The organism is Chitinophaga tropicalis (assembly GCF_009758205.1).
GTDB lineage: Bacteria > Bacteroidota > Bacteroidia > Chitinophagales > Chitinophagaceae > Chitinophaga > Chitinophaga tropicalis.
Window position 1 is genome coordinate 57,672 of sequence record NZ_WRXN01000016.1, and the last position, 102,242, is coordinate 159,913.

General features: G+C 46.2%; 69 protein-coding genes. 9 read left to right on the forward strand and 60 right to left on the reverse strand.

What is annotated here, in order from left to right; all coding sequences use genetic code 11:
• Nucleotides 1–214: 214 nt before the first annotated feature.
• From GO493_RS26320 to GO493_RS26355, 8 genes are all read right to left on the reverse strand, one after another.
• Nucleotides 215–1,441 carry a beta-ketoacyl-[acyl-carrier-protein] synthase family protein gene (locus GO493_RS26320; RefSeq protein WP_157309226.1) on the reverse strand — a complete coding sequence of 409 codons (1,227 nt, stop codon included), beginning with the start codon at nt 1,439–1,441 and terminating at the stop codon, nt 215–217.
• Between the two features lie 59 nt (nt 1,442–1,500).
• Nucleotides 1,501–2,229, reverse strand: a complete 729-nt coding sequence (fabG, locus tag GO493_RS26325) for a 3-oxoacyl-ACP reductase FabG (RefSeq protein ID WP_157309227.1) — start codon at nt 2,227–2,229, stop codon at nt 1,501–1,503.
• A 23-nt stretch (nt 2,230–2,252) separates the two neighbouring features.
• A complete protein-coding gene (locus GO493_RS26330) occupies nt 2,253–3,791 on the reverse strand; it encodes an HAL/PAL/TAL family ammonia-lyase (RefSeq protein ID WP_157309228.1) in 1,539 nt (512 codons plus the stop codon).
• A 121-nt stretch (nt 3,792–3,912) separates the two neighbouring features.
• Complete coding sequence (locus GO493_RS26335; RefSeq protein ID WP_157309229.1) at nt 3,913–5,214, reverse strand: hemolysin family protein; 1,302 nt, start codon at nt 5,212–5,214, stop codon at nt 3,913–3,915.
• Between the two features lie 24 nt (nt 5,215–5,238).
• Nucleotides 5,239–5,970, reverse strand: coding sequence for a ZIP family metal transporter (locus tag GO493_RS26340; RefSeq protein ID WP_157309230.1), 732 nt, complete (start codon nt 5,968–5,970; stop codon nt 5,239–5,241).
• A complete protein-coding gene (locus GO493_RS26345) occupies nt 5,967–6,545 on the reverse strand; it encodes a phosphatase PAP2 family protein (RefSeq protein WP_157309231.1) in 579 nt (192 codons plus the stop codon). The genes GO493_RS26340 and GO493_RS26345 overlap by 4 nt, the downstream gene beginning before the upstream one ends.
• 2 nt (nt 6,546–6,547) lie before the next feature.
• A complete protein-coding gene (locus GO493_RS26350; protein ID WP_232539105.1) occupies nt 6,548–7,318 on the reverse strand; it encodes a class I SAM-dependent methyltransferase in 771 nt (256 codons plus the stop codon).
• Between the two features lie 22 nt (nt 7,319–7,340).
• Nucleotides 7,341–9,359 carry an LTA synthase family protein gene (locus GO493_RS26355; RefSeq protein ID WP_157309232.1) on the reverse strand — a complete coding sequence of 673 codons (2,019 nt, stop codon included), beginning with the start codon at nt 9,357–9,359 and terminating at the stop codon, nt 7,341–7,343.
• A 244-nt stretch (nt 9,360–9,603) separates the two neighbouring features.
• Here GO493_RS26355 and glmM point away from each other — a divergent pair, with 244 nt between their 5' ends.
• Together glmM and GO493_RS26365 are read left to right on the forward strand one after the other, a co-directional pair.
• Nucleotides 9,604–10,986 (forward strand): phosphoglucosamine mutase, encoded by a 1,383-nt coding sequence (gene glmM / locus GO493_RS26360; protein ID WP_317165469.1) that lies wholly within the window; start codon nt 9,604–9,606, stop codon nt 10,984–10,986.
• 194 nt (nt 10,987–11,180) lie between these two features.
• On the forward strand, nt 11,181–12,308 hold the full coding sequence (locus GO493_RS26365) for a cysteine desulfurase family protein (protein WP_157309234.1): 1,128 nt from the start codon (nt 11,181–11,183) through the stop codon (nt 12,306–12,308).
• 137 nt (nt 12,309–12,445) lie between these two features.
• Here the strand turns inward: GO493_RS26365 and GO493_RS26370 are convergent, their stop codons facing one another.
• The 4 genes from GO493_RS26370 to GO493_RS26385 all read right to left on the reverse strand — a co-directional run bounded on the left by GO493_RS26370 (nt 12,446) and on the right by GO493_RS26385 (nt 15,977).
• Nucleotides 12,446–13,156 carry a LytR/AlgR family response regulator transcription factor gene (locus GO493_RS26370; protein WP_157309235.1) on the reverse strand — a complete coding sequence of 237 codons (711 nt, stop codon included), beginning with the start codon at nt 13,154–13,156 and terminating at the stop codon, nt 12,446–12,448.
• Entirely contained in the window at nt 13,134–14,396 is a 1,263-nt protein-coding gene (locus GO493_RS26375; protein ID WP_157309236.1) for a sensor histidine kinase, read from the reverse strand. Before GO493_RS26375 ends, GO493_RS26370 begins: the two co-directional genes overlap by 23 nt.
• Before the next feature lie 176 nt (nt 14,397–14,572).
• The gene (locus GO493_RS26380; RefSeq protein WP_157309237.1) at nt 14,573–14,953 is read right to left on the reverse strand and encodes a DUF4907 domain-containing protein; all 381 of its coding nucleotides are present in this window, start codon (nt 14,951–14,953) and stop codon (nt 14,573–14,575) included.
• On the reverse strand, nt 14,946–15,977 hold the full coding sequence (locus tag GO493_RS26385) for a Kelch repeat-containing protein (RefSeq protein ID WP_157309238.1): 1,032 nt from the start codon (nt 15,975–15,977) through the stop codon (nt 14,946–14,948). The genes GO493_RS26380 and GO493_RS26385 overlap by 8 nt, the downstream gene beginning before the upstream one ends.
• Before the next feature lie 251 nt (nt 15,978–16,228).
• Between GO493_RS26385 and GO493_RS26390 the strand changes: the two genes are divergently transcribed.
• Nucleotides 16,229–17,575: a DUF4270 family protein gene (locus GO493_RS26390; RefSeq protein ID WP_157309239.1), complete on the forward strand. Its 1,347-nt coding sequence runs from the start codon at nt 16,229–16,231 to the stop codon at nt 17,573–17,575.
• A gap of 20 nt (nt 17,576–17,595) precedes the next feature.
• Complete coding sequence (locus GO493_RS26395) at nt 17,596–18,828, forward strand: hypothetical protein (RefSeq protein WP_157309240.1); 1,233 nt, start codon at nt 17,596–17,598, stop codon at nt 18,826–18,828.
• Between the two features lie 241 nt (nt 18,829–19,069).
• On the opposite strand, the gene GO493_RS26400 is transcribed toward GO493_RS26395, so the two are convergent.
• Complete coding sequence (locus tag GO493_RS26400; protein ID WP_157309241.1) at nt 19,070–20,425, reverse strand: GH1 family beta-glucosidase; 1,356 nt, start codon at nt 20,423–20,425, stop codon at nt 19,070–19,072.
• Nucleotides 20,426–20,578: 153 nt separating this feature from the next.
• Here GO493_RS26400 and GO493_RS26405 point away from each other — a divergent pair, with 153 nt between their 5' ends.
• Nucleotides 20,579–21,631, forward strand: a complete 1,053-nt coding sequence (locus GO493_RS26405; protein WP_157309242.1) for a formylglycine-generating enzyme family protein — start codon at nt 20,579–20,581, stop codon at nt 21,629–21,631.
• A 68-nt stretch (nt 21,632–21,699) separates the two neighbouring features.
• Here the strand turns inward: GO493_RS26405 and GO493_RS26410 are convergent, their stop codons facing one another.
• The 47 genes from GO493_RS26410 to GO493_RS26645 form a co-directional block, all read right to left on the reverse strand.
• On the reverse strand, nt 21,700–23,202 hold the full coding sequence (locus GO493_RS26410) for a M56 family metallopeptidase (protein WP_157309243.1): 1,503 nt from the start codon (nt 23,200–23,202) through the stop codon (nt 21,700–21,702).
• Between the two features lie 5 nt (nt 23,203–23,207).
• Nucleotides 23,208–23,564, reverse strand: coding sequence for a BlaI/MecI/CopY family transcriptional regulator (locus GO493_RS26415; protein ID WP_157309244.1), 357 nt, complete (start codon nt 23,562–23,564; stop codon nt 23,208–23,210).
• A 412-nt stretch (nt 23,565–23,976) separates the two neighbouring features.
• On the reverse strand, nt 23,977–25,119 hold the full coding sequence (locus tag GO493_RS26420; protein ID WP_157309245.1) for a TlpA disulfide reductase family protein: 1,143 nt from the start codon (nt 25,117–25,119) through the stop codon (nt 23,977–23,979).
• 157 nt (nt 25,120–25,276) lie between these two features.
• Nucleotides 25,277–26,362 (reverse strand): TlpA disulfide reductase family protein, encoded by a 1,086-nt coding sequence (locus GO493_RS26425; protein ID WP_198315835.1) that lies wholly within the window; start codon nt 26,360–26,362, stop codon nt 25,277–25,279.
• Nucleotides 26,363–26,443: 81 nt separating this feature from the next.
• Entirely contained in the window at nt 26,444–27,052 is a 609-nt protein-coding gene (gene hisIE, locus GO493_RS26430) for a bifunctional phosphoribosyl-AMP cyclohydrolase/phosphoribosyl-ATP diphosphatase HisIE (RefSeq protein ID WP_157309246.1), read from the reverse strand.
• A gap of 51 nt (nt 27,053–27,103) precedes the next feature.
• On the reverse strand, nt 27,104–27,859 hold the full coding sequence (gene hisF / locus GO493_RS26435; RefSeq protein ID WP_157309247.1) for an imidazole glycerol phosphate synthase subunit HisF: 756 nt from the start codon (nt 27,857–27,859) through the stop codon (nt 27,104–27,106).
• Between the two features lie 5 nt (nt 27,860–27,864).
• Nucleotides 27,865–29,022, reverse strand: coding sequence for a 1-(5-phosphoribosyl)-5-[(5-phosphoribosylamino)methylideneamino]imidazole-4-carboxamide isomerase (gene hisA, locus GO493_RS26440; RefSeq protein WP_157309248.1), 1,158 nt, complete (start codon nt 29,020–29,022; stop codon nt 27,865–27,867).
• A gap of 6 nt (nt 29,023–29,028) precedes the next feature.
• Nucleotides 29,029–29,622 carry an imidazole glycerol phosphate synthase subunit HisH gene (hisH, locus tag GO493_RS26445; RefSeq protein ID WP_157309249.1) on the reverse strand — a complete coding sequence of 198 codons (594 nt, stop codon included), beginning with the start codon at nt 29,620–29,622 and terminating at the stop codon, nt 29,029–29,031.
• A gap of 6 nt (nt 29,623–29,628) precedes the next feature.
• Nucleotides 29,629–30,399, reverse strand: a complete 771-nt coding sequence (trpA, locus tag GO493_RS26450; RefSeq protein WP_157309250.1) for a tryptophan synthase subunit alpha — start codon at nt 30,397–30,399, stop codon at nt 29,629–29,631.
• A 9-nt stretch (nt 30,400–30,408) separates the two neighbouring features.
• Nucleotides 30,409–31,635 carry a tryptophan synthase subunit beta gene (gene trpB, locus GO493_RS26455; RefSeq protein WP_157309251.1) on the reverse strand — a complete coding sequence of 409 codons (1,227 nt, stop codon included), beginning with the start codon at nt 31,633–31,635 and terminating at the stop codon, nt 30,409–30,411.
• Nucleotides 31,636–31,642: 7 nt separating this feature from the next.
• Nucleotides 31,643–32,278, reverse strand: a complete 636-nt coding sequence (locus GO493_RS26460) for a phosphoribosylanthranilate isomerase (RefSeq protein ID WP_157309252.1) — start codon at nt 32,276–32,278, stop codon at nt 31,643–31,645.
• Nucleotides 32,275–33,078 carry an indole-3-glycerol phosphate synthase TrpC gene (trpC, locus tag GO493_RS26465; protein ID WP_157309253.1) on the reverse strand — a complete coding sequence of 268 codons (804 nt, stop codon included), beginning with the start codon at nt 33,076–33,078 and terminating at the stop codon, nt 32,275–32,277. Before trpC ends, GO493_RS26460 begins: the two co-directional genes overlap by 4 nt.
• Nucleotides 33,075–34,070 carry an anthranilate phosphoribosyltransferase gene (gene trpD, locus GO493_RS26470; protein ID WP_157309254.1) on the reverse strand — a complete coding sequence of 332 codons (996 nt, stop codon included), beginning with the start codon at nt 34,068–34,070 and terminating at the stop codon, nt 33,075–33,077. Before trpD ends, trpC begins: the two co-directional genes overlap by 4 nt.
• A 44-nt stretch (nt 34,071–34,114) precedes the next feature.
• Nucleotides 34,115–34,684, reverse strand: coding sequence for an anthranilate synthase component II (locus GO493_RS26475; RefSeq protein ID WP_157309255.1), 570 nt, complete (start codon nt 34,682–34,684; stop codon nt 34,115–34,117).
• A 1-nt stretch (nt 34,685) separates the two neighbouring features.
• On the reverse strand, nt 34,686–36,098 hold the full coding sequence (locus GO493_RS26480; protein ID WP_157309256.1) for an anthranilate synthase component I family protein: 1,413 nt from the start codon (nt 36,096–36,098) through the stop codon (nt 34,686–34,688).
• A gap of 238 nt (nt 36,099–36,336) precedes the next feature.
• Nucleotides 36,337–37,473 carry a bifunctional histidinol-phosphatase/imidazoleglycerol-phosphate dehydratase HisB gene (gene hisB / locus GO493_RS26485; protein WP_157309257.1) on the reverse strand — a complete coding sequence of 379 codons (1,137 nt, stop codon included), beginning with the start codon at nt 37,471–37,473 and terminating at the stop codon, nt 36,337–36,339.
• Complete coding sequence (locus GO493_RS26490) at nt 37,473–37,679, reverse strand: hypothetical protein (RefSeq protein ID WP_157309258.1); 207 nt, start codon at nt 37,677–37,679, stop codon at nt 37,473–37,475. The genes hisB and GO493_RS26490 overlap by 1 nt, the downstream gene beginning before the upstream one ends.
• A 9-nt stretch (nt 37,680–37,688) precedes the next feature.
• Nucleotides 37,689–38,741, reverse strand: a complete 1,053-nt coding sequence (gene hisC, locus GO493_RS26495) for a histidinol-phosphate transaminase (RefSeq protein ID WP_157309259.1) — start codon at nt 38,739–38,741, stop codon at nt 37,689–37,691.
• A gap of 13 nt (nt 38,742–38,754) precedes the next feature.
• Nucleotides 38,755–40,044, reverse strand: a complete 1,290-nt coding sequence (hisD, locus tag GO493_RS26500) for a histidinol dehydrogenase (protein WP_157309260.1) — start codon at nt 40,042–40,044, stop codon at nt 38,755–38,757.
• Nucleotides 40,045–40,062: 18 nt separating this feature from the next.
• Nucleotides 40,063–40,917: an ATP phosphoribosyltransferase gene (gene hisG, locus GO493_RS26505; protein WP_157309261.1), complete on the reverse strand. Its 855-nt coding sequence runs from the start codon at nt 40,915–40,917 to the stop codon at nt 40,063–40,065.
• A gap of 251 nt (nt 40,918–41,168) precedes the next feature.
• Nucleotides 41,169–43,427 (reverse strand): beta-glucosidase BglX, encoded by a 2,259-nt coding sequence (bglX, locus tag GO493_RS26510; protein ID WP_157309262.1) that lies wholly within the window; start codon nt 43,425–43,427, stop codon nt 41,169–41,171.
• Between the two features lie 71 nt (nt 43,428–43,498).
• Nucleotides 43,499–45,955 carry a pectinesterase family protein gene (locus tag GO493_RS31160; RefSeq protein WP_232539109.1) on the reverse strand — a complete coding sequence of 819 codons (2,457 nt, stop codon included), beginning with the start codon at nt 45,953–45,955 and terminating at the stop codon, nt 43,499–43,501.
• Nucleotides 45,956–46,084: 129 nt separating this feature from the next.
• Nucleotides 46,085–46,972: an EamA family transporter gene (locus GO493_RS26525; protein ID WP_157309263.1), complete on the reverse strand. Its 888-nt coding sequence runs from the start codon at nt 46,970–46,972 to the stop codon at nt 46,085–46,087.
• 233 nt (nt 46,973–47,205) lie between these two features.
• Nucleotides 47,206–47,715, reverse strand: a complete 510-nt coding sequence (locus GO493_RS26530) for a hypothetical protein (protein ID WP_157309264.1) — start codon at nt 47,713–47,715, stop codon at nt 47,206–47,208.
• On the reverse strand, nt 47,708–48,247 hold the full coding sequence (locus GO493_RS26535) for a Panacea domain-containing protein (protein WP_157309265.1): 540 nt from the start codon (nt 48,245–48,247) through the stop codon (nt 47,708–47,710). Before GO493_RS26535 ends, GO493_RS26530 begins: the two co-directional genes overlap by 8 nt.
• Before the next feature lie 19 nt (nt 48,248–48,266).
• Complete coding sequence (locus tag GO493_RS26540) at nt 48,267–48,554, reverse strand: hypothetical protein (RefSeq protein ID WP_157309266.1); 288 nt, start codon at nt 48,552–48,554, stop codon at nt 48,267–48,269.
• Nucleotides 48,555–48,603: 49 nt separating this feature from the next.
• Nucleotides 48,604–48,789 carry a hypothetical protein gene (locus GO493_RS26545; RefSeq protein ID WP_157309267.1) on the reverse strand — a complete coding sequence of 62 codons (186 nt, stop codon included), beginning with the start codon at nt 48,787–48,789 and terminating at the stop codon, nt 48,604–48,606.
• A 150-nt stretch (nt 48,790–48,939) separates the two neighbouring features.
• Nucleotides 48,940–51,708: a family 78 glycoside hydrolase catalytic domain gene (locus tag GO493_RS26550; protein ID WP_157309268.1), complete on the reverse strand. Its 2,769-nt coding sequence runs from the start codon at nt 51,706–51,708 to the stop codon at nt 48,940–48,942.
• The gene (locus GO493_RS26555) at nt 51,705–54,077 is read right to left on the reverse strand and encodes a glycoside hydrolase family 2 TIM barrel-domain containing protein (protein WP_157309269.1); all 2,373 of its coding nucleotides are present in this window, start codon (nt 54,075–54,077) and stop codon (nt 51,705–51,707) included. The genes GO493_RS26550 and GO493_RS26555 overlap by 4 nt, the downstream gene beginning before the upstream one ends.
• Nucleotides 54,074–58,372 (reverse strand): glycosyl hydrolase, encoded by a 4,299-nt coding sequence (locus GO493_RS26560; RefSeq protein ID WP_157309270.1) that lies wholly within the window; start codon nt 58,370–58,372, stop codon nt 54,074–54,076. Before GO493_RS26560 ends, GO493_RS26555 begins: the two co-directional genes overlap by 4 nt.
• Nucleotides 58,369–59,259 carry a sugar phosphate isomerase/epimerase family protein gene (locus GO493_RS26565; protein ID WP_232539111.1) on the reverse strand — a complete coding sequence of 297 codons (891 nt, stop codon included), beginning with the start codon at nt 59,257–59,259 and terminating at the stop codon, nt 58,369–58,371. Before GO493_RS26565 ends, GO493_RS26560 begins: the two co-directional genes overlap by 4 nt.
• On the reverse strand, nt 59,256–63,020 hold the full coding sequence (locus GO493_RS26570) for a family 78 glycoside hydrolase catalytic domain (protein WP_317165470.1): 3,765 nt from the start codon (nt 63,018–63,020) through the stop codon (nt 59,256–59,258). The genes GO493_RS26565 and GO493_RS26570 overlap by 4 nt, the downstream gene beginning before the upstream one ends.
• The gene (locus tag GO493_RS26575; RefSeq protein ID WP_157309272.1) at nt 63,017–64,828 is read right to left on the reverse strand and encodes a sialidase family protein; all 1,812 of its coding nucleotides are present in this window, start codon (nt 64,826–64,828) and stop codon (nt 63,017–63,019) included. Before GO493_RS26575 ends, GO493_RS26570 begins: the two co-directional genes overlap by 4 nt.
• Nucleotides 64,829–64,833: 5 nt before the next feature.
• Complete coding sequence (locus tag GO493_RS26580; protein ID WP_157309273.1) at nt 64,834–65,718, reverse strand: glycoside hydrolase family 43 protein; 885 nt, start codon at nt 65,716–65,718, stop codon at nt 64,834–64,836.
• Between the two features lie 3 nt (nt 65,719–65,721).
• A complete protein-coding gene (locus GO493_RS26585; protein ID WP_157309274.1) occupies nt 65,722–67,101 on the reverse strand; it encodes a glycoside hydrolase family 140 protein in 1,380 nt (459 codons plus the stop codon).
• An 8-nt stretch (nt 67,102–67,109) separates the two neighbouring features.
• Nucleotides 67,110–70,169, reverse strand: a complete 3,060-nt coding sequence (locus GO493_RS26590; protein WP_198315836.1) for a DUF6298 domain-containing protein — start codon at nt 70,167–70,169, stop codon at nt 67,110–67,112.
• Nucleotides 70,159–72,267 (reverse strand): DUF3826 domain-containing protein, encoded by a 2,109-nt coding sequence (locus GO493_RS26595; protein ID WP_157309275.1) that lies wholly within the window; start codon nt 72,265–72,267, stop codon nt 70,159–70,161. Before GO493_RS26595 ends, GO493_RS26590 begins: the two co-directional genes overlap by 11 nt.
• 70 nt (nt 72,268–72,337) lie before the next feature.
• Nucleotides 72,338–74,101, reverse strand: a complete 1,764-nt coding sequence (locus GO493_RS26600; protein WP_157309276.1) for a RagB/SusD family nutrient uptake outer membrane protein — start codon at nt 74,099–74,101, stop codon at nt 72,338–72,340.
• 11 nt (nt 74,102–74,112) lie between these two features.
• Nucleotides 74,113–77,295 (reverse strand): SusC/RagA family TonB-linked outer membrane protein, encoded by a 3,183-nt coding sequence (locus GO493_RS26605; RefSeq protein WP_157309277.1) that lies wholly within the window; start codon nt 77,293–77,295, stop codon nt 74,113–74,115.
• 514 nt (nt 77,296–77,809) lie between these two features.
• The gene (locus GO493_RS26610) at nt 77,810–80,743 is read right to left on the reverse strand and encodes an Ig-like domain-containing protein (protein WP_157309278.1); all 2,934 of its coding nucleotides are present in this window, start codon (nt 80,741–80,743) and stop codon (nt 77,810–77,812) included.
• A 217-nt stretch (nt 80,744–80,960) separates the two neighbouring features.
• The gene (locus GO493_RS26615; RefSeq protein ID WP_157309279.1) at nt 80,961–83,807 is read right to left on the reverse strand and encodes an ATP-binding protein; all 2,847 of its coding nucleotides are present in this window, start codon (nt 83,805–83,807) and stop codon (nt 80,961–80,963) included.
• A gap of 2 nt (nt 83,808–83,809) precedes the next feature.
• Nucleotides 83,810–84,820 carry a hypothetical protein gene (locus tag GO493_RS26620; protein ID WP_157309280.1) on the reverse strand — a complete coding sequence of 337 codons (1,011 nt, stop codon included), beginning with the start codon at nt 84,818–84,820 and terminating at the stop codon, nt 83,810–83,812.
• A gap of 10 nt (nt 84,821–84,830) precedes the next feature.
• Entirely contained in the window at nt 84,831–85,913 is a 1,083-nt protein-coding gene (locus GO493_RS26625) for a trypsin-like peptidase domain-containing protein (RefSeq protein WP_157309281.1), read from the reverse strand.
• 16 nt (nt 85,914–85,929) lie between these two features.
• Nucleotides 85,930–87,990, reverse strand: coding sequence for a DNA/RNA non-specific endonuclease (locus GO493_RS26630; protein WP_157309282.1), 2,061 nt, complete (start codon nt 87,988–87,990; stop codon nt 85,930–85,932).
• Between the two features lie 266 nt (nt 87,991–88,256).
• Nucleotides 88,257–89,405 (reverse strand): FecR family protein, encoded by a 1,149-nt coding sequence (locus tag GO493_RS26635; protein WP_157309283.1) that lies wholly within the window; start codon nt 89,403–89,405, stop codon nt 88,257–88,259.
• Between the two features lie 22 nt (nt 89,406–89,427).
• A complete protein-coding gene (locus GO493_RS26640; RefSeq protein WP_157309284.1) occupies nt 89,428–90,063 on the reverse strand; it encodes an RNA polymerase sigma factor in 636 nt (211 codons plus the stop codon).
• Between the two features lie 323 nt (nt 90,064–90,386).
• Complete coding sequence (locus tag GO493_RS26645; RefSeq protein WP_157309285.1) at nt 90,387–91,361, reverse strand: AraC family transcriptional regulator; 975 nt, start codon at nt 91,359–91,361, stop codon at nt 90,387–90,389.
• 431 nt (nt 91,362–91,792) lie between these two features.
• Here GO493_RS26645 and GO493_RS26650 point away from each other — a divergent pair, with 431 nt between their 5' ends.
• From GO493_RS26650 to GO493_RS26665, 4 genes are all read left to right on the forward strand, one after another.
• Nucleotides 91,793–95,095, forward strand: a complete 3,303-nt coding sequence (locus tag GO493_RS26650; protein WP_198315837.1) for a SusC/RagA family TonB-linked outer membrane protein — start codon at nt 91,793–91,795, stop codon at nt 95,093–95,095.
• Nucleotides 95,096–95,105: 10 nt separating this feature from the next.
• The gene (locus GO493_RS26655) at nt 95,106–96,578 is read left to right on the forward strand and encodes a RagB/SusD family nutrient uptake outer membrane protein (protein ID WP_157309287.1); all 1,473 of its coding nucleotides are present in this window, start codon (nt 95,106–95,108) and stop codon (nt 96,576–96,578) included.
• A gap of 56 nt (nt 96,579–96,634) precedes the next feature.
• On the forward strand, nt 96,635–99,277 hold the full coding sequence (locus GO493_RS26660) for a glycosyl hydrolase 2 galactose-binding domain-containing protein (RefSeq protein WP_198315838.1): 2,643 nt from the start codon (nt 96,635–96,637) through the stop codon (nt 99,275–99,277).
• A gap of 75 nt (nt 99,278–99,352) precedes the next feature.
• On the forward strand, nt 99,353–101,953 hold the full coding sequence (locus GO493_RS26665; protein ID WP_157309289.1) for an alpha/beta hydrolase family protein: 2,601 nt from the start codon (nt 99,353–99,355) through the stop codon (nt 101,951–101,953).
• Nucleotides 101,954–102,242: the final 289 nt, after the last annotated feature.

A 102,242-nucleotide genomic window follows, 5' to 3' on the forward strand; every position in this document is an offset into this window, starting at 1 on the left:
AGGATATAGGTTGAGCTAATTGGTTAAAATGTAGTAATAAGTGTTCGCTGGGTTTTGTCCCTCCGTATAATACCGGACTGATGTATCCTTCCTTAATGCTGCATATTGTAGTCCTTCCATTAATAAATGCTTCAATTTCGTCCCCTCAAAGTTATAAATATCCGGCCAAAATGTACAAATTGCCTTTTTTCGGGTATAACATTGTGACAGCCAACTATTTACCATTCCATTTCCGGACTATCAGAGAAGAATTGGTTCCTCCAAAGCCAAAAGAATTAGACAAAAATATATTAAACTCTTTATTAATAGTACTGTTGGTTATATTTAAATTTGCTGCGGCTCCGTCCGGGTTTTCCAGGTTGATATTGGGGGCTATAAAACCGTTCTGCATCATCAGCATGGAGTAAACAATTTCACTGGCGCCCGCCATCCAGCACTCATGCCCTGTCATCGATTTGGTAGAGCTGATATATGGCTTTGAGCCGCCAAACACCAGGTCCAGCGCCGCCGCCTCACTGGCGTCGCCCGCAGGGGTACTGGTAGCATGGGCGTTGATGTATTCAATGTCCTGGGGTTGTAATCCCGCATCCTGCAGGGCTATCTGCAGGGAACGCGCAGGACCGTCTATTGTCGGATTTGAAATATGTGCTCCGTTGGAAGAGAACCCATACCCTATCACTTCACCCAGAATAGTAGCTCCCCTGCGTTGTGCAGATTCCAGGCTTTCCAGTATCACAGTAGCAGCGCCACCACTGGGCACCAACCCGTCACGGTCACGGTCAAACGGGCGGCTTGCCTTGGCCGGCTCGTCCTCCCTCACAGAAAAAGCAGCAATAGCATCAAAGTTGCCCATAGAATAGATGTTGATCTCCTGGGCGCCACCACAGATCACACAATCCTGCATACCATTCCTGATAAACATATATCCCAGCCCAATGGAATGGGAACCACTGGCACATGCAGCGCTGACGCTGAAGTTAATACCGCGCAGCTTGAAGATAGTGGCCAGGTTCATATTCACGGTAGAGTTCATGGTCTGGAACACAGAGCCTGAACCTACCAGCATGGTGTCCTTTTTCTCCCGCATAATATCAGTCGCCTCTATCACAGGTTTGGAAGAGCTGTCGTTACCAAACAGCAAACCCACTTCGGTCTTCTCTATATAGTCAGGATCAATACGGGCCTGTGCCAGGGCCTCACGGGTACTCATAAACGCAAATTCCGCCTGCTCAGGCATCATCAGCCTTGCACGGCGGTCAAGCACTCCTTTCAGATCAGGACGGTCCACATACCCCGTCAGCCCGGAACGGTATCCGAATGCTTTTCTCTCAGGGTCCAGTATAATGCCGGACTTTCCTTTGTATAATGAATCACGTACCTCCTCCAGGTTCTTACCAATACAGGAATATATTCCCAACCCTGTGATCACTACTCTGTTCATATGGTTCTTTTTGTACAGCGGTTAACAGACAGTACCTCATTCATTAACCGCATTTGAAATCATGTATATAATCCCCCGTTAATAGACAGTACCTCTCCCGTAATATAAGAGGATGCTTTGGATGCAAAGAAAGCTACAGCTTCTGCAACCTCTTCCGGCGTCCCGAAACGGTTCATCGGTACCAGGGCAGCCAGCTCCTTTTCATTCAGTTCTGCCGTCATATCGGTTTTAATATACCCGGGGGCTATAGCGTTCACTGTTACGCCACGTTTGGCAACTTCCTGCGCCAGGGCCTTTGTAGCGCCAATTACACCCGCTTTTGCAGCAGAATAATTGGTTTGTCCCGGCAACCCTTTCAGACCTGACAGGGACACTATATTTACGATCCTGCCATGCCTCTTCATCAGCATACTGTTAATCACCTGCTTGGTTACATAGAAAAACCCGTCAAGGCTGCTACCCAGCACGTTCCTCCATTGAGTACTGTTCATCCAGAACAGCAGGTTATCTTCACGTATACCGGCATTATTAACAAGCACCTCTACGTATTTCTCTTTATTACCTTCTACCCAGCCGCCAAGTACGGTCGTCACCTCCTGCTCATTTCCCACATCAAACTGCAGCAGCTCCCCGTCGCTACCCTTGGCCCTTACTGCTTCCAGCGTTTCATTGGCAGCAGCAACATTGCCTTTGTAGTTGATCAGTACATAGTAGCCCAGCTCCGCCATCTTTATGCATATCGCCCTTCCTATTCCCCTGGAGCCGCCTGTTATTAAAGCACATTTCATTCTTTAAGTTGTTTTATTTTGAGTTACCAAACAATCTCAGGGTCATTCTGCAGCAGGTATTCCTTTATTTTTTTAGCATCCTTATACCTGGGACTATCTTCAATAAATTTAGGGAAAATTGCCCTTACTTCCTGGTAGATCCTGTGTGAGAACGAAGAGAGCCTGCTCTGGCAATTCAGGTAATCTACCGCCTGCAGCATGGTCATCACCTGTATGGCCAGTACCTCAAAGGCATTCTCAATAACACGGTTCGCCATCAGGGCGGCATTACAACCCATGCTTACAATGTCCTGGTTATCATTATTGTTCGGGATACTATGCACATACATCGGGAAAGACAGCGTCTGGTTCTCCGCTACAGTAGAAGTAGCAGTGAACTGTATCCCCTGCATGCCAAAGTTGAGGCCAAGTTTCCCCAGGTTCATGAACGGCGGGAACTTATGGTTCAGCTTTTCGTTCATCAGGTAGTTTAATTGTCTTTCCGACAACATAGAAAGCTTGGTGATAGCTATCTTGATCTTGTCCATTTCCAGGGAGATATAGTCCCCATGGAAATTTCCACCATGGTAAACATTCTCCTGGTGATGGTCCACCACCGGGTTATCACTCACAGAATTCAGCTCCTGCAGCACTATCTTCTCTGCATGCATCAGGGTGTCATACACAGGGCCCAATACCTGCGGTACGCAGCGGAGTGAATAATATTCCTGTACTTTATCTTTAAAGATCTCCTCTTCCAGCTCCTTGTAGAAATGGTCCGGACGATGCCTTACCATCTTACTGTCTTTCAGTATATTACGCATAGCGGCAGCCACTTTACGCTGCCCCTCATGCTTCTTTACATTATTCAGCTCATGTGAAAGGTGATCGTCAAACGCTTCCACTATCTCATTGACCATGGAAGAGAGTATACAGCTCCAGCCCAGCAGCTTTTTAGCCTCTATCACATTCACCAGCCCTATACCCGTCATGGCAGAAGTACCGTTTATCACGGCCAGACCTTCACGTACATGCACGCCCATAGGCTTAATGCCCAGCCGGGCATATACTTCTGCTGTAGGGCGCAGCTCCCCTTCATATACCACTTCCCCTTCTCCTATCAGGTTAAGCGCCAGGTGAGCCAGCTGCACCAGGTCTCCGCTCGCACCTACTCCTCCATGTTCATATACACAGGGATATACATTCTTGTTGATCAGGTCTTTTAACAACACCACCACCTCAGGATGTACCCCCGAATGCGCCTGCATGAAACTGCTCAGACGCGCAATCATCAACCCCTTTATTAACACAGGCGGCATGTATTTGCCCGCTCCGGAACTATGGCTGCGGATAAGGTTATACTGCAACTGGTGTGTATCGCTTTCACTGATGCGGTATTGTGCCATCGGACCAAAGCCCGTATTGATCCCATAGATCAGTTTTTTGGCAGAAAACGTTTTCAGAAATTCGAAGTTTTCCTTTACCTGCTGTAAAGCGCTTTCTTCCAAAACCAACTCTTCCCCGTCAAAGATCAAACGGTACACTTCATCCAGTGAAAGCTCCTTACTTCCTAAAACAACCATTATTTTAAATTAAATTAATTGATTATGTAAAAAAGTGCTCAAAAATAGCAATTTTCCCTAGTGTTGTGGTTTGATTTTTTTAGGGATCAATTCATGTGACAGTAATGTTGGCCTGATGGGATCAACCTTCTTCTACATCCACTTCGGGGGCCTCTACCAGCACTTTATCTATACGATGAGCGTCCATATCAACTATTTCAAAGGTAAATCCCCTCCACTCAAACTTCTCCCCTATCTTGGGAATATGCTCCTGGTGGTGCAGGATAAAGCCGGCCATAGTATCAAACTCCTGCTCAAATTCTGCCATCCAGTCTTCCTTGTCAAACTTGCTGAGGAAATCATAAAACGGTATTTGCCCATCTACAAGATAAGAACCATCTTCCCTGCGCACAATCTCATAATCATCGTCCTGGCCGGTCTCCGGCATGTCCCCCACAATAGCTTCCAGGATATCGTTCAGGGTTATCATACCCAGGAAAGTACCGTATTCATCTACAATAAACGCAGCATGGCTCTGGGTTTCTTTAAATTTCTCCAGCACCTGGTAAGCAGAGTTGTTCTCAGGTACAAAAAGAGGTTTTTTCATGATGGTAGCCAGCACATAGTTATTACTGGCCGCCGCCATATAGAGGTCCTTAATGGAAATAATACCTTCAATACTGTCTATCTGCCCGTCACATACAGGATATACCGAGTGAGGGCTTTCAAATATCTTACTGCGCACGATCTCTTTCGGATCATTCACGTCCAGCCATACAATATCCGTACGGTGGGTCATCAGCGACGTGATGTTCCTGTCCCCCAGGTGAAACACCCTTTCAATGATCTCCTGCTCTGTTTCCTCAATAGCGCCTGAAGTAGTGCCCTCATTGATCAGCGCCTTGATCTCCTCTTCCGTAATATTACCTTCTGCCGGCTTCAGGTTAAACAGCCGCATAATAAGGCTCGTAGAGATACTGAGCAGCCAGATAAAAGGCGAAGTGACAACAGACACAAATTTCATAGGACCGGCCATCTCCTTGGCTATAGACTCCGGACGGAGCATACCAAGACGCTTAGGCACCAGTTCCCCTAAAACAAGCGTAAAATATGTAACCGACACTACAATAATGGTAATAGCAATACCATTACTGTACAGCGCCAGGGAAGGGAATTCTGTTGAAATATAAGCTATCAGGTGCGGCCGCAGGCTTACACCACATAAAATGCCGATTAAAATACTGATGAGCGTGATACCTACCTGGACAGTAGAAAGAAACCTGTCCGGATTGTTTGCCAGCTTGAGCGCTGCTTTTGCCTTTTCATCCCCTTTATTGGCCAGGTATTCCAGCCTCGCTTTACGTGCGTACTCCATGGCAACCTCAGACATTGAGAATATGCCATTAAGCAAAATAAGGATGAGGATAATGACGACGACTTCCATGATATAAAGGCTAAAAATAAAGAATTATTCAAATATTAGTGTAAGAAATGCTAAAAGCAGTCCACCCAGTATTGCAATGATCTTACGGTAGCTCAATTCATGGTGTTTGGTGCCACTTTCAAAGAAAATAGTTGTGGAAATATGCAGGAAAGCGCCTATTACCAACGCTACAATATACGTGATAATATTCGTTACATATACGGAATAACTGCCTGATACCGCGGCCAGTATAGCCGCCAGGGGCGTCACAAGAGAGAAGATGAACAGGGTACGCCACAGGGAAGCCCTTTTCTGACCACCATGTATCATCACCGTAATAAGGGTAAAAGCTTCCGGCAGCTTATGGGCAGCTACGCCAATCACCAAAGAAGACATGGCGGCATGGTCCTTAAACTGGAAGCCCAGCGGAATACCCTCCATAAAAGCATGGATAGAAAGCCCGAATAACAGGGGCGTCATATGCACATGGTCATGGTCCCCCCTTGGCAGGTGCGTATGGCCATGCTCCGCCCCGTGGGAAAGCGTTTGCAAAGCCACCTGCAGGAAAAACCCTATCACAATGTAAATACCGGCCTGGTGCCCCAGCTCATGATATACCTCCGGTATCAGGTGCATCACCGTGATCCCGAACAGGCAGGCGCCGGTAAAAGCCAGCAGGTAAATAGGCAGGTTAGGATGTATCTTCCTGACCACCATGGGAATAAGGCCGCCGCCAAGCGTGGCCAGCAATACTATTAATAAGAAGATCCAGTTCATGTTGCCAGTTCAGGTTCCAGTCGGATACGACGTTGAAAGAATCCGCCGCTGAGCATCCCTATAAAGATGCCAAGAATAGCGCCACCCAGTACGTCCAGCGGATAATGTACCCCTACATATACCTGGGCATACCCAATGGCAAAAGCCCAGAGGAAGAAAAGAGAGGCATATCCTTTTGACAGCTGCCTGAAAGTGAGAAAACAAAAAGTTGCCAGCGCAAAGTGATTAGTAGCGTGAGATGATGTAAAGCTGCCGCTCCTCGGACAGTACGATACCAGCACCCGTACAAATTGCTGCATCAGCGGGTCCCGGCAGGGCCTCAGCCTTCCTACGGCCTCCTTGATATACAGGCTGGACTGGTCCGCCAGTCCGAATGTGATCAGGAAGAATGCTATCCACCAGAAACCCCTCCAGCCAAAGTTCATAACAATGAATACCAGCAGGAAAAGATAAAGAGGCGCCCAGAAGTAAGGCTCCCTCAGCCAGGGAATGATCGCGTCCAGCAACGGGTGCGTCCACTGATTATTGATACGGAAAAATAATTTCAGGTCCAGGCGAAGCAGGTTTTCCAGCATGACTAAGGTTTTGTAGCTATAATGATCAACCTCGGAGAATGATGTTCATCATAGTTATTAAAATGATAGTCTCCAAAGATATCTGTTATCTGCAAACCCTGGCGGGCAAACATATCTTCAAAGTCCTGTTTGGTGAAAGCACAGACACTCTCCGTATAAGAAGCGCGCTGCATCCTCGAACGGTCAAGGATATTGATCTCCTTCAGGAATTTCCCGTCCTCCGCCTCCCGGTGAATGTCAAATACCACATCTCCCATTTCCTTCACTTCTTCATATACCAGGTGCTCTCCTACGTAGGTGCTGTTCAGGTAGTCCAGCACCAGCCGGCCACCAGGCCTGAGAGCATTCTTAAGCGTTCTCAGCGCATTGTCATTCTCCCTGGCCGTTTCAAAATACCCGAAACTGGTAAAGAAGTTAAAGACCAGGTCAAAATAATTGACCCTGAAAGGCAGGCGCATATCGTGCTGAAAGAAGCTGAGACGCGGGTTCTCCAGTTTTTTGGCAATATTGATACTGCGTATGGAAAGATCTATACCGGTAACAGTAAAACCCTTTTCCGCCAGGTAACGGGCATGCCGGCCAGTGCCACAGGCCACGTCCAGCATAGTTGCATCTGCCGGCGGACGCAGGTACTCCAGGAGCTTGTCTATAAAAGACACAGCTTCCTTACTGTCCCTGTTACTATATAACAGATCATAATAAGGGGAGTTGAACCAATCTTTAAACCAGTGTTTTTGTACTTCCACGGCTATCTCATTATAAGCTTCCATCATTTATCTAAAACGCTCCAAAGCTCTACTTTTTATTGTTAAACATCAAATATCGGGTGCTTTCGTAAAATGCGCGCGTTAAATTATCGAGTTTTTTCGCAGTATCAGGCTGCTGAGCCTTTACATCCTTTAAAGGATCTCCTTTCAGATCATAAAGGGCAGCGCTCTGCGTCTTCTCATTGATCTCATACTGATAACGCTCTCCTATAACTGACATGTACGCCTGCAGATTCTTCGTATAGATACTGAAAGCATAACGGTCTGCCGCATTCGTAGAATCCAGCATGTCCTGCCCCAGGGTATAATTCTTCACCGGCATTCCCACCAGTTTGGCCATTGTAGGATAAACATCCACCAGGCTGACCGGATAGCTGATCTCAGCAGGCTTTATAAAACCGGGACTGTAAATAAAACAGGTAGTATGTACTCCCCCGCTGGCCAGCTCATACTCAGGAACAGGCATGAAATGGTACGGATTAAGGGTACAGTTATGGTCCCCAAACATGATAAAGACAGTATTTTCAAGATAACCGCTTTTCCGGGCCAGGTCTACCAGGTGGCCCACGTTATAGTCTTCATAACGCAGCGCATTGAACTGGTCTACAGATACAAAACCGGCCTTTTTAAATTTCACCATGTCCAGGTCTTTCTCCGTCACCTTCCTGAAATCGCCCGCACCACTGGAGGTTGTATAGGGCGGGTGATTATCAGCCAGTTGCAGGAAAGCTATAAAAGGCTGCTTACGCTGATGCGCATCCCTGAATATCTCATCAGCCTCCGTTATCAGGTCATAATCCGATACTCCCCATACATCTGCCTTCGGCGCTTTATAATAACCTTCTTCATATATCTTCACACCCTCCACATTGTTTGTGAATACAGCGCGGATATTGGCCCAGTTGGTATTACCGCCCAGCAGGTAGAATTTCTCATATCCCTTGAACTGGTCCATAATAACACGCTGGTCCACCATCTGCGGATGACGGGAAGCCGTTTTCGCAGAAGTGATGTCCGGCAGGCCGGTGGTCACCCCATATACTGTCCTGGCTGTACTGATGGCAGGCACAAAGAAATTGCGGAAAAGGATGCCGCTGTCTGCCAGCCGTTTCATATTAGGCGTAGCCTGCATAGGGTTACCGTACATACTGGTAACGGAAGCCCCGGTAGACTCCAGCATCACCAGGATAACGTTCATCTTCTTTCCCGGGTCAGCACCCGTGATTTGCCTCACAAAGTTCAGCTTCTCCGCATCAGGATTTTCCACACCCAGGTACTTTGCCATTACAGGATAATACTTCTTCGTCTTATCAAGATCATACGTATCTTTCTGAACAGAAAGGTTAGACACAAAATACAGTACAGGATTGAGCGCAAGACTGGTTATCCCGTTATCGCGGGTAAACATGGCCTGGCTCCAGCGCAGCGGGAAATATGCCACATTCGCATAAATACCTGCCGCAAAAACGATCACCGTTCCTGCCAGCCAGCCAATATAACGGCCGGGCGTCAGCAGCACAGCCTTCTCTTTCGCCATACGGCGGTAAGTCCGGCTGTAAAGACGGTACATCAGGAAAAGGAACAGCCCCACCGCGGCAACAGTGCGCAGTATCGGGTAGGTCTGCCATAACATCCTGGCATTGTCCGCCCTCTCCCCGTCCAGGAAGAAACGGAACACAGAAGGGTCCATACGTATGCCCAGGTAGGCAAAATGCCCCAGGTCAAATATATAGTGCCATATCAGCAGGAAATAAACTATAAAAAGATAGATAAACGTAAAAAGCCGGATAAATGGCTTGGTAAAGAAGGCATTACGCCATATTACGGCAAACAACAGCAAGGGTATGACCAGGATCAGGGCCAGCCGCATGTCAAATCTCAGACCCAGCCCCCAGGCTTTAACAACGGGCGCATTACCAGCAACGGTTGTCTGAAAAAAGAAAAAGAAGAAGATCAGGCGGAACAGGACCATCAGCAGAAATAGGGATAGGGCCTGGACAATCACATAACGAATATACTTTGGTATATTCTTCCATAAATATTTCATGTAGAGCGTAGCTGTTTTATGATTGAATGCGAGCAGATTATTTAACAATAATTTAAACGCGGATGCAAATATACCAAATTCCCCTTCCCCCCAAGGGAGAAGTGAGGCTTAAAATCCCATTAAAAGGGACAGAAGGTATTTTTACCCTTCCTGCCGCTCTATATACACAAGAAGCTGGAAATATGGAATTTGTCTTTTGGGATTTGGAATTTTATATTTGCCCTTCCTTTTAAAATTGAAATTCGTGGCACTGATCAAATCGATTTCTGGTATTCGCGGAACTATCGGGGGCAAACCTGGTGAAGGACTCTCTCCTCTTGATGTAGTTAGGTATACGGCAGCATACGGGACATGGTTAATAAAGCAATCAGACAACAAAAAGGTAGTTATAGGACGGGACGGACGCATCTCAGGAGAAATGGTAAGGCAGCTCGTAGTAGCAACGCTGAACGGTCTTGGCCTGGATGTAATAGACCTGGGCCTGTCCACCACCCCCACTGTTGAAGTAGCTGTAAAACTGGAAAACGCTGCAGGCGGGATCATCCTGACTGCCAGCCACAATCCGAAGGAATGGAACGCCCTGAAACTGTTAAACAGCGAAGGAGAGTTCATTTCCGGCGAAGATGGCGCGGAAGTACTGGACCTGGCCGCCCGTGAAGACTTTACATTTGCTGATGTAAATAAGCTGGGCAGCTACAGGGAAGATAACAGCTACCTGCAGAAGCATATTGACATGGTAGTAAATTACCCTTTGGTAGACGTTGCAGCCATTAAAGAGCGCAATTTCAAAGTAGTGGTAGACGCTGTGAACTCCACAGGCGCCATCTTTGTACCCGCACTCCTCAAAGCACTGGGCGTCGAAGAAGTGACCGTACTGTTTGACGAGGTGAACGGCCGCTTCAGCCACAATCCTGAGCCATTGCCGGAAAACCTCACCGCCCTGAGCAATGAAGTGAATAAAAGCGCTGCAGACCTGGGTATAGCTGTAGATCCGGATGTTGACCGCCTCTGCTTTGTATGCGAAGACGGTAATATGTTCGGTGAAGAATATACACTGGTGGCTGTAGCCGACTACATATTAAAGACCCGCAAAGGCAATACCGTCTCCAACCTTTCCTCCACACAGGCGCTGAAAGACGTTACCCTTAAAAACGGTGGCGAATATCACCCTTCTGCCGTTGGTGAAGTGAATGTCGTACGCAAAATGAAAGAAGTGAACGCAGTGATAGGTGGTGAAGGTAACGGGGGCATTATCGTACCCGACCTGCATTACGGCCGCGATGCACTTATCGGTATAGGTCTTTTCCTCAGCCATGTGGCACACAGCAAAAAGAACCTGAAAGCCCTGCGTAACAGCTATCCCGACTACTTCATCTCCAAGAACAAGATCGAACTGGATAAAGGAGTCGACGTGCTGACTATCTTCGACAAGATCAAAGGCAAATACAAGAACCAGCCCCTCAATACAGAGGATGGTCTGAAAATAGAATTTGATAAAGACTGGGTACATCTCAGAACCTCCAATACTGAACCTATTATCCGCATTTACGCGGAAAGCCAGAATGAAACCACGGCAGATAATATCGCCAAACGTATCATGCAGGATATCAGGGAGTTCATGCACTGATTGAGCTTCCAGCCGGCCGCGCGCCGGCCCCATTCACTTAAAAAAAGGTTTCGGCCAACGACGAAACCTTTTTTTATTCCCCCCCTCCATCATTAAAAATTTCCAACTACCACACTCCCTGACCAATAAAATCAAAAAAATTAGGACATTTGTGACCGCCAACGGCATTATTGATATCAAAAACCACCACCATCTTGAAAAAAATTTATTTTGACAACGCAGCTACCACCGCGCTGGATAGCAACGTACTGGATGTGATGCTGCCGTACATGACCGAAAAGTTCGGTAACCCGTCCTCTATCTACTCTTACGGCCGCGAATCACGCCTGGCCATCGAAACTGCGCGTAAATCAGTAGCCAAAATCCTGAACGCTCACCCGGGAGAGATCTTCTTTACCTCCGGTGGCACAGAAAGTAGTAACACAGCTATCGCAGCCGCTATCAATAACCTTGGCTGCAGGCATATCATCTCTTCAGAGATTGAACACCACGCTACCCTGCATTCTGTAGAACACCTGCATTCCAGGGACAATATCAGGCTGAGTAACGTAAACCTGCTATCCAACGGGCATGTAGACATGGAACACCTGCGGGAACTGCTGGCCGGCTCAAAAGAACGCTGCCTGGTCACCCTGATGCACGCCAATAACGAGATCGGCAACCTGCTGGATATGCACGCAGTAGGTAACCTCTGCAAGGAATTTGACGCCATTTTCCATTCAGATACCGTACAGACAGTAGGCCACTACCCGTTTGACCTGAGAAATACCCCGGTACATTTCATCAACGGTTCCGCACATAAATTTCATGGTCCGAAAGGAGTTGGTATCCTCTATATAAATGAGAATGTAAAGATCACTCCGTTCATCCACGGCGGTTCCCAGGAGCGTAATATGCGCGCCGGAACAGAGAATGTATATGGCATCGTTGGTTTTGCCAAAGCCCTGGAAATGGCCACAGCACACTATGAAGAACACAGCGCTTATATCAATGATCTTCGTATGTACATGGCAGAACAGCTCCAGCAGCACATTCCGGGCATAGGTTTCAATGGAGACCTGCACGGGCGCAGCCTGTATACCGTGCTGAACGTATCTTTCCCTAAAACAGAGAAAAGTGAGATGCTGCTCTTCAACCTGGATATAAATGGTATCTGCGCCTCCGGCGGCAGTGCATGTACTTCCGGCGCAGATGCAGGTTCTCATGTTATCCGCGCCATTAACAGTGATCCCAACAGGATTGCCGTACGCTTCTCCTTCAGCAAAGACAATACAAAAGAGGAAATAGATACCGTCGTTGCAAAACTGAAAGAGCTCATTTGATCAGTTTAGACTTTTAGCTGGTCGCAGACCAGCCTCCTCTCAAAAGAAATGGGTTTTGCCAAAGGCAAAACCCATTTCTTTTGAGCAGTTTCTCCGCTCCCTGCATCGAAAAACTCAAATCACCTATTATTGAAACATTAAGAGTTCCTGTTAATCACATCATAAAATTTCTCCCTGTACCCGTCACTGATAGGAATAGACTGATTAGCTATCATCACCGTATTCTTCTCCACTGAGTTGATCTTATTAAGAGATACAACATAAGACCGGTGTACACGTATGAACTTATCTGAAGGCAGCCTTGTCTCGAAAGACTTCAGGCTTCTCAACGTCAGCACCGGCTGAAAAGGCGTGTAGATCTTTGTATAGTCCTTCAGCGCCTCTATAAAAAGGATATCTTCCAGGTTTATCTTAATGATCTTATATTCTGTCTTGATAAAGATATAATCATTGACATGCCCGTTATTACTATCCCCGTTCTTCTGCTGAGACATGGTCCTGAGCTCCAGCGCCTTGGTAGCGGCACGTAAGAACCGCTCAAAAGGCACAGGCTTCAGCAGGTAATCCACTACTTCCAGGTCAAACCCTTCCAGCGCATACTCTCCATAGGCAGTGGTGAATATAACCATAGGCGGATATTTCAGCGACTTCATGAACTGGATACCGGTAATATCAGGCATCTTGATGTCAAGAAACAGGAGATCTACCCGCTCTTCCTGCAGGAAGCGCAGCGCTTCTGTTGCATTTTCAAATGTACCTACCAGCTGCAGGAAAGGGACTTTTTTGGCAAAGTCTGTTATAATTTCCAATGCCAGTGGTTCATCATCAACGGCTATACACCTGATCATTTTTCAACATAATTTTAAGATCAACAATAAATTGGTTTTCAGCTTCGGTTATTTCCAGCTCGTGGTCTTCGGTATACAATAGTTCCAGCCGTTTACGCACGTTCTGTAATCCAATTCCCCCTTTTTCCGCCACACGCTGACGGAAAAGGCTGTTTTCAACAACCAGTCTCACCTGGTTCTTCTCTATTGCCAGTGCAATGGCTATGAAAGAAGGCTCAGCATAACTGATCCCGTGTTTAAAGGCATTCTCTACAAAAGGTACCAGCAGCATCGGCTCTATTTTCAACCCTACCGGATTCCCCTGTACCGCATAATCCACTACAATGTCTTCAGGTAGCCTCAGGCGTTGAATATCAATGTAATCTTCCAGGTATTGCAATTCCTGCTGCAACAGCACTTTATCTTCATTGGACTCATAGATCATGTACCGCATAATGGTTGACAGCTTCACAATAGCATGTTCCGTCTGTGCGGAATGTTTATGTGCCAGGGAATAGATAGTGTTTAGACAGTTAAAAAGGAAGTGAGGATTAATCTGTGACTTTAAAAATTTTAATTCGGCGTTTAAATTCTCCACTTTAAGGACTTCACGCTGCTGTTCACTCTTAAACCACTCCTGTGCAATCTTGATAAAACCACTCATAAAAAGCATGAGCAAGGCCGCAAAAACCGATTTCCGGAATGTATCCGGGAAGAGTATGTAATCCAGGAAACCCGGTTCCTGCTTGTAGTTTATAAATTCTGCCCGTTTTGCCACCAGGGAATCACTGAGCATTGCCGCATCAAATACAGGAACTTTGCCTTCCCTTTCCTCCCGGTGCCGCAACCTGCTTTCCAGCATATGATAACGGATAAACGGAGGCGGAGCCGGCACCAATCCCTGATCGTCCCTGCTATGATGGGTACGGGCCAGCATAATCTCTTTGCCCGCATAGGTTTTCCAGAATACATATTCCGTCACGGCCTGCTGCAGGATGATCAGTACCAGGGTCAGCACCACGAAAGAAAGGTAGTAAACAATTTTTTTGACAGTGAAAAACCTGGGAATCAGCAGATAAAAGTTCAGGTAAAACAGCCCTATCAGAAAGAGGTTATCCACAATTTCACGGACAAAGAACCAGGGATGCTGGATCCGGATCCTGTAGATGAAGAAAGGGAGAAACAGGAAGCAGGTCCAAACCAGAATGTGCAGCCCTACTTTGAATAACCGGTTCCTATAGAGTTGTTTTAAATTTATCATGTTGCCTTAAAGGGCGATAAACATACACTCAATTCCGGTAAAGGAGCTGTTAAAATTTGTTAAGCAGACTAAAAGGAATGTTAAAATTTTGGAGATAAAGGATTCCTATATGGCCAAACACAGTACAGTGGCCAATATTACTATAAGTTACAATATTTACTTCGATAGCCTTAGTGCTACTCTACGCCGGCTATTTTCATATCCAGCAGTTCCTGCCGGGTAAGGTTAGGGAAACGTCCCTCCCCTTTTCTCATTTTACTGGCGATGCACTCGCCCACTTTAAGGGCATCCTCCTTGCTCTGGAAGGTCTTCCTGCCCATAATTACCGGGATGATCGTCTGTTCTATGAAGGTTTTAGGTCCGATATTGATCTTATACCCCCAACCTCCATTTTCCAGCTGAAACGGAATTACCGCAATGCTGTCCTGCATTGCGGTAACCGTAGTATGTTGATGTTCAGGCTGTTTGCTTTCCTGTTTCTGCCTGCAGGCTGTAAAAGAAACAACCCCGGTCAGGAACAATAAACTTGCAACCTGTAAAGCGCCAGTTCTAGTCATTCGTATCATTTTCCTCAGTCGGCAGGAATTCGCGCAGGTCATCCAGGTTTGTAGAGCTGGAAATACCTGTAGATACGAAACCTCTTCCTTTCACCGTGAAGCCAACAGCGGTAGTACGGCTGGAAGCATCAAAGGCAGTTTTCTCGTCCCAACGGTCATTGATCGGATCATATTCCCAGGTGGTAGAGCTGCTGCCGGTAGTTACATAACCTTTATTGTTGATAACGAAAGCTACAGCGCCATAACGGGCAATAGTAGTATAGTCGTCATCATAGGAGAAGTCTGTTGCGTTCTTGATCTGGCTTTTCTCATTCCACTGGTCGTTTGTAGCGTCATAAACGTACATACGGGTAGAAGTTTCAGAAGTACCGGTACCAGTTACAACGTAAGCGCTGTCATTGATAACGAAAGCCACCGCCTGTCTCCTCTTATCTTTCAGGGAGTTGGCAGGGGTCCAGCTGTCTGTAGCCGGGTTATATTTCCAGAAATCGCTCAGGTAGCTGCCGCTTGAACCGGTAGTACCTGTACCAATGTAACCGAAATCTTTAATACTGAAACCAACTGCATAGTAGCGTGCTTCAGCAGAAGCGGGCATGCTGGCTTTCTGAGACCAGGAGTTGGTAGAAGGGTCGTATGCCCACATATCCTTTAATGCACGGTAAGCAGAGTCAAAACCGGTAGCTACATAACCTTTACCGGCAGCAGCAAAAGCGGAAGCACCGGTACGGCCCAGGTTATTGAACGGATCGTTAGGATCTGCCATGGTTGCGATCTGCTCCCAGTTATCCTTTACAGGATCATATTTATAGAAAGTACTTAATTTAGAACCTGCATCAGGGCCACCAAAACCGGTGCCCACATACGCTGTATCACCGATCACAAAGCTAACGGCTTCCTTCCTGGCATCCCCTCTGAAATCAGCTCTTCTTACCCAGTTACCCAACTTTTCAGTATCGTCGCTCGATGAGCAGGAGGCTAACGTCATCGCCGCTAATCCCAGGAAACATACATTTAAATAGCGCATAAGTTATTTTTACTTTTTTAATAGCTGCCAAAATTATCCGCCCTTGTTTAAGGGAAATCATAAAATAGATATTTGGTTATTTTCACCAGACCAAACAGTATATTTTATCTGCCAATTGGTTTTTTCTCCACCAACTACCCTAGCTACCCCTGCAGTAGGATAAGGAGTACCTTTGGTAATTCGTCGATAAAATATGCCAATTGGCATATTAAATAAGCGGGAAGTTGGCTTCCTGTCTAAAATTGCGCTCCATGAATAAAAGTATCCGCGCCAAAGTGGCCTCTAAATACCTGGCTTGTGCATTGCTGATCGCTGGCGCCTCCGCCTGCGACAAGAAAGGTTTTTCTTACGATAATATAGTTGCAGACGATGGAACGGAATACCTCATCACAGATTCTGTAACGCTCAACATGAGCACCGTATATCTGGACTCCATTCCAACATCTGCACTTGGAGTGGCCCTCTGCGGTACCAATAACGATCCCGTTTTCGGAAAGATATCCGCTACCTCTTACTGGCAGGTAAAAGCATTCAGCGGTACTACCATCCCCGATCTCGCCGTGTATGACTCCATGGTGCTCATGCTCCATCCCGCCCGCGGTGTGTATGGAGATACCCTGCTGAAACAACACGTAGAGGTATACCGTGTTACCGAAGAGATCAAAAAACCTTCTACCAACACCTATTTATATAGTAACTATAGCTTCGCTACAGAATCTACCCCGCTGGGCAGCCGCGAAATGATCACCCGCCCCTACTGGGATACTGTATATAAAGTAAGATTAAGCGACGCACTGGGCAAAGAATTCTTTACCCTCAGCAAGAATAAATCACAGACCATCACAGACCAGACAAGGTTCCTGGAATATTTCAGGGGTCTTGCCCTGAAACCAGGCGCCAACAGCCAGATCATCACTCCATACCCTGTTGGTGACTCCCTGAACCTCCGCATGTACTATCATACGGATGGAAGCCAGATCAACCAGACATACGCTGACTTTGCAGTGTATAACCCTGCTTCTTCCACTTCCGTACAGTTCAATCATATAGATTTTACACGCCCGCCCGGCTCTCCGCTGACTAACCTCAGCGCTACCAATAAAAGCCTGCCTTCCACCAGTTCAGGTAACAAGGTATTTGTACAGCCTCTCACTCACCTGATAGCCCGTATAGATATGCCCTACCTGAGAACATTCACACAGTACCATGATTATACAAAGATCATGCGTGCCACGCTGACTGTACGCCCGGAAAGACTCACATACGTTTATCCTTATACATTGCCAGCCAACCTCGCTCTCTGCGAAATCAACAGCGCCAACGTAATTACGGATACCCTTACCTCCTCTCTTACCGGCGCAGTACAATACGGCAACCTGGTAACCGACCTGGTATACAACGTGAACACTGCTTACACCTACGATATTACCAATTATTGCATTGCAGAAATAAACAGTTCAGATGCCACTTCACGCGGACTTGCGTTAGTACCTCCAAGGTCAACCGGTCTGACACACTTTACGCGTGCTATACTCGGAGATGTTCAGCATCCGACAAACAGAGTTGAAGTAAAGATCTATTACCTGCGGTATAAATAATGCAATCAAGAATTGACTACATGAAGCGACTACAATATACAACCGGTTTATGCGGCCTGATGCTGTTGTTTGGTGCAAAAGCAATGGCCCAGAGCGGTATTAATTCCCTTTACTCAGCGTACGGTATAGGCGATCAGGAAGAAAAAGATTATACCCGTAACTATGGCCTCGGCAGCTCGGGTATTGCCCGCCGTTCAGATCTTTATCTTAACGAACTGAACCCGGCTTCCTATTCCGCTATCCCAAGACAGCATTTTATCTTTGATGTTTCACTGCGCGGACAATCCGCTACCTACAAAGACGCCTCCTCTCTTAACCAGACTGCCGGCGATGTGAACATCAGACGCGTAGCCCTTGGCTTCCGTGCCAGCAACCGCTGGGGTATCAGCGCAGGCTTCGGCGCTTTCAGCACTGTCAATTATAAACTGACCTCTACCACCTATGTCGATACATCACCCCAGCTTACCACTAAAGAAGGTAACGGCGGTATCAACAAAGTGTATATATCCAACGCGTTCAGACTCACCAAAAACTTTTCAGTAGGTGTGTCCAGCAACTTCCTGTTCGGACCAAACAACATCGTAACAAACGTAGGCGGTGATACCGTATCTACCAAAATACAGCGTTACGCATTCAACATCAACTTCAATACAGGCCTGCAGTACAGCGGCAAGATCAGTAAGAACTGGGTACTCGGACTGGGCGCCACTTACCGCTTCAAAACAAACATGAAATATGAGCGCTCCCTCATTATCATGAACAGCAGCGAAACCACCCTGTTTGAAGACGATCTGGCCAAAGAAACCATCACCCTGCCTGAACAGTATGGTGCAGGTATCTCCCTGGGTAATGGTACCTTTACCTGGGTAGCCGACTGGCGCAGGCAAATGTGGGCCGATACACGTAAAAGCACTACCGACTATCGCCTCGCTAACTCAGACCGCTACTCTACCGGTATCGAATACAGCAAAAGACGTACTTACGGCCAGCAACAACAGGAAGGCCTTGTATTACAGGGAGGTTTCTCCTACTACAATTCCTACCTCATTGTAAATAATAACCAGATCAGGGACGTGTCAGGTACCTTAGGTGTTTCACTGCCCAGCAAAAACGGCGCACTGCGCTATTACTTAGGTATAGAAGTAGGCCAGCGCGGTACTACCAGCGCAGGGCTGATCAAAGAGAACTATGTGAATGCAGTATTTAATTTCACATTGAGGGATATCTGGTTTATCCGCAGAACATACGAATAACAGATCATCTTCAGATAAGAAAAAGGCTGTCTCAACAAGGAGGGCACTGAAAAAGTTCCCTTTAGAAAAAGCAGGAAGAAAAACACGAGCTAAAGGCTCTGAGAATCGCTTATTTCTTAGAAAAAGTATAATATTTCTCAAATATTGAAAGGAAAAGGGCTTGTACAAATAAAAATGTACAAGCCCTGATTTTATTGGCACTTTTTCAGTGCCCTCCTCAACAAGACAGCCTTTTTTATTTCTATTCAGTCAGCAGATCACGGAACCAGTAACCGGAATCTTTAATTGTACGTTGCTGCGTATCCATATCCACATGCACAAGCCCGAAACGGGCCTTATATCCCTCCGCCCATTCAAAATTATCTGTCAGCGTCCAGGCAAAATAACCATCTACACGCACCCCTTCCCTCTTCGCCTTCAGCACAGCTCCCAGGTACTCTTCATAATAACTTATACGGTCAGCATCATGTATCCTTCCATTAACCATACTATCTGCAAATGCGGCTCCGCTCTCAGTCACCATCAGGCGGGGCATATTACTGTAAGTCGCAAACTGTTTCAGCATACCATACATGCCCGCCCCACTGATCTCCCATCCCAAAGCAGTAACAGGCACCTTCCTGTAGCGGGCCTTTACCTCAGAAATCCCCACAACAGGCATAAAGGCATTACGGCGTATCACGAGCGGAAAGTAGGTCTGTACGCCAATAAAATCAAAATCAAAAGCAAGCTGGTCCCAGTCTCGCCATAAGGCATACCTCCGCTCAATACGGCGTAACAGGGGAAAGTCGTTCACCGGGTATCCCATGCCCAGCACAGGCTCCAGGAACAACCGGTTAAACAGCGCATCCGCCCTCCGGGCGGCCATTATATCACTCTCATTCTGCGTATAGGGTAGTATGTGAGAGCACGAAAAAGCCGTGCCTATGTTAGCCCCTTCCCCTTCCTGCCGTATCACCTTCGCACCGGCTGCCTGTGCCAGCAAAGCATGATGAATGGCAGGGAAGAAATAAGACAAACCAAATTTTCCGGGGGCATGTACTCCCAGCATATATCCCAGGGAAGTAAATCCGAAAGGTTCATTCAGCACCACCCAGTTCTTTACTTTATGCCCATATTCCTTCACACAGATCCTTACATACTCTTCAAAGGCAAAGATCACTCCACGGTGACACCAGCCGCCTTTCATTTCCAACGCATGCGGAAGGTCCCAGTGGTAAAGGGTCACATAAGGAATGAGGCCCAGTTCAAGACAGGCGTCTATCAACCGGTGATAAAAAGCAATACCGGCAGGATTGACTTCGCCAATACCTTTAGGCAGGATACGCGGCCAGGAAATTGAAAAACGGAATACTTTGAAACCCAGCTGCTTTACAAGCAGCAGGTCTTCAGGATAGCGGTTATAAAAATCAGTGGCAGTCTGGGCGTGAGTACCATCCTTGATCTTACCTTTTCTGCCGGTAAAATCATCCCAGATAGACTTACCCTTGCCATCCTTTTCATGGGCGCCTTCATTCTGAAAAGCCGAGATCGTCACTCCCCAGAGAAAGTCTTCTCCAAAATCCCGGCGGTGAAAAGGTGCAGTAAACTGTTTCATATAGCCAAACAGCCTGCATTTTACAATAGTTTATCCGTTTAACCGATTATTTAATTGTTAAGGCGCTAACAATTCTTTCAAACTCCACATCAAAACTACACACCTCCAACGCCATAACTAGAAAATCACGATCAGAATTACGATCTTAGTTAAATGTTTAACAACAACATACAACAATGGCTCGTATCAGCATGTGTACTCCTCTGCGCCTGCCAGGGCAACGGCACGCAGCACATGGCAGACAGCACAGCTACACCCGCCACCCACGCAACAGACACCCTGAACCCTATGGTACTGATACCGGGAGGCACCTTCATGATGGGCGCAGACGATGCCGCGGCCAGGAAAGATGAACAACCCCGCCACCAGGTAACGGTCGATAGCTTCTGGATGGATACGCATGAAGTGACCAACGCTGAATTTGCAGCTTTCGTAGCAGCTACCGGTTACATAACAACGGCAGAAAAACCGGTCAGTAAAGAAGAACTGATGCAACAACTCCCTCCCGGCTCCCCTGAGCCGGACAGCAGCATGTTACTATCCGGTTCCCTGGTGTTTACACCACCTTCCCACGCCGTTCCGCTGGATGACGTATCTCAATGGTGGTCTTTCGTAACAGGCGCCAGCTGGCAACATCCCGGCGGCCCCTCTACAGATCTGAAAGGCAAAGAACATCTCCCCGTTGTACATATTTCCTGGAACGATGCACAGGCCTATGCAAAATGGGCCGGGAAACGCCTGCCTACAGAGGCTGAATGGGAATATGCCGCACGCGGGGGACTGAAAGACCAGCTTTATCCCTGGGGCTCAGAAGCTCTCACTACAGGAAAAGTAAAAGCCAATACCTGGAATGGGAATTTCCCTTATCAGAACACAGTGACCGACGGATACACCGGTACAGCGCCTGTTGGCAGCTTCGCTCCTAACGGCTACGGGCTGTATGATATGTCAGGAAATGTCTGGGAATGGTGTGCCGACTGGTATGACAGCCGTTATTATCAGCAGCCGGGTAATGGGGACCATCCCGGCGGACCGGCAACAGGCTACGATCCGGAAGAGCCCAATGTTGCCAAACATGTGATCAGGGGAGGTTCTTTTATGTGCTCAGATCAGTATTGCTCAGGTTACAGGGTCACGGCAAGAATGAAAACAACGCCGGAATCAGGGTTGGAGAATCTTGGTTTCAGATGCGTACGCAGCAAATAAAACATGTTTTAGTTTTAGCTGCACGCAGGCTCAAAAGCAGCCTTTTGGGCCTGCGGCAGACTAAAAAATCAGTTACTGTCTTTTGTTTTGATCTCCACTACACCATTCGCACCTCTGCTGCCATAGATAGACTTTGCAGATTCTCCTTTCAGCACATTTACAACAGCTATTTTATCAGGAACAATAGTGCCAGCCTCTTCCCTGCTTACAATTTTGCCGTTTACAACATATAAAGGCTCGGCCTCGCCGCGAATCGTGATAATTTTAATTGGCTTACTGGAATCAGCCATCACTTTCATTTCGTTCGCTGTACCTGTCACCTTTTGTCCCGTTACCGTAATAACCTCCATTTTACCTTCTTTAGGATCAATATTTGCGTCCTGATCTCCTATTTTCATACCAACCACCCTCTTTACAGCAGTCCCGTCGTCCGGAGCGGAAATATCTACTACCTGTACTATGCCCTTATCTTTTTTAGGAGGAACAGGTGGTACGGGAGGTACAGGAGGAACCGGAGGTGGCGGTACGCCGGGGCCCCTGGGAGCTTCAGGTGCTATAGGGGCCAGAGGAGCCTTAGGAGCCTCCGTGGCTTTACGGGAATCAGGAGCTACCGGCGCCAGCGGTGGCGGTGGTGGTGGCGGCAGTACCGTATCCCTTGTAGTGATCATGGTATCCCTGGTCAATATACGCACTGCCTTTACCATGTGCTTTGCATCTTCAATGGGATGGGTAAAATTCAGGGACAGTGCCGCAATTCCCATAATGCCGCCCAGCCCAAGATACCTTACCAGGTTGTAGCGGGATGATCTCTTCTTATTCATCATCATAATCCTTTGTTTTAGATGTGAGAAATTGAAATTGTTTGCGATGGCCGTCGCATATGGGATCCCACTTACTTTTATAAGACTGTATTGATAAGTTTTTACATCCATGCCCTGCCGCAGTACATGCCTGTCCGTTATAAACTCAATATTTTCACGGATAGCGAAACTCATGAACCACGCTCCCGGGTTAAACCAGTAGAAGATCTTGTTCAGGTCCCCAAGCAACACATCCATAGTATGCCACTGCCGCACATGTACCTGCTCATGACGAAGAATAGCCGATAGCTCCACCGGCGTATGCAGGGATGGATTGATATAGATATTACGAAGAAAAGAAAACGGATTTACCTGTTTGTCAGTGACCCTCACATGCTCCTCTCCCATCGCCGCAGATGTGGTATTACGATGAAATTTCCAGAGCGATAACAGCTGGACCAGCAGCCTGATACCCATCACAGTCACTCCTGCCCAGAAAATATACAGCAACACTGTCTCTGTAACAGATGCCGCCGGCTTCCTTCCCAACGCCTCCAGGTCCGGTATGTAGTTTATGGCAACTGCACGCAACGGTTCATGCTTTTCAATGAATACACTCGGGTCTATCAGCGGACATAAAGCCGCACAAATAATACCGGCCAGCAGGAAAAAACGGTTCAGCGTATAAAAGGTTAACCGTCTCAGTCCCATGTAATAGGCCAGGCAGAACAATGTGAGTATAATGTTTGCCTTTAACAGGTAAATCAGCATAGTGATCAGTTTTTCTCTATCAGCTTAACTATTTCCTTCAGTTCTTCCGGGCTTATCTTCTTTTCCTTCGCAAAGAATGTAACCAGTGCTTTATAGGAATCTTCAAAATAGTCCTTCACAAAGCCATTCATGAACTTCTGTTTGTATTCATCTTCTGCAATGATAGGAGTGTACTCATACACGTTCCCTATCTTCCGGCTTTTCAGATACCCCTTCTTTTCCAGGTTCTTGATAGTCGATGCCAGGGTCGTATAAGGCGGCTGGGGTGCAGGGTGCGCCTCCAGGAAGTCTTTTACAAATCCCGGACCCGCTTTCCATACGGTAAGCATCGCTGCCTCTTCCTGCTGTGTCAGTTTCTCCATGATAATTACGATTGTTTCGTAAATCTACGAATATTTCGTAAACAACCAAATAAAATAGCATTTTATTTTTTCAGCCGGGATCTTCCCTCCGGCAAAGAACATGCTGTTAACATCGCCAGCAACAATGTAAACTTCAAACAGGATTATCTGACAGAAATGTAAACCTAAACCAGGATTATACCAACAGAAGTGTAAACCTATATCAGGACTATACCGTGGTGCAGAATAGCTACCGCAATACATACACTAAACATGCTTTAAACATGCTTGAAACATGCTTGAAACATACTTGAAACATGCTTGAAACATGCTTGAAACATACTTGAAAGGTGGAGTTGAAAGGAACGAAATGCCTCTAAAAGAAAAAACCACTCAACTTAATGAATGGTTTTCCCTTTATCCTGATTTGTACTTACTTTAAAACTTCTGACAACTTCCTCTCCAACGCATCCCCCCTCAGATTCCTCGCTATGATCATCCCCTTAGGGTCCAGTAACAGGTTCTGCGGAATAGCCCTGATACCATACTGCTCAGCAGCCGCATTCTTCCATCCCTTCAAATCCGAAACATGCGTCCACGGAAGATTATCCGCCTGTATAGCTGCCTGCCATTTATCCTTCTTCTCATCCAGGGAAACCCCCAATATATCAAATCCTTTATCCCTGAATTTACTATAAGCCTTTACCACGTTCGGATTCTCTGCCCGGCAGGGGCCACACCAGCTGGCCCAGAAATCCACCAGCACATACTTCCCTTTATAAGAAGCCAGGCTCACATTCCGGCCTTCCACATCCGGCTGGGTAAACTCCGTAGCAATCTGCCCTACTGCCGTCTTCTTAGCTAACTCCAGTCTTTTTGCAAAATCCAGGCCGGAGGGCGTTTTACGCAGCTTTTTACTCAGTTTATTATAGAGAGGCTCTACTTCAGTTACATTAATATCATACCCTGCATACTGGTTCAATACGAACAGCGCAATAGGAGAACCGGTATTATTCTTCAGGTAATCCCTCCAGATGGTCTTCTGTGCAGCTTCCAGCTCATCAAACTTTGGCTCCAGCTTCTTCATCCCTTCCTCATCCTTCGCCATATATAACTGCCTGTATTGCTGTTCCAGATCATTCATCTGGGTATTGATATCTTTCAGCAGGGCGTTCAGCTTGGTAAAGTCATCATTGGCAGCAGAACCTTTTACAGTTGCTTTGCTGATAGAATCCTGGGTGGTGATGGTAATATCTCCCTTGTCCAGGAAAACGGTCAGCCAGTCCTTACCACGTCCGGCCTGCGGCTGTTCCCCAGCCGGGTCCTGCACTTTCAGCATCAGGTAAGCCATAGTTGGCTCAGCCAGGATACCGGAAAAAGTAAATTTTCCTGCTTTTACTTCAGTACTATCCACCTGGTTCTCACCTTTTACCTTTCTCTTTAAATATACTTTAGCCGGTTTCTGAAGTGTAGTTACAGCGCCATCGATCTTAAAAGATTGCTCTCCCTTCTTTTTATCCTGTGCAAACAACACAAACGGCGACATGAGTATCGCCATCAACATTACTGACTTCATCGATTTCTTAATTTATTCTCAATACGAAATTCACATATCCGGACAGGAAAATCAACCTGATTGTGATAAACGGCGATGCCTGCTGCCAGGAAAAAGCCCGTTAACAGTAGGACTGCTAACGGGCTAAAGTATAACTAATTTATTATTTATCAACACTTTACTTCAATACCTTCTCCAATTTCGCCTCCAGATCACCCCCTCTCAGGTTGCGGCCAATAATACGTCCTTTAGGATCTATCAGGAAATTGGCAGGAATAGCGCGCACATTATATTGCTGCGCCACCTCATTACTCCAGCCCTTCAGGTCAGACAGCTGCGTCCACTGCAGGTTATCCTGCTTTACAGCAGCTACCCAGCGGTCCCTGTTATTATCCAGGGATACGCCTACAATAGTGAAGTTCTTGTCTTTGAAGCGGTTAAATGCCTTTACAACATTAGGGTTCTCTGCCCGGCAAGGGCCACACCAGCTGGCCCAGAAATCTACCAGCACATATTTACCCCTGAAAGACGACAGCTTTACCGGTTTCCCGTTTATATCCTCCTGCGAAAAATCTTCCGCCAGCTCCCCCTCGCTTACCTCTTTCAGAGAACGGATATATTTTGAAGCAGATATACCATACTTTGTCTCTTTCAACGGCTTGTCCAGTGAATTGAACAACTGCTCAAATTCCCCCGGTTCCACACGCTTACTCAGCTCATTTACCAGTATCCACAAGCTTGCCAGCTGCTTTGGATGCATTTTGATGAATTCCTTACCGGTATTCATCACCTCTTCATTAAAAGCTGCAGCCTTTTTACGGAAGGCGTCTTTTGCCGCCTCATCAGTACCATTAATGGTCGATGCTTCGGCATTCAGCGCCTGCGCCTGTTTAATAAGCCCCTGGAAAGATTTCTGGTAAGCCTGCATAGCCTTATTATCCTCGCTGCCCTTCATTGAAGTAGCAATAGGAAAGGTCTCAGCTTTCAGCACATACTGCGCCGGCTCCTTATCTGTCACAAACAACAGCGGATTACCCACATCCTCCAGGATAATAGCATTTATAGCAGGACCACTGCCTGCCACTACCTTAAAGGAGAACTTCCCGTCTTTCAGCAATACAGAATCCTTCGGATTGTTATCTTCATCACTATAGAGATAAAGCTTTTTACCCTCGGCTCCCGTGAGAGTACCGGTTACAACCTGCTGAGCAAATGCAGAGCAGGTAAAAATCAGCCCGAAGGCAGTTATGGCAAGGTGTTTCATTCCCACTAATATAACAAAAATTACTACTATTAAAATACTGGCAATGCACCCGCCAGCTAAAATAATAAACGGTACTCCCGGTTATTTCTTATGTCTTTCCTGCAAAACAGCCAGTACATCAGACAACTGGTAACCTTTTGCACTGAGCAGCACCAGGTAGTGAAAAAGCAGGTCGGCAGATTCGTTGAGGAACAGCTCTTCATTGTCGTCCTTCGCCTCTATTACCACTTCTACCGCTTCCTCCCCTACTTTCTGGGCAATCTTATTAATACCTCTTGCAAACAGCTTCGAAGTATAGGAATCATCTGAAGGATTATTCTTCCTGTCTGCAATAATGTTCTCCAGCTTTGCCAGGAAATCATTGCTGATATTACTCTCTTCCCAGCAGGTGTCTGCTCCCGTATGGCAAACCACCCCCGCAGGGTTAGCCTTTATCAGCAGGGTATCATTATCGCAATCCACCCTGACTTCCACCAGGTGCAGGAAATTACCGCTTTCCTCCCCTTTCGTCCACAGGCGTTGTTTGGAACGGCTGAAGAAAGTAACCTTTCCCTCCAGCAGGGTCTTATCCAGCGCCTCCTGGTTCATATATCCCAGCATCAGCACTTTAAAGGTAGCTGCATCCTGCACAATAGCAGGTACCAGTCCGTCAGGCGATTTGTCAAAATTGATCTGTTTATTGTTGTACATGGGTTCTAGCTCTTTGGTAGTGTATTATTGGCAATCAAAATTAGGGTTTTCTCAGAACCTGATATTCAACCCTCTCTGGTACAGGTACGTTTTTAACGCCTGTATCTCAATTTCTTTATAATGGAAAATGCTGGCCGCCAGGGCTGCATCTGCCTGTGCGTTTTCAAATACGTCCATGAAATGCTGCATAGTGCCCGCTCCCCCGGAAGCTATCACCGGTACATTCAGGTTTTGTGACAGCTTTCCTGTAATGTCCAGTGCAAACCCCTGTTTGGTACCATCATTGTTCATGGAGGTCAGCAGTATCTCTCCGGCACCGCGCTGCACAGCCTCTTTTGCCCAGTCATATGCCTTGATGTCTGTCTTTACACGACCTCCGTTCAGGTACACATACCAGTCGCCATCCTCGAACCGGGTATCTATGGCCAGCACCACACACTGACTGCCAAACTCCTTTGCCAGTTCGTCCACCAGCTCCGGGCGTTTGAATGCCGAAGTGTTGACAGATATCTTATCAGCACCGGACTGTAACAGCACATTCACATCTTCCACAGAGGAAATACCTCCGCCAACAGTAAAGGGAATGTTCACATGCTTGGCTATGCGGGTAACCAGTTCTGAAAGGGTCTTCCTCCTTTCATTGGTGGCAGTGATATCCAGGAACACCAGTTCATCAGCCCCCTGCTCTGCATACAGGGCGCCCAGTTCAATAGGGTCGCCTGCATCGCGTATATTTTCAAAGTTCACACCTTTTACCGTCCGACCGTCCTTAATGTCGAGGCAGGGAATGATACGTTTTGTTAACATGTTGCTTAATTTTTTAAGTATGCTTCCAGTTCCTTCATAGTGATCCTCTCTTCATAGATAGCCTTACCTACTATCACGCCGCTGCAGCCCGTTTCCTGCAATGCATGAACATCTGCCATAGTACTTACACCTCCGCTGGCCACAAAGCTGATCTGCGGAAAACGCTCAAGGATCTTTTTATATAATTCGATGGAAGGGCCCTGTAACAGGCCATCCTTTGCAATATCTGTGCAGAAGATGTTATGCACTCCCTGTTCCACATTAGCGGCCAGGAAATCGAAGATAGAAAGCTCTGTCGTTTCAAGCCATCCGCCCACTGCTATCTTTTCTTCTTTTACATCTGCTCCCAGGAAGATCTTGTCAGCGCCGTATCTCTTTACCCAGCCAAAGAAAAGCTCCGCGTCTTTCACGGCTATACTACCAATGGTGGCTAGTGCAGCGCCATTCTCAAATACAATGCGAAGGTCCTCCTCTTTTTTGATGCCACCACCAAAATCCACCACCAGGTTCGTCTTCCCGGCAATAGCTTCCAGCACTTTCCAGTTCACTACAGCGCCTTTTTTGGCGCCGTCCAGGTCTACCAGGTGCAAACGCTCAACACCTATGCTTTCAAAGGCCTTCGCCACTTCCAGCGGATGTTCATTGTACACTTTCTTCTGCGCATAATCACCCTGGGTAAGGCGTACACATTTACCATCTATAATGTCAATAGCGGGAATAACGGTAAAAGTTTTCCCATCCTGCTTATCCAGTTGGAGAGCCATCTTTCGGAAATTAATATTGTCTTTGATAAAAGGAGCGCCATCATAGGCATATCCGCGTTTCAGGTAAAACCCCTCTGCCGTATCACGGGCATTGCACCAGATCCGGGCTATATGTTCCTTACGGCACAGCTGCTCAATATGCTCCATTAACATGCTGCCATAGCCTTTCCCCTGGCAGGCGGGGTGTACGGCCAGCTTGCGGAACTGCGCCGTATTACGTTGCAGGAACAGCGATACAACACCTGACAGCCAGTCCCCTTCAAACAGTCCGAAATGCAACCCGTCTGCATCATGCGGCAAATGCACAAAAGACAGGTCTGCTCCGGGGTATAGTACGTCCCTGCGCAACTGCAGGGTATCTTCTGTATTGATCTTTCTTATCTGTACGCTTTGCGCCATGCCTTATCAGAGCTTCAGGAAATTGTCGAGAATCTTTTGTCCTTCTGTGGCAGACTTTTCCGGGTGGAACTGTACCGCATAGAAATTATCTTTCTGCAACGCAGCGCTGTAGTTGATCACATAGTTGGCAGTAGCCACCGTATCAGGCCCCAGTGCAGCATAGTAGCTATGTACAAAGTACATGTAGGAATTTTCAGGTACATGCTCAAACATAGTGCTGTATAACCCGGTGATATTGTTCCAGCCTATCTGCGGTATCTTCAGGAGATTGTCTACCGGCGACTGAAACCTTCTTACCTCCACATCAAAGATGCCCAGGCATTTTGTATCATTCTCTTCCGAATGTTTGCACAACAGCTGCATACCCAGGCATATGCCCAGCACCGGCTGCTGCAGGCTGGTGATCACCTGGTCCAGCTTCCTCTCCTGCAGGTAACGCATGGCAGAGCTGGCTTCACCCACCCCCGGGAAGATCACCTTATCTGCCGATCTTATTTCCTCCACATCATCTGTTACCGTGCCTTCCACTCCAAGACGGTCCAGCGCAAACATCACAGAGCGGATATTGCCGGCATTGTATTTTATAATAACCGTTTTCATATACTTCTATTTTACGCCTGCAATGAACTGCCTGATGGCAGTATCGAGGTTGGTGGTATTTTCAATAGCGCGGATAAAGGCAGTGCCTATAATGGCCCCGTTGCTGTAAGCGCAGGCGGCATCAAAGGTAGCTTTATCTTTGATACCAAAGCCTATCAGCACCGGGTTCTTCAGCTGCATACCCTTCAGCCGCTCAAAATACTGCTGCTGATGTGACATATCTTTATCCTTACCGGTAGTAGAGGAAGAAGATACCGCATACACAAATCCACGGCTAAGGCCATCTATCTTACGAAGGCGCGCATCATTGGTTTCCGGTGTTACCAGGAAGATCAGATGCAGGCCATACTGTTCAAAAATGGCTTTGTAATCTGATTCATACTCGTCCATAGGCAGGTCCGGCAATATCACGCCGTCTACACCCACCTCTGCACACTTCTTACAGAAATTCTCAATACCGTAAAGCAATACAGGATTAAGATATCCCATCAGTACAACAGGTACGCTGATCTCTTTCCTGAAGTCTTTCAGCTGTTCAAAAAGCACTCTCAGGCTCATCCCGTTCCTGATAGCACGGGTGCTGCTGTCCTGTATTACCGGCCCGTCAGCCAGCGGATCAGAGAAAGGCATGCCCAGCTCTATCAGATCTGCTCCTGCCGCCTGCAATGACCTCATAACAGGCAATGTATCGTTCAGTTCAGGGAAACCTGCTGTACAGTATATGTTGAGAATACCGTTTTTCTTTGCGGCAAATAATTGGTCTATACGATTGCTCATAAAATACGTTTAAGCGTTATCACCGGTATTGGCTGGCAGGTTACGGATATAAGTTTCCATGTCTTTGTCGCCACGGCCGCTCAGGCACACCACCACCACATCATCCGGTTTAAATCCTACCTCTCCTAATTTAGCCAGGGCATGAGAAGATTCCAGTGCAGGAATGATCCCTTCCAGGCGGGTCAGCTCATACGCTGCCTGCAACGCTTCGTCATCTGTAGCGTTGAGGAAAGTAGCACGGCCGGTTTCATAGAGATGTGCATGTAGCGGACCTATACCCGGATAATCCAGCCCTGCAGAAATAGAATGCGGCTCGGTGATCTGGCCATCCTCTGTCTGCATCAGCAATGTTTTGCTGGCATGTATAATACCCAGCTTGCCCAGCTGCGTGGTAGCGGCAGAAAAACCGGAGTTTACACCTTTACCACCTGCTTCTACAGCTATCAGCTTCACATCCGGCTCATCCAGGAAATGATAATAAGCTCCCGCAGCATTGCTGCCACCGCCTATACAGGCCATCACATAGTCAGGATTAGGCTTGCCCGTCTTTTCCAGCAGCTGCTTCCTGATCTCTTCACTGATCACTGACTGGAAACGGGATACCATATCCGGGTATGGATGCGGGCCCGCCGCCGTGCCCAGTATATAGTGAGTGTTGACCGGGTTGTTGATCCAGTCACGTATCGCTTCATTGGTAGCGTCTTTCAGGGTTTTGCTGCCGCTGGTAGCAGGTACCACGGTAGCGCCCAGCATACGCATACGGGCCACATTGGGCGCCTGGCGCTGAATATCTATACTACCCATATACACCACGCATTCAATGCCCATCAGCGCACATACGGTAGCAGTGGCCACCCCATGCTGCCCGGCGCCTGTTTCTGCTATCACACGGGTCTTACCCAGGCGCTTGGCCAGCAGTATCTGGCCTATGGTGTTATTCACTTTATGTGCACCGGTATGGTTCAGATCTTCCCTCTTCAGGTAGATGTTGGCCTTGTATTTTTCAGAGAGACGTTTAGCCAGGTATAAAGGAGAAGGACGGCCTACGTAATCGCGCAGCAGCTGTTCAAATTCCTGCTGAAAGCCCGGATCGCGCAGTATCTGCAGGTAATTGGTCTGCAACTCTTCTACATTGGGATACAGCATCTCAGGCACATAAGCTCCTCCAAACCTTCCATAGAAACCCTTTTCATCTACATGATACCTGGAGCCGAATGTATTTTCCGCAATCTTCATGCTATGATTATTTTAAATACGTTGATTGAATCTTATCTGTAAAACGCTGCACTTTTTCCATATCTTTCACGCCCGGCTGTATTTCAAACTTACTGTTCACATCTACGGTACACAGTGCAGGCAGTTCCAGCTGCAGCAGCTCCGGAAGCTGGTCCGGGCCAATACCGCCGCTCAGGAAAAAAGGATGTGTGTAGGGATAGCTTTTCAACAGCTCCCAGTCAAACATCTTACCGGTACCGCCATAGGCTTTGCCGGCCTCCGTATCAAAAAGGAAATAGTCTGTAACAGGTATATAAGCTGACAGGAGTTGCTCCCAGTTAACGGCCGCTCCCACCCTGAATGCTTTTATAACCGGCACTATGGCCTTTAAAGCGGCGCAGTACTCAGGCGTCTCATCACCATGCAGCTGTACCAGGTTCAGACCATAGTCAGCTACAATGCGTTGCACCTGTTCCAGCGGAGCGTTTACAAAAACACCTGTTTTCAGGATACCGTTCGTTTCGCGGATAGAGCGTGCATCCAGCTTATTGCCCGCAAAACGGGGAGATTTTTCATAAAAGATAAAGCCGGCATAATCTACCCCGAAAGCTATCAGCTGCTGCAGGTCTTCTTTACGGGTAATGCCGCAGACTTTTATTTTCATTGTACTGATTTATTGGCCAGTTCTGTTACAAAGTTCTCGAAAGCCCTTGGCGGGTCTTCCTGTTTCATGAAATGCTCTCCTATCAGGAAGCCCTGGAAACCGGCCTGCTTTAATGTAATGATAGCATCTGTATTGCTGATGCCGCTTTCAGCCACCTTGCATTTACCTGCAGGTATCTGTGGCGCCAGCTCGCAGGAGCGGTTAAAATCCACCTTGAAAGTGGTGAGATCACGGTTGTTCACCCCTACCATCTGTATATGATCTGTCACCTTCTCCAGCTGATCGCCGCTATGCACTTCCAGCAATACTTCCAGCCCCAGGTTATGGGCAAATGCTGCCAGGCTGGCCACTTCTCTGGCAGAAAGACATTCTGCTATGAGAAGGATCACATCAGCGCCTATCGCTTTTGCTTCCAGTATCTGGTACTCGTCCACCACAAAATCCTTACGCAGGATAGGAATATTGTTGTTTGCCGCCCTGGCCTGCTGCAGATCGTCGGACGATCCGCCGAAAAATTTCTCATCCGTAAGCACAGAAAGACCGGAAGCCCCATAACGGGTATAGGCCATGGTCACGTCCTGCACCGTCACATCTCCGTTGATGAGCCCTTTTGAGGGAGAACGCCGCTTAAATTCTGCAATGATACCTGTCTTGGCAGGGTCCTGCAGGAAGTGCGCCAGGGATAACGGCGTACGTTTGAACCAGGACACCTGTTCCAGTTCATCCACGCTGCGTTGCTGTTTACGGGCCGCTACTTCAACATGTTTATGAGCGACAATTTCAGTCAGGATATTTTTCATGATTGCAAACTTATCAACTTCTTAAAGGCATTATGCGCCGCACCAGACTCGAGGGAAACAACAGCTGCCTCAAAACAATCTGCGTAATTACTATATTTTCCCATGCAATGCAAGCCCATCGCCGCATTTGCCAGCACAACAGAGTTTTGCGCCCAGGTGCCCTCGCCCTTCAGTATCTTCATAAAGATCTTAGCAGCCGCATCCACAGTGCTGCCACCATAGATATCTTCTGCATAGACCTTGCGTTTTCCCAGCTGTTCAGGCGTCCAGTCCCTCTCTCCCTCATTGGTAATAACACGGGTATCTGCCGTGAGCGAGATCTCATCATAACCGTCCAGGCTATAAACGATAGCATATCGTTTATCAGTTTGCTGGAAGAGATAATTGTATACCCTCGCCAGTTCCAGGCTGTACACCCCTATCAGCTGATGCTGTGCAAAAGCGGGGTTTACCAGCGGGCCCAGCATATTGAAAAAAGTACGGATACCCAGCTGACGACGTACCCCGGCCACATGCTTCAATGCAGGATGGAACAATGGAGCATGCAGGAAACAAACGCCTGCTTCTTCCAGTTCCGTACGCAGCCTGGCATCGTCATTCTTGAACTGGTACCCGGCAGATTCCATCAGGTTAGACGCCCCGCTGATGGAAGATACGCCATAGTTGCCATGTTTGGCCACTTTACCACCGGCGCCAGCCACAATAAAACAGGACAGCGTAGAGATATTGAAAGTGTTCTTGTTATCACCACCGGTGCCTACTATGTCCAGCACATCATACCCGTTCAGGTTTACCGGTACACAGAGCTCCAGCAGGGCGTCACGAAAACCCAGCAGCTCATCTACCGTAATGCTACGCATCAGGAATACTGTCATAAATGCAGCCAGCTCACTTTCATTGTACATACCCTTTGAAATGGCTGTCAGTATTTCCTTGGCAGCACTACGGGTAAAGGTTTTATGTTCGAAAAGGTAATTAAGTATCTTTTTCATTTCCTTGAAATTTTAGGCATTCAGTAATGATTTCCTGTACATTACTATGCGTTCAGCCAGTTACGCAGTATCTTCTCTCCTTCAGGCGTCAGTACGCTTTCAGGGTGAAATTGTACTCCGCTTACATCATATGTACGGTGCTGCAGCGCCATGATGTAACCGTTGCTGTCCTTTGCCGTAATGACCAGCTCTTCAGGCAGCGTTTTTTCATCTACCACCCAGGAGTGATAACGCCCTACTTCCAGCTCATCAGGTAATCCGTTGAACAGACGCCCTTCCCTGCTGATGATGTTTACCGGGGTAGCTACTCCGTGGTAAACGTCTTTCAGGTTAATAAGGCTGGCGCCGAAAGCCTCGCCAATAGCCTGCTGACCAAGACATACGCCAAAGATGGATTTGGTAGGCGCATATTCTTTGATCAGTGGCAGCAGCAAACCGGCTTCTTCCGGTATACCCGGACCGGGAGAGAGTATGATCTTATCGAAATCATTCACTTTTTCAAGAGGGATCTCATCATTGCGGTAAACACTTACCTTTCCGTTGATGATCTTTTCTACAAGGTGCACCAGGTTATAGGTAAACGAATCGTAATTATCAAACACCAGAATGTTCATGTCAGATATTTTGCGCCAGGATAATGGCCTGTTTTAATGCATTCAGTTTATTGTTCACTTCTTCCAGCTCTGAAGTAGCAACAGATTTGGCTACTACGCCTGCACCGGCCTGATAATACAGTGTATTGGACTTGCTCAGAATAGAGCGGATCATAATAGCATGGTTAAAGCTGCCGTTGAAACCCACAGAACCTATACAACCTCCGTAAAAACCACGGGCGGTAGGTTCATACTGGTCTATGATCTCCATAGCCCTGTACTTGGGAGCGCCGGAAAGAGTGCCAGCCGGGAAAGTAGCTGCCAGCAGTGCAAAAGGATTTACTGCCGATTGCTGCACCTTTCCACTCACCTCGCTTACCAGGTGTATCACGTGTGAATAGTATTGTATGTTGCGGTAAGACTCTACTTCCACTTCTTTTGCTACCCTGCTCAGGTCATTACGCGCCAGGTCTACCAGCATTACATGCTCTGCATTCTCTTTCGGATCTTCCAGCAGCTTTGCAGCCAGCTCCCTGTCCTGCTCATCATTGCCGGTACGGCGGAAAGTGCCTGCTATCGGGTGAATAATAGCTTTATCATCTTTAATGATCAGCTGCGCTTCCGGTGAGGAACCCATTAATTTGTAATCGCCGTAATCGAAGAAGAAGAGATAAGGAGAGGGGTTGATGGAGCGGAGTGCACGGTAAACATTGAATTCATCGCCTTTGAATTGCTGCGAGAAGGCTCTCGAAAGTACCACCTGGAAAACATCTCCGCGAAAGCAATGTTGTTTTCCTTTTTCAACAATATCTATATACTGTTCGTTGGTCAGGTTGCTTTTCTCGTCTCCGTCTGCCTTGAAACCATACGTAGGTACATCTTTCTGGCGGATCAGCGACTCTATCAGGTCAAACTCGCTGTCAAGGCCGTCTACCTGGTTTTCGCAGAGGTACAGCTCGTCCTTGAAATGGTTGATGACTATTATATACTGGTAAAACCGGTAACGCATCAACGGGATAGTATTGCCGTTCTGTTTATTCTTATTGAACTCTATTGTTTCGAAGAACTGAACAGAATCAAAGGTGCTGTATCCGAAGAGACTGTGAACTACAGGCAGTACCGGTTTATTCACAAAGCTGAAATTACCGAGAAATTTCTGCATCTCATCCAGCACGCTCTGCCTGTTTTTGAGCTGCTTTCTTTCAGGTGGGAGGTTAGGATATTTAAACTCAAAATCCGTTGTACTGGTTACCTCTATCCCTGCTATCGGCTTGATACAGATGAAGGAAAAACTGTTCTCACTGGCGCGATAGTCCGTACTTTCCAGCAGTACAGAGCCAGGGAACCTGTCGCGGAGCCGCAGGTAAATACCAACAGGTGTAAATACATCTGCCAGCATTTGCTTTGATCTTGATTTTACTTGAATAATACCCATTTTTTTTGATTGAGTTGATCCGGGACTATCTAAAACGAAGAAGGCCCGCTGTGTAACAGCGAGCCTTCCAATTATATTTCACTACGAAACATGGCACTGTAACACCTTATCATGAACTGATATTGTGCCACCACCAATGTTTGTATGTAAAGTTCGTTTGCATGTGATTTTTTCGAAATTTCTTTCGGGAACAAATATCTATTGTTTTTGGAAAACATGCAAATATTTTTTAAAAATTCTATAAAACCCCTTTAGTACTCGGCAACTGCATATTAGACGGGTTTCTCTTCACCGCCATCTTGATAGCTTTCGCAAAAACCTTAAAAATAGCCTCTATCTTATGATGCTCATTCTCCCCTTCCGCCTTGATATTCAGATTACACTTTGCAGCATCAGAGAAAGATTTGAAGAAGTGGAAAAACATCTCCGTAGGCATCTCCCCTATCTTCTCTCTCTTAAACTGCGCATCCCAAACCAACCAGTTCCGTCCGCCAAAATCAATAGCCGCCTGTGCCAGGCAATCATCCATAGGCAAACAGAAACCATACCTTTCCATCCCCCTTTTATCCGCCAACGCCTGCGCCATCGCCTCTCCCAGCGCCAGGCCGGTATCTTCTATTGTATGATGCTCATCAATATGCAGATCTCCTTTCGCCTTTACAGTAAGATCAATACTGCCATGACGTGCTATCTGGTCCAGCATATGATCAAAGAATCCCAATCCCGTGCTGATATCAGCTTTACCGGTACCATCCAGGTTCAGGGAAATAGTAATATCTGTTTCTTTGGTAGTGCGTGTATGTGTCACCGTACGCAACCCCAGCTTCAGGAACTCATAGATCTTCTGCCAGTCTGTCGATTCCAGTGCTATCGTCTCTTCCAGCGCCTTTGCATTCTCATTGATCTCTGCATTTCCCAATCCGGAGCCTTCATTCATCCAGATTGCTTTTGCCCCCAGGTTCTTGGCAAGCATCACATCAGTGATACGGTCGCCTATCACAAAGGAATTGGCCAGGTCATAATCTGCCGTGAAATACTGTGTAAGCATGCCTGTACCGGGTTTACGGGTAGGTGCGTTCTCATGCGGGAAAGTCCGGTCAATATGTGCAGCTTTGAATACAACGCCTTCATTTTCGAAAGCACGTACAATAAAATTCTGCGCCGGCCAGAAATCAGCTTCCGGGAAGCTGGCTGTGCCCAGGCCATCCTGGTTGGTTACCATCACCAGCTCATAGTCCAGCTCTGCTACTATACGCGCCAGGTAAGTAAATACTTTGGGATAAAATTCTATTTTCTCCAGGGTGTCAATCTGGTATGTAGGTGGCACTTCCCTGATGAGTGTACCATCTCTGTCTATGAAGAGTACTCTTTTCATTATTTTTTTATTTTCCTGAATATGCCGAATAAGGACATACCTGCTGTAAATAGTATTCCGCGTATAGAAAGATCAATAAATTTCCTCACGTCAAACAGCTTATCCTGCGCCCAGTAATCCATAAAACCATTCAGGATCACTGAAAATACAAACATGGCGGCCCACAAACGATAGTCCTGTTCTGCAAAGAATTTTTTCACTGACATATACTTCTTTTATGCAACAGTAACTTCTTCAATAGACTTTACCAATACTGCATTCTCTTCCGGTGTACCTACTGTTATACGCAAACAACCATTACACAATTCTACTTTAGATCTGTCACGCACAATAATACCCTTCTGCACAAGATGATTGTAAATCCCTTTCGCATCCGTAGTCTTAGCCAGCAGGAAATTAGCATCGCTCGGATATATCTGCAGCACCTGCGGCAAAGTAGCCAGCGCAGCCGCCAGTTTATCCCTTTCCACTACTGTTTCCTTAATCCATTCATTCACCTGCTCTGTATTATCCAGCGCCTGTAACACAAGGTCCTGCGCGGCCTGGTTAATATTGTAAGGAGGCTTCACCTTATTCAGCACATTAATGATCTCTTCTCCGGCAAAAGCCATTCCCAGGCGCAAAGCCGCCAGTCCCCAGGCTTTAGACAATGTCTGCATGATCACCAGGTTAGGATACTCAGTCAGCTCCTGTATAAATGTTTTCTGGCGGGCATAGTTGATATACGCCTCATCTATTACCACAATACCATCAAAATTGTTCAGGATCAGTTCAATATCGGAACGGTGAATGGAATTACCCGTAGGATTGTTGGGAGAGCAGATGAAGATCAGCTTTGTATTCTGGTCCACCGCTTCCTGCAAAGCCGCCATATCCAGCTGGTAATCCGGTGTGAGAGATACCTTACGTACTATCACATCATTGATATTGGCGCTTACTTCATACATACCATAGGTAGGCGGGAAAAGCACTACATTGTCAATACCCGGCCTGCAGAAAGACCTGTACAACACATCTATCACCTCATCACTGCCATTACCCAGGAAGATATTCTGTGGCGGTACACCCTTGATATCCGCCAGTTTATATTTCACCTTCCACTGCATCGGGTCCGGGTAGCGGTTATAATTAACCGGCAGCGGAGAGCCAAAGCTGTTCTCATTTGCATCCAGGAAAATGGAAGCTTCTCCTTTAAATTCATCCCTGGCGGTTGAGTAAGGTACCAGGCGTTTTATATTATCGCGCAATAAGCTGTTAAGATCAAACATGATGATATCCTTTTTACTTTTTAGCCTTATAGTTTAATCTGATGGTCACTGCCTGTTTGTGTGCATCCAGTCCTTCGGCAGCTGCCATTGTCTCAATAGTAGCACCTATCTGCTGCAACCCTTCCTGTGATAGACGCTGGAAGGTGATCTTCTTCAGGAAGCTGTCCAGCGATACGCCACTGTAAGCAGTAGCATACCCATTCGTAGGCAATGTATGGTTTGTGCCGGAGGCGTAATCACCCGCACTTTCCGGGGAATAATTACCCAGGAATACAGATCCCGCATTCACCACAGCATCAGCAATGCTGATATCATCCACACAGGCTACTATCAGGTGCTCCGGAGCATAAGCGTTAAGCAGCTCCATCGCTTCCTGGTTATCTCTCACCAGTATGATACGGCTGTTTTCCAGTGCACGGGCGGCAATATCCTTCCGGGGCAGCTGCTCCAGCTGCGCAGCCACTTCCTTCTGCACAGGCTCTATGATAGACTCAGCCGTGGTCACCAGCAATACCTGGCTGTCAGGGCCATGTTCTGCCTGGGAGAGCAGATCAGCCGCCACGAAGGCGGGTACACAGGTGTCGTCTGCCAGTACTGCCACTTCCGACGGACCAGCAGGCATGTCTATCGCCACACCATCTTTGTTCACCAGTTGTTTGGCGCAGGTTACATACTGGTTGCCCGGTCCAAAGATCTTATGTACACGGGGAACTGTCTCAGTACCATATGCCATAGCGCCAATAGCCTGTACACCTCCTATTTTGAAAACGCGCTCCAGTCCTATCTGTTCTGCGGTGAACAGTACTGCCGGATGCACTTCCCCTGCTGCATTGGAAGGAGTGCAGAGCACTATCTCCTTACAACCTGCTATCATTGCTGGAATGCCCAGCATAAGGATGGTAGAGAACAGCGGCGCAGAGCCACCGGGAATATATAACCCTACTTTCTCTATGGCCACGGCCTTACGCCAGCATTGAACGCCAGGCATTGTTTCAATGATACGGCTGCTTTCCTGCTGGGCTTTATGAAATACTTCGATATTATGTTTAGCCTGAAGAATGGCTTTTTTCAGTTCGGGGTCCAGGGAAGCCGCTGCTTTTGAGAACTCTGCAGGCGTAACTTCCAGCTGCTGCAGCTGCACTTTGTCAAACTGCTGCGCATATTTACGTACGGCGGCATCGCCATTCTGTTTCACATCCGCCAGGATATTGCCTACACTTGTTTCCAGTGCGGTGGTATCCAGTACAGGACGTTGCAGCAGCTCAGGCCAGGCGCTCTTTTCAGGATATTGAAATACCTGCATAACTTTTGGTTGAGGAAGTTAAATGATCATCTTTTCTATCGGCACTACCAGGATACCCTGTGCACCAGCGGCTTTCAGGCTTTCGATAATGTCCCAGAAAGCATTTTCATTCAGCACGGAATGTACAGAGCTCCATCCTTCTTCTGCCAGCGGCAATACAGTAGGGCTTTTCATACCGGGCAGCAGGGCTATGATCTCCTGCAGCTTATCGTTCGGCGCATTGAGCAATACATATTTGTTGTTCTTTGCTTTCTTCACTGCCTGTATGCGGAACAGCAGCTTCTTTAAAAGCGCTTCCTGCTCTGCTGTCAGGTTACCGTTGGTAATAAGGGCTGCTTCAGATTTGAGGATCACCTCTACTTCTTTCAGGCCATTCATGAACAGGGTAGAACCACTGCTAACCAGGTCGCAGATAGCGTCTGCCAACCCTATGCCGGGCGCTATCTCTACTGAGCCGCTGATCTCATGTATCTCAGCGCTGATACCATGTTCTTTCAGGAAATTGTCAAGTATTACAGGATAACTGGTGGCAATACGCAGTTTGTCCATGTCTTTAACACCATTGTACTCTACTGATTTAGGCACCGCCAGGGAAAGACGGCATTTGCCAAATCCCAGCTTCTCAGCTACTTTTACCGGACGGTTCTTTTCAAGGATCACATTCTCACCTACTATACCAATATCTGCCACACCATCCTCCACGTACTGGGGGATATCGTCATCACGCAGGAAGAAGACCTCCAGCGGGAAATTGCTGGCTTCCGTTTTCAGCTTGTTTACGCCGTTGTTGATGTCGATACCGCATTCCTTCAACAGCTTGATAGAATCGTCGTGCAAACGACCGGATTTCTGAATGGCAATTCTCAGTTTCATAATTTTGACAATGTTCCGTGAAAACAAAAAGGGGCTTACCGTTTGGTAAGCCCCTGATGATGTTCTAATATCCTGTATAGTACATAAAATCATCCCAGCCTACCCGCGTGGTAAGAAATGATGGTGATGATGTGTATGTACGTTAATGTTCATAATTCTGAATAACGGTGCGAAGTTAATAACAATTTTGAATTATCCGCCTGTTTTTTAAAAAATAGTGTTATCCGGGCGTTAATTCTTTATTCAACAAACTATTTTAATATGAAGCCTGCAGATTGCACATCTCTGCTATTCCCCCCTATAAAAACCATAAAATCCCCCGGCTCCGCTGTCCATTTCATATCCTTATCATAGAATTTCAGGTCCTCTGCAGATATTTCAAACATTACCGTCTGCGTCTCTCCTTTCTTCAGCATCAGCTTTTTAAAGCCTTTCAGCTCTTTCACCGGCCTTGTAGCACTGCCTACCAGGTCACGGATATACAGCTGTACCACTTCCTCCCCATCATAATTCCCGCTGTTGGTAACAGGGATACTTACCTGCAGCTTATCTGCCTTCGTGATCTGCTGCTTGCTCAGGGCAATACTGCCATAGGTGAACTTTGTATAGCTCAGCCCATAACCAAACGGGTACAGCGGCTCATTGACATTATCCAGGTATTTGGAGGAATATTTATTGTTCGGGTCCTGCGGGCGACCGGTATTCTTATGATTATAATAGATCGGTATCTGGCCCGTAGTACGGGGAAAGGTCATAGTGATCTTACCCGCCGGGTTATAGTCGCCAAACAGCACAGAGGCGATGGCATTTCCTGCTTTGGTTCCCAGCCACCACGTTTCCAGTATAGAAGGAATATGGGCGTCTTCCCATTCCAGGGTAAGCGGCCTTCCATTCATCAGCACCAGCACTACCGGTTTTCCTGTGGCGTATACAGCTTTCAGCAGTTGCTGCTGGTTTTCGGGTATGCTGATATTACTACGGCTGGCTGCTTCTCCCGTCATTCCCTGCGTTTCTCCTAATGCCATCACCACTACGTCAGACCTCTTAGCCAGTTCCACGGCCGCTGCCAGCATCGGTGCGGCATCAGCTGTGTCAGAAGCATCCAGGCGGGCCTTCTGCAATGCCCGTTTTATCAGCGTAGTATCAGCCGCATAATGCGCTCCAGGCAGGTATTCCACATTGGCGCCCCTTGCTTTCAGCCCCTCCAGCAAAGTAGCAGCTTTGGTATAATCGCCTGCGGCAGACCAGTTGCCTATCATATCCCGCTTGCTGTCTGCCAGCGGACCAATAAGCGCTATCTTCGCCTCTTTCTTCAAAGGCAGCAGCTGGTTGTCGTTCTTCAGCAGTACAATAGAACGCTCTGCTACCTTTCGGGCAAGTTCCAGGTTTTCGGTGTTCATGATCTCTTTCCTTGCCCTGGCCGTATCACAATAGCGGAACGGATCAGTGAAAAGCCCCAGGTCATATTTTGCTGACAGGATACGGTAAACAGCTGTATCTATAGCTGCCTGTGTAATCTTTTTATCCTGCAGCAGCTTTTTCATCTGACCGGCAAACACACTTCCCTGCATATCCATATCCACACCTGCATTGAAAGACAGCTCTCCTGCTTCATATTCGTTTTTCACAATGCCATGGGCTATCATTTCGTTGATGGCAGTGTAGTCTGTCACCACAAAGCCTTTAAAGCCCCATTGCTTACGCAGCAGGTCTGTCATCAGCCATTTATTGCCGGTAGCAGGAATACCATCCACTTCATTGAAAGAGGTCATCACCGTGGCTACCCCGGCATCTATAGCGGCTTTATAGGGAGGGAGGTAATATTGGAACATCTGCCGGCGACTCATATCCACCGTATTATAATCACGCCCCGCCTCCACAGCGCCATACAAAGCAAAATGTTTCACGCAGGCCAGTATGGTGTTGCTGGCTGACAGGTCATTGCCCTGGTAGCCCTTTACCTTCGCTTTTGCTACCTGTACGCCATACCAGGTATCCTCTCCTACCCCTTCTGCCACACGGCCCCACCGGGGGTCACGGGCAATATCTACCATAGGGGAGAATGTCCATTGCAAACCATCTGCGCTGGCCTCAACAGCTGCTGCGCGGGCGCTCTGCTCCATCAATGACATATCCCAGGTACAGGCTTCGCCTAATGGAATGGGAAAAATGGTCTTATGTCCGTGAATAACGTCGTATCCGAATAGCAGGGGGATCTTCAACCGCGTTTTCAGCGCCATCTCCTGCAACTGCCGTGTATACTGCGGCGTATAGGCATTAAAGACAGCTCCGCACAGTCCTGCCTCAATATCTTTTTTGTATCCGGGTTTCATGAAAGGACCTGTAACGTCCATATCACTTGTAAGGAGATTCAGCTGGCCTATCTTTTCTTCCAGCGTCATTTTCCTGATCAGGTTAGAAATAAATGTGTGTTTGTTCTGTTGTGCTTTTACGTTGCTCATGCAGGCAAATAGGACCAATGCCGCAAGCAAACCCTGCCGCTTTTTCATAACTGATAGATTTTTTTAGTTTCTGTGCGGTGAAGGTACGTAAAGTTTATATGCAGGATTTGTGACGTTGATCAGGATTTAAGCTCTGCTATAACATGTTTCAGCTCTTTCCCACTGTATATCTCCCTGTTGCCGGAATAGATCTTCAGGCCTTTTCCATTGTTATATTTCTTCCCTGTTCTATCCCATTGTATAGTAAGCAGCTGGCCGTGATAAGGTATATTTTTCAGCAGGAACCAGTCCCACTGGCCCTGCAGTAACGGGTACAATTCCAGCCTGTTTCCCTGTGCAGGTTTTAACCCTACCAGGTCGCTGATCACCAGGTCACAGAAACCGGAGTGATTGTAATAGCTGCTTCTCGGATCATCTCCTTTCAGCCAGTAACCGGTCTTTTCATCCTGGTATTCGCCTATATAGGGCTGTCCGTTCTTCTGATGTGAGCGGGCATATACCTGCAATGCACGATAATAGGATGCCGGCGTTACCACACCATGGTTCTTATACCTGCTCAGCAGGTTAGCCCATCCTTTTAATGTCTGGGTACTGGCAAAGGGCCATATAGCCCCATCCCATTCGCAACCATGTCCTGTACCATGGGTGCGGAATGCCGGGTGACGGCGTTCTGCCGTAGTAAGTCCCCATGGAGCGTCAAAGCCCGCTGTGTCAATTACCTGCTGCCAGGCCCTGGTATAAACAGGCTTATCCTCCGGCAAATTGAAATACCATGGAATGAAACCTATAGCTTCCCTCGCGTCAGAGAAGGCGCCCGTGGTCAGTTTCACCTTAAAGAAACCAGCCGTATCATCCCACAGCTGCTGCTGTACAAGTGTTTTTAATTGTTTCGCTTCCTGCTGGTAGCGTTGTTTCAATGTGTCGTTCTTTGCTATCACTGCTACATTTTCCAATGCCACTGCATTGCCATACATATAGCTGCTTATAGAGGGACGGGCATTCTTTGCTTTACGTGAACCGGTGATAGATTCTTCCATCCCGTCCTTCACATCAAACTGCCAGAACAGTCCGTCCGGCAGACGTTTTTCTGCTTCCCACAAACGGTAGTCGCTATCCATATATGGAAGCAGGCCTTTTACAAAATTTGTATCCCCATTCACCAGGAACCTGTTGTATACTGCGTCTGTTGCCCAGCTGCTGAACTGATGAAAGCGGGGGGCTTTCTGCTGTGCATCGGCCAGGTACCAGTACCGGATATACTGATCTGCATAATCTTTATCCCGCAGCCAGCGGCCTTCATAGATGTGATGGCCGGTAGCACAGCTGAGTGCATTGTAGCGGCCCGCATGTTTTACCGGGGTGATGAACTCTGTGAAAATATACCCGTCCGGCGTCAGTTTCAGGTGTTTACGGAATGTCCACCAGCGGTAGTAATAAGTCTGTTCAATTGTACTGTCAGGACATTCCAGCAGGGGAATATTATCTTCCAGCCACCTGTATGCCTGTGCGTTGCCGATGTAATTCCTTACTGTTTCATTATCGTTCCCGTTGAAGCGATCTGTATATTTTTTCAGCACGCTGTTATGAGACAATGCAGCTGAAGGGTCCCAGCCACTGAATATATTGCTGAGTGTAACTGCGCCTGCTTCTTTTGCTGTCAGCTGTTTTGACCAGGGCACCCGTTGAGATGTACCTGCACCTTCTCCGTCGTTTTCATACTCTGCATACCGGGCTGTCTGTTCATTGGAGGGACGGTCCCAGTTATGCCAGCCAGCAGGAAGTATATGTGATCCCAATGTACAGTGCATAAAGATCGTACCGGCATACGGCCTCCAGGGACGGCCCAGGTATACTTTATGTACATCTGCTCCTGCCGTTAATTTACAGTTCATAAAAACCAGTCCAAAGGGCTGATCTGCCGGTGTAGAGGCAGCTGTGATATAGGAATCTCTGATGCTGTGAATTGTACAGTTGTCAAATACTACGGTAGATGGTCCGAAAATGAAATCTGTTGTCCCTTCTATGTAACAGTCTTTAAAATACTGGCGACAGCCTCCACGGCCTCCGTAAAAAGTATCCTGGTTGCCCAGCAGTCTGCAATTATTGAAAATACAGCGGTCGCCTTCCACATGTAAAGCGACGGCCTGGCCCACAGGTCCTGCAGCATTTTCGAAGGTGAGGTTCTCTGCTATGATATCATTGCCCGCAATCAATACAGTATAGGAGGTGAATGTCCCGAACTTCGTTCTTCCCGAAGCATCCTTCCCGGGATATTCTTTTCCTGAATAATCGCTGTTGGTGATGATGGTGCTGTCCCTGTTCTCTCCCAGTAACGTAATGCTGCTTTTCCAGGTAGGAATACAGAGTTTTTCATGATAAGTTCCCTTCCTGATAAAAATAGTAACACGGAAGTAAGTAAAATCACGAACAGCATTGACAGCCTCCTGTATAGTGGTATAATCACCTGAGCCATCCTGTGCAACAACCATGTATTTTTTACTGTCCTGTTGCGCCATTGCATGTAAACAGCCACATAATAACAGCGGAATAAGTATAATCTTCAGAAGGTCCTTCATAACAGGGAATTTTAAGCAATAGATCAGTTTGAATTCCCAGTCCTGCAAACTGAAAACCCAAACTGATACTTTATCGATGTTTTGCAACACGTTGAACCAAACTATAAAATTCCCTGCTTTCAGAAACGATTATTTACGCAATCGTTGCCGGAAGCCTGTCTTTATATTCATCAACACCATAGCCAGTAACATAATGATAACACCTGTTATCTTCAGCGGTGTAAGTGGTTCTTTCAACAACAGGTGAGAACAGATAATAGCTACCGGCAGTTCTGCCGTCATGATAATAGCGCTGATACCTGCACCTATTTTGGGTATTCCTCTTGCAAACAGCAATGGTGGTATGATGGTACCAAAGAAGGCAAGGAATACTGCCCATTTCAGCAGGTTCAGGTCATAGTGGCTGTTCATGATCAGTTGCTGGGCATTGATCAATATCAGGCCTATGGTAGAACCGGTCATCATTACAGCGCTTTTCTTCAGTGCCGGTACTTCTTTAGCTACCCTGCTATTAGCTACCAGGTAAATGGCATACAATAATGCCGATGCAAACGCCCAGAGAAATCCTTTAACAGACACCTCTCCTATTCCGGTATCCAGCATTCCGCCTGCCAGCATTGTTCCTATAAGTATCACTGCCGTTGCCGCCAGCTGCAGCCAGCCGGGTTTCTTTTTAAAGATGAACAGCTCCAGCAGCATCCCCATCCAGGTAAATTGCATCAGGATCACAATAGCCAGGGAAGCTGGTATATAACGCACAGAGATATAATACACAAAAGAGCTCAGCCCTATAGCCGACCCGGTAAACAGCAATGGCAGCCATGTTTTCCGCTCCATCATTGCTTCATCCTTTTTCTGTGCAAATACCAGCAGCCATAATACTGACATGCCTGTAAATGCCTGCGAAGCTGAAATATCTGCTGCTGTATAACCTTCCTGGTAAGATAATTTTACAAAAGTAGAAAGTATGCCGTAGCTGCATGCGCCGGCAAAAACCATTAAAATATATTTAGTCATTATTTCCGGTTGTTTATTGATAAGTCTGGTATGAATAGGCACAGACAAAACAACCGGGTTTATTCAAACCTGGGAGAACAGTGGGTTTATCCCCATAAAAGGGAAGAAACACTACCGGTTATTTTGTCTGGAAGGCAACCGGCGGAGGTGTGGTTGTGAATAGATTGTGGTTCATGATGCAATATTAAAAGATATTTATGGCTTTTCATAATGAAGCAATTCAACTATTTAGGCTAGCCCGCCGTTTTGACTGGATAAATCTGATGAAACGGGTCGTAGAGAAGTATATAAAAAACAGCTAATGGCCCAACAAAAAAATGAATCCTTGGCGCTTTTTTACTGCCATCATTTGGTGTATTGAGATGGAACTGACCAACAAACGGTAACTCATCTGGCTGAAGTCTGGGCTTATTAAAAATTTTCCCTAGAAGTTCAGTCATTACTTTGTTGGGGGGATTTATATGAAAATGCTCAGTACGTTTATGATTATCAATCAGTTCATTTAAAGATAACTTAGCCATTTTTTTTACTTTGGAAAAATACGCCCGATAATCCTCGTGAAGAAATTCAGGATGATGAAAACTATAATCCTCTATGTCAAAATTTAAATAATCGTACGCAAAAAAAGGCGTTTGATTAGTTGAAATTTTAATCAGATCATTAGGAAATCTACCTATTTGATACTTCAGAGAAGTTTCATCTTCATTAATATCTTCGATTATTTGCTTAAAATAATCAGCCATTATTCTCCGTTCTGGATTTATAATAAGAATACATTGTTTCTAAGGAAATTTTCTTATCACTACGTTGAAGTATTCCCAGGCCCTTTCTGGCCTCATTCCAAGGCAATTCAGCATGCGTAAGATAAACTAGTTTCTCCTGCTCCATAAAACCATACTTCATTAGAACTGCATCTACGCATGCTTGCTGATCTTCTTCCAATTGTAAAACTTCCAAAATTTCATTTAATCTATCAAAAAAAGTAACGCCTTCTGGCAGGACAGGAGTAAGAGGGTTATTCTTAAACCAGTTTTTAGAATATTTATTATAGATAGTACGATAAACCGGGCCATTTACCCAAGCCTCAGGAGCTTCATTAAATAAAGAATGCTTCTCGAAAAAAACTAAATGCCAGGCCTGAGAATAATATAAAACTTTTTGAAGTTTTAATGGCGTAATTATGACACCTTGAGCATTCAGAAAGTAAATTATATAATCTGAAAAATCGCATATTTCAACTTCTGTGACCATTTGCGAACTTAATTTTAAACTCATAAAACAAACAATGGATTAGTTATAAATAAATATCAATCAAGGGTATTTTGATTGCTCCCCTGAATTTAACAAAGAACGGCGCATGTTTATGGAAAGCATCTCTCGTAGTAAATACTGGCTCTCCATCCTTTTGCCGATAAGTAGACATCGCGATTTCCGGCTCGTTAAAAACCAACTTAATAACATCACGAAGCTCTACATTCGCATCCTCAGCAATTTCGCTCATCGTTTTCCAATAATTATTCTTATCCGCAAGATTAAAAGTATTAAATACCTGCTGCCTTACATTTTCAAATGATGTAGTCATAAAATAATTCAGGCTCAAGATTAACATTCTTCCTTTGAGAAATAATTACTTATTGAGCTCGTTTAACAATACTTTTAAGTTCAGTCATAAAGTCTTCAGCATCCTTTTTAGAACGAATCACTTGCGCTAAACCGTCAATACGAACAGACCTTGATGATACAGGTTTTGGATTACTCCCCTGACTTTGAACAGTTCCCTTATGCTGATCTATCTTCTGCTGAATATTTGTAACCATAACATAATTATATTTTAAACTCACCATCCTCCCCACAATTTTACACCACATTCCCCGGCCCACAAACACCCAAACCCAAATGAACAAACTGAATAAAAAAATGCTACCTGCACGAAAGCAGATAGCATTATAATATAACTCCCTGAATAATTATCTCACTTCAAACCTGTAATCACCAGAACCTATCTTAATAACAGCACGACCATCCTGATACCCCTTCAACACAACATCCTTCTGCTTATCCAACGGAACATCACCCTCTGTAATAACCTGCTGAGCCGTAGCCGGCAACTTCACAACTGCAGAACTATTTGCAGGTATAGTCACATGAAAAAGCAGGACATCCCCCCTTTTCTCCCATTCACTGCGAATAGTACCATAAACAGTATTATAAGAAGTTCTCACCTCAGTAATATCCCCCACTACCTCCGGACGTATCACAACATTCCTGTAAGCCACAGACCCATCCTCCTGGTTAATACCACCCAAACCATTATAAAACCATTCCATAATATGCCCCAGCATCAGGTGATTATTCGAAACACCCGCCAAAGCAGGCCAGGACTCCGTCAACGCAGTAGCCCCCTTGGCCAGCTGAAAACCATAACCAGGTACATCATTCCTTGAATTCATATCATAGATCAGCTGGGAAGCCCCTCCCTCCTGCAAAGCACGCACCAGGTAATGAAAACCTATATCCCCGGCAGTGAGCTTCTTACCGGTCGTGCCAATAGAATCTACCAGGTTATGGAATACCGCATTCCTATCCTTTTCTTCTACCAACCCGGTACATAAAGGCATTGCCATAGCGGTCTGACTACCATCGGCATATACCTTCTTAACCGGATCAAAGAACTTCTTATTGAACGCCAGCTTTACAGCAGCCAATTGCTTCTTCCATAAGTCAGCATCCTTTGTATTCCCCAGCAACGCAGCTACTTTAGAAAGCAGGCCGAGATCATAGTAGTAAATAGCCGTCGCCGTTAGTCCCTTAGGCGTCAGCTGTGACACACCGGGATGTTTGGGCCCCAGGTCATACCAGTCTCCCAACCCATAATCCAGTATATTATTCTGCGCACGGCGGCCCAGGTAATCTGCATACCTCTTCATCATAGGATACGCTTCCTGCATAATGTCTTTATCACCATACCACTGGTACAACAGCCAGGGCAGGATAACAGCTGCACTGCCCCATTCAGGAGAATCCCGGAAGCCAAAACCCTTATCGTTGAAGAAAACAAACTCCGGAGCTATATCAGGCACCAGGCCTTCCTTTGTCTGGGCATCCATCATATCATACACCAGCTTTTTATACAGGTTGTAGATATCATAGTTGAACTGAATAGAAGCGCCCATCAGGTGGTCCTGCTCCAGCCAGCTAAGCTTTTCGCGATGCGGACAGTCAGTCACCACACTCTGCATATTGCTTTTAATGGCCCAAAGAATAAGCGTATCTATCTGGTTGAACAGAGTATTAGAGCATTCAAAGCTCCCGTTCACAGGGTTGGCATTACGGGTATGCAGAAAAGTGAGGCCATTAATACGGGGCAGGTCCTTCTTACCGGCTGCAGTATCAGGCACAGCTCCTTCCACCTGCACGTAACGGAAACCATAATAAGTAAACCGTGGCCGCCATACCTCTTCGCCATCTCCTTTCAATGTATAACTGAAATAATATGGTTTACCACTTGCTTTCTGGCTAACCTGCTGCTCATTGTTCAGCAGCTCTGCAGGCGTGAGCTTCACCGTTTGCCCCTTACGGCCTTTGATCCTGAGTTCTACTATACCGGAAGCGTTCTGCCCGAAATCATATACATAAACACTATCTGCCTGACGGGTAACCGTTCTTACCGGGAGCGTTTCCATTACTTTCACCGGGTAATCTGTTTCTGCCTGCAGCTTACCCGAAGGGGCCTTAACTATCTTCACCGGTTTCCAGCTGCCATCATTAAAACCGGGTTGGTCCCATCCTTTCTGTTCCAGGTTGGCATCATAATCCTCCCCGCCAAAGATGCTGGTATAAGTAACAGGAGATGTCGCTGTTTTCCAGGAGTTATCCGAAACAATGGTGGCACCGGAACCATCAATGTAAGAGATATGCAGCTTACAGATCATTTTAGGCGCTCCAAAGGCAACAGACAGTTTATAATATCTCTCTTTGTTGATGTTATAGAAACCATTCCCTGCAATCACACCAATAGCATTATTTCCCTGGTTCAGCAGGCTGGTCACATCGTAAGTATTGTACAACACCCGTTTATCATAATAAGTCCATCCGGGGGCCAGGAAATTGTCACCCACCTTCTTCCCGTTCATATTCACCTCATACTGCCCCATGCCGCTTATAAACAGGTAAGCGCGCTTTATTTTACCACTGGCTTTAAACGTTTTACGGAACAGGGGGACAACAGTACGCTGTTTGGCTTTATGCAGCTCATAAAACTTCTCTTCCCCTTTATGCACACCAGGCGCCAGCCGCATAGAATCCGGCAGGTCTTCATATCCTATCCACTGTGCATTGCTCCAGTCGGCCTTTGTATAAAGCGCCGTTGTAAATAAAGCGACAGGGCTCCATCCTGACGACCGCTGCAGCTGGTCCCACACCTGCACACGCCAGTAATACCGGTGGCCGGGCAACAATTTCTCACCGGTATAAGGCACCATATTGGACTGCGGACTGACTATCCGGGCCGTAGCGCCTCCGTTAAAAGAACTGGAATCTTCAGATATCTGCAGCTGGTAGGCAGATTGTATATACCCCCTGTGAGGGGTTTCCACCTGCCAGCTGAACAGGGGAGCAGGATTTTCCACTCCCGTGGGATTGACTTTCCTTTCACATAACAGGTTTACAACACGTAGTTGCTGAGAGAACCCTTCGATTGACAGTAGTACGAATAATGCCGTAATGTATGTTTTCATTCTGTTACAATGTTTACCTCAGCTACAGGCAATCCGGCAGCTTTGGCTTTCAGTGTAATATTACCTTTTTCTTTTCCAGCTTTTATAATAACCAGGCATCTGCCCTGCCATGTTTTTCTCTGAGGCTGTACACAGCTTTCAATACTCATAGGATTGGCATTGCCTGTACCCGCTATGGTAGCAGGCCCGCTTACTTCAAACTGCACCAGCTCCTCTGCCTCCGGATGCCGCCGGCCATTTTCATCCGTCAAAGTCACGGTAACATAGCTCAGGTCCTGTCCGTTGGCAGCAATATGCTGCCTGTCAGCTTCCAGCTTCAGGGCCACCGGCCTGCCGACTGTAGATAAAGTAACGCTGCGGCCCTTCTTTTTACCTATATACCCCGTAGCTGTTAAAGTACCTGCTTCATAAGGCACCTGCCAGGTGGAAATGAACCGGTTAGCCTTCCCACCGGGACGCTTACCTAGCGACTTCCCATTCAAAAACAACTCCACCTCATCAAAAGAATTATAAACGGATACTTCCAGTGGTTTATTTTCCTCACCGGGCCAGTTCCAGCTATCTCTTGCATCCAGCCATTCCCAATGGCTCCATTTCATTTTATCCGGATTGACAGCAAAAGAAGGTTGCGGAGGCTTAACAAAAACAGACAACTGCTCCGGCTTCCAGAGAGCATCCCTGTAATATGATTGTGGACGCTTCCACCCGCAGATGTCAATATCTCCGCAAAAAGCCAGGTTCCACGGATAAAAGCCCTGGTGCTGGTTATATCCCAGCCAGCCAATGCTGGCCTCTCCTATGTAGTCAAAAGCCGTCCATACAAAATCTCCTATCACCCAGGCATGTTCTTCCACTGCCATCCAGTAATCATATGCTTCCAACGGGAATGACTCCGTAGCCATCATTACCCTGCCCGGCTTACGCTGATGATCAGTTACATATTTATCCCGTGCATAATTATAACCGGCAACATCCAGTGTAGCCAGGAAAGCATCCTTATCATCCGCTATTCCATTCACCCCGCAGGTAATGAAACGCGTGGTATCCATGGTACGGATATAGTCCCTCAGCATCTTTGCTACTTCTGCTACCTCAGGTTTTTCACGGTGAGGTATCTCATTTCCCGTACTCCACATGATAACGCTGGGGTGATTCCGGTCCCGCTGCACCATGCTTTCTACATCCTGCTGCCACCACTCTTTAAAATACAGGTTGTAGTCTTCGGGGTTCTTCTTCTCCTTCCATGTATCAAAAGCCTCATCTATCACGAGCATGCCCAGCCGGTCGCAGGCGTCGAGAAAAGCAGGAGATGGCGGGTTATGCGAACAGCGGATGGCATTATAGCCACTGGCCTTCAACAACTCCACTTTGCGCTCTTCTGCCCTGTCGTATGCCTTTGCTCCCAGCGGGCCGTTATCGTGATGTACGCAGCCTCCCTTGAGCTTTACCATCTTACCGTTTAAGCGGAAACCATGCTCCGCATCAACACTGATGGTCCGGATACCAAAGGGAGTAGTTACACTGTCAGAGAGCATGTTATTGACATACACGGCAGACAGGGCTTTGTACAAAACAGGCGTCTCAACACTCCATAATACAGGTTTGTTAACATTCAGATCCTGTTGCAGAATGGTGTCTGAGCCTGGTAATATCTGTTGTGTACTTTTATATTGTGCCACTTCTTTTCCACCCGCATCTGTCACGCGGGTAATAACAGTGGCTGTTACTGCTGATGTTGTTCTGTTCCGTAGCGTTGTACTGACATGTACTCTGTCAGGTTGAGGTGTGGTGATAAATGTACCCCAGGGAAGAATATGTACCGGTTCCAGGGTTTGCAGCCATACATGACGGTAGATGCCTGAACCGGAATACCAGCGGCTGTTCTCTCCCTCATTCCTCACCCTTACAGCCAGTATATTTTCCTTATCATATTCAAGCTGGTCAGTAATATCAAACCAGAAAGAAGTATAACCATAAGGATGCCTCCCCAGCTTCTTACCATTAAGCCACAACTGCGCATTCATGTAAATACCATCAAACCTGATAATGAAACGCTTGCCTTTTTGTGCAGCAGGAATGATGAAATGCTTCCTGTACCAGCCGGTACCACCGGTAGTAAATCCGCCGCTTACCTGGCTGATGGCGCCCTTATCAAAAGGCGTATTCCTGCCCGGCAGGTCTTCTACGCTCCAGTCATGCGGAAGATCTATTGTACGCCAGTCAGCATCACTGTATTTCAGCTCTTCCGCCCCTTCTGCTGCACCACGGAAGAAGAGCCAGTTATCATCAAAATTGATTGTTTGCGCCTGTACAGCAATTGTACAGCAACATATAAACAGGGTTTCCAGGAACCGGTTAATAGTTCTCATTTGTCCGTGAAATTTAATTTACTCTTTCCCAGGTCAACAGAGGTTGCTACCGCAATACCCCGCTGGTCTTTATCATTAACAGCACAATAGAAATGGTATACAATACCATCGTGATAAATTACAAAAGATTTATGAGCAAACCTTGCATCATATGGTTCAGTAGAACTGATCAGGTCTTCACCCTGCCAGTCAGTCCAGTGTACAAGATCGTACGAACAGGCAAACCTGTTGAACGCCCCCGGCTTCCCCTTCCAGAATGCACCAAAATAGAACATCACCCATACATCGTTGATCTTTTGTATCACGGCATCTCCGGTAATACCGGTAAAATGGTCCAGTACAGGTTCTTTTCCATATCGTACCCAGTGTTCCATATCATTGGATACCGCCATGCCAATACGTTCTTTGCCCCTGGCAGGGTTCAGGCTGTCCCCCCTGGCATTGTAGTACATCACAAAAGGATAACCTGTGGTCTTTGCACTATCATATATCACAGAGCTCTTGTAGATAGTGCTGTTCTCCCACCAGCGCACATTGCTGTCAGTAGCCATGAGCACAGGCTTGTTCAGCCGTTCCCACTCATGTGCGGTAATGATATCTTTTGTTGTAGAGGCAATACCAACGGATAGTAACCCCTTCTCATATCCTTTGTCTCCGCCTCCTATATAAGACATCCAATACTTTCCTTTATAGGGTCGCCATTCATAACTACCGCCCCACTGGTAGTCCTGCAGAGCGATGTACCCGGCTTTCTGGTTGCTGTCCCATGTAGTAGCGGTATCAGAGAATGACATCATTTTCCCTTTCACGTTCCAGTTCAGCAGGTCCTTACTATCTGCCAGCCATGTTTCATACCCACGGCCATCATACACGATATATACCATGTACCATTTATCGCCTTTACGGAAGATGCTGGGACAGTCCATCTTCTTACTGTTATCGGAAGGCGCCATCACCAATCCATATTTATGCGGTGTACTAACGGTATTGTAAATACGCTGCATTACAGCATCCGGCACTCTCTCTTCTTTCTTCAACGTTACGGGCCCTAACAACCCTGCCGGTAATAACTTCGTTTGATCCAGGCGATAAGGAGCTGTCGTAAATGTTGTGCGTGCTGAATCTGTCAGCAGCTGATCGCCGGTAAGACGGTTAGCCCAGGTGTTGGTCACCGCTATTTCTATGGTGTTATTCCCTTTCTTCAAAGCATTTGTCACTTCTACCTGGAAGGGAGGCGTCCATACTATCCCGCAATCCGTTCCATTCACTTTCACAGATGCAATATTGCAAACCCTTCCAAGGTCAAGGAAGACGCGTTCTTTAACATTGCCCTGCCAGGAAACAGTTTGCCGGTAAACAGCTGTACCTGAATAATAACGTGCCTGCTCAGAGGCATGCTTACTCCAGTCTGCCAACTTTTCAAAAATGACCGGGTGCGTTGTTTTATCAAAGAAGACTTTCCATGGAGCGTCCAGTGTCTGCAGGGTTGTAAAGGAAGGCTGGTTAGGTGTTGTATTGGAGTAGGTTGCCGGTTTACGGAAGACCACAAACACTGATCCATTGGCCGGCAGTTGCAACGGCAGAACGGTACGGCCTTTCTCAGTATACCAGTTGCCTGCCATTCTTTGCTCCCCTGTTACCGGGTCCCATATTTCAGGCGCTTTGCCGCTGATACGGAAAGATAGTTCCAGCGTATGTTGTACCTCTTCCTGGTTGGAAATAAACCAAAGGTCAAAGCCATCACCTTTCCTGTGTGTCCAGGCAATCCTCGCAGCTTTACGTTCCTTCGCTACAAGATCCGGTGCAATACCTAATGTACTGAAAGACGGTTGCTGCCAGGGGCCTTTGATAGTATTATCCAGTATAAAAGTACTGTCAGGACGGTTGCGCAATCTTACCGGGCCATTCACCAGGATAGTAGCTCCTTCCTTTATCAGTTGTTTCAGCCGGTTCACCGTTTGCAGGGAGAACAGGTTGCCTTCAGGCGCCATCGCCATAACGCCGGGCAGTACCAGCATTTTATAGCTCGCTCCCCCGGGAAGTACTATCATACTGTCTTTCACTTTTGCCAGCCGCAGAAGGGCATCTTCATTAAAAGAATCATAGGCATAGCCCTTCAGAGGGTCTATCCATGCTGCAGGATCAGCGATGTTGGCAGATGCAGTAACACCGGCAGGCATTTCCCTGAGTGGCCCTCCCCTGTTAGTTAAACGATTATTTTCACTGTTGACGATGTCTTCTCCAAAAATACCTGGCAGTACCGGCACCAGTCTTTCCGGCAGCACAGCGCGGCGGGGTATCTCCTCACCGGTAAACACCGCTATGTCAGCTACCGGCCGCCCCTGTTGCAACAGGGCCTGGCAACGCTGCGCATATGTCACCCACGCGCGGCCAGGCTCCCACCAGGTCTGGTCCCGCTGAAAGTAAAGCCCTATACCGTCCAGCGTCATACCGGGCTTACGGTCCATCCAGGGGTTATGTGCAAATACATGGTACACCAGCTTATTGATGCCCTGCGCATAGTTACGGTCGGCCAACGTTTTAAGCATACCGGGATGCTCATCCCATGCCATGCGCAGCTCAGTAAATGCTTCTGCCTGTATCACCTGCTTACCGTAGATATGCGCTCCGGAAATAGCGTCCAGCATATCGTTCGGCTTATCATGCGTAGGACTGCGCAGCCAGTATTCTCCCATAGGTATGTCTGCCGTCCTGTAATGCAGCATACCATCTCCGGGCATAACAGGGGCCATGCTTTCCGCGCTGAAAGTACAACCCCTGGCATGCGCCAGGGCTGCCAGCGTATCGTAAAAGTTCTGTTGTATCAGCTCAGTAATGGTCTGCCTTACATCATGCAGGAACTCTTCTGAGGCGGTAGCGTTCTGTACCGGGTAACCAGCCATGGCAGGCAGGTATTTCAACAGGTCATATCCCCTGCGTTGCCTGAATGCTTTACGAAAGCCGGCCGACCAGTTCTGACTGCCACACTCCCAGCTATCCACATGGAAATGGGTCAGCACCCTGGCGGGCTGCTCCTCTCCCGTTTTGCGGAGGGCTTCACCAAACCAGTGCTCAAATTGTGTACGCACAGCGGCGGCATCAAACTTGTCACATTCCAGTCCGCTACCGGCGCCGCCCGTAGCGTTTGTATAACCGGTGGATGTATGTCCTATACGTAAGATTGTCCATTCACCGGCAGGCGCTTTCCAGCGCAGGCGGCCTTTATTGTCAATATTCTTAGTCAGGTTAATAATGCTGTTCAGCGGAATACAGGCTGTATCCGGCAACTTCGTCGATGCCCCTATACGCCATATAGCGGCGCTCTTGCCTTCAAACTGGTTGATACGGGGCGTAGCCCACAATTCAATACCGTTAATCTTCAGGCTTTGCTTCCACTTGGCCGCATCCAGGTCTTCCGCTCCCGGCTCTGAGCCCTCCCTATCGTACAGGAACCTGAAGTAACGGGCAGTCACCGGAGTAATGGCATGCGTAACAGGAATACCCGCATCCTGCCATCCATGCCGCGGAGGCGTCAGCTTCCCGGCCGGCCGGAAATGCTCTCCATCGTCACTCACGGAAATGCTTAAACGGTGAGATTGGTAGTTAGTACCATTTGTACGGATAGTCACCGCATAACAGGTAAAAGGTGCAGCATAGGCATATTGTATCCAGCAGGGATCTTCACTGCGGAAGCTCTCTTTGCTACCAGGCGTAGCCAGGAACTGCACGGGTTTATCCGGCAGACTGGAAGTCACAACCGGCGCCTGCATCTCCTGCTGCCTGGAGGGCCAGGCCAGCACTGCAATATCTTTATAATAGTTCTGGTTGGTAGCGGGTTGTGGCAGGGTATCATTAAAAAGAGTGTTCCCGTTTACCAGCGTAGTTGTCCACACCACTTTCTGCATGGAATGCTCCGGGGTGATCCAGGGGCCGCCTGCCAGCGCAAACCCATCACTGACATGCATACCCAGCTGCAATCCCAACCGGGCAGCCTCCTGGCGGGCAAAGCGCACCATCTCCCACCACGCAGGACTTAACTGCTCTACCGGCGGATTAATAAACGGGGTCCCGGCTTTGCCTTTAATAGGCATAAGATATGCCCCGCCTATACCGGCTTCTTTCATTGCCTGCAAGTCGGCAGTAATGCCCTCTTTCGTAACACTGGCATACATCCAGTACCAGAACACCCAGGGCTTTGCCGACGCTGGGGGGTGCCTGAACAAACTGTCCAGGTCCTGCGCACAGACTACTATCGCAAACAGGGATAACAACAGGATAAGGCTACATCTTCTCATTGAAAAACTGATTTCAGGTATGCGGTATTTGCGCTGAAGTTGCTCTTTACATTACGCGGATCATTGGCATCGCGGGACCGTTCTATTACCAGCCAGCCCCTCCAGCCCATATCGTCCAGCGTTTTCTTTACAAGCGGCATATTGATACGGGTATTGTTCTGCAACCATACCCCGTCAGTATCTGTACAATGTATCTGGCATATCCGCTTACGGCCCAGCGTGCGTAACTCCTGGTGAAGATCCCGCCCGGCCTGCAACGCATTGGAGAAGTTAAAATAACTGCGGATAGAAGAAGAATTGATCTCATCCAGCAGCTTCACTTCCTCCGCTGCAGGAAGCGCCGTTTCCACCCCTATTATCACCCCCGCCTTACGTGCCCTTACACCTGCATCCTTAAGACGTTCCACAATAGCAGGACGCAGCTCCGGATGCTGCACCAGGTCCCCCTGCACACCCAACGGCAGGAAAGCTATCCTCACCTTCATCTGCACCATGGTATCAATACAATCCTGTACCATCTTCTCCACACCCGGCCTCTCCGCAAAAGACTGCGCATAAAAGCCTGACATGGCAATACTGGGTATCTGCAAATGCAACTCTGCCGCCTTATCAAGGAATTGTTTCCGTATAACCGGGTCAGATAGCTTACTGTCAAATGTAGGACGGTCCCCCAACCCACCCATGTCAACCTCCACACCATCTGCACCTATCTCTTTGGTGAGCTGGAATGCTCCCAGCTTCTGGCGCTTCAGTATCATCCAGTCACATACCGCAATCCTGTACCGTGGTCCTTTCATCATTGCCTGTACCGTAGCGGGTAACAGCAACCCGGCGCCCAGCATGGCCGCATTGCCTATAAACTGACGCCTGTTAAGTTTTTCATTCATGGCCATTGCTCATTTTTTATGGGTTTGAGCTCAAGTAAGCGTGGATCTATCTTTACGTATTTTATTCTCTGCCTGCGCCAGGTATAGACAATGTGTACATAGCCATCGGCCGACTGTATAACCGACGGATACGAATACTGGCTTACCGGAGAATCTTCGAGTATCAATGCTGCCATCCAGTTAATACCATCTTCAGATATAGCCACATTCAACGGCGTACGCGCCCCCTTGGATTTTCCCTTCGGCGTCTTTACATGGTTATAGACCAGCAACTGCCTGCCATCAGCAAGCGTAACTGCATCTGTGCCCGAGTTATTATTAGGTAACGCAGTAGCCGATAAAGAACTCCATGTACGACCATTATCATCTGACCATGACTGGATAATATTCCCTTCCTTACTCCTGCACAATATCTGCAAACGCTTATTTCCATATTTCAGGATACTGGGCTGTATAACGTTGAAGAAAGTATCGTTGATCGGCCCCCGCATCTTCCATGTTTTCCCACTATCTGTACTGTATTCAAAATGAGCTTTCCAACGCCCCCCTTCCGTACTGGAAGGACACAGCAGCTCTCCGTTATCCAGCAGCACAGGTTTGTTCTTCACAGGCCCCAGGAAGCCATCAGGCAGTGCCTGTGCGGCCGACCAGGTAATGCCTCCGTCTTTGGATGTTTTCAACCAGCCTTTCCATCCCGCCACTTTAGGCCCCACTTTATAGAAAAGCAACAGGTCCCCGCCAGGCGCCTGGTACAATACAGGATTCCAGCAGGCATAACGAACAGTATCATTCACTATACCATTAGCAACTTCTATGGGAGCGGTCCATTGGTTATTCACCCGCCGGCTCACCCATATGCCCACATCCGGGTTACGCTCCTTTGTACCACCAAACCAGGCAGCAACAAGCCCCTGTGGCGTCCCGGCAATTGTTGCCGCATGACTTTCCGGGAAAGGCGCCTTATCAAAAATGAATTCATCTGTTACTATCCCTTTCTTCCACGGACGTTGCAATACAGATTCAAAAGTATAATTACCCGAACCTATACGGTAAACTGCCCTGCCACTCTCCATTCGCAGAAAAGTAATGTCTTTGTTAACCGGCTTTCCACTTTCCGTCACCTGCGCTGGCGCAACAGCAGGAATATGCACAATAGCAGTAGTATTAGCCGGTATGCTGATCTGCCAGTAAAAGCGGTCTGTTGTCTTCCTCCAGCTGCTGCGTATCAGTCCGCGTATAGAACGAAAGGACGCATTTACATGATCTAACCCCGATGGCAATACGGGATTCATATCCAGTTCCTCAAACCCCGGATGTTCATCACTGCTTCTTATACCCGCCAGGTCTTCATAACACCATATCAACAGGTCCCCCAGCAGCATGACATGGTTCTGCGAATTCATTTCAGGATTAGCCGTATTGCCATTCCATAACTCCCATATAGTAGTGGCGCCGTTTTCCACCATATACCCCCAACCGGGATAATCCCTGTCTGCCGCAATAAGATAGGCCAGGTCAGGCTTGCCATTCCTGGACAGGCCCCGCATCAGCCATTGTGTGCCCACTACTCCTGTGCTGATATGACCTCCGTATTTATTCATAATACAGGCAGTCATACTGTCAAATACACGCTGCTTTTTATCCGCCGGCACCATACCAAAGTACAGGGGTAACAGGTTAGCGGTAACCGTATTATTGCTGTAACCTGCTGTTTCCGGGTGAAAGAACTTCCGGTTAAAGGCGTCTTTTACCGCCTCCGCTCTCGACGCAAATGCGGCTGTATCCCGCACATTGCCTGATATCACCGCAAAACGTTTCATCATATTAAGCAGGTGATAATAATAGGCAGTGGCCAGCAGCGTACCATCTGTTTTACGGGTAGAATCTTTTGTATGGATCAACTGTTTTGATTCCGGTGGCACACACCAGTCGCCATACTTATCTCTCGTCATAATGTTATCCACCAGGTACTTCCTGCCCATATAATCTATCCAGCGTTTCATGGAAGCATAATGACGAATAACAGGCTGCACATCACCAAACTGATGATACAGCATCCCGGCAATAGTAAGATACGCGCCGGGCCAGGTCATATTATCTGATGCATAATTCCAGTAAGCCGGTACTACATCTGGAATAGCGCCTTCAGCTGTCTGCGCATCTTCGATATCGTCCAGCCATTTGGCGTAGAGTTTTGCATTATCAAACAGGAAGCTTTCTCCATAAGCGCCCGTGGTGCGGTCGCCCAGCCAGGGCATACGCTCATTCCTCTGCGGACAATCAACCGGTAATCCTTTGTAATTGCTTCTTATACCCCACCAGGCATTTTTATAGATACTGTTGATAGTCGGGTCAGATGTTTCAAAACTCCCGCTAAGTGGCAGGTCATCACTCACTACCTGCCCCAGTATATCGTCCTCTGTTGGGTTGCCAGGATAACCTGCAATTGCGGCATAACGAAAACCATGATATACGAAAGACGGAGACCATATCTCATTTCCCCCACCTTTTGCAAGGTAAAGGTCTGTCGCTTTTGCATCCCGCAGGTTGTCCGTAAAAAGCTGCTGACCACCAGCCTGCAGGGTCTCCGCAAAGCGGACAGATACCCGGCTGCCCTGCTCAGGGGCTTTCATTTTTAATTGCAGCCAGCCCGCCATATTCTGTCCCATATCTACCAGGAATGTATCTGCATTGCCCCGTTTAACAGAAACAGGCCTTATGCTGTCTACTATGCGAATAAGCTCATTCATCTGTGCTTTGAGCTGTCCGCCGGGAACCGGCACCAGAGACGCATAACTCCAGTGCTTATCATTATACCCCGGCTTATTCCATCCGGGCATCTCTTTAGAGGCATCATATTCTTCCCCGTCATAAATATTGTTGGACCGGATAGGACCGTCGGCCGTCAGTTTCCAGGTACTATCACTGGGGATGGTCACCCGGCTTCCGTCTTCCAGTTCCACGTCCAGCTGCAGCAACAGGCGGGGATAACCAAACGTGCGGATCTTATGCGGCTTATAAGCCTGCCGCATCGTAAAGTAATATCCATTGCCTGTTACGGCTGCTACCACATTCTCTCCCTGCTGCAAGGCAGCCGTTACATCAAAGGTGTTATACCTGACAGTCCTACGGTAATCCGTAGGTGATTGCGCCAGCACCTGCCGTCCTATCCGCTGACCATTAACATACAACTCATATAAACCCGGCCCGGATACATATGCAGTGGCTCTTCTTATCTTCTTCCTTACCTGGAAAGCTTTCCGGTAATAACGTGCTGAAAGCCGTGAGAACTTATTCGCAGCATCATCCCAGGTAAAAGAAGTGTCTGTACCTATCCATTTCGCCTGCCAGTTGGCCGGCTTCAATAATCCCATGCTCCACTGCGCAGGAGCGCTCCACTTACTTTCCCCCTGTGTGGTCCATACCTTTACTTTCCAGTAGTACTGCTGCCCGCTGCCCAATGCTTTACCTGCATAAGTAACATGCACAGAGTTGGAAGAAGCCACCTTACCTGAGTTCCAGATATCTCCCTGATCGGCTGCCAGCTTTTGTATAGAAGAGGCTACCAGTACCTGGTAAGATTGCTGTGCAACGTTGCGTACATCCCCGGTTATTTCCCAGCTCAGCCGGGGTGTTACTACATCAATACCCTGTGGATTGGTCAGCATCTCACAACGCAGACCGGATACCTGTATATTGGCACTGTACAGTGGTTGTGAACATACAAAGAATGATATGATAAGATACAGGCAGTATTTCACTGGTTAGTTATTTTGAGTGATCTTATGAAGAACTTCGCCGTCTGCCGTTCCTGCTCTCCCGCCTCAGGCAGGTCATAGTCCTGGTCTGCCGGGGTATCTGCATGGGGGAAATGCCGGGGCGCTCCTGTACGGAACACTATTCTTTCCAGCTTATCCACCGGCGCAAACAGTAAGCTGGTCAGCACATCCTTCCCGTTTACATTGATAGTATAAAAACGGGTAGTAGTGTTAACAGTCAATCGTACGTTATACACAGTATCCGGCAGGTAAGACATAAAGTTTTTATCCCTTGCACCTGCTTTGGCTTTGAAGATACTGTCGGCATCCAGCACAAGCCTGATGGCAGGTGTGCCTTTACCATCCTGCAACTCCACCTGTAAACAACCATGATCACGCTGCGCGGCAACTACGGCAAATGCTACCTGCAGATCAGCACCTGCGGGAAAAAGACGTTCTGCTTTTGCGTAATCAAACGGGTCTTTGTCTTCCAGTATCAGCCCCTGGCTGCCGGTAGTTACCGGCGCCCAGAGAGGGCTGTAAATATTCCAGTTCTTCAGCACTGCTTTATCTGCCAGGTTATCATCTACCGGCTGTATCGCTTTATCAGAAACAGGTACAGGAATGCAGGACACCCAGATATCTTCCTTATTCATGCTATAGGTCACCCATAAATTACTATCCGCCGGCAAACCATTTCGCTCTTCAATACCTCTCACATACTGCGGGCCGTACGATTTATAATTACCACCATAACGCATAGGCGGTATCTCACCATTCACCAGCAACAGGTTAGTGTATTCTATCCCGTTATTGCTCACAGAAAGCCCCAGTGGCCAGCGGTATTCTGAAGGATTGTATACAGTAGCATAACGGCCATCCGTTGTACGCTGTCCCCATATCTTGGCATTGCTGTTCACAAAACCCGGAGCGCGGGCTACTGTACTCCACGTTTTGCCCTCATCCGGGCTCATACCCGTCAGCGCATGTTTCCACAATCCTACCGTACGGCCGTCAGGCAGGTGATAGTAACAGAAAGCCTTATATTGTTTTTGCAGGGGAATGAGCGGGTCATCCCTGTCTGCTTCCTCATTCCATTGCTGCATCATCAGCGGCGTTGCCATCAGTTCATTACAGGCGGCTACAAATCCTGCGTCTTTAGAAGATGTATAAAAGGGATGTGCTGTATTACTCTTATTCCACCCTTTATTGTAGCGAATAAAGTAAACAGGGCCATAACTTCCATCTGCCAGTATCTCCCTCACTACACGGCCTATTCCCTTACCATCGTTAGGATCATCTTTTGCATCCAGGCAGATGCCATAATATGCCAGGGCCAGCAGCCGGTTATTTTTAGACACAAAGAACCCCATACGCTGGTGCATCACAGCAAACAGGTTATTAGCCACACCAGTATGTCCCTCCTTACGGGTGCCATCAGGTATTTTATACACGGGGAACAGCACTGCCGGCTTTGACCAGCTATATCCATCGGCCGATGTTAGCAGGAAGGTCTGTCCCGGCGGCACACTCTCCCCTCTCTCATCACTCAGGTATTCCAGGTAAAATCTGTTCTTCCAGTATGCCAGCATAGGCGCATGGTTGTACGTCCATCCAAAGCCATCTGCCATAGCGGGATATTCCCTGTTGGCACGCATCACCTGTATACTGTGCACCCCCATCACCGGCCGCAGCTGCCCATGGTGATAGTCTACATTCACCAGCGTGCTGCCCGTATAACGGATGCTTTCCTGTGCATGCACTGCACTATGAAACAGGAGTAACAGTAAAAATATTCTTACGTACATCATTTCAGTTATTTAAGCCTGTCTGCCAGGCGGCGCTTTACCTTGAATATAGTGCCATGCTTATGACCGGCTGGTACCTGCACAGCCGCCGGCACAAACGTGCGGAAATCTGTTGTTTTCACAGCGCCATATTGCTTCTTGCCATAGTCATCATAATAGATCAGCCATTCCCTGCCGGTGTTCAGTACCGCAGGGCCTTCCGTCAGCTTACCGGTGAAAGGGGCTGATATATTGGTGTAAGGCCCCAGGGGAGCCTTTGCAAATGCTACTTTAAGATCTCTTTCCGGGCGGGTATTATCCTTAAGCACCAATGTATATGCAGGCTTGTCAGTTTTCACTATCACAGCATCTATCACACTGAAACCGGGATCAAGAAAAAGCCTGGTGGGAGTAAAGGTTTTAAAGTCTTTCGTAGTGGTATAATACAACCTGTGGTTATTATCTTCTGCTTCTTCGCCCTTGGGAAAATGCTGCGGAACACAGGATGCCCAGACAATGATAAACTGCTTTGCCTCTTTATCATAAAATAACTCCGGCGCCCACACGTTCACAGTAGTGGGCTCATGCTCCATCACCGGTATGAACTGCTGTTCAGACCAGCTGCGCAGGTCTTTGGATGAAGCATACCCAAATCCCTTATCTCCCTTCCAGCTGCTGGTCCACACCAGGTGAAACACACCATCCGGCCCCTGCACAATGCTCGGGTCCCTCATCAGCTTATTGGATGGTTTAAAGAAAACTCCCGGCAAACTATCCCATTTATACCCATCATCACTACGCAGGAGGTGAAGGCCATCTGTGCCTGGCTCCCGGAATGAAGTAAACAACCATACCTCTTTCCCGCAGGAACAGCACAATAGCATGATAAGCATATAGAAAAGAGACCTGTGCATGATTTACACTTTATCTATGATCAGCACCCAATCATTCCCGTCCTTCTCGTCACCGGGAGGATCAAACACCATAATCCCTTTATTCGGATAAGTGCCTATCACCTCCATATGACCATCCCGCGGACTATACCATGCTGCCTTCACACTCCCTCCCGCAATCCTCCCCATCTTAACAGGTATCTTACGCCCGTTATAAGTATAGATATAAGCATAATCCTTCCCACGCGTAGCAACAAGACGGTTATATTTCTCTCCAACATTATCTGCAATAAGCGCCTGATCAGGAACACGGTCAGCGTAATTATGCGAGCATATCAGCTGCTTCAGCCAGATCATCTGCGAAGCCCCGGGAGCATTAATTGCATCCTGCCAGTATTCCCTTACACCATATACACCGCCATCCCCTTTCCTATACATCTGCATCACAGCATTGTGCCCGTAAGTATACCCGCATGCGCCCGCAAAAACAGACCAGTATCCATAACGACGCACGTCTTTATCCGTCCAGAAAGGCTCTGCCGGGTCATGCAATCCCTGTGGAATACCTTCATAAGAAGGCTCTCCGTCAATCACCGGTTTAACAGGCTTCCTGTTATAATCTGCCTGTATATATTTCCAGTTATCTTCCCCGTATTTTTTATCGATAGCAGCTGTATCCTGGTTATAACGGCGATGCCCGGACTGTATCATATTGAAATCCAGCCAGGAGGCATTATGAAACCAGTCTGACGATTGTGTACGTCCCCTGGGGTGAAAAGTAACCAGGTGCCTGGTATCTTCTTTATGCAGGGTACTGCCGATAGCATTCCATATAGCTAAAGAGTCACTGCCTTTAATATCTCCCCCATTCATCCATATGATGTTGGGCTTGCTCTTATAGCGCTCTGCCATGAAAGCAGCATATACAGTCGCCTGCTTCTCTGTAACAAGCCCCGATTTCACAGCGCCGCCCCATATAGGCACCAGCGCCATGTAAATACCTTTTTCAGCCGCTTTATCCACTACATAATCGATATGGTCCCAGTAGTCATACTGTACGCTGTCGGCAAAGCTGTTACCTGCTGTTGTAAGCGGCATCGCTAAATTCTTACGTACAAGCGCAGAATCGCCATACACGTTTGCTGCCGTCAGTCCCGGCAGCACCATCACCTGTATCACATTAAAACCTTTCTGCTGACGGTCTGCCAGGTATTTATCCGTTTCTTCCCGGGTCAGCTTTCCAAACAGCAGCCAGCCGGTATCTCCCAGCCAGAAGAAAGGTTTACCGTCTGTCGTTTCAAGAAAGCGCCCTCCTTTGGCAATACGGAGGGGCAGCTGACATTCTGCCTCAATGGCAAAGCATAGTAATACAGTCAAGATAATCGTTGAGATCCTGTTCAGCATGGCATATATTATTTACGGGTCAGCCAGAGTACTACAGCTCCCTGTTGAGGAACTTTCAATTCACTGGCTCCTTTAACGTTCTTTTGAGTTTGCAGTGTGCGACCATCTTTTGCATCTATCCAGCAGGCATTGAAACTACCCGTTACTCCCGTCAGCTGAATAGCATCCGGGCTGTTATGATAGATGATATAATCGCCGTGGTCATTGCGTAAGGCAAAGCTGCCCGTTACATCTGCCGGGAGCATGCCCGCAGCTGCAGCAAGGAATCCTTTGGCCTCAATTACCGGGATATTGGCCAGCGAGCCTCCGGCCATAAATACAGCCCAGCCATATTGCTCAAAGCCATCGGCAGAATACAACACAGCCTTCCCCCGGTATTTATCCCGGTATTCACGTACCGCACGATACACTTCTTTCTCGCTGCTCTTCCTGGGTTTCAGTAAACGGGCATGCTGACGGGGTGCCAGGCTTTGCCCTCCTGCCGGCGCATACGCCGTTCCATCCTGCTGATAATGCCAGTAGCGGATGTCTACCAGGTCTATCACGGCAGAACGTACAGCATCGCCCAGGATAGCATCCTGCACGTCTTTTGTAGCGCTGAGGCCAATAATAGGGTGTTGCTGTTTCTCACGCTCCCATGCAGCAATCACATCTGTCCAGAAAGCCATGAAATGTAGCGGACCGGTAAACTCTGCACCAGTCAGCTGTATTACGTTATGATTAGCAGAAAAGTTATTCAGGCATTGATAGATATACGCCTTATGCAACTGCTTCCTCACAGTATTCGTGGTATCATAGAACTGCTCTGCCATGAAAATCCGCTTACCTCCTGCATAGGGAGGCGGCTCCGGGAAACCGGTCTCGTTGATGTTGTTGGCCGGCCGCCAGGGAAAGTCAGCATAATGCGCTCCTGCTTCTATAATGTTATGCTGGAAATATTGCTGATGAATCAGCACCAGCCCGTTACGGTCTGCCTGTCCTGCAAACTGTTGCAGCCTGCTCCAGTACCAGCGGTTGTATTTGGTAAGATCATATTTGCTCAGGCCATCCCAGGCTGTCCCCTGACCACTACGCGCAAAAGGCTGCTCATAAAAAGGTGGCCATACATCCCCATCCAGCCGCTGTACCCGTTCATGATCATCCCTTCTTCTTTCATACCAGAGGCCATAGTTATGTTCTATACCTGCTACATGCTTCTCCTGCATCTGCGCTGCTACTGTATCCAGGTCGTCCGTCAAACCAGTCCCCGTTCTTCCCGGTACAAAACGCGTAATATGCGCACCACCTTCTTTAATGCCGTCCGGACGGGTATTACCTCTCCACCAGGATACCTGCCAGCGGCGGCCGGTCATTACCGCGCCATCCTGTACCAGCCATCCGTTCCGGAGTTGCATACCATCAGCAGCAGGCATCTCTGTAACTGGGCGGTAAGTCACAGTACCCGCATTTGTATTTACAGGGATAGGCTCCCTTTGGGAAGCCTTACGTATCCATTCGTATAAAGTAACTGCCGGGTCTTTTGATGCTGCAGAGAGCTTTGCTGCTGTTTCTGCCGACGGACTACTGGAAGCATCTCCCAGGTCCGGCATCAGATGAGCGCGCTCCATCGCCTTCTCTCCTATCCTCTCTGCCAGCTGTGCATAATAAAGACTGCGTGGTTGTATATATTCATTAGAGCTGTACCAGCTGCCATCCCCCGAAAACTGCGCCCATGCGCCGTATGACCAGTTATTAGCCCCCGGCGGACGCGGACAATCTATCCTCGCAGCTGCACATTGCCATAATACGCTGTTAGCCGCCGTCCATCCTGCTCCCTGCCCATCCTGGCCGCGGTTAGGAAAACCCAATGCCTGCGCATTTACTGTTACATTATCCAGCAACAATCCCGAAGCCCAGCTATCAATAGCGCCACTAAAGCTGAATGGCAGATCGGACTCACATTGTACAAATGCGTTGGGACCTGCCGCACAGAACCCGGTGGCAAAATCATGATAACCCTGCTGTGCATAAAGACGCTGGAAAAGTGTTTGCTGACCGGAAGTAAAGAATGTATAACGTCTCTGTCCGCCTATCTCTGAAACCGGCGCTAACGAAATACAATCCTCCACCGTAACACGGCGGGCAGTTTCCAGTACCGCCACTGCCGATCCGGCAAAGTGTTCAAAAACAACCTGCCTCACCCAGGCATCCGCCGCATTCTCTATAGAGATAGCCGTCCACCGGTGATCTTCATCTTTGGGGTTTGCAGCATCATAAGCAGAAACACATCGCAGGTTTTCCACACCTGATTGCGTAATGCGGCCCGGCCATTGATAAACAGCAATAGTCGCTCCGCCATAAGTTGTATCAAGTGCTGTAGTAAGCGGTGCATCCAGCGTAACAGCTGTCCCATTCACAGCTGTGATACGGCGCTGCCATTGTATATCCCGCTGACCGGCCTTCCAGCCCAGGGCTGTGATATCGCCACCAAAATGATCAGTACCCAGCAACTGTATCCAGTTCTTAGTGCCGGGTCTTGTGATCTGCACTTCATCTCCTGCCTTAAACGTATGAGCAGCCGGCACATGCAGCACCATGCCATTAACCGGTACATAAGCATCTGTGATAGTAGCCCCGGCAGCTAACTGCCTGTCATTACGGCCACCTATACGTACCAGGTTATCCCTGCTGTAACCTGCGCCCAGCAGTATAGTACTGTCGCCACTGCCTCTCAGCACAACGCCGGAAGCATTGATGAATAAACTGCCCTGTATTTCATAGACGCCCTTATCCAGCAATACCGCTCCTTTTATTCCGTCTTTTCCCAATGGCAAAGCAGCCACCTGGTTGATGGCTGCCTGTATACGGGCAGTAGCATCGCCTTTGGCCAGTGGCACCCGTATACGTACGGGCGCCACTGGTAAGGGTTGCTCTCCTGCCATATATCCGCAATAAGAGAAATCAGGTATACGGTTTCCCCTGCCGTCCTGTTCATACAGTAAACGGCCGTTCTTCACAGTTACCTGCGCCCTTGTGAACAACGGGAAACAGCAGGCAAATAATAAGATAACTACTACACTATTTCTCATTCCTTCTTTTCTTCCAGTCGGCTTCTGCCTTTTTCATGTCAATGCCTGCGGCTGACAGATAGTTATTAATACGGCCTTTGTATTTACCAAACCAGGCATGTTTCTGTTCAGAGGTTCCTGCATCCATAGCATGTTCCCTCGCTTCTTCCAGCCAGTCCATTATCTGCTCCTGCTGCTGTTTGGTAAGCTGGGGCAGCATCTCCAGGTAAGCATTGTAAGTAATGGGCAGTATACCATAGGTCATTCCATCCTTTACTTTTGTTACCTGCTCTGTGGTTAACTCGGCAGAAAGTTTTGACAGATAACGGTTGTGTAACTGGCGTACCTGCGCAGTATCCTTCTTTTCTTCCGTTTCTTTCAGATCAATATATTGCTGCGCGATAAGGTCCTGTACCCGCATCACCTTACCTGCATCATGCAGCTCAAGCATGATAACGATCTTTGCCGCACGTTCAGTAACTATCATCCGGTAGCTCTTTTTATCCGGCTTAATATCGTTCAGGAACTTTTCAATATTCGTATAACCTTCGGGGCTATCTGCCAGGGAAGCGTCGTTCGCATCCTTCGGATTGAGGTTATGACGGGTTTCCCAGTCGTCCGGAATACCATCTCCATCTGAATCCTTATAAGGCTTGCCTTTATAAACAGGATAACCGCCCACCTGTGCAATATCATAGATGATACCCTGTTTGTAGGAATCATCTCCCAGGCGGCGCTTAATATACTCGCTGCCGATCTTTGAAGCGGTATTGTCCTTATAAGTGATTTTACCTGTTCTCACCTGCTCTATCACCCTTGTATCTACAGGATCTCTTACCGGCAATGTAGCGCCTGCATTATCCAGTACATACTGGTAAGCATCAGCTGCGGGCATGATCATCATATGCGGCATAGGCAAAGGATGGTCAGATCGCATATCATCACGGTACTGGCCGGCATCCGGCATATCTTCTATCTGCACCCCGCCATCCCAGTTGTTGGCAGTGATCTTGTCATATCCTTCCATGATATTACCATTCACATAAGCACGGCCAAACTCCTGGTATTTCAGTTTGCTGCGACCGGATTCAGGCTTCAGTATCCGGTGACCAACAGGATCGTCTTTCGGCGTAATAGGCCCGGGTTTGAAGTAGTTGTTGATGATATTGTACTGGGACCGGTAATCACCACCATCTACTGTACGGTGTTTCCAGTTGAACACTACGTTATTCACAAAGTTGAACACGCTGAACCAGCCTATAGAAGGGTTACGGCCTGCATTACATGCCCAGAGGTTGCGCATGAAAGAACAGTTCTCACCGCCCAGTGTACTGCCAAAGGCATGGTTGTAAGTGTCCAGTGCCTCAGAAGAAATAGTGTTCTGTATAGTGATGTTAACTGTGGGAAGTTTCTCCTCCTGGTATCCCTCTCCGGGATTGTACATATGACGGTACAGGGAAATGTTCTCATCAAGTCCCCAGCTGGTAGAGCAATGGTCTATAATGATATTGCCGATAGGGTTTCCACCCAGTGCATCGTCCCGGCGACCAACATTCGTCTCTCCACGCCTGAAACGCATGTAACGGATCACCACATCATGCGTATTGATCCAGAAGCTCTCTCCGGCAACACATACACCATCGCCCGGAGCGGTCTGTCCGGCAATGGTAATATAAGGCGCCATCAGGATAATAGGTGTTTTCAGACGGATGATACCCGCCACGTTGAAAACCACCATACGTGCGCCACCGGCCTCACAGGCTTCACGCAATGTGCCAGGCCCGCTGTCTTCCAGGCTGGTCACTACAAAGATCTTTCCGCCCCTTCCGCCAAAAGTATACGCACCTCCCCCTTCAGCACCGGGAAAGGCAGGAATATTGGCCTGCGGAAGATCTGTTGGCCGGGAGGCAAATGCCACATAAGGCTTGCCTTTACGGGCCTGCTCTTTTACAATGGGCAACGCTTTTGCCCATGCTTCATCTGAATGTTTTTTAGCGGCATCGAGGAGGGAATCGCTTACAGCCTGCACTTCCTTGGGTATCTTCGGATATTGCGCATAAGCTCCGGTAGCTATACCTAAGGTAGCAATGAGTAGCGTTCCGGTGAGTTTCTGTTTCATGTATATCAAGTTACAATTTATAAAGTAGTATTTCAGCCTGTCCGACCTGTAGACAAAAGCTGCAACACTATTAGTTCAACGGGTTGAAAGTACCGCTATTCCATCCCTCCGTTTGCTGCAGACTCGGATTCCTGAGCAAATTAGTAGTAGGAATAGCATAGAAATAATAATTTGACGGATAGCTGATCGGCTTCTGCGTATCCAGCACATCTACACTGGTCGTAAAATACGTAGTGTAATCTGCACCGTTAAGGTCCAGCCTGTCACGCAGCATAATCCCGGAAGCATCTGTCTTCTCCAGGTCAGCCACCGTATAAGGTGCTTTCACCGTGATCTTCAGGATAGATCTCTTCTTACCATTCAACTGATCAAAAAGTTTATTACGCCGCAGATCATCATAACGCTTCCCTTCAAAAGCCAGCTCAATACGACGCTCGTTGATGATAGCGGTGAGCATTTCGTCTTTCGTCATATTAGCTTTCAATCCATAGAGATTATCTGCACCTGCTGTGATCCCTGCTCTTTTACGAATGGCCGTCAGCATATCATATGCTTCCTGTGTACGTCCTGTTGCGTTAGCACATTCCGCCAGGTTCAGCATTACCTCTGCAAAACGCATTTCTATCCAGTCAGTTTTCCCCAGCTTGGTATTATCTTTTATAGTAGTGGTGTTAAGGCCTTTGCGGCAATAGAAACCTGTCACACAAGGCTTATTCTTATCGTCTGTTACGCCTGTATAATTCCATTGCTTACGGCCGGTCTTATTACTTAGCGGCCATACACAACCGTTGTAGGCTATAGTAGCGTCAAAACGGGGATCGCGGTTTTTCCAGTAGTAAACAGCATCATAACCTGAAGCCGCGTCAGTAATAGCGGCGCCGTTCTTCATCGGAAAAGCATTCACCAGTTCCAGGGTAGGCTGATAAGAACCGCCACCACCATTGGATTCTGAATAAGGACGGGCCACATCTTCAAAAGTACTGGCTTTGTTAGCTCCGTCGTATGATCGGAGCAGGATAACTTCTTTATTGCCTGTACCTTCATCCAGCCAGATATTGGCAAAGCTGGAGAACAGGCCATAACCATCTATCTTCAACGTATCATAGGCTGCTTTATTAGCCTGGTATGCACGCTCCCAGCGGGCTGCATCGTTATTAGGGTTAAACTGAGGACTGGCCCAGAAAAGCAGCAAACGTCCTTTAACACCAAGCGCCGCGCCACGGGTTATCCTTCCCCTGTCAGAGCTGGGCCATACTGCCGGCAATGTAGTTGCCAGGTCAAGGTCCCTCACAATAGAATCCACACACTCAGAAGTTTTATTCCTTGTCACAAAAAGATTCTCCGTGATCCAGTCCTGCGGATGTGTAACATAAGGTACCCCACCATATAATTTCACCAGCTGGAAATAAACCCATCCCCTCAGAAAATAAGCCTGCGCTTTGATCTTTGCTTTTACATCCGGCTCCAAGGCTCCCTTCTCTATTTCAGTAAGCAGGATATTGATCTTGCGGATATAAGCCCACGCATTATTGGCAGCATTGCCACCAAAGAAATCAGTAACGTTATCTACAGACAGGGTGCCATACCATATCTTGGCATCTCCTCCGTTACAATCGTCAGAGAGGTCATGAATACCGGTAGGCAATGTGCCGGAACCTGTCAGGTTAGGCCATACAGGCATGGTCAGATCGTATACCCTGTTCAGGTAAAGCGTAGCAGTCGATTCATGATCCCAGGTACGCTCATCTATACCTGTCAGGTCTGTTTTTTCCAGTATGCCTGAGCAGGCGCTGAGACTTACAGCAAGCAGTATGTATTTAAAGAATTTCGGCATGTTGTATTTATTTACAGGCTCAGATTTAACCCGAAGGTGTATGTGCGCAGTGCCGGATAATCTACCGCCAGGTTAGTAGCGGGATCTTTATACGGCTGGTTGTTGATGATAGACCAGAGATTGGTGCCCGTTGCAAACACTCTCAGCTCCGGTATTTTCCACCTGGCAGAAAGATCTGTTGGCAGGTTGTAAGACAACATCATATTATTCACCCGCATAGTGGTAGCGCTCCTCACCCAGAAATCAGATACTTCCTTGATAAGCGGAGAATTGATCAGCGGGTATTTGGCATTTGGATTCCCGGGCGACCATGAATCTTTCCACATAGCCAGTGAGCGCTGGTTTTCAGTAGCAGGTGTACGGGCAGTTTTATCGTACGCCTCAGAACCACCTACTGATAAACCGATATTCACACTAAGCTTCAGCCCCTTCCACGAAGCCCCCAGGTTAAAACCCATTCCAAACAGGCTGCCGCCCCTTCCTGCAATACGCGTTTTATCATTCTCATCTATCTTCCCGTCCTTGTTAATATCTTCATAGTTCATATAACCGGGAATCAGCTTCTCACCATCTATTGTCCAGTTCGGATTTTTAGACAGGAAAGCATCTACTTCCTCCTGCGTTCTCAGTATCCCGGTAGATTTATATCCTTCCAACCCATTATCCGTTCTGCGGCCAATAGGATTTCTCCAGGCAGTGTCTCCTGCACCATAGAATTTGCGGATCACTTTATTATCACTGATACCAAAGTTGATAGCAGCAGAGTATTTAAAATCTTTACCTACGTTACCATTGTAGTTCAGCATAGCTTCCAGCCCCCAGGATTTCAGGCGACCATAATTCTGATCCGAAATACCTCCGCCAAAAGTGGTAGGCACCGTGCTGGTAGGCTGCTGCAACATGTCGTAATTATAACGGTGGTACAGGTCTATTGCAAAATCAAAGCGGCGGTTGAAGAATGAACCATCAAAACCCAGGTTCTTATAAAGCGCTTTTTCCCAGGTAATAGAAGTGTTAGGTACATCATTGTTGTTAAGCCCGCTGGTCATTGTATTGCCAAAGAGCATACCGGTGGTTTGTGTATACCTTTCCTTGTACTGGAAGTTCTTCACGGCATCATTACCTGTCAGACCTACCTGGAAGCGGATCTTCAGGTTATCCACAAACCTTACGTTCTCCCTGAAGAAGGTCTCTTCAGATATCTTCCATCCAATAGCGGCAGATGGAAAGTAACCCCATTGTGAATGTTTCGGGAAGTTCTGCGAAGCATCTGCACGGAAGGTGGCTTCCAGCAGGTAACGGTCCATGAAAGCGTAGTTCAGCCTGCTTACATAGCTCATTCTTCCTCCTTCACTGGCAGAGCCTGAGTTGTCATAGAAATTCTTATCCTGGCTGAAGGCAAAAAGCTCATCAATACCTGGTATCACTACCTGTTCACGGCGGGTATCAAAATTATCTGCAGTAGATTCACTTTGCTCAGCAACCAGCAGCAAACTGATATCGTGTTTACCAAAAGTGCGGTCATAGCTGATCATTTCATCCAACTGATAACTGGCAGAGCCACCATAAGATTCTGACATCAGGTTACCGTTCTTGATAAGAGTAGTGGCGTTGGTAGCAGTCAGCTTGTCTGTAAAGATCACATTCTGCGTGGTCTGGTGTGTACCTTCTCTTACAAAGTTGTACAGGCTGTAAGGCACATAGAACTCCTTACCAAAGTTGTTACGGTTGTTTCTTGCATACTGTACCCTGAAGCTCAGACCTTTAATAGCCGGCAGTTTATAATCCAGGCTGGCATTGATGGTCTGTCCCTGGGAGCGGGTACGGGCATAGCTGCCTGTCTTCACCAGCTCTCCCGGGTGCCAGCCGGGCACCTGGGAATAAACAGGTCTGCCATCAATATATAATGGCACCCATCCTGGTGTTAACAACAGGGCGCTCACAGTAGCGCTCATCTGGTCAGACTGTTCCGTCAAACCGGACTGTACTGTTTTTGGCGTAGGCCTGTTGGTGTTAGAGTTATCTGTTGCAAAAGAGATATTGGCTGTCAGGTTATCAATGATCTTTGTATTGATGCCCATGCGGAGGCCATACTTCTTCACATCCAGCTCTCCCACGTTACCCGTTTCATTATAATAGTTGGCGCCTGCAAAGAAAGTAACCCTCTCTGTGCCACCGCTCACATTCACCGTATGACGGGTCAGATGTGAACTTTTCCAGACATCGTCAATCCAGTTATAGTTATGTGTTTTGAGATATTCCAGTTCGTCTGCCGTGTAAAACTTATTGGTATTGGCGTCTTTCAGGCTGGTATACTTATTATTGAGCTGCACAGCATGATCGTAACTGTTGAGCATTTCCGGGATGTAGGTAGCGGATGAAGTACCGTAAGAACCGGCGTAACTGATACGCGGCTTACCGGGCTTACCCACCTTCGTCTTCACCAGTACTACACCGTTAGCGCCCCTTGCTCCATAAATAGAGGCGGCCGCATCTTTCAGGAAAGTGACGCTCTCTACCTGCGTAGCGTCCAGGTTATCAAAATCCTGCTTGGTCATCTGGAACCCATCAATTACAAACAGCGGATCTGTGGAAGAACCGGTTGCAGCCCAGGTCACAGGGTTACGGATGGTAAGGGACGTAGTCGATCCCGGCCTGCCGGACGACTGTGAAACAGACACCCCCGGAACTTTATTCTGCAATGCTGTGGCCAGGTTAGCAACCGGCAGGTCTTCAATTTCTGCAGGGTTGATAGAAGCCACAGAACCCAGTACATTAGGCCGTTTCTGGGTGCCATAACCTATAATGACGGTTTCTGTCAGGGATTTAACATCTTTTGCAAGATATACATCTATTATCTGCTGACGGTTCACAGGTATTTCCTGTGTAACAAATCCCATCAGGGAAACAACGATGGTCGAGTTTTCATGCACCTTCAGGGTATATGTGCCGTCAGGCTGGGTGGTGGTACCTTTGTTGCCCACCTTTACCCTTACGGTAACACCGGGCAGACCGGAGCCGTCATCATTTCCATATACTCTTCCTTTCAGGATGATCTCTTTGGCCTGTGAGGCCACCGGAGGTGGTGATACCTTTGGCGTAACAACAGACGCCGTCTGCTGGGCTACTGCTACAGAACTTAATAGTAAGGCCCCCGGCAATATCAGTTTCTTTAAATGCAATAAGTCTTTCATCAGCTGGTTTTTATGCTGAATAGGGTGGAATTTATATGTCAGGTTGATTGTACTTAATTCAGGAAGCGGGTTGTAATATGCCGCAGGCGGAATGCTTCATTAGCAATCAAATGGTGGAATACAAATATTTTCATACTTCAGGAATTTTAGAATGGTTTTAGCATGACTTCAATTATAATACGCGTATAGGCCGGTCTGTAAACAAGAGCCTCACAACCATGGAATTTTCAATCTATAAGTTGGTGTCCCCGTGACACTAATTTTTGACAATCTACAGAATTATTTCAAACAGGGAATTATTATTTACGCAATCGTTGCCGGAAAAAAAACAATGTACTCCTGCCTAAATTTACAGCCCGTTACAGCGCTAAAATCTCACTGTAGTTCTCCTATCTAAATTCAGCCGGCCGCAGGCCCCCTCTCAAAGAAACGGGTTTCGCCAAAGGCGAAACCCGTTTCTTTGAGCAGTTTTCTCCCCCAATAAGAGATCAAACCGGTACTATCTGAAATGCACTTAATGTATAACCATAATATTCGTATAGAAACTATAATTCTTAGATCTCACCGTCAGCATATAACCACCTGCTGTAAGATTACTCACATCTATGGAAAGGGTCTTCTGATCCATTATCAGCTCCTTTTCATACATCACTACTCCCATGTAATTAGTGATCACTACTCTCGCTTTCTCATTCACCGTACCTGTAAACTTCAGATTCATATTACTGGAAGCCGGATTAGGATAGATCTTTTCAAGATACCCTCCAAAAGCCGCTTCTACCTGCAATACTTCAGAAGCCTTGCTGAGATTGCCCGCTGCATCGCGCGCAGCGCCTTCATCCAGGCTCATGGTAACCATACCATCATAAACAGGTGTTACTTCTACCGTCATCACGTTGTTACTGATGCTGGTTATCTCAGACAGTACCGCATTGGTAACATGCAATTTGCTCTGATCAAAATCTGATATTGCCTCACTGAAGCTGATATATACTGTAAAGGAGGTCCTTACCGGGGAAGATGCGATAGTGGTCAATGTAACTGCCGGACGTTCCTTGTCAAAATACACTTTACTGTTATCTGTGCTTGCCTCTATAGTACCGCCGCTGTTGCCATTCAGATCAGTAAAATTAATACTGAATGGTATCAGTCCTTCGGTATCTGTATCAGTCATCGTGTATTCCGCAACATATTCATCCTGTCCTACTGTCCTTACTGTAGCTGCCTGACCGGCAATCACTACCTGCGGCAGGTAAATGGCGTCATTTACCGTAAAGTATACCGTTACTATATTACCTGTTGTAGCAAACGCTTTATTCCTGTTATCAGAGTAGATGCTTGCAGAGATCAGTCCCGGCACGGTTACATCCACTACTATCATCTTATTGGCACTGTAGGCGCTCACATTTTTAGCGGCGTCTGTAGCAGTGGCTTTCAGATAGTGATTCCCATCTGTCAGCCTGCTGGCAGTGAAAGAAGCATACCAGTTACCGTCTCCGTCTGTAGTAACAGAGGTCATCTGTACTCCGTCAAGATAAATAGTTACAACGGCATCCGGCTCAGAAGTACCCGCTACTGTCAGGTCATGTGTATTGAATACGGCATTGGGCAACGGGTACCCGATAAGCGGAGCAGCGGGAGCAACACCATCTATGATGATAGCACGTTGTCCTGCAATAGACCCAATGCTGCCGGGAACAGGCAAAGTAAGTAAAGCCGGTGTATTGCTGCTGCTGCTGTTAATCAGCCCTCCATTCAGCAGTAAGGCATCTGTACCGGCATAATCCAGCAAAGGAGTAGCGTCTCCTGCTTCAACAGTATAGCTGAACGTCAGTGTATTGGTGCCACTGCCTGACTGGTAGAGTGCAGGTGCAGTGCCTGTACGTACAGGCAGCAATAAGGCAGGTGTACCCTTGCTGACAGTAACCGGGTGGTCAAATGTTATATCAAAATTAATAGTTGTTCCCTGCCCGTATAGTCCGCTGACTGTGCTGGTGCTGATGCCCGTCAGAACAGGGCTTACCGGGTTGATATGAATAACAGATACTCCAGTATCACGCAGGTTCCCACCTACACCTGAGTTGCCGTTATCATCCAGTATGGTAGTTAATGTAATAGCCAGTTTCTCACCCGCCAGCGGAGTATATTTCACCAGGCCTGCGGCAAAGAGATGCGTTACACTATCTATTTTACCCGTCACAGTAACTGTACCTGTATTATTACCGGCGATGGTTATTCCGGCAAGATCACCCACTGTAATAGTACCTGCATCCACAGAAAGAATAGCACTGATCATACCATGCGCAATATCAATATCTGAGAAGTTAAAGCCTGTTAATGTAAGTGTCTGGTATTCATCTACAGTAAAGGTAAGCGGGGCATCCAGTACAGGAGGAATATTGGAATCGTCCACATCTATGGTACGTGTTACTGTTGCTGATAAACCGGTGTTATCAGACAGTGTCACCGTTACCTGTCTCTCTGCATTTAATGGCTGATCTGATGTATTAAAGAAAGCCAGTCCGTTCACTATTTTCTGAACAATGCTGTTGGTAACATTACTGTAAAAGGTGATGCTGAGCTGTTCGCTTCTGTTCACCCATCCGTCTGCCGGTGTGATGGTGGCAATGGGTGTTACACCATCGTACAATATTCCCTGATCATCAATCAACCCGGTGGCGGGGCCTACAGCCAGGCGGTCATAGCTATCACCGTTTGCAGTGATAGAGGCTATCAGCTTTCCACCCGTCCAGTTCTCATTAAGATCTCCGGCAGCAGCATCAGGCATGATCTGTTTAGGCGGCTGTAGTTTTTTATAAGTAACATATCCTGTCTTGGGCTCCAGCGATGGTGCGGAAGTAATACCGGAAACTGTAATTCCTCTGAAATACAGCGCGTTTGGAGCTGCATTACTGAAAGCCCAGGTGAATGCTATTTCAGCCACATTGTTTACCGGCGAGAATGTACTGAAGTTGCTCAGGAATACATCTTCCATACCCAATGTTACTGTATTTCCTGCCAGGCTGTAGTTCCCAACTTCTGCTCCTGCTGCATTCCTGAATATGATATTCAGTGTGTTGAGCTGAAGATCAGTACTGCTTCCGCTGAATAGCAGGTCATTTACAGTCATGCTGCTGCATGTAGCGCCTCCTTCCACTTTAATTATCAGTGTTTCAGTTGCTCCCGTCACATCGCTGTTAACGGAAGATGCGCTGTAAATAGCATCTGCATTGGCCCCGAAGGCGTTGCTGGCTTTGAACTTATTTCCCAGGGTACGATAACCGGCGCCGGCGCTGTCAGCGCTGCTCAACCAGGCTTCCGCCTGCCGGAAATAGTATAGATTATCTGCAATGCTGTTGTTTTGCGCATGAACATTGGTCGCTGAGACCAGGAAACAGATAATGGTTAAAATCCACGAGGGAATAGTGCATCTCTTAGGTATAGTCATCAGGTTTTTCGGATAGTTGAAACTTATCCAAAGTAATGAATAGTTTTTCTAAAAAAGAATAAAAAAATTACATATGTAAAACAGTAAAAGAGGCTACTTTTTGAGCATAGGAAGGCGCTTCCCGGTATGCGGCTGGGTATTAATCAGTTATCCTCAGAGAGGTGTTTTACGAGCTTAAAAAAATTACTTATATCAGTGTGGATTAGTCATCATGCAGCTAAAACATTGTCATCCCTCCTCCTTCCATTGAGCTGCGGTTGATAGACAGATCTACATTGATCCGGTAAATATCTACCAGCGTATTATCGAAATTGATTGATACTCCGTTAGATTGGCCAGGCAGATCGGACGACAGCTCCTTACGCCAGTGCTGTATATTATTACTTAACCGCCTGCCGTTATTTTCCTTTACGAACGTGTTCCAGCTTTGTAATGTATTGTCTTTGATGCCCGTACGTTCCAGCAGCTCTCCCAGCAAAGAATTGGAATCTTTCTGCAGTTCAGCATTCCAGTTGGTTAAGGCTTGTGAAAGCACGTTGGCCTGCAAATCATTACGTATCTCTATGCCTACCCAGTCAATCGCATTCTCCAGTAACTCCGGCATGATCTTTCCCAGCTCGGCTACTACTTCACGTAACAATGCCGGGGAGCTGCTCAGAGACATCAGCAATTGCCTGTCTGCAAGCCAGTCTCTCACCTGCTTTACAAACACGGCCCGTTCAGCATTCTTTTCATCTCCCTGTTTGCGTAGTAAACGTATATGCGTAATAAGTATCCGCAGGCCTTCTTTCGTAGGTTCAGGTGGTTGTAAAGACGATGCCTGCTTAAGACTGGCAATAGCTTCTTCTATCCTGCCCTGTGCTTCCTTTATAAAAGCTGCCTGCATGTTTATCTCGTAGAGTATGGCCGGGTCGGCAGACCGTGGGATGGTTGCCAGCATTTCCTCTGCCACAAAAGCCGCTTCGTCATACAGTCCCAGGTTGCGCAAGGCTTCCAGCTCCAGGCGGTACAAAGGGCTGTTGATAGTTCTGTCATCTCTTTCCCGTATGGTATCCAGGGCTATCTGTGCCTCTCCTGTATTCAGATAACGTTCTGCAGCTGTAGCAGTAATACTTTCCCACTCTTCCAGGCTGGCCGTTTTCAGCATGTCCTTATCAGGTGTAACACCAAGCTTACCTGAAAGCCATAACAGGCTTTTAGAAGGCAGTTCCTCAAGAGCATTACGCAATCTGTTCTCAATACCTGGCATCCAGCGTTTTTCCACATCCTGCATGCTGTCTCCCCTGCTCAGGCGATGGTAGATCTCCTCAGCCCGCGCAACAGGGTCTTCCTGCTTACTATAGAAGTTAACAGCATTATCGTGAATGGCCTTTATCACCGCAGCGCTTATCTCATTCCGCAGGTCCTGTAACATTACACGGCGCACGTCCTGCCGGTGGCAGAGCGCTCCGTCAACAGGATCGCGGGTCACCAGCGATGCCTCATTGGCCAGCAGCTCTGCCAGTTCATCAGCTTCCCCTGCATTCCTGAGCTTTAACTGACAGGGGGCCGCCAGTACTTCTCTTATCACGTCAGCTGTAATTCGCCGTACTATCAGACCGGGATAGGCCAGTTGCTTTACTTTCTCGTTATGAATATGGGTGAGGATACGGCCGTACAACCGTGCCTGTATCACTTCCGTACGTAATCTTCTCATGAACCAGTTCCTTGTCTCAACTTTCCTGAGCTTATCCACACCCTGCTCCTGCACAATGATGAGGGCCATACGAAGGCTCATCGGGTTCATACCGGCCACGCTGATAATATCATCCACCACTTTTCTCAGCTCGCCCTCGCTGAATGAATTTTTCAACACGCCGGCAATCAGTTCCTGCACTTCCTCCCGGCTCAGTTCCGGCAGCTCCAGCGGCTTTACAGGAAACTGCTGTACCATGGCCCTGCCGCCCACAATAGTACGCAGGTTAGGCGCCGCTTCCTGTAACCTCACCAGCAAAGACCACACACCATGCACTATTTCTCCGCCCAGGAACTGGGCTTCCTCAAAGGTGTCAATCACAAGCAACACCGGTGTATTCACCTGGCTGATGATCTGGCCAAACCGGATAGCAATGGATGCTCCTTCATAAAATGATTTCGAGGATTCGAATCCGTCATAGCTGGACAGGATGGCGGTAATATCATCTTTCAATGCCATCAGTTGTTGTCTTTGTTCCGGGCATTGCAAAGCAAGCTGTCTGGCCGCCTCTATAAGATAGGTTAACGGCTGCCCCGGTTCTATGATAGCTCTGTCGGTATCAAGATAAGCGAAAGGCAGGGTATCATTCCGCTGACTGGCATTATTGAGAATAAACTTCCCGATCAGCGTGGATTTACCAATGCCTCCCGGCCCATATATCAGCAATGGAGGGTTCTTTTGCAGATCAGTAAAAAACTGGCGGATAAACCGCTCTGCCGATGAAAAGAGCCCCGAAGCCGCTGACCTGATACCCACATATTCATCCATGCTGGCAAGCTCTTTCCTCCGCCCTACAAACTGAACGCCGGCCAGCCTGTTGAGGGGCGCCAGCAGGTCTGCCATCGGGATGGCCAGCTGCACTTCTCTTTTCAGCTGCGCAAGGTCCAGGGATGGAATGTTGTCCAGCCATTCGGTCATGAGGGACAAGGCCACCAGTTCATCACGCTGCAGATGCAGTATATCTATCGGCTCACCAGATATTAAAGCTTCATAGATCTTTTGCACCGGCTCCTTTGTACGATCGGGATTAGCTGCCAGGGCACGCAGCATCTCATTATGGGAACCCAATCGCTGTAAAGCCTTCCGCCTGACCAGCGGACGCAATTGCCAGTAGTTGCCTTGTGCCCTGTTCTTTACAGGATCACAAAAATGAAAGAAATCAGACCATCCGGTTTCCCCGGTCTGGTAAGCATGCAATGTTTCAGGATCAAAGAACACCAGCACTGCTGCAGCATTTGCAAAGGCATCCTCCTGTTGTTCAGGTTTATCGTTCTGAAGAAATTGCTCCATATCATAGAGCGCCTGTTCGGGAGATATTTTTGCTTGCATGATCAGTTAGTAAAGAATTTACGCAAACGGGCAGACATCTCTGCCATACCTTTCAGTTCTTTCAGATTAAGGCTATCCAGCACCTCATCTCTTCGCGTTGTCAGTTCATCATTTGTCAGCTGCCGCCCATTTTTTGAGGCCAGCGCATTCAGGTAACGTTCCACATCGGTATTCTCAATATAGGGGGTAGATACTTCTATCACCTGGTGATGCAGGTTATAGGGGAATACCGCCCAATCTCCCTGTCCCAGCAGGATGATAGAGATATTATCAGGCAGGTTATTTTTCGCTACTTCCTGCATCAAACCTTCTACAAAAGCGCGTACTTCAGGATCAATTTCGTCCCGGTCATGGTGATCAAACACCAGGCACCATCGTTTTTCGCTGAATGGCGGGTCCCGTACAATACCACGAAGGGCGCTGATAAATCCTTTGGCCTGCGTACTATGCTGGGCCATACGGTCTCTGAATTCCTTCAGCGGAAGGCGCATGTCGTCTATCAGTTCAGAGATCATGCTTTCCACATCTGCTTCCAGCATATCCAGTGCAAAGGCTTCGATGCCCTCTGTTTTCGCCACATATTTAATAAAGGAAGCGCAATGCGAACGCCCGCTGAACCGTGGACCTTTGGTCGCCAGCAGGAAATGTGTCTTGCTGGTAAAAAAATTCCTCAGCTTGTCACGCAGGTCCTGGCGGTCAACAAACGCATTATTGAACACCACCAGTTCTACATATGGATCGGGCGCCTGTAAGGCAATGCCAAAAAACTCTTTGTAATACTCCAATGTGGCATCACGTAAACGGGGAGAAGCATTCATACAATACAACAGGAAATTTTTCAACAGCATATCCTGCATTTCAAGCTGTACCAGCAGATTGTGAATGGTAACGGGAATGCTCTCTATCCTGACATAATCCTCCAATCGCATCTTCAGAGCTTTATCCACCACCATTTTCAACTGGTCAATATTATACAGCCCCAGGGCTGACTCAAAGTGGTCACGTGCACTCATAAGGTATCATTTAACTTTTCCAGAATGAAGGGATGTTACGATCTTTCAAAAACCGGATGATCTGCCTGAGGGGTACTCCCTGGTTATAATCCAGTTGTTCTGCAGGACCGCCGGCATGGTGAAGCGCAAATGGGACCATACTGCTATTGAAGCAGGGAGACCCCGATGAGCCATGTTCTGTGTTAGTATCGTATTGAATCCTGTTGGCGGTTCTGTTGTATTGAAGCGCCTGGCCAAAAGCCAGTTCAAGTGTACGTCCCTGCGGATGTTGCGGAATGATCACAAAGTCATTTTCCATCATAACCGGGGCATTTTCATGTACTTCAAACCATCCCCTCCGGTTGCCGTTGGGAAACAGGTCTTCTCCCACTTCTTCATCCAGTCTTACCAGCGCAAAATCCAGTTCTTCTTTAGCTGGCTCACCGTTATTAGGTTTCAGATCAGCTACCCCATACGGGCTATGCGCTTCCAGCCAGTCCTTAAGCAACCCGCAAGGCCTGCCCTTCGGGGCTTGTACACCATCATAATCAAACCGGCAACAGATATCTGCATAGTTGTAACCGTTTTCTTCTTTATGGATCTTTTCTACTACATGATAGGCCGTCAGCACCAGGTCCGGCCCCACAAGCCAGCCCGTTCCCTGTGGCTGCCCCTCGGGGTATTCTATCCGGCATATCCGTGTGCTGGCCCCTCCCAGCTTTGTCATAAATTCTGTGAATGGAATAAAAGGCGCTCTTTTATTGACCACCTTTTCCAGCCGCGTTATATCCAGCGGGTCCCGGACAGGGACAATCTCACTACTTTCTTTCTGCGGGCGTTTCAGTAACAGCTCCCCAATAACTGCTTTTAGTTTAGAGCTCTGTCCATTACGGTAATCGTCTGCCGCCAGCAGCAATTTATCCAACCATCCATCCTCCGCAAGTGTTACCAGGTCAGTAACAATAAACTTCAATCCTTTGGCTACGTCCAATTCCTGCCTGATGTTAAACCCTAGTTTCAGGAGCAGCATCCGGCTCAGGTTGTTGAGATCGAAAGCGGCCAGCAGTGCATTCTCCAGCCGCTCTCGTTGCTCATTCGTCAGTTCTATATCCATCTATTATTGTTTTTATTCAGAAGAACCTGATCTGTTGCAGGCTTTCCAGTGGCATCTCAAAGCTTTCCTCACTGGTATTAAGAGGGTCCAGTTCTGCCAGGTCGCCAAATGACAGGCCTGTCTGGGCTTCTATCCAGGAAATGGGCTTTTGGGCAGTGCTATGCTCCCCGAAAATGAACTCTTCTTCCGGCAGGAAGCTTTTTTGTGATATGGAATATCCGGTAGCACAGAGTTCTCCTGTTTCATCATGAATGAAAGCTATCACCTTCCAGAATGCGAGTGGTATCTTAACACCAAAGCGAATGGGGTCGTTTGTCTTAAAAATTGGCCCGGTAAACACTGATATCCGCATATCGTCTTTACGGGCATTTTGCAGGGCATAATTCTCCAGTTCAAGCCAGATACCACCATTCATAGACTGCATCTGCGGAACGGTATTGGTCACATGCATAGAATCGTCATTACCTTGCCTGGCGGCGGCTTTTGTACCCCAGATCGGGTCCTCGCGGCGGGTCATATGTCCGCGGCTGAACTTCGGCGGATTGCCATAGCACTCCTTCATGATCTGCGCGTTAACAGCAATACGGGGGTCCAGTCTCCAGGCGCCACGCTTCATGCTCACAGAAGTAAGGCCATCTATATTACAGGCGCTGAAAAAGCACTGGCGGCGGCTTTTGCTCATCATTACCGAGAAATGGGTGTATTTCAGTTCAGATTCATCAGAACCGGTCAGTTTGAGTATGTCTTTCCGTTTGGAATGCGGCAGCAGTATAGGTAGTGGCACTTCTGTATCCAGGAAATGAGGATCATAACCTGTTCTGTCGTTATAATCGTCAGGATTAGCTTCTGTGATGAATGCTTCTCCTTCTTCCCCTACTGCCATTGGATGACCGTTATGCCCTACCTGGGCCTGCGCTGCCGCACCACCCACTGTAACAGTTACCTGGATAGGTATGGTAAAACTGGTAGAAGCTCCGGTAGCAGGAGCAGGTATCTGAATGCTGGTGTAATCAGTAGAATTGCCCGGGTTAGGACCGCCCGTTGTATCATCGTCAATATCTTCCTTTCTCTTTACCGTAGTGGGTTTACCTCTCCATTTATTTGCCCTCTGGTCAATTATAGCCGCCGGCACCGCATAATTAGCTTCCAGGAAACGACCTGCAAAATGCAAACCTACCGCCTCGCAGGTTTTCAGGTCCAGTATGACAGATCCGGAATTCCCCCCCAATGTAGAGCAGTCATGCTGCAACTCATTAGCAGAACTGGCAATGATCTGACCCGGAGCCAGTCTTTTCTTATCATATACATCGCCAAAAATATTCAGCATCAGCTGTTGATCGGGGATACGGCTATCCCTGGCAGGATAACCTACCACCGCTACGTCCTGCTGTCTTTGCGGGGTGACAGCAGACAACTTAATATGGTCCGGCATGCGGTCTATCCGGGAAGGTCTTACCCTTATCAATGCCATATCCGGTCCTGGCGAAGGTTCAATGTGCAATACTTCTGCAAACTGGAAGGTGAGTGCATCTGTGCGGCCTGCTTCTTCCAGGAAATCGATAAATCCCCTTACAGGCATGCCTCCCTTTCCGGTTTTAAAAACAAAATTGCTGCCGTTCCCTCTTTTTTCGCTGAATACCTCGGCAACGTGGCGGTTGGTCACGATCAGGTCCCTATCAATGAGCCATCCTGTACCTACCCAGTCAAAGCGGGGGTCATTTTCCAGTTCAATGCGCCCTACAGCGGTAATAGCCGGTGTCAGCAGGTTTTGCGCCTTGGTTAGTTTGTCCCTCCATACAGCGCTTTCCACATCTCTGAATTCAAGTACCGCGGTGCTATCGTGGATCTCTAATACGGGCCGGCCAACGCGGAGCACGATCGTCTCCAGGGCCATGCCACCATCCATATTTTCAAGAGCGCCGCCAAAGCCTTCCAGGCTGCGGGCTTCGTCAAGGAATTTGTCAGACCGGCGTATCCGGCGCAGTTCTTCTCTTAATCTGGGATCATTTTTCTCGATGGCGCCAATAGCTTTGAGGAGTCTTTCCTTAGTTTCGGAAGGGGTGATTACATTTAACATGGGGTGTTGTTTTTGGTGGTGATGACGATACTGTAACTTACCAGGACTGATAGTTTCAATAATGGCTAAAACGGGGCAGTTGATGTGATTGCGGTTAAGGGAACTTCGACAGAATTCTGGGGTTCTTTCCTTTGCTGAAAACTAAATAAATGACCTTTTTCTCATTTTGAGAATCCGGCATAGCAGTAAACATTATAAAAACAGAAAAACCCCGAACATTGTTTTACACTTTGTCCGGGGTTTCGTTTTATGGGGATTGACCATAATCATTTAATGTGCAGCACACCATCCTCATAATAGTAACTAGCGTCCAGCATCTGGGTAGCGCGGTTCAGGAATTTTTCCAGGGGGGCGTTCCTGTACAGGCTGCCCGAAAATTTCCTGTGAGACAGACCAGGTGAATCTATGATCACCTTTACACCGTACCAGCGGCCTATCACATCGGCTACTTCCTGTATGGAAGCGGCATTGAAATAGTACTTACCTTCTCTCCAGGCAAGGAGGTTATCTGCGTCAAATGTTCCTGTTTCAAAGGTATTGCCGCTCTCTGTAGCCAGTAACCCTGGTTTCAGCTGAACGGAGCCTCCTTCTGCGGATTGTACTTTAACAGCGCCGGTAACAAGGGCTACCTGTGTGCGGTTACTGTCGTACGTATTGACATTGAAAGTGGTACCCAGCACCTGTACGGTATTTCCTCCAGGCAGGTGTACCAGGAAAGGATGAGCGGGGTCTGCAGCAATATCAAGGTAAGCTTCACCGGTGATGGTGATCTCCCTGTTATTGCCAGCAAATTTAAAGGGAAACTGTAAGGTGGTGGCTGAGTTAAGCCATATCTTACTTCCGTCTGCCAGGTTAAGCTGGTAGTTCATGCCGGCGGGTACGGAGAGTGTGTTATATACAGCGGCGGTGTTTCCTGTGGTTTCATATTTCAGGTCTTTACCGGAATTGTTCAGGATAACATCCCCTGCTTTAACTGTGCTGGCGGTATTGCTGAGCGCTATTTCCTTCCCTCCTGCCACCTGTAAGGTAATGCCTTTGCTGCCTGTTATAACCCGTGGTTTATCTGCTCCTGCATTTCTTTGTTGCAGGAACCACATGCCTCCCATTACTACTATTACACTGGCGGCCGCGGCTATTGCGTAACGGATAATCTTACGGATAGGTGAAGTATGCCTTGGGGCTATCTCTGCCGCAATTTCTGCCGGCAGTACCATATGGTCCTGCCTGTTTTCCCAGAATTGCTGCATTGCGGGCGATTCAAAGAAGTTTATTCTCTCTTCCCATACAGCGAGTGCGCGTTTATTGGTACGTATTTCTTTTTCAAGAATAAGTTTATCCTCAGGAGAAATGATCCCTGCCAGTGCTTCGTATGCAAGCCCTCCTATATATTCTTCGTATGTCTGCGCTTGTTCCATGTTCAGTCTTTACTACTAACGCCTATAATGAATTGTTTAGTTTCTGGCGTAGCATATTAATGCCCCTGTTGAGGTGGTTACGCAAGGTTTTAGCCGTAATGTTCAGCTCATGCGTAATATCTTTCCTCTGCAGTTCTTCCAGGTAAACTTTTGTAAGCGCCTGTCTGGGCATTGGTGGTAATTCGTTCAGGTACTTTTTGATCTTCCGGTCCATTTCTTCTGAGATGGCTGGTTCAGGATTCTCTATCTGCTCCTTTTCCTGTATCCTGTAAAGGGTTTGTACTGATGCCTGTTTTTTAGTTTGCATCAGGTTACTCCTACTACAATTATAGCGTACGGATTGTTTAAGGTAGGTCCTGAATGTAACCTTTTCTTTAAATACGAGATTATGCAATGTGCGGTTGTGCCACCATTGGGTGAACATATCCTGTACCATATCCCGCGCGGCCATGGGATCTCTCAGGTGAAAGGCGGCTTCCAGCACAAGGTATTCGCTATACCTTGTATAGATATCAGAGAACGCTGTCTCATCCCCCTCCTGTAATCTCTTAAGCAATATAGTATCGTCCTGCTCCAGCATATTGGTACATTCACGCGGGCCGGGAAGCTGCATATAAATATAAGCGTAGCTGTTATCAACAGCAGATGCTGCTATCAACAGTGTATACGTAGCTGTTATTCAGTTGTAATAGTTATAAGTCAGTACTTTCCCCTTTTGTTATTGTTTTGTTAAGCCCTTTGTTAATTATATAGTTCCAACATCTACAACGCTGAGGTTGTAGCATATAGTTAATATCATAGTTTAGTATTGAACTGTCTGTGAGGGAGCAGACAGGCTCCGTTACTTTATATATACAACCAAAGGCGGTATATAGTTTTGTTCCCCTTCACATGACTTACACCGTCCCCATAATTTCTATAGGAAAGTTATAAAATCCGCCGAACATTCCATTCATTTTTTTTCCGGGCTCAGCAAAGATATTATCTGAAGGTGAGTCTTATTTCTGAGGGGAATTTACCGAAGTAGACATGAAAGGCATCCCTGAATTTGCTGAAGTCGCCATATCCTACCAGGTAGGCTACGGCATTATAGGGCAGATCCGAATTCCCCAACAATTCAAATGCTCTCATCATTCTTTTTGAGTTGTAGTACTCATCCGCTGACCTGCCGAACACGGCCCTGAAACCGTCTTCAAGTGCCTGTGGACTGAGATTGAAGTCTTTAGCAATACGCATCAGTTCTCTTGTATCCTGCAGGTTAGTGTTAAGGTGTACCTGGAGGGCGAAGATGTTTGCCAGGTCCTGATCTTTAATGGTGATACTGTGAAGGTATTTCATAATAGTATTAACATATTTTTCCGCAAACTGAATGAGGAGTTCATTTGCGCATTCGGTGAAGAATTTACGGGCTGTAGGGCCTGTTAGTTTGCAGGCCAGGATCTTTTCTATAATAAGCGCTTCCATGCTGTCTGTCTCCATAGGGGCTGGGTTTATCACGCCTCCTCTCCTGCTTGCCAGCTCCATTACAACAGGGAAGGTAGTAATACTGTCTGCCAGGAATTGCCGGGCATTCTCATGAAGATCAATATGAAAGCACCAGTATACCCCGGGACTAACATCCGCCCGGTGGTCAATATTCCCTGGCACCCACACCATGTTATGCCTTCCTTCGTTAAGCGGAACAAAATCTCCGTTCTGCAGCCAGGCATCAATTTCCCCTTTCAGCATATAATGAATTGTTAACAGATCCTTCTGGCTACGGGGCTGGATGGTGGTGGCTGTATGGCAGGTAATGATATGAAATTGGATGGTGAATAATTGTAATCGTATACGTTGTGAACAAATACTCACTTCATCACTTATATAAGTAAAGGCATTTGCTATGGGTATTCTGTATTTTTCGAGGCCAGGTGGGATATAACCTGGTTTCACAATGGCGGAGGGTAGAAACTCCATAGATCTGGTTAATTAGTTGTTAACAAAAGCACGTTCTCGTTATTCTTCCAGTATTCTAAATTCGTCTGATGGTAGTAAAAAAGATGGATTTGTAGCTAAATCAATATGACAATTTCAGTCACTTAAGATCATAACGCGGTGTCATAATAACATGATATTGTAAAATTGATGGAAAAAATTTTTCTAAAAAAATAAAAATACTTGGGACGTTGCTTATGAGGTCTACACTAGGGTTTTGATAAGGGGCGACTATAGAGTGTATCATGTGAGATAATTAGAATTTCGAGAATCATCATACAGCTTATAAGTAAATATCAAACTACCAACCAAAATTACCTAGCCTTATGTTAATACGGTCAGCCATTTCGAGCACATGTCGGTGCTTCGCCAAAGTTCTGTTCTTCGTCTTTCTCGGCAGTCTGTGTTTACACATGAATGCCCAAAGCTCAGGAAAGATCATCCCCAAAGTTACGATCGCTTCGAGAAGTATTACTATCTCGGAAGTTTTTAAGCTGATACGTAAACAAACGGGAAAGGTTATATGGTACAGGAACGAAGACATTAACGAGAACAAGAAAGTCACTGTCAATTTCAAAGACGCAAGCCTCGAAGATGTATTGAGATATCTATTCCAAGCATCTGATATCTCCTGGACCTATGATGATGAAGCGATCATCTTACGTAAAAAAAAATTAAGTGAGAACTCAAATCCAAGTACCACTTTAACAGACACTTCTCTTTCCACCATTCAGTTAATAACAGTTACAGGTAAAGTTACAGACGAAAAAGGTAGCCCTATTATTGGGGCTACTGTTGTTTTGAAGGGGACAAGAACTGGAACCATCTCTGATTCAAATGGAGACTTTCTGATTACCGATGTTCCATCAAATGCAGTTTTGACGATTTCTAGTATTTCCTTTGCTACGAAGGATTTTCCAATAAAAAAAAGGACAGTTCTTGGCAACTTAATACTAAATAGATATGAAAAAGTACTAGACGATGTTATTGTTCTAGCTTACACGAAAACAACTAATAGGCTATTGACTGGGAACGTTTCTTCAGTGAAGGCCAAGGACATACAGAATTCTCCTGTTAACAATCCAATACTCGCAGCAGCCGGCCGTATACCAGGTATTACTATTACTCAATCTTCTGGCTTCGCCAATAGCGGTATAGAAATACTTATACAAGGAATTAACAGTTTACAAAAGGGGGTATCTCCGTTTTATGTGATTGATGGGATGCCATATATTCAATCTCTTACAGCCGATTTAGGCACCATTTTCAGACCTGGGGGGCGTGGAGAGGGAGCTGGCCCAAATCTTGGGAATCCGTTGTCTTTCATTAATCCGTCAGATATAGAAAGCATCCAAGTGTTAAAAGATGCGGATGCCACTGCTATCTATGGATCTCGCGCCGCAAATGGGGCCATAATCATTACAACTAAAAGAGGCAAGTCTGGTAAGATGAAACTTGACTTAATAATGCAGACAGGTTGGGGCACAGTAGCGAGAAAGTTAGACTTAATGAATACCAAGGAATATCTGACAGTTAGGAGAGAAGCATTTTCGAACGATAATATAACCAACATCCCTTCGACTGCTTATGACTTGAATGGAACATGGGATTCTACCAAGTATACTGATTGGCAAAAAGAGCTACTTGGAGGCAAGGCCAAATATAGTGATATACAACTTGGAATTAGTGGTGGAAATACCAACTTGCAATATCTAATAGGCAGCAACTATCACAGAGAAACAACTGTTTTCCAAACTGATGCAGCCGATGTAAAAGCATCTGTCAGGGTAAATTTAGATGTCAACTCAAATGATAAAAAGATATTAATTAACTTTTCTGGCAGTTATTTAGCAGACAACAATGAACTTCCTCTTGCAGATCAGACCAGAGCTGCAATGACTTTACCTCCAAATATGCCTGATTTAAAAAAGGCGGATGGAAGCTTGAATTTTGCCCCAAATAGTTCTGGTGTTAGCACAATCACTTCAAATCCACTAGCTAGTTTAAACTCTCAGTATAAGAGCGCAACTAATAGTCTCTTAAGTAATTTAGTCCTCAATTATAAGCCAATGCAAAACATATTACTTAAGTTAAACTTGGGCTATAACAATATGCAGACTAATGAATACACTGGAATACCTTTAAGTGCATTTAACCCTGAAAGACGAACATTTGCAATAAGGCGAGCAGAATTTGGATTCAACAGCGTAAAATCATGGGTTATTGAACCACAGATCCACTACAATCTCGAACGAAGTTTTGGAAATCTAACTGTAGTGGTAGGAAGCACTATCCAACAAACTACTAAATCAAGAAACCGAATTTCTGCCAGTGGATTCTCAAACGATTGGGTTATGTCTAATTTAAACGCAGCTACAACAGTCTCTATTCCTTTCAATTCAATCCTTTTCTCAGAATATAAATATAATGCTGCATTTATACAACTAAATTACAACTATCAAGATAGATATTTAGTCAATATTTCAGGAAGACGAGATGGCAGTAGTAGATTCGGAATACAAAGTAGGTTCCACAATTTTGGTTCTATTGGTGCTGCATGGATCTTTTCAAATGAACTAGGCATAAAAGACTTGTTTCCATTTCTGAGCTTCGGTAAAATAAAAGGAAGTATTGGCACTACAGGAAATGACCAGATTGGAGACTACGCATATGAAAGTTTATACAGGAATAATAACGGAGATATTCCCTATAGAGGAGGCTCTTCATTAGCTATTGACAAAATCAACAATGCTCATTTGCAATGGGAGACTACAAGAAAACTATCGATTGGCTTAGACTTGGGCTTTTTACAAGATAAAATTTACTTAAATACTGTTTATTACAGAAATAGATCTTCTAACATGTTGATACAAGCAACAATACCGGCCACTTCAGGACCGATTCTGGGACTTGTAGCAAATCTCCCCGCAGTTATTCAAAATTACGGTTTTGAGTTATCCATAACAACCACCCAATTGCGGACTAAAGCTATTTCCTGGTCAACAAACGCCAACATTACCATTCCTAAGAACAACTTGAGCTCATTTCCAGGGCTCTCCAACAGCCCCTACTCAAATGTATATGTAATTGGACAACCGTCAAATTTAGTTAAAAGATTCAGATCAAGTGGGGTAAACCCAACAACTGGTCAGTATGAATTTTTAGACAAAGATGGAAAGACTACGAATAGCCCTTCTAGTGATCCTCTAAACTACTCAAAAAATATTAATCCTAATCCAACACTATATGGAGGAATATCAAATACTTTAACACTAAAGAGATTCTCCTTAGATTTTTTAGTTCAATACGTAAAACAAAAAGCTGAAAATTTACCATTCGATGGTGTTAATCCAGGACAGGGCATGTTTAATTTTACAAAAGGCACATTAGATCGCTGGCAAAAACCTGGAGATGTAAAATCAGTTCAGAAACTAACTACATCAAACTTTGATCTTATTAATGCCTATAGATACCAACTATCCAGCGACGCATACTGGGAAGATGCTTCATTTGTGAGACTTAAGAACGTTGCTTTATCGTATGATTTTGGTGAAAATCTACTGAACAGAATTAGGTTCAATAGCTTAAGAGTATTCGTAAATGCACAAAATCTCCTAACATTTACACCATATAAAGGATTGGATCCTGAGACAAAAAGCAATTTTTCCCTTCCTCCTCTCAGAGTTTTGACATTTGGAATTCAAGCATCACTTTAATTTTATTATCATGAAAAGTTTATCTCCAACTACCTGTTCATTAAAATATTCTCAAAAGGGTTCGAACAGTTTAACATTAAAATTATTGATTTCATTGCTTGGAATTCTCACAGTTTCTTGTAATAAACTTGTTGAAGTAAAACCGCCTATAGTAGGAACAAGTAGTTCCGTAGTTTATCAGAATGATGCCAGTGCTATTGCTGTTGTAAACGGAATTTATACTCAAATGTTCCAACAGGGTATAAATACTGGGATAACCTCCTTGAGTTTATGTGCAGGGTTATCATCAGATGAGCTCGTTGTCTACAATAACGTGAATGATCCAGTTCTTACGTCTTTTTACACAAATACTCTAACACCAACATTAACTGGGGCATTTGATTACTGGAGCAGTATCTATTCAAATCAGATCTTCACTATTAATTCTGTTATAGAAGGACTGAATTCTAGTATAAGCCTTACTCCCGCTGTAAAAAAACAACTTTTAGGTGAAGTCAAATTTCTTCGAGCTTTTTGCTTTTTCTACCTTACAAATCTCTACGGCGACATTCCCCTGGTGCTAACAAGTGATTATACTTTGAACTCAAAAATAGGAAGAAGCATTCAAACAGAAGTTTATAAACAAATTGTCTCCGACTTAAAAGAAGCTGAAATACTCTTAAACGAAAATTATTTGAATTCTACACTGCTAAGTGCATCAGACGAAAGGGTCGCTCCTAACAAATATGCTGCAACATCTTTATTAGCAAGAGTATATTTATTTATTGGTGAATGGCAACAAGCTGAATCGCATGCTTCACAGGTAATCTCAAATCAAGCGTTGTACGATACAGTACCCTTACAAGATGTATTCCTGATAAATAATAGAGAGTCCATTTGGCAATTACAATCAGTTAGCAACACTGTGACCAATACAAGTGATGCATTATTATTCATATTGCCAAGCACTGGGCCTAATTCATTTCCCAACACTGTGTATCTATCAGATTCTCTTGCATACTCCTTCGAAGCAGGCGATAATCGTAGGGCTAATTGGATAGATAGTGTGATTGTTGATAATATTACTTATTTCTACCCAACCAAATATAAAAGTAATATTTTGCAATCCCCCCCTCAAGAGAGAACGTCTATTCTTAGGCTCTCGGAACAATATTTAATTAGATCTGAAGCAAGGATTAGGCTCGGTGATATAACTGGTGGTCTGTCCGACTTAAATATAATCCGAGTAAGAGCCGGTTTGAGTCCAATCTTAAATGCTTCAAATGAAACAGCTCTATCTCTTGTTCTTCGTGAACGCAGACTAGAATTGTTTTTAGAATGGGGTCATAGGTGGTTCGATTTAAAACGGACTCTAAATGCTGATAACGTCTTATCAAAAACAAAAGCTCCAAACTGGCAATCAACAGATCAATTATATCCAATACCCGCTTCTGAACTAAATAGAAATTCAACGCTAGTTGGACACCAAAACCCTGGTTATTAGATATATATCATTGATTCAAGGAAATTTCATAATTCTCAATAAACTGTCTCATGTTAATGCAAGGTAGGGTCTTAGTAGTTATTCTTTCATTACTTTTAATTACTTCAGATATTTATTCTCAAAGAAATGAGAATTGGAGCCCAAAGAATCTTTCTATTCCAACAAGGTGGACTACAGGGGTATCTTCAGATTCTCCCTTGCCAGAGTATCCTCGCCCTCAATTAGTAAGAAAAAACGGTTGGCGCAATTTAAACGGCAAGTGGAACTACAAAATTACACAAACAGAAAGTTGGCCAGTAACTTATGACGGAGATATCCTCGTCCCGTTTCCAATTGAATCGTCACTATCTGGTGTAAAAAGAAAGTTGTTACCAACGGAATTACTATGGTACCGGAAAAAATTAGGCCCTATTAAGCGATTAAAGGGAGAAAAGGTATTACTTCATTTCGGGGCTATTGATTGGCAGGCAACCGTCTATTTAAATAACGTAGAGGTTGGCAGACATACTGGCGGTTATACTGAATTCACTATTGATTTAACTAAAGCATTACAAAACAGTAATAATGAACTCTTAGTCAAAGTATATGATCCTACAGATAAAGGTATTGGCCCTCATGGTAAACAAGTATTGAATCCACAAAATATATATTACACTTCGTGTTCCGGTATTTGGCAAACTGCTTGGCTTGAAACTGTCCCCGAAATTTATGTCAAGGACATAAGAATTAATCCTGACCTTGATAAAACGGCCTTTACCTTGACCTTGAAAACAAGTGAGAAATCACATCTTTGTCAGGCTGAAATTGTTGTTTCTGAATCTGGAAAGATAGTAGCTAACGTTAACGGCCCTGCGGATTCAACATTTATAATTAAGATAGAGAACCCAAAAACTTGGTCTCCTGCCTCCCCGTTTCTTTATGATTTTCAAATAAGACTTAAGTATAAAGAAAAGATAATCGATCAAATCGATAGTTATGCGGGGATGCGAAAGATTGAGGTTAAGCCAGACAATTTTGGTTTCAATAGGATCTATTTAAATAATAAATATATATTTAATTTGGGAGTTTTAGATCAGGGATATTGGCCTGATGGGATATATACGGCGCCAACAGATTCAGCTTTATGCTTTGACCTAAAGGCAATCAAAGCAATGGGATTCAATACAATTAGAAAACATATTAAAATCGAGCCAGCAAGATGGTATTATTATACTGATAAATTAGGTTTACTAGTATGGCAAGATTTTGTTAACCCTAACCAAAAACTACCTGAGGGCGCTAAAATCGAATTCGAAAATGAATTAAAAGAGACAATTGATCAACTATACAATCATCCTTCTATTATTTCTTGGGTTCTGTTCAATGAAAGATGGGGACAGTACGACCAAGGTAGGCTCACAAAGATAGTCAAAGATTTAGATCCATCTAGACTATTAAATGGGCATTCTGGGGAACTTTTATATGTGAACAATCAATTGAGGGATCGGAGCGACAATCCTTATCAGGGATCGGACATGGCTGATGTACACTCCTATCCTTTTCCGAGAAATGCACCTAAGTTACCCGGAAAAGTTCAAGTATTGGGAGAATTTGGAGGAATTGGCGTCCCTGTAGAAGGACATTTTTGGGATGATGTAGCTGTTGGATGGGGGTATCAAGGAGCAGGAAACATAGACACTCTTAAAGAATACTATCGAAAAATGACAGATTCTTTAGTTAAGCTTGAGAAACAAGGTTTATCAGCATCCATCTTTACTCAACCTTTTGATGTTGAATCCGAACAAAATGGATTAATTACATATGATAGAGCCATTATAAAGATAAATCCAGACACACTACGAAAATTTAATTCCTTTCTTTGGGGTACTACATCTGATTCTTCTTTCATTTTAAGTAAACAATTCCTTTCCCTACAATATCTTGCATTTCCAACTTATTCAGAAAAGAGAACCTTGTTCGAAAATGGACGGCGAGATTCTACGTTTCTAAGAAACTTGGGAATTTCTGCTGTAAGACACAAAGACACATTACTTGCAACAAGAGTCACAAATCAATATCTTAAAGTCATTAAAGATACTTTCGCCACAGAAAATCTGAAAGCCATTCTATTTTTCACTAATTCAACCAATGATTCAAGTTTCCGAGTATTACTACGGAATAGAGAGAGAGTAAATGCTGTTCTTGGAAAGAATACTGCAGAACGTTACGTGATGCGTATTATATCTAGTGAATATATTCTTCCATATTTAAATGATTCAATTATTAATTGGGGGCAAATAGAAAAGATTATCCCCCAATATGGAGAATTAGCAGAAGAGGAAATATTTTCATCTAAAATGATTTCATATCTTAACAAGAAAGATTGGAACAATTTCTCCAAGTATTACATGCTCTATTATAAGAGAGCAATGCCTTCTAATAGGAGTAAATTTCATGTCAATAATATGTCTTGGCAAGTATTCCTAAATAGCAGTAATCCAGAAATCTTAAAATTTGCAGCGAAAGTGATGGAAAAGAATATTGAAAAAAATGACGCCAATTCACCAGAGGCCTTTGATACCTATGCCAATCTCCTGTATAAAATTGGCAATCGGTCTGAGGCATTAATTTGGGAAAGGAAGGCATTCGAATTATCTAAAAACCCAGAGATAAAACAAAATCTTGATAGAATGATTGCAAATCAAAAGACATGGGAATAAAATTCTCTATCTCCAATTCTTTCGAGTTAGCAGAAAGTTATATTTACGAATTAATAGATTTTCAATCATTTATTAATGAAAAAAAATTCTGTGTTTTTTTTATTTGTTCTTGCTTGCCAATTTCTAGCCACATATACTAGTCAAGCACAGATGAAAAGTATTAAACCTAGAACCATTGAAATGTGGCCTGATTTATTAATCCCCCAAATTTCACCCGATGGCAAATATTGCTTGTATATTACTACCAATTTCCCAAATGGATTTAACACACTTACAATTAAATCCACTAAGGGTGGAGAGGAACACAGCTTTACAAGTGCTAGAAATTTTGAAAACGTTTCTCTAGACAATAATAAAGCAACCTTTCGAAAAGGATTGGATACTGTTATGATTTATTATTTTAGTGGAAAATTGGATTACTATTTAGGTTACAATCAAGTCCAGAGTCATCCAAATGACAGGAATACAATTATTTTGAGAAAAAAAGATAGTGTAACAGTACTAAAATCCGGAAAAATGATCTCACTACCTCGGGTAATGAGGGTGGAGTTCATAAACGGAGGCACGGGTGTATTTGTTCATACTTTCGACACTATACAAAACGTTAGATCCGAGAGTATCCTTAAAATCACGTTGCACGATATGAAACCTTATATATTAGCCACGACAAAAGAATTTAAATCATTATGTTTTAATGCAGATTTCAACAAGATGGCTGCAATATTGATTGACTCTAGCGAGAAACAAACTAAAACGGCAATAGTTATTGACCTTACAACCAATAAAGTCAGAATAATAAAAAACAGCTTAGATATCAGTGAATTAGTCGCATTTACGAAAACCAATAATTTAATTCTCCAGTTAAAATATGATACATATTCTCAGAAAGGAAATCAAACTAGCGATTTGAGAATTTGGCGGTATACAGATTCAAGAATACCAATTGCTGAAAATAGATCTACACAAATAATGAAAGGATGTATTCCTTTAAATTCCGACCAGTTGATTTTACTAGACATAAAAGGAGAAAAGACTGATTGGAATCGTGGTGTATATTCTAATGAATGGGGAAATACCTGGCTAATATCCCAAACAGACGGTGATTGTGATGAAAGAGAAGTGAATTGGAACCCCGCCTGTAAAAAAAGATGGTTCATCATTAGCTTTTCTGACGGCAAAAGGCATGCACTAAAACTACCTGACGATCCTCGGATACAGTATTTTCTGACTCCAGACGAGAAATATGTAGTGTATTATGATCGAGAGAAAGATGATTACTGCAGTTATCGCATTGCGGATTCGTCAGTTGTCAACTTAACAAATCATACGAAATTATCCTACCTTCCTGAGATTAAAGTAGATACCGGTGGATATATTCCTTTTAATCAGCGTGGTTTAGCAGGGTGGAGCAAAGATGGAAAATCTGTCTTTATTTATGACGATTATGATATCTGGATGTTTGATTTAGATGGAAAAAGCGTACCTATTAATATAACCAATGGATTGGGAAAAGATAATAAAATTGTCTTCTCTTTTATAAATTCTTTAACTAAGAATATAATAGATACAAGAAAAGAAGTCATTGTTACATCCTTAAATACGTTAAATAAGTTTAACGGCTTTTACAGATGCTTGCCCAAGCAAAAGTCGATCAATCCAGAATTATTATATCAAGGGCCATTTATTTTCTACATTCCCTTTTATGCAATTTTTAATTTTCAAGGAAGAGTGCCGTTAAAGGCCGCAAGTGCCGCAACATATATAGTACGGAGAGAAAGTGCCACTGAGTTTCCTAATTATTATTCTACAAGCGACTTTAGATCCTTTACTAAACTATCTGATCTGAGCCCAGAAAATGAGTATAAGTGGATTACAACTGAATTGCATAGTTGGACTTTGCCTGACGGCTTAAAAATTCAAGGGGTTCTATATAAACCGTCTGATTTTGACTCTACAAAAAAATATCCGTTAATTTTTAGCTTATACGAAAAGCAGTCCAATGCATTAAATGGCTATATTTTCCCCGATCCAGTATTGAATGGATGTCAAATAAATCCTTTAATATTAGCACAGGAAGGATACTTGATATTCAAACCTGATATTTATTACAAATTCAACAAAAGTGGGGAATCCGCGTTATTATCAGTTGAATCCGCTATTAGATATTTAGGTAAATATTCTTGGATTGATACGACAAAACTTGGTATTAATGGATGCAGCTATGGAGGATTTGAAACCAATTATATTATCGCTCACTCCAGATATTTCAAAGCTGCTTGCTCTGCTTCGAGTATTTCTGATTTATTTTCCTACTACAACAATTCTTATGAAGGTATTTACACCTCATTTACCTACGGTCAATTAAGGATGAAAAGAAACTTGTGGGAAGATCCCGATTATTATATCAATAATTCCCCCTTATTTAAAGCAAACGATATCGAGACTCCATTGCTACTTTTTCATACAACAAATGATGGAGGTGTCAAGTTCAGCCAAGCTGCACAGCTTTTTTTGATTATGAGGCGACTGAGAAAACCGGTCTGGCTACTTGAGTATAAGAAAGGTGATCATGGAGTATTTGATTTAGAAAATAAAGTAGACTTTAGTTTAAGGATGAATCAATTCTATAACCACTACTTAAAAGACTCTATAACTCCAATCTGGCTTAAGAAATAAGAATGTACTCTAAATAAAAGTTGTAATACTTCTCTGCAAATTAACTTTTCTCATCAATTAGATATCAAGATAAGGGATTGGATTTGAAAGGCGCGAATCACAATTACATGAGCTAATCGCCACTAGCAGCGCTTCAAGTGTACTTGAATTTGCTATCTATAATGTAGATTCCGGAGTATGGTATCCCCCCATACCGGAACATGGTACCCCCTCATTCCGCTGATGGTAACCCCACCCTAATATTACTAGGATTGGAGTATATGAAGCTATAAATTTCACCCATCATTAC

Coding starts and splice junctions, on each gene's coding strand:
- GO493_RS26585 (WP_157309274.1), bottom strand. CDS start 67,101: ATGCTGAACAGGATCTCAACGATTATCTTGACTGTATTACTATGCTTT.
- GO493_RS26545 (WP_157309267.1), bottom strand. CDS start 48,789: ATGGTTACAAATATTCAGCAGAAGATAGATCAGCATAAGGGAACTGTT.
- GO493_RS26340 (WP_157309230.1), bottom strand. CDS start 5,970: ATGAACTGGATCTTCTTATTAATAGTATTGCTGGCCACGCTTGGCGGC.
- GO493_RS26590 (WP_198315836.1), bottom strand. CDS start 70,169: ATGAGAAATAGTGTAGTAGTTATCTTATTATTTGCCTGCTGTTTCCCG.
- hisF (WP_157309247.1), bottom strand. CDS start 27,859: ATGTTAACAAAACGTATCATTCCCTGCCTCGACATTAAGGACGGTCGG.
- GO493_RS26335 (WP_157309229.1), bottom strand. CDS start 5,214: ATGGAAGTCGTCGTCATTATCCTCATCCTTATTTTGCTTAATGGCATA.
- GO493_RS26370 (WP_157309235.1), bottom strand. CDS start 13,156: ATGATCAGGTGTATAGCCGTTGATGATGAACCACTGGCATTGGAAATT.
- GO493_RS26580 (WP_157309273.1), bottom strand. CDS start 65,718: ATGCACAGGTCTCTTTTCTATATGCTTATCATGCTATTGTGCTGTTCC.
- GO493_RS26655 (WP_157309287.1), top strand. CDS start 95,106: ATGAAAAGTTTATCTCCAACTACCTGTTCATTAAAATATTCTCAAAAG.
- GO493_RS26650 (WP_198315837.1), top strand. CDS start 91,793: ATGAATGCCCAAAGCTCAGGAAAGATCATCCCCAAAGTTACGATCGCT.
- GO493_RS26345 (WP_157309231.1), bottom strand. CDS start 6,545: ATGCTGGAAAACCTGCTTCGCCTGGACCTGAAATTATTTTTCCGTATC.
- hisIE (WP_157309246.1), bottom strand. CDS start 27,052: ATGTACAACAATAAACAGATCAATTTTGACAAATCGCCTGACGGACTG.
- GO493_RS26390 (WP_157309239.1), top strand. CDS start 16,229: ATGAATAAAAGTATCCGCGCCAAAGTGGCCTCTAAATACCTGGCTTGT.
- GO493_RS26550 (WP_157309268.1), bottom strand. CDS start 51,708: ATGAAAACATACATTACGGCATTATTCGTACTACTGTCAATCGAAGGG.
- GO493_RS26605 (WP_157309277.1), bottom strand. CDS start 77,295: ATGAAAGACTTATTGCATTTAAAGAAACTGATATTGCCGGGGGCCTTA.
- GO493_RS26535 (WP_157309265.1), bottom strand. CDS start 48,247: ATGAGTTTAAAATTAAGTTCGCAAATGGTCACAGAAGTTGAAATATGC.
- hisD (WP_157309260.1), bottom strand. CDS start 40,044: ATGCAGGTATTTCAATATCCTGAAAAGAGCGCCTGGCCTGAGCTGCTG.
- GO493_RS26625 (WP_157309281.1), bottom strand. CDS start 85,913: ATGGATATAGAACTGACGAATGAGCAACGAGAGCGGCTGGAGAATGCA.
- trpA (WP_157309250.1), bottom strand. CDS start 30,399: ATGAGCAATCGTATAGACCAATTATTTGCCGCAAAGAAAAACGGTATT.
- GO493_RS26660 (WP_198315838.1), top strand. CDS start 96,635: ATGCAAGGTAGGGTCTTAGTAGTTATTCTTTCATTACTTTTAATTACT.
- GO493_RS26330 (WP_157309228.1), bottom strand. CDS start 3,791: ATGGTTGTTTTAGGAAGTAAGGAGCTTTCACTGGATGAAGTGTACCGT.
- GO493_RS26615 (WP_157309279.1), bottom strand. CDS start 83,807: ATGCAAGCAAAAATATCTCCCGAACAGGCGCTCTATGATATGGAGCAA.
- GO493_RS26620 (WP_157309280.1), bottom strand. CDS start 84,820: ATGAGTGCACGTGACCACTTTGAGTCAGCCCTGGGGCTGTATAATATT.
- GO493_RS26400 (WP_157309241.1), bottom strand. CDS start 20,425: ATGAAACAGTTTACTGCACCTTTTCACCGCCGGGATTTTGGAGAAGAC.
- GO493_RS26555 (WP_157309269.1), bottom strand. CDS start 54,077: ATGAGAACTATTAACCGGTTCCTGGAAACCCTGTTTATATGTTGCTGT.
- GO493_RS26490 (WP_157309258.1), bottom strand. CDS start 37,679: ATGTCAGTGAAAAAATTCTTTGCAGAACAGGACTATCGTTTGTGGGCC.
- trpD (WP_157309254.1), bottom strand. CDS start 34,070: ATGAAAAAGATACTTAATTACCTTTTCGAACATAAAACCTTTACCCGT.
- GO493_RS26395 (WP_157309240.1), top strand. CDS start 17,596: ATGAAGCGACTACAATATACAACCGGTTTATGCGGCCTGATGCTGTTG.
- GO493_RS26645 (WP_157309285.1), bottom strand. CDS start 91,361: ATGGAGTTTCTACCCTCCGCCATTGTGAAACCAGGTTATATCCCACCT.
- hisC (WP_157309259.1), bottom strand. CDS start 38,741: ATGTTTGATCTTAACAGCTTATTGCGCGATAATATAAAACGCCTGGTA.
- GO493_RS26405 (WP_157309242.1), top strand. CDS start 20,579: ATGTTTAACAACAACATACAACAATGGCTCGTATCAGCATGTGTACTC.
- GO493_RS26410 (WP_157309243.1), bottom strand. CDS start 23,202: ATGCTGATTTACCTGTTAAAGGCAAACATTATACTCACATTGTTCTGC.
- hisA (WP_157309248.1), bottom strand. CDS start 29,022: ATGGCGCAAAGCGTACAGATAAGAAAGATCAATACAGAAGATACCCTG.
- GO493_RS26355 (WP_157309232.1), bottom strand. CDS start 9,359: ATGAAATATTTATGGAAGAATATACCAAAGTATATTCGTTATGTGATT.
- GO493_RS26385 (WP_157309238.1), bottom strand. CDS start 15,977: ATGCGCTATTTAAATGTATGTTTCCTGGGATTAGCGGCGATGACGTTA.
- hisG (WP_157309261.1), bottom strand. CDS start 40,917: ATGAAACTGAGAATTGCCATTCAGAAATCCGGTCGTTTGCACGACGAT.
- GO493_RS26525 (WP_157309263.1), bottom strand. CDS start 46,972: ATGACTAAATATATTTTAATGGTTTTTGCCGGCGCATGCAGCTACGGC.
- GO493_RS26380 (WP_157309237.1), bottom strand. CDS start 14,953: ATGACTAGAACTGGCGCTTTACAGGTTGCAAGTTTATTGTTCCTGACC.
- GO493_RS26460 (WP_157309252.1), bottom strand. CDS start 32,278: ATGAAAATAAAAGTCTGCGGCATTACCCGTAAAGAAGACCTGCAGCAG.
- GO493_RS26475 (WP_157309255.1), bottom strand. CDS start 34,684: ATGAACATTCTGGTGTTTGATAATTACGATTCGTTTACCTATAACCTG.
- GO493_RS26480 (WP_157309256.1), bottom strand. CDS start 36,098: ATGGGTATTATTCAAGTAAAATCAAGATCAAAGCAAATGCTGGCAGAT.
- GO493_RS26635 (WP_157309283.1), bottom strand. CDS start 89,405: ATGGAACAAGCGCAGACATACGAAGAATATATAGGAGGGCTTGCATAC.
- GO493_RS26560 (WP_157309270.1), bottom strand. CDS start 58,372: ATGAGAAGATGTAGCCTTATCCTGTTGTTATCCCTGTTTGCGATAGTA.
- GO493_RS26425 (WP_198315835.1), bottom strand. CDS start 26,362: ATGAAACACCTTGCCATAACTGCCTTCGGGCTGATTTTTACCTGCTCT.
- GO493_RS26610 (WP_157309278.1), bottom strand. CDS start 80,743: ATGACTATACCTAAGAGATGCACTATTCCCTCGTGGATTTTAACCATT.
- GO493_RS26530 (WP_157309264.1), bottom strand. CDS start 47,715: ATGGCTGATTATTTTAAGCAAATAATCGAAGATATTAATGAAGATGAA.
- GO493_RS26375 (WP_157309236.1), bottom strand. CDS start 14,396: ATGATAAATTTAAAACAACTCTATAGGAACCGGTTATTCAAAGTAGGG.
- bglX (WP_157309262.1), bottom strand. CDS start 43,427: ATGAAAAAGCGGCAGGGTTTGCTTGCGGCATTGGTCCTATTTGCCTGC.
- GO493_RS26420 (WP_157309245.1), bottom strand. CDS start 25,119: ATGAAGTCAGTAATGTTGATGGCGATACTCATGTCGCCGTTTGTGTTG.
- GO493_RS26665 (WP_157309289.1), top strand. CDS start 99,353: ATGAAAAAAAATTCTGTGTTTTTTTTATTTGTTCTTGCTTGCCAATTT.
- GO493_RS26540 (WP_157309266.1), bottom strand. CDS start 48,554: ATGACTACATCATTTGAAAATGTAAGGCAGCAGGTATTTAATACTTTT.
- GO493_RS26630 (WP_157309282.1), bottom strand. CDS start 87,990: ATGTTAAATGTAATCACCCCTTCCGAAACTAAGGAAAGACTCCTCAAA.
- hisH (WP_157309249.1), bottom strand. CDS start 29,622: ATGAAAACGGTTATTATAAAATACAATGCCGGCAATATCCGCTCTGTG.
- GO493_RS26600 (WP_157309276.1), bottom strand. CDS start 74,101: ATGCCGAAATTCTTTAAATACATACTGCTTGCTGTAAGTCTCAGCGCC.
- trpC (WP_157309253.1), bottom strand. CDS start 33,078: ATGAAAAATATCCTGACTGAAATTGTCGCTCATAAACATGTTGAAGTA.
- hisB (WP_157309257.1), bottom strand. CDS start 37,473: ATGAAAAGAGTACTCTTCATAGACAGAGATGGTACACTCATCAGGGAA.
- GO493_RS26320 (WP_157309226.1), bottom strand. CDS start 1,441: ATGAACAGAGTAGTGATCACAGGGTTGGGAATATATTCCTGTATTGGT.
- GO493_RS26565 (WP_232539111.1), bottom strand. CDS start 59,259: ATGAATGAAAAACTTAACAGGCGTCAGTTTATAGGCAATGCGGCCATG.
- GO493_RS26575 (WP_157309272.1), bottom strand. CDS start 64,828: ATGATGTACGTAAGAATATTTTTACTGTTACTCCTGTTTCATAGTGCA.
- GO493_RS26595 (WP_157309275.1), bottom strand. CDS start 72,267: ATGAAACAGAAACTCACCGGAACGCTACTCATTGCTACCTTAGGTATA.
- GO493_RS31160 (WP_232539109.1), bottom strand. CDS start 45,955: ATGAAGGACCTTCTGAAGATTATACTTATTCCGCTGTTATTATGTGGC.
- fabG (WP_157309227.1), bottom strand. CDS start 2,229: ATGAAATGTGCTTTAATAACAGGCGGCTCCAGGGGAATAGGAAGGGCG.
- GO493_RS26415 (WP_157309244.1), bottom strand. CDS start 23,564: ATGGAGAAACTGACACAGCAGGAAGAGGCAGCGATGCTTACCGTATGG.
- trpB (WP_157309251.1), bottom strand. CDS start 31,635: ATGAAGATTGCGGAAAATACATTCGGCTCCAGGTATCATGTAGATGAA.
- GO493_RS26350 (WP_232539105.1), bottom strand. CDS start 7,318: ATGATGGAAGCTTATAATGAGATAGCCGTGGAAGTACAAAAACACTGG.